The organism is Streptomyces sp. NPDC014656, assembly GCF_043084305.1.
Classification (GTDB): Bacteria; Actinomycetota; Actinomycetes; order Streptomycetales; family Streptomycetaceae; genus Streptomyces.
In genome coordinates, this window is the sequence record NZ_JBIBZN010000016.1 from 57149 (window position 1) to 170806 (window position 113658).

Annotated in this window: 102 protein-coding genes, 1 pseudogene and 1 riboswitch (2 of these 104 only partly in view); of the genes and pseudogenes, 71 read left to right on the top strand and 32 right to left on the bottom strand. The window is 73.2% G+C overall.

Translation table 11 applies throughout. The features are described from left to right. The 3 genes from ACF1ED_RS29950 to ftsH form a co-directional block, all read left to right on the top strand. Positions 1-105: the 3' end of a [protein-PII] uridylyltransferase gene (locus tag ACF1ED_RS29950; RefSeq protein ID WP_391765702.1), read on the top strand. 2346 nt of this gene lie to the left of the window's left edge; 105 of the gene's 2451 nt are visible here — the last part of the coding sequence; the start codon falls outside the window, past its left edge; the stop codon is at positions 103-105. A 102-nt stretch (positions 106-207) separates the two neighbouring features. Further along, positions 208-1761, top strand: a complete 1554-nt coding sequence (ffh, locus tag ACF1ED_RS29955; protein ID WP_391765704.1) for a signal recognition particle protein — start codon at positions 208-210, stop codon at positions 1759-1761. Positions 1762-1903: 142 nt separating this feature from the next. Then, positions 1904-3862 (top strand): ATP-dependent zinc metalloprotease FtsH, encoded by a 1959-nt coding sequence (gene ftsH / locus ACF1ED_RS29960; protein WP_391765706.1) that lies wholly within the window; start codon positions 1904-1906, stop codon positions 3860-3862. 12 nt (positions 3863-3874) lie between these two features. Here ftsH and ACF1ED_RS29965 read toward each other — a convergent pair whose 3' ends face one another. After that, positions 3875-4600 carry a methyltransferase type 11 gene (locus ACF1ED_RS29965; protein ID WP_391765708.1) on the bottom strand — a complete coding sequence of 242 codons (726 nt, stop codon included), beginning with the start codon at positions 4598-4600 and terminating at the stop codon, positions 3875-3877. A gap of 364 nt (positions 4601-4964) precedes the next feature. Between ACF1ED_RS29965 and ACF1ED_RS29970 the strand changes: the two genes are divergently transcribed. From ACF1ED_RS29970 to ACF1ED_RS30050, 17 genes are all read left to right on the top strand, one after another. After that, a complete protein-coding gene (locus ACF1ED_RS29970) occupies positions 4965-5558 on the top strand; it encodes a hypothetical protein (protein ID WP_043229367.1) in 594 nt (197 codons plus the stop codon). A 154-nt stretch (positions 5559-5712) separates the two neighbouring features. Further along, positions 5713-6144, top strand: coding sequence for a 30S ribosomal protein S16 (gene rpsP / locus ACF1ED_RS29975; RefSeq protein ID WP_200427178.1), 432 nt, complete (start codon positions 5713-5715; stop codon positions 6142-6144). A gap of 2 nt (positions 6145-6146) precedes the next feature. After that, positions 6147-6386, top strand: a complete 240-nt coding sequence (locus tag ACF1ED_RS29980; RefSeq protein WP_005311361.1) for an RNA-binding protein — start codon at positions 6147-6149, stop codon at positions 6384-6386. A 78-nt stretch (positions 6387-6464) separates the two neighbouring features. Beyond that, positions 6465-7037, top strand: coding sequence for a ribosome maturation factor RimM (gene rimM / locus ACF1ED_RS29985; protein WP_391765711.1), 573 nt, complete (start codon positions 6465-6467; stop codon positions 7035-7037). Then, the gene (gene trmD, locus ACF1ED_RS29990) at positions 7034-7855 is read left to right on the top strand and encodes a tRNA (guanosine(37)-N1)-methyltransferase TrmD (RefSeq protein ID WP_391765713.1); all 822 of its coding nucleotides are present in this window, start codon (positions 7034-7036) and stop codon (positions 7853-7855) included. The genes rimM and trmD overlap by 4 nt, the downstream gene beginning before the upstream one ends. Positions 7856-7982: 127 nt before the next feature. Further along, entirely contained in the window at positions 7983-8333 is a 351-nt protein-coding gene (gene rplS, locus ACF1ED_RS29995) for a 50S ribosomal protein L19 (protein ID WP_030496989.1), read from the top strand. A gap of 69 nt (positions 8334-8402) precedes the next feature. Next, positions 8403-9245 carry a signal peptidase I gene (lepB, locus tag ACF1ED_RS30000; protein ID WP_391765715.1) on the top strand — a complete coding sequence of 281 codons (843 nt, stop codon included), beginning with the start codon at positions 8403-8405 and terminating at the stop codon, positions 9243-9245. Beyond that, a complete protein-coding gene (lepB, locus tag ACF1ED_RS30005; RefSeq protein ID WP_391765717.1) occupies positions 9238-10248 on the top strand; it encodes a signal peptidase I in 1011 nt (336 codons plus the stop codon). Before lepB (ACF1ED_RS30000) ends, lepB (ACF1ED_RS30005) begins: the two co-directional genes overlap by 8 nt. Next, positions 10184-11155, top strand: a complete 972-nt coding sequence (gene lepB, locus ACF1ED_RS30010) for a signal peptidase I (protein WP_391765896.1) — start codon at positions 10184-10186, stop codon at positions 11153-11155. The genes lepB (ACF1ED_RS30005) and lepB (ACF1ED_RS30010) overlap by 65 nt, the downstream gene beginning before the upstream one ends. Positions 11156-11208: 53 nt before the next feature. Then, positions 11209-11964: a signal peptidase I gene (lepB, locus tag ACF1ED_RS30015; protein WP_391765719.1), complete on the top strand. Its 756-nt coding sequence runs from the start codon at positions 11209-11211 to the stop codon at positions 11962-11964. Further along, on the top strand, positions 11961-12539 hold the full coding sequence (locus ACF1ED_RS30020) for an NUDIX hydrolase (protein WP_391765721.1): 579 nt from the start codon (positions 11961-11963) through the stop codon (positions 12537-12539). Before lepB (ACF1ED_RS30015) ends, ACF1ED_RS30020 begins: the two co-directional genes overlap by 4 nt. Before the next feature lie 55 nt (positions 12540-12594). Continuing rightward, positions 12595-12903, top strand: coding sequence for a DUF2469 domain-containing protein (locus tag ACF1ED_RS30025; protein WP_005311352.1), 309 nt, complete (start codon positions 12595-12597; stop codon positions 12901-12903). A gap of 114 nt (positions 12904-13017) precedes the next feature. Continuing rightward, a complete protein-coding gene (locus tag ACF1ED_RS30030) occupies positions 13018-13383 on the top strand; it encodes a YraN family protein (protein ID WP_391765723.1) in 366 nt (121 codons plus the stop codon). A gap of 1 nt (position 13384) precedes the next feature. Next, positions 13385-14998 (top strand): YifB family Mg chelatase-like AAA ATPase, encoded by a 1614-nt coding sequence (locus ACF1ED_RS30035; RefSeq protein WP_391765725.1) that lies wholly within the window; start codon positions 13385-13387, stop codon positions 14996-14998. Beyond that, the gene (gene dprA, locus ACF1ED_RS30040) at positions 14995-16191 is read left to right on the top strand and encodes a DNA-processing protein DprA (RefSeq protein WP_391765727.1); all 1197 of its coding nucleotides are present in this window, start codon (positions 14995-14997) and stop codon (positions 16189-16191) included. The genes ACF1ED_RS30035 and dprA overlap by 4 nt, the downstream gene beginning before the upstream one ends. 239 nt (positions 16192-16430) lie before the next feature. Further along, on the top strand, positions 16431-17267 hold the full coding sequence (whiG, locus tag ACF1ED_RS30045) for an RNA polymerase sigma factor WhiG (RefSeq protein WP_169094468.1): 837 nt from the start codon (positions 16431-16433) through the stop codon (positions 17265-17267). Positions 17268-17320: 53 nt separating this feature from the next. Further along, entirely contained in the window at positions 17321-17893 is a 573-nt protein-coding gene (locus ACF1ED_RS30050; protein WP_391765898.1) for a TetR/AcrR family transcriptional regulator, read from the top strand. Between the two features lie 73 nt (positions 17894-17966). Here ACF1ED_RS30050 and ACF1ED_RS30055 read toward each other — a convergent pair whose 3' ends face one another. Next, entirely contained in the window at positions 17967-18416 is a 450-nt protein-coding gene (locus tag ACF1ED_RS30055; protein WP_391765730.1) for a peptidoglycan DD-metalloendopeptidase family protein, read from the bottom strand. Positions 18417-18673: 257 nt separating this feature from the next. Here ACF1ED_RS30055 and rpsB point away from each other — a divergent pair, with 257 nt between their 5' ends. The 9 genes from rpsB (at position 18674) to ACF1ED_RS30100 (ending at position 28603) form a co-directional block, all read left to right on the top strand. Continuing rightward, a complete protein-coding gene (gene rpsB, locus ACF1ED_RS30060) occupies positions 18674-19585 on the top strand; it encodes a 30S ribosomal protein S2 (protein ID WP_391765732.1) in 912 nt (303 codons plus the stop codon). A 111-nt stretch (positions 19586-19696) separates the two neighbouring features. Continuing rightward, the gene (gene tsf, locus ACF1ED_RS30065; protein WP_043226949.1) at positions 19697-20533 is read left to right on the top strand and encodes a translation elongation factor Ts; all 837 of its coding nucleotides are present in this window, start codon (positions 19697-19699) and stop codon (positions 20531-20533) included. Between the two features lie 166 nt (positions 20534-20699). After that, positions 20700-21467: a UMP kinase gene (pyrH, locus tag ACF1ED_RS30070; protein ID WP_043227002.1), complete on the top strand. Its 768-nt coding sequence runs from the start codon at positions 20700-20702 to the stop codon at positions 21465-21467. A gap of 46 nt (positions 21468-21513) precedes the next feature. Beyond that, positions 21514-22071: a ribosome recycling factor gene (gene frr / locus ACF1ED_RS30075; protein ID WP_043226950.1), complete on the top strand. Its 558-nt coding sequence runs from the start codon at positions 21514-21516 to the stop codon at positions 22069-22071. Further along, on the top strand, positions 22071-23180 hold the full coding sequence (locus ACF1ED_RS30080) for a phosphatidate cytidylyltransferase (RefSeq protein WP_391765735.1): 1110 nt from the start codon (positions 22071-22073) through the stop codon (positions 23178-23180). Before frr ends, ACF1ED_RS30080 begins: the two co-directional genes overlap by 1 nt. Positions 23181-23505: 325 nt before the next feature. Beyond that, entirely contained in the window at positions 23506-24618 is a 1113-nt protein-coding gene (rlmN, locus tag ACF1ED_RS30085) for a 23S rRNA (adenine(2503)-C(2))-methyltransferase RlmN (protein WP_391765737.1), read from the top strand. A gap of 29 nt (positions 24619-24647) precedes the next feature. Continuing rightward, positions 24648-24757: riboswitch (TPP riboswitch) on the top strand. Positions 24758-24828: 71 nt separating this feature from the next. After that, positions 24829-25914, top strand: a complete 1086-nt coding sequence (locus ACF1ED_RS30090; protein WP_391765739.1) for a thiamine ABC transporter substrate binding subunit — start codon at positions 24829-24831, stop codon at positions 25912-25914. A gap of 38 nt (positions 25915-25952) precedes the next feature. Then, entirely contained in the window at positions 25953-27566 is a 1614-nt protein-coding gene (locus ACF1ED_RS30095) for an ABC transporter permease (protein WP_391765900.1), read from the top strand. Beyond that, entirely contained in the window at positions 27566-28603 is a 1038-nt protein-coding gene (locus ACF1ED_RS30100) for an ABC transporter ATP-binding protein (RefSeq protein ID WP_391765741.1), read from the top strand. The genes ACF1ED_RS30095 and ACF1ED_RS30100 overlap by 1 nt, the downstream gene beginning before the upstream one ends. Here ACF1ED_RS30100 and ACF1ED_RS30105 read toward each other — a convergent pair. The 6 genes and pseudogenes from ACF1ED_RS30105 to ACF1ED_RS30130 form a co-directional block, all read right to left on the bottom strand. Then, positions 28588-29592 carry a hypothetical protein gene (locus ACF1ED_RS30105; protein ID WP_391765743.1) on the bottom strand — a complete coding sequence of 335 codons (1005 nt, stop codon included), beginning with the start codon at positions 29590-29592 and terminating at the stop codon, positions 28588-28590. The two genes, ACF1ED_RS30100 and ACF1ED_RS30105, sit on opposite strands and share 16 nt — an antisense overlap. Continuing rightward, a pseudogene (locus ACF1ED_RS30110) lies at positions 29593-30734 on the bottom strand (LOG family protein). 65 nt (positions 30735-30799) lie between these two features. Continuing rightward, positions 30800-31948, bottom strand: a complete 1149-nt coding sequence (locus ACF1ED_RS30115; protein ID WP_391765745.1) for a hypothetical protein — start codon at positions 31946-31948, stop codon at positions 30800-30802. Further along, the gene (locus ACF1ED_RS30120; protein WP_391765747.1) at positions 31930-32658 is read right to left on the bottom strand and encodes an ABC transporter ATP-binding protein; all 729 of its coding nucleotides are present in this window, start codon (positions 32656-32658) and stop codon (positions 31930-31932) included. Before ACF1ED_RS30120 ends, ACF1ED_RS30115 begins: the two co-directional genes overlap by 19 nt. A gap of 236 nt (positions 32659-32894) precedes the next feature. Continuing rightward, positions 32895-34283, bottom strand: a complete 1389-nt coding sequence (locus ACF1ED_RS30125; protein ID WP_391765749.1) for an aspartate aminotransferase family protein — start codon at positions 34281-34283, stop codon at positions 32895-32897. Continuing rightward, complete coding sequence (locus ACF1ED_RS30130; RefSeq protein ID WP_391765751.1) at positions 34268-34759, bottom strand: Lrp/AsnC family transcriptional regulator; 492 nt, start codon at positions 34757-34759, stop codon at positions 34268-34270. The genes ACF1ED_RS30125 and ACF1ED_RS30130 overlap by 16 nt, the downstream gene beginning before the upstream one ends. A 205-nt stretch (positions 34760-34964) precedes the next feature. Between ACF1ED_RS30130 and ACF1ED_RS30135 the strand changes: the two genes are divergently transcribed. The 3 genes from ACF1ED_RS30135 to ACF1ED_RS30145 all read left to right on the top strand — a co-directional run bounded on the left by ACF1ED_RS30135 (position 34965) and on the right by ACF1ED_RS30145 (position 38335). Then, positions 34965-36401 carry a gamma-aminobutyraldehyde dehydrogenase gene (locus tag ACF1ED_RS30135; RefSeq protein WP_391765753.1) on the top strand — a complete coding sequence of 479 codons (1437 nt, stop codon included), beginning with the start codon at positions 34965-34967 and terminating at the stop codon, positions 36399-36401. 159 nt (positions 36402-36560) lie between these two features. Then, entirely contained in the window at positions 36561-37724 is a 1164-nt protein-coding gene (locus ACF1ED_RS30140; RefSeq protein ID WP_391765755.1) for a spermidine/putrescine ABC transporter substrate-binding protein, read from the top strand. 65 nt (positions 37725-37789) lie between these two features. Further along, a complete protein-coding gene (locus tag ACF1ED_RS30145) occupies positions 37790-38335 on the top strand; it encodes a hypothetical protein (protein ID WP_391765757.1) in 546 nt (181 codons plus the stop codon). Here the strand turns inward: ACF1ED_RS30145 and ACF1ED_RS30150 are convergent. The 6 genes from ACF1ED_RS30150 to ACF1ED_RS30175 all read right to left on the bottom strand — a co-directional run bounded on the left by ACF1ED_RS30150 (position 38301) and on the right by ACF1ED_RS30175 (position 43947). After that, positions 38301-39476, bottom strand: coding sequence for a serine hydrolase domain-containing protein (locus tag ACF1ED_RS30150; protein ID WP_391765759.1), 1176 nt, complete (start codon positions 39474-39476; stop codon positions 38301-38303). The genes ACF1ED_RS30145 and ACF1ED_RS30150 overlap by 35 nt on opposite strands. Positions 39477-39599: 123 nt before the next feature. After that, the gene (locus ACF1ED_RS30155; protein WP_391765761.1) at positions 39600-40286 is read right to left on the bottom strand and encodes a response regulator; all 687 of its coding nucleotides are present in this window, start codon (positions 40284-40286) and stop codon (positions 39600-39602) included. Beyond that, positions 40280-41431 carry a sensor histidine kinase gene (locus ACF1ED_RS30160; RefSeq protein ID WP_391765763.1) on the bottom strand — a complete coding sequence of 384 codons (1152 nt, stop codon included), beginning with the start codon at positions 41429-41431 and terminating at the stop codon, positions 40280-40282. Before ACF1ED_RS30160 ends, ACF1ED_RS30155 begins: the two co-directional genes overlap by 7 nt. Further along, a complete protein-coding gene (locus ACF1ED_RS30165; RefSeq protein ID WP_391765765.1) occupies positions 41431-42210 on the bottom strand; it encodes an SAM-dependent methyltransferase in 780 nt (259 codons plus the stop codon). Before ACF1ED_RS30165 ends, ACF1ED_RS30160 begins: the two co-directional genes overlap by 1 nt. Next, on the bottom strand, positions 42210-42896 hold the full coding sequence (locus ACF1ED_RS30170; RefSeq protein ID WP_391765767.1) for a glycerophosphodiester phosphodiesterase: 687 nt from the start codon (positions 42894-42896) through the stop codon (positions 42210-42212). Before ACF1ED_RS30170 ends, ACF1ED_RS30165 begins: the two co-directional genes overlap by 1 nt. 19 nt (positions 42897-42915) lie before the next feature. Next, on the bottom strand, positions 42916-43947 hold the full coding sequence (locus ACF1ED_RS30175; protein ID WP_391765769.1) for an adenosine deaminase: 1032 nt from the start codon (positions 43945-43947) through the stop codon (positions 42916-42918). A 75-nt stretch (positions 43948-44022) separates the two neighbouring features. Between ACF1ED_RS30175 and ACF1ED_RS30180 the strand changes: the two genes are divergently transcribed. Further along, complete coding sequence (locus ACF1ED_RS30180; RefSeq protein ID WP_391765771.1) at positions 44023-44691, top strand: DUF4190 domain-containing protein; 669 nt, start codon at positions 44023-44025, stop codon at positions 44689-44691. Here the strand turns inward: ACF1ED_RS30180 and ACF1ED_RS30185 are convergent. Next, positions 44662-45243, bottom strand: coding sequence for an NADAR family protein (locus ACF1ED_RS30185; RefSeq protein ID WP_391765773.1), 582 nt, complete (start codon positions 45241-45243; stop codon positions 44662-44664). The genes ACF1ED_RS30180 and ACF1ED_RS30185 overlap by 30 nt on opposite strands. Positions 45244-45418: 175 nt before the next feature. On the opposite strand from ACF1ED_RS30185, the gene ACF1ED_RS30190 reads away from it, so the two are divergent. The 8 genes from ACF1ED_RS30190 to ACF1ED_RS30225 all read left to right on the top strand — a co-directional run bounded on the left by ACF1ED_RS30190 (position 45419) and on the right by ACF1ED_RS30225 (position 55181). Beyond that, a complete protein-coding gene (locus ACF1ED_RS30190; RefSeq protein ID WP_391765775.1) occupies positions 45419-46933 on the top strand; it encodes a gamma-aminobutyraldehyde dehydrogenase in 1515 nt (504 codons plus the stop codon). A gap of 50 nt (positions 46934-46983) precedes the next feature. Continuing rightward, complete coding sequence (locus ACF1ED_RS30195) at positions 46984-48231, top strand: PotD/PotF family extracellular solute-binding protein (protein ID WP_391765777.1); 1248 nt, start codon at positions 46984-46986, stop codon at positions 48229-48231. 47 nt (positions 48232-48278) lie between these two features. Further along, positions 48279-49427, top strand: a complete 1149-nt coding sequence (locus tag ACF1ED_RS30200; protein ID WP_391765779.1) for an ABC transporter ATP-binding protein — start codon at positions 48279-48281, stop codon at positions 49425-49427. Continuing rightward, a complete protein-coding gene (locus ACF1ED_RS30205) occupies positions 49424-50353 on the top strand; it encodes an ABC transporter permease (RefSeq protein ID WP_391765781.1) in 930 nt (309 codons plus the stop codon). Before ACF1ED_RS30200 ends, ACF1ED_RS30205 begins: the two co-directional genes overlap by 4 nt. After that, the gene (locus ACF1ED_RS30210) at positions 50353-51147 is read left to right on the top strand and encodes an ABC transporter permease (protein ID WP_043226985.1); all 795 of its coding nucleotides are present in this window, start codon (positions 50353-50355) and stop codon (positions 51145-51147) included. Before ACF1ED_RS30205 ends, ACF1ED_RS30210 begins: the two co-directional genes overlap by 1 nt. Positions 51148-51184: 37 nt before the next feature. Further along, a complete protein-coding gene (locus ACF1ED_RS30215) occupies positions 51185-52603 on the top strand; it encodes an NAD(P)/FAD-dependent oxidoreductase (RefSeq protein WP_391765784.1) in 1419 nt (472 codons plus the stop codon). A 160-nt stretch (positions 52604-52763) separates the two neighbouring features. After that, positions 52764-53246 carry a hypothetical protein gene (locus ACF1ED_RS30220; RefSeq protein ID WP_391765786.1) on the top strand — a complete coding sequence of 161 codons (483 nt, stop codon included), beginning with the start codon at positions 52764-52766 and terminating at the stop codon, positions 53244-53246. Positions 53247-53426: 180 nt separating this feature from the next. Then, on the top strand, positions 53427-55181 hold the full coding sequence (locus ACF1ED_RS30225) for a chitinase (RefSeq protein WP_391765902.1): 1755 nt from the start codon (positions 53427-53429) through the stop codon (positions 55179-55181). Here ACF1ED_RS30225 and ACF1ED_RS30230 read toward each other — a convergent pair. Together ACF1ED_RS30230 and gabT are read right to left on the bottom strand one after the other, a co-directional pair. After that, positions 55147-55881 (bottom strand): phosphatase PAP2 family protein, encoded by a 735-nt coding sequence (locus tag ACF1ED_RS30230; protein WP_391765788.1) that lies wholly within the window; start codon positions 55879-55881, stop codon positions 55147-55149. The two genes, ACF1ED_RS30225 and ACF1ED_RS30230, sit on opposite strands and share 35 nt — an antisense overlap. Positions 55882-55982: 101 nt before the next feature. Then, positions 55983-57317 (bottom strand): 4-aminobutyrate--2-oxoglutarate transaminase, encoded by a 1335-nt coding sequence (gabT, locus tag ACF1ED_RS30235; RefSeq protein WP_391765789.1) that lies wholly within the window; start codon positions 57315-57317, stop codon positions 55983-55985. Positions 57318-57838: 521 nt separating this feature from the next. On the opposite strand from gabT, the gene ACF1ED_RS30240 reads away from it, so the two are divergent. From ACF1ED_RS30240 to ACF1ED_RS30295, 12 genes are all read left to right on the top strand, one after another. Then, positions 57839-59965 (top strand): ATP/GTP-binding protein, encoded by a 2127-nt coding sequence (locus tag ACF1ED_RS30240; protein WP_391765791.1) that lies wholly within the window; start codon positions 57839-57841, stop codon positions 59963-59965. Between the two features lie 141 nt (positions 59966-60106). After that, on the top strand, positions 60107-61660 hold the full coding sequence (locus ACF1ED_RS30245) for a PucR family transcriptional regulator (RefSeq protein WP_391765793.1): 1554 nt from the start codon (positions 60107-60109) through the stop codon (positions 61658-61660). Positions 61661-61802: 142 nt separating this feature from the next. Then, positions 61803-62792, top strand: a complete 990-nt coding sequence (locus ACF1ED_RS30250; RefSeq protein ID WP_391765795.1) for an EamA family transporter — start codon at positions 61803-61805, stop codon at positions 62790-62792. 80 nt (positions 62793-62872) lie between these two features. Next, entirely contained in the window at positions 62873-64417 is a 1545-nt protein-coding gene (locus ACF1ED_RS30255; protein WP_391765797.1) for a PQQ-binding-like beta-propeller repeat protein, read from the top strand. Between the two features lie 170 nt (positions 64418-64587). Continuing rightward, positions 64588-66033 carry an aldehyde dehydrogenase family protein gene (locus ACF1ED_RS30260; RefSeq protein WP_391765799.1) on the top strand — a complete coding sequence of 482 codons (1446 nt, stop codon included), beginning with the start codon at positions 64588-64590 and terminating at the stop codon, positions 66031-66033. Positions 66034-66252: 219 nt separating this feature from the next. Beyond that, positions 66253-67509, top strand: a complete 1257-nt coding sequence (gene aroA, locus ACF1ED_RS30265; RefSeq protein ID WP_391765801.1) for a 3-phosphoshikimate 1-carboxyvinyltransferase — start codon at positions 66253-66255, stop codon at positions 67507-67509. Positions 67510-67543: 34 nt separating this feature from the next. Next, positions 67544-68794 (top strand): 1-deoxy-D-xylulose-5-phosphate reductoisomerase, encoded by a 1251-nt coding sequence (dxr, locus tag ACF1ED_RS30270; RefSeq protein WP_391765803.1) that lies wholly within the window; start codon positions 67544-67546, stop codon positions 68792-68794. Then, positions 68791-70098, top strand: a complete 1308-nt coding sequence (locus tag ACF1ED_RS30275; protein WP_391765805.1) for a M50 family metallopeptidase — start codon at positions 68791-68793, stop codon at positions 70096-70098. The genes dxr and ACF1ED_RS30275 overlap by 4 nt, the downstream gene beginning before the upstream one ends. A gap of 104 nt (positions 70099-70202) precedes the next feature. After that, a complete protein-coding gene (gene ispG / locus ACF1ED_RS30280) occupies positions 70203-71360 on the top strand; it encodes a flavodoxin-dependent (E)-4-hydroxy-3-methylbut-2-enyl-diphosphate synthase (RefSeq protein ID WP_391765807.1) in 1158 nt (385 codons plus the stop codon). Positions 71361-71510: 150 nt separating this feature from the next. After that, complete coding sequence (locus ACF1ED_RS30285) at positions 71511-72356, top strand: GNAT family N-acetyltransferase (RefSeq protein WP_391765809.1); 846 nt, start codon at positions 71511-71513, stop codon at positions 72354-72356. A 28-nt stretch (positions 72357-72384) separates the two neighbouring features. Further along, on the top strand, positions 72385-72930 hold the full coding sequence (locus ACF1ED_RS30290; protein WP_391765811.1) for a GNAT family N-acetyltransferase: 546 nt from the start codon (positions 72385-72387) through the stop codon (positions 72928-72930). A gap of 71 nt (positions 72931-73001) precedes the next feature. Next, entirely contained in the window at positions 73002-74702 is a 1701-nt protein-coding gene (locus ACF1ED_RS30295; protein ID WP_391765813.1) for a proline--tRNA ligase, read from the top strand. A gap of 73 nt (positions 74703-74775) precedes the next feature. Here the strand turns inward: ACF1ED_RS30295 and ACF1ED_RS30300 are convergent, their stop codons facing one another. Genes ACF1ED_RS30300 through ACF1ED_RS30315 form a run of 4 tightly spaced genes read right to left on the bottom strand, consistent with a single transcriptional unit; the run spans position 74776 to position 77652 of the window. Further along, entirely contained in the window at positions 74776-75654 is an 879-nt protein-coding gene (locus tag ACF1ED_RS30300; RefSeq protein WP_391765815.1) for a slipin family protein, read from the bottom strand. 57 nt (positions 75655-75711) lie between these two features. Further along, the gene (locus ACF1ED_RS30305) at positions 75712-76611 is read right to left on the bottom strand and encodes an aminoglycoside phosphotransferase family protein (RefSeq protein ID WP_391765816.1); all 900 of its coding nucleotides are present in this window, start codon (positions 76609-76611) and stop codon (positions 75712-75714) included. 55 nt (positions 76612-76666) lie between these two features. Further along, positions 76667-77083 (bottom strand): ferritin-like domain-containing protein, encoded by a 417-nt coding sequence (locus tag ACF1ED_RS30310; RefSeq protein WP_391765818.1) that lies wholly within the window; start codon positions 77081-77083, stop codon positions 76667-76669. Then, the gene (locus ACF1ED_RS30315) at positions 77080-77652 is read right to left on the bottom strand and encodes a hypothetical protein (protein WP_391765820.1); all 573 of its coding nucleotides are present in this window, start codon (positions 77650-77652) and stop codon (positions 77080-77082) included. The genes ACF1ED_RS30310 and ACF1ED_RS30315 overlap by 4 nt, the downstream gene beginning before the upstream one ends. 181 nt (positions 77653-77833) lie before the next feature. Between ACF1ED_RS30315 and rimP the strand changes: the two genes are divergently transcribed. From rimP to ACF1ED_RS30360, 9 genes are all read left to right on the top strand, one after another. Beyond that, positions 77834-78331: a ribosome maturation factor RimP gene (gene rimP, locus ACF1ED_RS30320; RefSeq protein WP_391765822.1), complete on the top strand. Its 498-nt coding sequence runs from the start codon at positions 77834-77836 to the stop codon at positions 78329-78331. Between the two features lie 2 nt (positions 78332-78333). Beyond that, positions 78334-79329 carry a transcription termination factor NusA gene (nusA, locus tag ACF1ED_RS30325; protein ID WP_391765824.1) on the top strand — a complete coding sequence of 332 codons (996 nt, stop codon included), beginning with the start codon at positions 78334-78336 and terminating at the stop codon, positions 79327-79329. Positions 79330-79424: 95 nt separating this feature from the next. Further along, a complete protein-coding gene (locus tag ACF1ED_RS30330) occupies positions 79425-79715 on the top strand; it encodes a YlxR family protein (protein ID WP_391765826.1) in 291 nt (96 codons plus the stop codon). A 149-nt stretch (positions 79716-79864) separates the two neighbouring features. Next, positions 79865-82948, top strand: coding sequence for a translation initiation factor IF-2 (infB, locus tag ACF1ED_RS30335; RefSeq protein ID WP_391765828.1), 3084 nt, complete (start codon positions 79865-79867; stop codon positions 82946-82948). Between the two features lie 138 nt (positions 82949-83086). Beyond that, positions 83087-83380 carry a DUF503 domain-containing protein gene (locus tag ACF1ED_RS30340; protein ID WP_031008504.1) on the top strand — a complete coding sequence of 98 codons (294 nt, stop codon included), beginning with the start codon at positions 83087-83089 and terminating at the stop codon, positions 83378-83380. Positions 83381-83407: 27 nt separating this feature from the next. Continuing rightward, on the top strand, positions 83408-83848 hold the full coding sequence (gene rbfA / locus ACF1ED_RS30345; protein ID WP_043230195.1) for a 30S ribosome-binding factor RbfA: 441 nt from the start codon (positions 83408-83410) through the stop codon (positions 83846-83848). Next, entirely contained in the window at positions 83845-84744 is a 900-nt protein-coding gene (gene truB / locus ACF1ED_RS30350; RefSeq protein WP_391765831.1) for a tRNA pseudouridine(55) synthase TruB, read from the top strand. Before rbfA ends, truB begins: the two co-directional genes overlap by 4 nt. A gap of 191 nt (positions 84745-84935) precedes the next feature. Continuing rightward, a complete protein-coding gene (locus tag ACF1ED_RS30355; protein ID WP_391765833.1) occupies positions 84936-88394 on the top strand; it encodes a trypsin-like peptidase domain-containing protein in 3459 nt (1152 codons plus the stop codon). Positions 88395-88444: 50 nt separating this feature from the next. Further along, a complete protein-coding gene (locus ACF1ED_RS30360) occupies positions 88445-89404 on the top strand; it encodes a bifunctional riboflavin kinase/FAD synthetase (RefSeq protein ID WP_391765835.1) in 960 nt (319 codons plus the stop codon). 3 nt (positions 89405-89407) lie between these two features. Here the strand turns inward: ACF1ED_RS30360 and ACF1ED_RS30365 are convergent, their stop codons facing one another. Further along, positions 89408-90673, bottom strand: coding sequence for a cytochrome P450 (locus tag ACF1ED_RS30365; protein ID WP_391765837.1), 1266 nt, complete (start codon positions 90671-90673; stop codon positions 89408-89410). Positions 90674-90863: 190 nt separating this feature from the next. Here ACF1ED_RS30365 and ACF1ED_RS30370 point away from each other — a divergent pair, with 190 nt between their 5' ends. Further along, entirely contained in the window at positions 90864-91994 is a 1131-nt protein-coding gene (locus ACF1ED_RS30370) for a type III polyketide synthase (RefSeq protein WP_391765839.1), read from the top strand. A 200-nt stretch (positions 91995-92194) separates the two neighbouring features. Continuing rightward, positions 92195-93154 (top strand): hypothetical protein, encoded by a 960-nt coding sequence (locus ACF1ED_RS30375; protein WP_391765840.1) that lies wholly within the window; start codon positions 92195-92197, stop codon positions 93152-93154. 78 nt (positions 93155-93232) lie between these two features. Here ACF1ED_RS30375 and ACF1ED_RS30380 read toward each other — a convergent pair whose 3' ends face one another. The 9 genes from ACF1ED_RS30380 to eccE all read right to left on the bottom strand — a co-directional run bounded on the left by ACF1ED_RS30380 (position 93233) and on the right by eccE (position 105310). Continuing rightward, positions 93233-94225 carry an oligopeptide/dipeptide ABC transporter ATP-binding protein gene (locus ACF1ED_RS30380; protein WP_391765842.1) on the bottom strand — a complete coding sequence of 331 codons (993 nt, stop codon included), beginning with the start codon at positions 94223-94225 and terminating at the stop codon, positions 93233-93235. Beyond that, positions 94222-95190, bottom strand: coding sequence for an ABC transporter ATP-binding protein (locus tag ACF1ED_RS30385; protein ID WP_391765844.1), 969 nt, complete (start codon positions 95188-95190; stop codon positions 94222-94224). The genes ACF1ED_RS30380 and ACF1ED_RS30385 overlap by 4 nt, the downstream gene beginning before the upstream one ends. Beyond that, the gene (locus tag ACF1ED_RS30390; RefSeq protein WP_391765846.1) at positions 95187-96071 is read right to left on the bottom strand and encodes an ABC transporter permease; all 885 of its coding nucleotides are present in this window, start codon (positions 96069-96071) and stop codon (positions 95187-95189) included. The genes ACF1ED_RS30385 and ACF1ED_RS30390 overlap by 4 nt, the downstream gene beginning before the upstream one ends. After that, positions 96068-97129 (bottom strand): ABC transporter permease, encoded by a 1062-nt coding sequence (locus tag ACF1ED_RS30395; RefSeq protein ID WP_391765848.1) that lies wholly within the window; start codon positions 97127-97129, stop codon positions 96068-96070. The genes ACF1ED_RS30390 and ACF1ED_RS30395 overlap by 4 nt, the downstream gene beginning before the upstream one ends. Positions 97130-97131: 2 nt before the next feature. Continuing rightward, the gene (locus ACF1ED_RS30400) at positions 97132-98982 is read right to left on the bottom strand and encodes an ABC transporter substrate-binding protein (protein WP_391765904.1); all 1851 of its coding nucleotides are present in this window, start codon (positions 98980-98982) and stop codon (positions 97132-97134) included. A gap of 197 nt (positions 98983-99179) precedes the next feature. After that, the gene (locus ACF1ED_RS30405; protein ID WP_391765850.1) at positions 99180-102263 is read right to left on the bottom strand and encodes an SCO5717 family growth-regulating ATPase; all 3084 of its coding nucleotides are present in this window, start codon (positions 102261-102263) and stop codon (positions 99180-99182) included. A 423-nt stretch (positions 102264-102686) separates the two neighbouring features. Beyond that, positions 102687-102920: a DUF397 domain-containing protein gene (locus ACF1ED_RS30410; protein WP_031014159.1), complete on the bottom strand. Its 234-nt coding sequence runs from the start codon at positions 102918-102920 to the stop codon at positions 102687-102689. Between the two features lie 312 nt (positions 102921-103232). Continuing rightward, on the bottom strand, positions 103233-103952 hold the full coding sequence (locus tag ACF1ED_RS30415; RefSeq protein WP_391765852.1) for a hypothetical protein: 720 nt from the start codon (positions 103950-103952) through the stop codon (positions 103233-103235). Then, a complete protein-coding gene (gene eccE, locus ACF1ED_RS30420; protein ID WP_391765854.1) occupies positions 103949-105310 on the bottom strand; it encodes a type VII secretion protein EccE in 1362 nt (453 codons plus the stop codon). Before eccE ends, ACF1ED_RS30415 begins: the two co-directional genes overlap by 4 nt. Before the next feature lie 181 nt (positions 105311-105491). Between eccE and eccB the strand changes: the two genes are divergently transcribed. The 7 genes from eccB to ACF1ED_RS30455 all read left to right on the top strand — a co-directional run bounded on the left by eccB (position 105492) and on the right by ACF1ED_RS30455 (position 112859). Continuing rightward, positions 105492-107024, top strand: coding sequence for a type VII secretion protein EccB (eccB, locus tag ACF1ED_RS30425; RefSeq protein WP_391765856.1), 1533 nt, complete (start codon positions 105492-105494; stop codon positions 107022-107024). After that, positions 107021-108262, top strand: coding sequence for a type VII secretion-associated serine protease mycosin (mycP, locus tag ACF1ED_RS30430; protein ID WP_391765858.1), 1242 nt, complete (start codon positions 107021-107023; stop codon positions 108260-108262). Before eccB ends, mycP begins: the two co-directional genes overlap by 4 nt. Before the next feature lie 201 nt (positions 108263-108463). Further along, on the top strand, positions 108464-108916 hold the full coding sequence (locus ACF1ED_RS30435) for a hypothetical protein (RefSeq protein WP_391765860.1): 453 nt from the start codon (positions 108464-108466) through the stop codon (positions 108914-108916). Positions 108917-108922: 6 nt separating this feature from the next. Then, positions 108923-110722 carry a hypothetical protein gene (locus tag ACF1ED_RS30440; RefSeq protein ID WP_391765862.1) on the top strand — a complete coding sequence of 600 codons (1800 nt, stop codon included), beginning with the start codon at positions 108923-108925 and terminating at the stop codon, positions 110720-110722. Positions 110723-110747: 25 nt separating this feature from the next. Further along, positions 110748-112046: a S8 family serine peptidase gene (locus tag ACF1ED_RS30445; RefSeq protein ID WP_391765864.1), complete on the top strand. Its 1299-nt coding sequence runs from the start codon at positions 110748-110750 to the stop codon at positions 112044-112046. A 91-nt stretch (positions 112047-112137) separates the two neighbouring features. After that, positions 112138-112500, top strand: a complete 363-nt coding sequence (locus tag ACF1ED_RS30450; protein ID WP_043230526.1) for a WXG100 family type VII secretion target — start codon at positions 112138-112140, stop codon at positions 112498-112500. A gap of 62 nt (positions 112501-112562) precedes the next feature. Then, a complete protein-coding gene (locus ACF1ED_RS30455; protein ID WP_391765866.1) occupies positions 112563-112859 on the top strand; it encodes a WXG100 family type VII secretion target in 297 nt (98 codons plus the stop codon). A 429-nt stretch (positions 112860-113288) separates the two neighbouring features. Here the strand turns inward: ACF1ED_RS30455 and ACF1ED_RS30460 are convergent, their stop codons facing one another. Continuing rightward, on the bottom strand, positions 113289-113658 hold the 3' portion of the coding sequence (locus tag ACF1ED_RS30460) for a hypothetical protein (RefSeq protein WP_391765868.1). It continues 74 nt past the right edge of the window; only the last 370 of its 444 coding nucleotides appear in the window; the start codon falls outside the window, past its right edge; it ends in the stop codon at positions 113289-113291.

Genomic DNA, 113658 nt, shown 5'->3' on the forward strand with positions numbered 1-113658 from the left:
GCCAACGCGGTGGACACCCTGTACGTGACCCGCCCCGACGGCTCCCTGCTGCCGGACGAGGAGGCGATCGACCTGGCCCGGGCGCTGGAGGAGGCACTGGGGTGAGCAGGACCTCGCCGGCCGATCCGACCGGCGAGGACAGGGGCGCCCCGGGTCCGGATACCCTGGGTGGCGACCATCCGCCCCGACCCGAGGATCGCGACCACCGTGTTCGATACGCTTTCCGACCGCCTCAGCGCGACTTTCAAGTCCCTCCGGGGCAAAGGCCGCCTCTCCGAGCAGGACATCGACAGCGCGGCCCGGGAAATCCGTATCGCCCTCCTCGAGGCCGACGTCGCCCTGCCCGTCGTCCGCGCGTTCATCAAGAACGTCAAGGAGCGGGCCCTCGGCGCCGAGGTCTCCAAGGCGCTGAACCCCAGCCAGCAGGTCATCAAGATCGTCAACGACGAGCTGGTCTCGATCCTCGGCGGCGAGACCCGCCGACTGCGGTTCGCCAAGACCGCGCCGACCGTGATCATGCTCGCGGGTCTCCAGGGTGCCGGTAAGACCACCCTGGCCGGAAAGCTCGGCCTCTGGCTGAAGGGGCAGGGCCACTCGCCGCTGCTCGTCGCCTGCGACCTCCAGCGCCCCAACGCCGTCAACCAGCTCTCGGTCGTCGCCGACCGCGCGGGCGTCGCCTTCTACGGCCCGCAGCCGGGCAACGGCGTCGGCGACCCGGTCCAGGTCGCCAAGGACTCCATCGAGTACGCCCGCTCCAAGGTCTTCGACGTGGTCATCGTCGACACCGCCGGCCGCCTCGGCATCGACCAGGAGCTGATGCGGCAGGCCGCGGACATCCGCGACGCCGTCAGCCCCGACGAGATCCTCTTCGTCGTCGACGCCATGATCGGTCAGGACGCGGTCAACACCGCCGAGGCCTTCCGCGACGGCGTCGGCTTCGACGGCGTCGTGCTGTCCAAGCTCGACGGCGACGCCCGCGGCGGTGCCGCGCTCTCCATCGCGCACGTCACCGGCAAGCAGATCATGTTCGCCTCCAACGGCGAGAAGCTGGACGACTTCGACGCGTTCCACCCGGACCGCATGGCGTCCCGCATCCTCGGCATGGGCGACATGCTGTCGCTCATCGAGAAGGCCCAGCAGACCTTCGACGAGGAAGAGGCCGCCAAGATGGCCTCGAAGCTCGCGTCGAAGAAGGGCCAGGACTTCACCCTGGACGACTTCCTCGCCCAGATGGAGCAGGTCCGCAAGATGGGCTCCATCTCCAAGCTCCTCGGCATGCTGCCCGGCATGGGCCAGATGAAGGAGCAGATCGCCAACATCGACGAGCGCGAGGTGGACCGCACCGCGGCCGTCATCAAGTCGATGACCCCGGCCGAGCGCCAGGACCCGACGATCATCAACGGCTCCCGCCGCGCCCGCATCGCCAAGGGTTCCGGCGTCGAGGTCAGCGCCGTGAAGAGCCTGGTAGAGCGGTTCTTCGAGGCCCGCAAGATGATGTCCCGCATGGCCCAGGGCGGCGGCCTGCCCGGCATGCCCGGGATGCCGGGCATGGGCGGCGGCCCCGGCCGGCAGAAGAAGCAGGTCAAGCAGGCCAAGGGCAAGCGCAAGAGCGGCAACCCGATGAAGCGGAAGGCCGAGGAGCAGGCGGCCCAGGAGAAGCGGGAGCAGGCCCAGCAGGGCGGCGCCTTCGGGCTGCCGGGCGCCGGCCAGGGCCCGCAGGACTTCGAGCTTCCGGACGAGTTCAAGAAGTTCATGGGCTGACACCCGTCGGCTCGGAGGGCCCGGGGCGGTTTCGCATCACCGAAACCGCCCCGGGCCCTTCCTCGTCCGCCCGGACCACCCGGAATGCCGCCTTTGTCGTGATCTTCGATACTGAGGCCACTGCCGCCCCGAGGAGAGCCCAGTGGCCAACCCCGTACCCCCGCGCGACCGGACCGACCAGCCCTGGCGCTCGGAAGGGGCCCCGCCACCCCCCTCGCCGAAGAAGCGGATGCCGGGAGGCTGGGGCGGCCTCGTCCTCACCGCCCTCGTCGTCTACCTGATCGCCAACGTCGTGCTGTCGTTCTTCAACGAGGGCGACGGGCCGACGATCTCGTACACCGAGTTCGACAAGCAGGTCGCCGCCGGGAACGTCACCAAGATCTACTCCAAGGGCGACGCCATCCAGGGCCAGCTGAAGGAGAAGCAGCCGGTTCCCGACGGCAAGGGCGACTACACCAAGTTCCAGACCCAGCGGCCCGCCTTCGCCGACGACGACCTCTGGGCGCAGCTGACCGAGCAGAAGGTGACCGTCACCGCCGAGCCCGTGGTGCAGGAACGGTCCTTCCTCGCCAACCTCCTCCTCTCGCTCGCCCCGATGCTGCTCCTCGTCCTCCTCTGGGTCTTCATCGCCCGCCGGATGAGCGCCGGCATGGGCGGGGCCGGCGGCATGCTCGGCCGCAAGCAGCCGCCCAAACCCGTCGAGGTGGAGAGCGGCAAGCGCACCACCTTCGCCGACGTCGCCGGCATCGACGAGGTCGAGGGCGAGCTCAACGACGTCGTCGACTTCCTGAAGAACCCGCAGGCCTACCGCGAGATGGGCGCCAAGATGCCGCGCGGCGTCCTCCTCGCCGGCCCTCCCGGCACCGGCAAGACCCTCCTCGCGCGGGCCGTCGCCGGCGAGGCCGGGGTGCCCTTCTTCTCCGCCTCCGCCTCCGAGTTCATCGAGATGATCGTCGGCGTCGGAGCCTCCCGGGTCCGCGAGCTCTTCGCCGAGGCACGCAAGGTCGCCCCCGCGATCATCTTCATCGACGAGATCGACACCATCGGCCGGGCCCGCGGCGGCGGCTCCGGCATGGGCGGCCACGACGAACGCGAGCAGACGCTCAACCAGATCCTCACCGAGATGGACGGCTTCACCGGCTCCGAGGGCGTCATCGTGCTCGCCGCCACCAACCGCGCCGACGTCCTCGACCCGGCCCTCACCCGCCCCGGCCGCTTCGACCGGATCGTCCACGTCAACCCGCCCGACCGGGGCGGCCGCGAGGCCATCCTCAGGATCCACACCCGGCAGATCCCGCTCGCCAAGGACGTCGACCTGGAGCAGGTCGCCCGCACCACCCCCGGCATGACCGGCGCCGAACTCGCCAACCTCGCCAACGAGGCCGCCCTCCTCGCCGTCAAGCGCGAGCAGCGGGCCGTCACCCAGTCCGACCTCTCCGACGCCCTGGAGAAGGTCCAGCTCGGCGCCGAACGCCCGCTCGTCATGCCCGAGGAGGAACGCCGCCGCACCGCCTACCACGAGAGCGGCCACGCCCTCCTCGGCATGCTCCAGCCCGGCGCCGACCCCGTCCGCAAGATCACCATCGTGCCCCGCGGCCGCGCCCTCGGCGTCACGCTGTCCACGCCCGACGCCGACAAGTACGCCTACACGGAGGAGTACCTGCGGGGCCGGATCATCGGCGCCCTCGGCGGCATGGCGGCCGAGCGGGTCGTCTTCGGCGTCATCACCACCGGCGCCGAGAGCGACCTCGAACAGGTCACCGGCATCGCCCGCGGCATGGTCGGCCGCTGGGGCATGAGCGAGACCGTCGGCCGCCTCACCGCCATCCCGAGCGACGCCCAGCAGGCGTACGGCCTCTCCGCCGCCCCCGCGACCCTCGACACCGTCGACGCCGAGATGCGCCGGATCGTCGACGAGTGCTACGAGGACGCCGTCCGCCTCCTGCGCGAGCACCGCGACAAGCTCGACGCCCTCAGCGCCGCGCTGCTCGCCGAGGAGACGCTGGAGGAGGAGGCCGCCTACCGCGCGGCGGGCATCGAACGGCCCGACCCGAACGCCCCCGAGCCGGGAGTCGGACCCAACCCGGAGACGCCCGCCTGAGCCGCCCGGCCCCTACACCACGCGCGCGACCACGTACCGGAAGACGTTCGGCATCCACACCGTGCCGTCGGGACGCCGGTACGGGGCCAGGGCCTCCTCGATCTCCTTCTCCACCTGCGGGAGGTCGGTGACCCGCACGGCCGCGTCGAAGGCGCCGGTGGACAGCAGCCCGCGCACCGCGCTCGCCTCGTCGGCGTACCCGAAGGGGCAGGCGACCCGCCCCGCGCCGACCGGCCGCAGCCCGGCCCGCACGGCCAGCGCGCCCAGGTCGGCACGGGGGGAGGGGCGCCGGTCCGCCAGCCGGTCCGCGAGCCGCAGCAGCGGCTCCGTCGCGCACCGCTCCGGCGGCCCCCAGCCGGCCAGCACGACCGCCGTGCCCGGTTGGGCCGCCCGGGTGAGGTCGGCCGGCCCGAAGGAGGTGCGGTCGGCCGCGTGGAAGGCGGTGACCACGTCGTACGGACCGTCCTCCGGCACGCCCCGGGTGACCGTCACGGTGTCGGGGAGGCGGGTCCTGGCCAGCTCCACGCGCGCGTGGTCCCCCTCCGCCCCTGCGGCCGAGGCACCGCGCGCCGCCGCCATCAGCAGGCCGAGGCCGGTGCCGCAGTCCAGGCCCAGCAGGCGGGTGCCGGGGCCCACGCCGAGGCGTTCGTAGGCCGCCTCGTAGAGCGGGACGAGCATCCGCTCCTGGATCTCGGCCCAGTCGCGCGCGGGGTGGTGCGGGACGAGCGTAGGTGTCATGGATCAGGCCCCATTCCGTGCCGGACGACAGCCCCCCGTAGCCAGGGAACTGCGCTTCGCGCCCGGCGTCCAGTGCTCGCGCCGGACGACTCCGGACGAGTTCGGGCCACCTCCCGCGCGCCCCGGCGCACGGGGCCAGGGGAGCGCGCGCCCGCGCGGGAGGGGCCGGTGCCCGAACTCGGGCACCGGCCCGGTAGTGTCCCCTTCCACACCGCTCCGGCGCGCGTGACATGACCGCGCGCCGGGGCGTATGCGCCGCTGTGCACCAGCTCCGGACGCCTGGGTACCGACTGACGGGTACGTGCAAAATATTTGAGTTGCCCCGGAATGGAACCCGGAAGGGATCCGGCTCGTTGTACCCGACGTGAGCACGACACCACCTGTCCTCGCCGCAGAGCTGGCGCAGGCGTGGGCCGACATTCAGCGGCACCACCCCGAGCTGCCGGACCTCGCCGCGCCCGAGTCCCTGATCGGAGAGTCCTCGTCCGCCTGCGGCGCCGAGCTCTCCTTCGAGCGACTGCTCCACGAGGCAGTCCACGGCATCGCCGCCGCCCGGGGTGTCCGCGACACCTCCCGCGCCGGCCGCTACCACAACCGCAGATTCCTCGCGATCGCCGAGGAGATGGGCCTCGACCACCCCGAGGAGCCGCACGCCAGCAGCGGCTTCTCCCTGGTCACGCTCAACCCCGAGGCGAAGCGGCGGTACCGGCCCACCATCGAGCGGCTCCAGCGCGCCCTCAAGGCGCACACGGTCGCCACGGCCTCCGACACCAAGCGCTCCTTCCGTGGACCGGCCGCCCGGCACGGCTCCTCGGGCGGCGGCGTCCGCGTCAAGGCCGTCTGCGACTGCGGGCGCAACGTGCGCGTGGTGCCCTCGGTGCTCGCACAGGCCCCGATCGTGTGTGGCGGCTGCGGCAAGCCCTTCCGGATCCCCGAGACGGTGGGCGCCGCCGGCTGACCTGGCGCGGTGTGGCACAATGGTCAGCTGTACTCGACAGTCGCACAGGACCCCTCTCTCCTCCGGCTGACGCGTCCATCGGGCACCCGAGTACCGCAACCCCACGTGGCATCTCAAGTGCCCCACCACGTCAAGACCAGGAGACACCACTCCAGTGGCAGTCAAGATCAAGCTCAAGCGCCTCGGCAAGATTCGCCAGCCGCACTACCGCATCGTCGTCGCCGACTCGCGCACCCGCCGTGACGGCCGCGCGATCGAGGAGATCGGCCTCTACCACCCGACGTACAACCCGTCGCGCATCGAGGTCGACTCCGAGCGCGCGCAGTACTGGCTCTCCGTCGGCGCCCAGCCGACCGAGCCCGTCCTCGCCATCCTGAAGCTCACCGGCGACTGGCAGAAGCACAAGGGCCTCCCGGCCCCGGAGAAGGCCCTGCTCACCCCGGTGACCAAGGAAGAGAAGCGCGCTTCCTTCGACGAGTTCGCCAAGGCGCTCGAGGGCGCCGAGGACAAGGGCGAGGCCATCACCCCGAAGGCCAAGAAGGCGAAGGCGGACGAGGCCGAGGCCGAGTCCACCACCGAGGCCTGATCATGCTCGAGGAGGCTCTCGAGCACCTCGTGAAGGGCATCGTCGACAACCCCGACGACGTGCAGGTCGCCTCGCGCAACCTGCGTCGCGGCCGCGTGCTGGAGGTCCGGGTCCACCCCGACGACCTCGGCAAGGTGATCGGCCGCAACGGCCGCACCGCTCGCGCGCTGCGCACCGTCGTGGGCGCCATCGGCGGCCGTGGCATCCGCGTCGACCTCGTCGACGTGGACCAGGTCCGCTGAAAGTTTGACACCGGCACGGGCCGGGGAGGGCAGACCGCCCACCCCGGCCCGTTGCCGTACGACAGGAAGAGTTCACCAGTGCAGTTGGTAGTCGCGCGGATCGGCCGCGCCCACGGAATCAAGGGCGACGTCACCGTGGAGGTGCGCACCGACGAGCCCGAACTGCGGCTCGGCCCCGGCGCCGTCCTGCTCACCGACCCGGCCTCCGCCGGTCCGCTGACCATCGAGTCCGGCAAGGTGCACAGCGGCCGGCTGCTGCTGCGCTTCGAGGGCGTCCGCGACCGCAACGCCGCCGAGGCGCTCCGCAACACCCTCCTCATCGCCGAGGTCGACCCCGAGGAACTCCCCGAGGAGGAGGACGAGTACTACGACCACCAGCTCGTCGACCTCGACGTGGTCCTCGCCGACGGCACCGAGATCGGCGTCATCACCGAGATCTCCCACCTGCCCTCGCAGGACCTGTTCATCGTCGAGCGCCCCGACGGCACCGAGCTGATGATCCCCTTCGTGGAGCAGATCGTCACCGAGATCGACCTGGAGAACCAACGGGCCGTCATCGACCCGCCGCCCGGCCTCATCGACGACCGCGCCGAGATCGCCTCCGCCCGCGACGCCGAAGAGGGCGACGCCGAGGAGGACAGCCAGGCATGAGGCTCGACGTCGTCACGATCTTCCCCGAGTACCTCGAACCGCTGAACGTCTCCCTCGTCGGCAAGGCACGCGCGCGCGGACAGCTCGACGTCCACGTCCACGACCTGCGGCAGTGGACGTACGACCGGCACAACACCGTCGACGACACCCCCTACGGCGGCGGCCCCGGCATGGTCATGAAGACCGAGCCCTGGGGCGAGGCCCTCGACCAGACCCTCGCCGACGGCTACGACGCCGGAGCCCACGGCCCCGTCCTCGTCGTCCCCACCCCCAGCGGCCGCCCCTTCACCCAGGAACTCGCCGTCGAGCTCTCCGAACGGCCCTGGCTGATCTTCACCCCGGCCCGCTACGAGGGCATCGACCGCCGCGTCATGGACGAGTACGCCACCCGCGTGCCCGTCTACGAGGTCTCCATCGGCGACTACGTGCTCGCCGGCGGCGAGGCCGCCGTCCTGGTGATCACCGAGGCCGTCGCCCGCCTCCTCCCCGGCGTCCTCGGCAACGCCGAGTCGCACCGCGACGACTCCTTCGCCCCCGGCGCCATGGCCAACCTCCTCGAAGGCCCCGTCTACACCAAGCCCCCCGAGTGGCGCGGCCACGCGATCCCCGACGTGCTGGTCAGCGGCCACCACGGCAAGATCGCCCGCTGGCGCCGCGACGAGGCCTTCCGCCGCACCGCCGCCAACCGGCCCGACCTCATCGAGCGCTGCGACCCCGCCGCCTTCGACAAGAAGGACCGCGAGACCCTCTCGATCCTCGGCTGGGCTCCCGAGCCCGGCGGCCGGTTTTGGCGCAGGGTCGAGGGCGTGGAAGAATAGGCGACTGCCGTACGTCCGGCGCGCGCCCCTGCCACAGGGGGAGCCGCCCGCCATCGACCGTACGGCGCTCCCATGATTCGTACGTCACCGCTGATGGCCTGTGGCATCGGCGAGGAAAGAGACCTCCATGGCCTCCCTGCTCGACCAGGTGAACGCGGCTTCGCTCCGCTCCGACCTGCCCGCCTTCCGTCCCGGCGACACCGTGAACGTCCACGTGCGCGTCATCGAGGGCAACCGCTCCCGTATCCAGCAGTTCAAGGGCGTCGTCATCCGCCGCCAGGGCTCCGGTGTCTCCGAGACCTTCACCGTCCGCAAGGTCTCGTTCTCCGTCGGCGTCGAGCGCACCTTCCCGGTGAACAGCCCGATCTTCGAGAAGATCGAGCTCGTGACCCGCGGTGACGTCCGTCGCGCCAAGCTCTACTACCTCCGTGAGCTGCGCGGCAAGGCCGCCAAGATCAAGGAGAAGCGCGACAACTGAGCTCCGGCTCACCCCTCGCGCGACGCTTCACGCTCCACGTACAGGCGGGCCGGATAGGCTCACCCCCCGATGGACACCGAAGCACAGCACACGGAGCGCGACCCCTCGTCCCCGGCGGATCCCCCACCGGATCCCGCCCCGGACGACGGGTCGCGCTCCGTGCGCGTTTCCGGGGCGCCCGAGGAGCCGGACACCGGCGACACCGACGCCGGGCACGGCCCCTCCTGGCGCAGGACGGGCCTGCTGGGCGCCGCCTGCGTGGTCTTCCTGCTGCTGCTCAGCCACTTCGTGGCCCAGCCGTTCCTGATCCCCAGCGGCTCCATGGAGCCCACCCTCCAGGTCGGGGACCGGATCCTGGTCAACAAGCTGGCGTACCGTTTCGGCAGCGAGCCGCGCCGGGGGGACGTCATCGTCTTCGACGGCACCGGATCCTTCGTCCAGGAGGAGCCGGCGGGCGATCCCGTCACCGGCCTGCTGCACGACACCGCCGCCGCCCTCGGACTCGCGGCCCCCGACGAGACCGACTTCGTGAAGCGGGTCGTCGGCACCGGCGGCGACCGGGTCGTCTGCTGCGACAGCACCGGCCGGATCACCGTCAACGGCGCCCGGGTCCAGGAGCCGTACCTCACCCCCGGCGACCGTCCCTCCGACGTGCCCTTCGACATCGTCGTCCCCCCCGGCACCCTCTGGGTGATGGGCGACCACCGCAGCCAGTCCAGCGACTCCCGCGACCACCTCGGCAGCCCCGGCGGCGGCGTGGTCCCCGTCGACCAGGTCATCGGCCGCGCCGACTGGACCGTCTGGCCCTTCGGCCGCTGGACCACCGTGACCGGTACCGACGCGTACGACTCCGTACCGCCGCCACCCGCCGGCGGACACCAGGTCGGCCCCCGGGGGAGGGGACATGGGTAGCCGCGGCCGCCGGGCGGCCGGCGAACCGGACGGAACCGAGGCGCCGCCGCCCGGCCGCGCCGAACGCCGCAGGCTCGCCCGCAAGGTCAAGCGGCGCCGGCAGCGCTCCGCGCTCCGCGAGATCCCCATCCTCGTCGGCGTCGCGGTGCTGATCGCGCTCGTCCTCAAGACCTTCCTCGTCCAGGCGTTCGTCATCCCCTCCGGCTCCATGGAGCAGACGATCCGGATCCACGACCGGGTGGTCGTCGACAAACTCACCCCGTGGTTCGGCTCCGAGCCCCGGCGCGGCGACGTCGTGGTCTTCAAGGACCCCGGCAACTGGCTCCACCAGGAGACCGCCCCCGCCGCCGAGGACCCCATCGGGATCAAGCAGCTCAAGCAGGCGCTGACCTTCATCGGCCTGATGCCCTCCGCCGACGAGCGGGACCTCATCAAGCGGGTGGTCGCGGTCGGCGGCGACACCGTCCGCTGCTGCGGCGAGGACGGACGGATCACCGTCAACGGAGTCCCGCTGGACGAGCCGTACCTCAACCCCGGCGACAAGCCGTCCACGATCCCCTTCGACGTGAAGGTCCCCGAGGGCCGGATCTTCGTCCTCGGCGACCACCGCTCCGACTCCGCCGACTCGCGCTACCACCTGGACGAGCCGGGCCGGGGCACCGTCGCCGTGGAACAGGTCGTGGGCCGCGCCGTGGTGATCGCCTGGCCGCTCGGCCACTGGCGCGGCCTGGAGGAGCGGGACACCTTCGCCGCCGTGCCGGACGGACGTACGACCTCCGAGACCGCGCTCGGCATGTCGCATAGTGTGTCCTCGCGGAACGTGAACGGAATGCCCTGGCCGCCGACCCCTGCGGAACTCCTGCTCGTTATGGGAGTGGCGGGCCTGTCCCTGTTCCGGGACGGGCAGTTGCACGGAGTGAGGAGTGGACGTGGGGGAAGTGGCCGTCGGCGCGCGTTCCGGACACGACGGGCCCGAGGACAGGGCCGACGGGGCCAGAGGTGAGAACGTGACGGAAGAGAACACCAGCCGCGACGGGAACCCGTCGTCCGGCGAGCGGCCGGAGGGGACCGGCGGTCCCGGCGACACCGGTACCGACAGCGGCGGGAACGGCGACACCGGCGAGAACGGCGCACCTCCGAGGAAGCAGCGTTCCTTCTGGAAGGAACTGCCCCTCCTCATCGGCATCGCGCTGATCCTCGCCCTGCTGATCAAGACCTTCCTGGTGCAGGCGTTCTCGATTCCCTCGGAATCGATGATGAACACCCTGAAGAAGGGCGACCGGGTCCTCGTCGACAAGCTGACCCCCTGGTTCGGCTCCGAGCCCGAGCGCGGCGAGGTCGTCGTCTTCCACGACCCGGGCGGCTGGCTGGAGACCGCGGAGACCCCCAAGCCCAACGCGGTCCAGAAGTTCCTCAGCTTCATCGGCCTCATGCCGTCCGCCGAGGAGAAGGACCTCATCAAGCGGGTCATCGCCGTCGGCGGCGACACCGTCTCCTGCAAGGAGGGCGGCAAGGTCGTCCTCAACGGCAAGGAGCTCGACGAGACCGCCTACCTCTACCCCGGCTCCGTCCCCTGCCAGGACTCCTTCGGCCCGATCAAGGTCCCCCAGGACCGCATCTGGGTCATGGGCGACAACCGGCAGAACTCGCTCGACTCCCGCTTCCACCAGGAGCTCCCCGGCGGCGGCACCATCGCCGAGGACCAGGTCGTCGGCCGCGCCGTGGTCGTCGCCTGGCCGGTCACCCGCTGGGCCACCCTCCCGGTCCCGGACGTCTTCGACCAGCCCGGCCTCGACCAGCCCGCGGCCGCCGCCCCGGCGATGGCCCCGGCCGCGGCCGGCCTCGCCGGAGCGCTCCCCCTGGTGCTCTGGCGCCGCAAGAAGCGGGCCGCACGGCATACCGCCGAGTAGCTTTCCGCGGGTAGGGTGCCGTCCCAGATCGTCGACGGACCCCTGGGGTGCACATGAGCGGAACGACCAAGAACCGCGACGGCCACGGCCGGCTCGGCAGCGTGCTGTCCGGGCTGGCCGTGGCCGTCGGCTGTCTGCTCTTCCTCGGCGGCTTCGCCGGAGGAGCCCTGCTCTACCAGCCCTACACCGTGCCCACCGGCTCCATGGCCCCCACCCTCGCCACCGGCTCCAAGGTCCTCGCCCAGCGGATCGACGGCGACGAGATCCGACGCGGCGACGTCGTCGTCTTCAAGGACCCGCTGTGGGGCGACGCGACCATGGTCAAGCGGGTCGTCGGCATCGGCGGCGACACCGTCGCCTGCTGCGGCACCGGCGGCCGCCTCACCGTCAACGGCACCCCGCTCGACGAGCCCTACCTGGGGACCGGGGCGGGCGGCCCGGGCGGCATCGTCCCCGAGGAGTTCAGCGCCACCGTCCCCGAGGACAGCCTCTTCCTCCTCGGCGACGACCGCACCACCTCCCTCGACTCCCGCAGCCACCTGGAGGACGCCGCCCAGGGCTCGGTGCCCCGCTCCACCGTCGTCGCCCGCGTCGACTCCGTCGTCTGGCCGCTCGACGGCGGCCTCGTGGACCGCCCGGCCGCCTTCGCCGCCCTCCCCGGCGGCGTCTCCGCCCCCGGCCCCGTCGGCCTCCTGCTCACCGCCATCGCCGCCGGCGCCTTCCTCATCCTCGCCGGCGCCGCCTACGGCCCCCTCGCCACACTGCTGGGAGCGCGCCGCAAGCCCGCGGGGGAGAAGGTGAAGGCATGACGAGCGGCACGGGCTCGGCTCTGGACGGTGCGGGGTCGGCTTCGGGCGGTACGGGCTCCGCTTCCGGTGGTACGGGCGGGGCCGGCGACACGGTCCGGCAGGTCGCCCGGGTGATCCTGCTCGACCCCGACGACCGCGTCCTGCTCCTGCACGGCCACGAACCCGACGACCCCACCGACACCTGGTGGTTCACCCCCGGCGGCGGACTGGAGGGCGACGAGACCCGCGCCCAGGCCGCCCTGCGCGAACTCGCCGAGGAGACCGGCCTCACCGACGTCGAACTCGGCCCCGTCCTCTGGCGACGCCGCTGCTCCTTCCCCTTCGCCGGCCGCCGCTGGGACCAGGACGAGTGGTACTACCTCGCCCGCACCCACCACACCGGCCCCGTACCCGGACCCCGGGCCCTCACCGAGCTCGAGACCCGCAGCCTCTCCGGCCTGAGATGGTGGACCTCCGCCGAACTGTCGGCGGCCCATGAGACCGTGTACCCCATCAGGCTCGCCGAGCTGCTGCGCACGCTGCTCGACGAGGGACCCCCGACCGTGCCCGTCGTTCTCGCCCCGGAAATCGTCTAGGGGTACGGACGACTGGCGCACAATGGGGAGACGCACGGCTGAAGGGGAACATGCCATGAGCGCCGAGGACCTCGAGAAGTACGAGACCGAGATGGAGCTGAAGCTCTACCGGGAGTACCGCGACGTCGTCGGGCTGTTCAAATACGTGATCGAGACCGAGCGCCGTTTCTACCTCACCAACGACTACGAGATGCAGGTGCACTCGGTCCAGGGCGAGGTCTTCTTCGAAGTCAGCATGGCCGACGCCTGGGTCTGGGACATGTACCGGCCCGCCAGGTTCGTCAAGCAGGTCCGCGTCCTCACCTTCAAGGACGTCAACATCGAGGAGCTCAACAAGAGCGACCTCGAACTGCCCGGCAGCTGACCCCGCTCCTCTCACCCGTGTGAGTGAGCCGGTCTCCCGCGACCGCCCACTCGTCCACAGCCCCGCACACGCCCAGGACCACCTCCGTCACAGTCGGTGACGGAGGTGGTCCTCATGAACGCGACCCAAGCACTCGGACGGTACGGAGAAGAACTGGCGGCCCGCCGGCTCACCGAGACCGGCCTGCACATCCTCGCCCGCAACTGGCGCTACGGCCGGGCGGGAGAGATCGACATCGTCGCCCGCGACGGCGAGACCCTCGTCATCTGCGAGGTCAAGACCCGACGGATCGGCGCCTTCGAGCACCCCATGGCCGCCGTCACCCCCCACAAGACGGCCCGGCTCCTGTACCTCGCCGCCTGCTGGCTCGACCGCACCGGCACCCCGCCACCCGCCGGCGGCGTCCGCATCGACCTCATCGGCATCGTCCTGCCCCGGCGCGGCGCCCCCGTCCTCACCCACGCCCAGGGGGTGGCCTGAGATGGGATTCGCCCGCACCTGCTCCGTCGCCCTCGTCGGCGTCGAAGGCGTCGTCGTCGAGGTCCAGGCCGACCTCGAACCCGGCGTCGCCGCCTTCACCCTCGTCGGCCTCCCCGACAAGAGCCTCAGCGAGAGCCGCGACCGCGTCCGCGCCTCCGTCGTCAACTCCGGCGCCGAATGGCCCCAGAAGAAACTCACCGTCGGACTCAGCCCCGCGTCCGTCCCCAAGAGCGGCAGCAGCTTCGACCTCGCCGTCGCCGTCGCCGTCCTCGGCGCGGCCGAGCGGATCGACCCCCGCTCCATCGCCGACCTCGTCCTCATCGGCGAACTCGGCCTCGACGGACGCGTCCGACCCGTCCGCGGCATCCTCCCCGCCGTCCTGGCCGCCGCCGACGCCGGCTACCACCAGGTCGTCGTCCCCGAACAGACCGCCGGCGAAGCCTCCCTCGTACCCGGCGTCTCCGTCCTCGGCGTCCGCACCCTCCGCCAGCTCATCGCCGTCCTCGCCGACGAACCCGTCCCCGACGAGGACCCCGCCGAACACGGCAGGCCCGACGCCATGCTCGCCGGACTCCTCGTCCCCGGCGCCGGCATCGGCACCGGACTCGCCCCCGACCCCGGCGAAGGCCCCGACCTCGCCGACGTCGCCGGACAGCACACCGCCCGCCGCGCCCTGGAGATCGCCGCCGCCGGCGGCCACCACCTGCTCCTCACCGGACCACCCGGCGCCGGCAAGACCATGCTCGCCGAACGGCTCCCCGGCATCCTCCCGCCCCTCACCCGACAGGAATCCCTCGAAGTCACCGCCGTCCACTCCGTCGCCGGCATCCTCCCGCCCGGCGAACCCCTCGTCCGCCGCGCCCCCTACTGCGCGCCCCACCACTCCGCCACCATGCAGTCCCTCGTCGGCGGCGGAAACGGCATCCCCAGGCCCGGCGCCGTCTCCCTCGCCCACCGGGGCGTCCTCTTCCTCGACGAAGCCCCCGAGTTCTCCACCAAATCCCTCGACGCCCTCCGCCAGCCCCTCGAATCCGGGCACGTCGTCATCGCCCGCACCGCCGGAGTCGTCCGCCTCCCCGCCCGCTTCCTCCTCGCCCTCGCCGCCAACCCCTGCCCCTGCGGCCGCCACACCCTCCACGGCGCCGGCTGCGAATGCCCGCCCTCCCTCGTCCGCCGCTACCAGGCCCGCCTCTCCGGCCCCCTCCTCGACCGCGTCGACCTCCGCGTCGAAGCCGAACCCGTCACCCGCGACGACCTCCTCGGCCGCGGCGGCCGGGGCGAACCCACCGCCACCGTCGCCGACCGCGTCCGCGAAGCCCGCGCCCGCACCACCGCCCGCCTCACCGGCACCCCCTGGACCCTCAACAGCGAGATCCCCGGCCACGAACTCCGCACCCGCTACCTCGCCGCCCCCGGCGCCCTCGCCCACGCCGAACGTGACATCGAACGAGGACTCCTCACCGCCCGCGGCCTCGACCGCGTCCTCCGCGTCGCCTGGACCATCGCCGACCTCGCCGGACACGACCGCCCCGACCACGACGACATCACCCACGCCCTCGAACTCCGCACCGGCATCGCCCGAGGCGTCCCCCTCACCACCGGAGACCGGCCGTGACCGACCACCACCCCGCCGAAACCCCCGCCCCCGCCTCCGATGCCGCCTCCGACGCCGAACGCCTCGCCCGCGCCGCACTCACCCGCATCCTCGAACCCGGCGACGAACAAGCCGGCCACGCGCTGCGCACCCACGGAGCCGTCCGACTCCTCACCCTCCTCCGCGACCCCCGGGAACCCCCGCCGCCCGGCACCGGACCCCGCCGCCTCGCCGGCTGGCGCCACCGCGCCCGCACCACCGCCCCCGAGGCCGACCTCGACCACATCACCCGGCTCGGCGGCCGCTTCCTCGTCCCCGGCGACCCCGACTGGCCCACCCAGCTCGACGACCTCGGCGACGCCCGGCCCGTCGGCCTCTGGATCCGGGGCCCCGCCCCGCTGCGCACCTGGGCGCTGCGCTCCGTGGCCCTCGTCGGCGCCCGCGCCTGCACCCCGTACGGCGCGCACACCGCCGCCGAGCTCGCCACCGGCCTCAGCCGCCACGGCTGGATCGTCGTCTCCGGCGCCGCCTACGGCATCGACGGAGCCGCCCACCGCGGCGCCCTCGCCGCCGGCGGAGCCACCGCCGCCGTCCTCGCCAACGGCGTCGACACCCCCTACCCCCGAGGCCACGGCGGACTCCTCGACCGCATCGGCCGACAGGGACTCCTCATCGGCGAACTCCCACCCGGCAGCCACCCCACCCCCAGCCGCTTCATCCTCCGCAACCGCGTCATCGCCGCCCTCACCCGCGGCACCGTCGTCGTCGAGGCCCGGCACCGCAGCGGCTCCCTCGTCACCGCCCGCGCCGCCACCCGCCTCGGCCGCCACACCATGGGCGTCCCCGGCCCCGTCACCAGCGCCCTCTCCGCCGGCGTCCACGAGCTGCTGCGCGACGGCGCCACCCTCGTCACCGACGCCGACGAGATCGTCGAACTCGTCGGCGCCATCGGAGACCTCGCCCCCGCCCGACGCGGGCCCGTCCTGCCCCGCGACCTCCTCGACCCCGCCGCCGCCCAGGTCCTCGAAGCCCTCCCGGTCCACCCGCCGGCACCCGCCACGGAGATCGCCCGCCGTGCCGGGACCGGACCCGACGAGGCCCTCGCCCGGCTGTACGAACTCCACGCCCTCGGCCACGCCGAGCGGGACGGCGACGGATGGAGGTTGACGAACAGCGGCAAGCCGGTGTCGAACGCGCGGCGAGGCGGTCCTTGACCCGGCGCATTCGGGTGAAAAGGTGAGGCCGATGAACAACCGAGTCCTCTCGGCCGCACCAGCGGGGCCGAAACGCGCCACGGCCCCGGTTCGAAGATGTGGCCGACCGCGTCCACCCGGACCGGCGCGATCCGCTCCCGTTCGCTCACCGCGACACCGCACTCACGCTACGCTCACCAGGATTCCCCACAGGACACCCAGACCGACGCACCCGACAGCAGAACGGCTCAAGGCAACGCATGCCCCAGCACACCTCCGGGTCTGACCGCGCTGCGGTGCCCCCAGCAGCCCGGGGCACCGTGCGACCGGCCGCGCCGACCTCGCTCGACGAGCTGTGGCGCTCGTACAAGTCCACCGGCGACGAGCGGCTGCGGGAGCAGCTGATCCTGCACTACTCGCCCCTCGTCAAGTACGTCGCCGGCCGCGTCAGCGTCGGCCTGCCGTCCAACGTCGAACAGGCGGACTTCGTCTCCTCCGGGGTGTTCGGCCTCATCGACGCCATCGAGAAGTTCGACGTCGAGCGCGCCATCAAGTTCGAGACCTACGCCATCACCCGCATCCGCGGCGCGATGATCGACGAACTCCGCGCCCTCGACTGGATCCCCCGCTCCGTGCGCCAGAAGGCCCGCAACGTCGAGCGCGCCTACGCCACCCTCGAAGCCCAGCTCCGCCGCACCCCCAGCGAGAGCGAGGTCGCCGCCGAACTCGGCATCCAGCTGGAGGAACTGCACGCGGTCTTCAGCCAGTTGTCCCTGGCCAACGTCGTCGCCCTGGAAGAGCTGCTGCACGTCGGCGGCGAGGGCGGCGACCGGCTCTCCCTCATGGACACCCTGGAGGACACGGCCGCCGACAACCCCGTCGAGGTCGCCGAGGACCGCGAACTGCGCCGGCTGCTCGCCCGTGCCATCAACACCCTCCCCGAGCGCGAGAAGACCGTCGTCACGCTCTACTACTACGAGGGCCTGACCCTCGCCGAGATCGGCAACGTCCTCGGCGTCACCGAGAGCCGCGTCAGCCAGATCCACACCAAGTCCGTCCTGCAGCTTCGCGCCAAGCTGGCCGATGTGGGGCGCTGACCCGGCCCCACCGGTCGTACAGTGGAGCCGTGCCCAGGATTCGAGCGGCCTCCGTGGCCGAGCACCGGACCATGCAGCGCGGCGCCCTCCTGGACGCCGCGCGTTCCCTGCTGTCCGAGGGCGGGACGGAGGCGCTGACCTTCCCCGCGCTCGCCGAGCGCACCGGCCTCGCCCGCTCCTCGGTCTACGAGTACTTCCGCTCCCGCGCCGCCGTCGTCGAGGAACTGTGCGCGGTCGACTTCCCCGTCTGGGCCGCCGAGGTCGAACTCGCGATGGCCGACGCCGACACCCCCGGCGCCAAGGTCGCCGCCTACGTCCGCAAGCAGCTGGACCTCGTCGGCGACCGCCGCCACCGCGCCGTCGTCGCCATCTCGGCCGGTGAGCTCGACGACGGCGCCCGCGAGAAGATCCGCGCCGCTCACGGCGGCCTCGTCGCCATGGTCGTCGAGGCCCTCGCCGACCTGGGCGTGCCCGAGCCCCGCCTCGGCGCCATGCTCCTCCAGGGCGTGGTCGACGCCGCCGTCCGCCGCATCGAACTCGGCGCCGCCGAGGACCCGTCCGTGGTCGCCGACGCGGCGGTCTCCATGGCCCTCCACGGCGTCACCGGCCCCGCCCCCACTTCCTGAACCAGGGGGCCTCCCCTCCCCCTCCCCCCCACCCCACCCCGCCCCCCTCCCCGCCCCAGCCCCTCCGCCCCCGCTACCCGTCGAGCGGGAGCAGTCGGGACCTGGGGCGGGGTGTCAGGAGCAGGGGGTTCAGGTAGGTATCGCCGCGGAGCAGGCCCCAGTGGAGGCAGGGCGTGGTGCAGTGCGTGCCGGGGGCCGCCTCGGCGATCGGGGTTCCCGCGGCGACCCGGGTGCCCCGGCCGGTCAGCGGGGTCACCGGGGAGAAGGTGGTGCGCAGCGGGGGAGTGCCGGTACCCGTGAGGGTGAGGGTGACGACGCCGCGGCCGCCGACCGGGCCGGCGAAGGTGACGGTGCCGGCGGCGGGGGCCAGGACGGGGGTGCCGGGGGGTGCGGCGAGGTCGACGCCGCGGTGCCCGGCGGCGTAGGGGCCGGGTGGCGGCTGCCAGCCACGGAGGATCCCGGGTGTCGGCGGGCCCACCGGCCAGAGCAGGGCGAGGGCGAGGAAGACGGTCGTGAGCTGCATGGGGGGAGCCTCCCCGGGCGGGGCGGTCGCCGACGGGGGACGCCGGTTTCTGTGGACGAGCGGCGACCTGTGGACAGTGCCGTCACCCGCCGCTCCCGGGTTCCCGTACACTTCCTATGGCGACCCGGGTCACCGGGTCGACTTCGCACGCCCCGCCACTCGTCTCCTCGAGCGCGGTGGCAGCGCCTTTCGGTCCTTCGTGGCACGGCGCGCCGGGGCGTCAGGAACACAACCGAGAAACTCAAGGAGATACGGCCATGGCCGTCGTCACGATGCGGGAGCTGCTGGAGAGCGGCGTCCACTTCGGTCACCAGACCCGTCGCTGGAACCCGAAGATGAAGCGCTTCATCTTCACCGAGCGCAACGGCATCTACATCATCGACCTGCTCCAGTCGCTGTCGTACATCGACCGCGCCTTCGAGTTCGTCAAGGAGACCGTCGCCCACGGTGGCTCCGTGATGTTCGTCGGTACGAAGAAGCAGGCCCAGGAGGCCATCGCCGAGCAGGCGACGCGCGTCGGCATGCCCTACGTCAACCAGCGCTGGCTGGGCGGCATGCTCACCAACTTCTCGACCGTCTACAAGCGTCTGCAGCGCCTCAAGGAGCTCGAGCAGATCGACTTCGAGGACGTCGCGGCGTCGGGTCTCACCAAGAAGGAGCTCCTGGTCCTCTCGCGCGAGAAGGCCAAGCTGGAGAAGACCCTCGGTGGTATCCGCGAGATGCAGAAGGTGCCGAGCGCCGTCTGGATCGTCGACACCAAGAAGGAGCACATCGCCGTCGGCGAGGCTCGCAAGCTCAACATCCCGGTCGTCGCGATCCTCGACACCAACTGTGACCCCGACGAGGTCGACTACAAGATCCCGGGCAACGACGACGCGATCCGCTCCGTCACCCTGCTCACCCGCGTGATCGCCGACGCCGTCGCCGAGGGCCTCATCGCCCGTTCCGGCGCCGCGACCGGCGACTCGAAGCCGGGCGAGAAGGCCGCCGGCGAGCCCCTCGCCGAGTGGGAGCGCGACCTGCTCGAGGGCGAGAAGAAGGACGAGGCCGCCGAGGTCCAGTCCTCCGCCGAGACCGAGAAGGCCGTCGAGGCCGAGGCCCAGGTCGAGACCCCGGCCGCCGAGGTCGAGGCCGAGGCCGAGACCGAGGCTCCGGCCGAGCAGGCCTGACCCTTCCGCACTCCGGAACACCACGGAGGTGACGGCGGGGGCCCAGGAAGCCCCCGCCGTCCCGCCGTAGATCTTCGTAGATCTTTCTGACTTCGAGAGAGAAACAGACTCATGGCGAACTACACCGCCGCTGACGTCAAGAAGCTCCGTGAGCTCACCGGCGCCGGCATGATGGACTGCAAGAAGGCCCTCGAAGAGGCCGACGGCAACGTCGACAAGGCCGTCGAGGCCCTGCGCATCAAGGGCCAGAAGGGTGTCGCCAAGCGCGAGGGCCGCTCCGCCGAGAACGGCGCCGTGGTCTCCCTCATCGCCGACGACAACACCTCCGGCGTCCTCGTCGAGCTGAAGTGCGAGACGGACTTCGTCGCCAAGGGTGACAAGTTCCTCGCCGTCGCCAACGCCCTCGCCGCGCACGTCGCCGCCACCAAGCCGGCCGACATCGAGGCCCTGCTCGCCTCCGAGATCGAGGCCGGCAAGACCGTGCAGGCCTTCGTGGACGAGGCCAACGCCAACCTCGGCGAGAAGATCGTCCTGGACCGCTTCGCGGCCTACGCCGACGGCTACGTCTCCGCGTACATGCACCGCACCATGCCGGACCTCCCGCCGCAGATCGGTGTCCTCGTCGAGCTCGACAAGGAGAACGCCGAGGTCGCCAAGGGCGTCGCCCAGCACATCGCCGCCTTCGCGCCGAAGTACCTCACCCGTGAGGAGATCCCGGCCGAGGTCGTCGAGTCCGAGCGCCGCATCGCCGAGGAGACCACCCGCGCCGAGGGCAAGCCCGAGGCCGCGATCGCCAAGATCGTCGAGGGTCGCGTCAACGGCTTCTTCAAGGACGCCACGCTGCTCGGCCAGCCGTACGCCCTGGACAACAAGAAGTCCGTCCAGCAGGTCCTCAACGAGGCCGGTGTCACCCTGAAGCGCTTCACCCGCATCAAGGTCGGCATCTGACGTCCGTTCGCCACACGCGACGGACACCGGACCCGGGTAGGGTCTGAGACAGTCGGCCCGCTCCGCGCGGGACGACCGCAGATGTGACGAGGAGGCCATTGCCGTACGGGAAACCCACGAGGACCCAAGGCAATGGCCTTCTTCGTATGTGTACGAGGAGATCTCCATGAATCAGGGCGCCGAACAGGGCCACGACGACAACAGCGGCAAGAAGCTCGGCCGCTACATGCTGAAGCTGTCCGGGGAAGCCTTCTCCGGCGGTACCGGTCTCGGTGTCGACCCGGACGTCGTGCACGCCATCGCGCGTGAGATCGCGGCCGTGGTCCGCGACGGCGCCCAGATCGCCATCGTGATCGGCGGCGGCAACTTCTTCCGAGGCGCCGAGCTCCAGCAGCGCGGCATGGACCGGGCCCGCTCCGACTACATGGGCATGCTCGGCACCGTGATGAACTGCCTCGCCCTCCAGGACTTCCTGGAGAAGGAGGGCATCGACTCGCGCGTCCAGACCGCCATCACCATGGGCCAGGTCGCCGAGCCGTACATCCCGCTGCGGGCCGTGCGCCACCTGGAGAAGGGCCGCGTGGTCATCTTCGGCGCCGGCATGGGCATGCCGTACTTCTCCACGGACACCACCGCCGCCCAGCGCGCGCTGGAGATCGACGCCGAAGCCCTCCTCATGGGCAAGAACGGCGTGGACGGCGTCTACGACTCCGACCCGCGGACCAACCCCGGCGCGGTCAAGTTCGACGCCCTGGAGTACAGCGAGGTCATCACCCGTGACCTCAAGGTCGCCGATGCCACCGCCATCACCCTGTGCCGCGACAACAAGCTGCCGATCCTCGTCTTCGAACTGCTCGCCGAGGGCAATATCGCGCGCGCCGTCACGGGTGAGAAGATCGGCACGCTCGTGAGCGACCAGGGCACCCGGGCCTGAGGCCCGCTCTCAACCGACACAACGCGACGACACGCAGGAGCATGTGGTGATCGAAGAGACCCTCCTCGAGGCCGAGGAGAAGATGGAGAAGGCGGTCGTGGTCGCCAAGGAGGACTTCGCCGCGATCCGCACCGGCCGTGCGCACCCGGCGATGTTCAACAAGATCGTGGCCGACTACTACGGCGCCCTCACCCCCATCAACCAGCTGGCGTCGTTCTCGGTGCCGGAGCCGCGCATGGCCGTGGTGACCCCGTTCGACAAGAGCGCCCTGCGCAACATCGAGCAGGCCATCCGCGACTCGGACCTCGGCGTCAACCCGAGCAACGACGGCAACATCATCCGCGTGACCTTCCCGGAGCTGACCGAGGAGCGCCGCCGGGACTACATCAAGGTCGCCAAGGGCAAGGCCGAGGACTCCAAGATCTCGATCCGCTCGGTGCGGCGCAAGGCCAAGGAGACCATCGACAAGTTCGTCAAGGACGGCGAGGTCGGTGAGGACGAGGGCCGCCGCGCGGAGAAGGAGCTCGACGACACCACCGCGAAGTACGTCGCGCAGGTGGACGAGCTGCTGAAGCACAAGGAAGCCGAGCTCCTCGAGGTCTGATGAACGACTCATCCTGGGGGGCGCCGGCGGCCGGTTCAGGTCTCGGCGGACCCGACCAGGGGCCTGCCCCGGCGGGTCCCGCCCACGATCGGCACCGGGCGGCGCAGACTCGCCCCATGCCCATCGTGCCCGACGTACCCGCCGGCGGATTCCAGGACGGACACGGACGGGGGGCCGCTCACCCGAGCGGTCCCCTGTTCCGTGACGAGCACCCGCACGAGCACCCGCAGGAGCCCATGCCCAGCCCCGTCCCGCCTCCTCCGCCGTCCACGGCCCCCGCGCCGCGGCAGAAGAAGAGCGCGGGCCGGGACCTGGGCGCGGCCATAGGGGTCGGCGTCGGTCTCGGGGCCGTGATCATCGCGTCGCTGTTCATCTGGAAGCCGGCGTTCGTCGGCGTGGTGGCGGTGGCCGTGGTCGTCGGCCTGTGGGAGCTGACCTCCCGGCTCCAGGAGCGCAAGGCGATCAAGGCGCCGCTGGTGCCGCTCGCGGTCGGCGGCGCGGCGATGGTCGTCGCCGGGTACGTGCGGGGCCCCGAGGGCGCCTGGGTCGCGATGGCCCTGACGGCGCTCGCGGTGCTCGTCTGGCGGATGACGGAACCCCCCGAGGGGTACCTGAAGGACGTCACGGCGGGCGTCTTCGCCGCGTTCTACGTGCCGTTCCTGGCGACCTTCGTGGCGATGCTGCTCACCGCCGACGACGGGCCGTGGCGGGTGCTGACCTTCCTGCTGCTCACGGTGGTCAGCGACACCGGGGCGTACGCGGTGGGCTGGCGCTTCGGCAAGCACAAGCTGGCGCCGCGGATCAGCCCCGGCAAGACCCGCGAGGGACTGTTCGGCGCGGTGGCCTTCGCGATGGCGGCCGGCGCGCTCTGCATGCAGTTCCTGATCGACGACGGCACCTGGTGGCAGGGCCTGGTCCTCGGCCTGGCGGTGGCGGCGAGCGCGACGCTCGGCGACCTCGGCGAGTCGATGATCAAGCGCGACCTGGGCATCAAGGACATGGGCACGCTCCTCCCCGGACACGGCGGCATCATGGACCGGCTGGACTCGCTCCTGCCGACGGCGCCGGTGGTGTGGCTGTTGCTGGCGCTGTTCGTGGGTACGGGCTGAGCGGGCGGCGGGTCGTGTGGGGTGCCGGGGCGGGTTGCCTGGTCACGGCGCCACGCGGCGGAGCCGCACGTCGACGCCGTATGGACCGGCTGGACTCGCTCCTGCCGACGGCGCCGGTGGTGTGGCTGTTGCTGGCGCTGTTCGTCGGAACGGGTTGACGCGCAGGCGGGTACTCTGGAAGGGCTCGGGCCGTGAGGTCCGGGCCCTTTCGTCGTCCTCGCCGCCGCGGGGACGGATCCAGTGAGGTCGCTCCGGCACCGCAGTGCCGTGCTCCCCGCCGTCGCGGGACGTCCGACCTCGTGCCTGTTTGAGGAGAGACGCCGCCGTGGCTCGTCCGGCCCCCGGAGAACTCACTTTCGTCGCCCCGCGCGGAGTCAAGAAGCCGCCGCGGCACCTTGCCGACCTCACGCCCGCCGAGCGGAAGGAGGCCGTCGCCGCGATCGGCGAGAAGCCCTTCCGCGCCAAGCAGCTGTCGACGCACTACTTCGCGCGGTACGCGCACGACCCCGCCGAGTGGACGGACATCCCGGCCGCCTCGCGGGAGAAGCTGGCCGGGGAGCTGCTGCCCGACCTGATGTCGGTGGTGCGGCACATCTCGTGCGACGACGACACCACCCGCAAGACCCTGTGGCGGCTGCACGACGGCACGCTCGTCGAGTCCGTGCTGATGCGCTACCCGGACCGGGTGACGATGTGCATCTCCTCGCAGGCCGGCTGCGGCATGAACTGCCCGTTCTGCGCGACCGGGCAGGCCGGTCTCGACCGGAACCTGTCGACCGCCGAGATCGTGCACCAGATCGTCGACGGCATGCGCGCGCTGCGCGACGGCGAGGTCCCCGGCGGGCCCGCGCGGCTCTCGAACATCGTCTTCATGGGGATGGGCGAGCCGCTCGCCAACTACAAGCGGGTCGTCGGCGCCATCCGCCGGCTGACCGACCCCGAGCCCGACGGCCTCGGCCTGTCGCAGCGCGGGATCACCGTCTCCACGGTCGGGCTCGTGCCGGCCATGCTGCGCTTCGCCGACGAGGGCTTCAAGTGCCGGCTCGCCGTCTCGCTGCACGCGCCCGACGACGAGCTGCGGGACACCCTGGTGCCGGTGAACACCCGCTGGAAGGTGCGGGAGGTGCTGGACGCCGCCTGGGAGTACGCGGAGAAGTCCGGCCGCCGGATCTCCATCGAGTACGCCCTCATCCGGGACATCAACGACCAGGCGTGGCGCGGCGACCTGCTCGGCAAGCTGCTCAAGGGCAAGCGCGTGCACGTCAACCTGATCCCGCTGAACCCGACGCCGGGCTCGAAGTGGACCGCCTCCCGGCCGGAGGACGAGAAGGCGTTCGTCGACGCGATCGCCCGGCACGGCGTGCCGGTGACCGTCCGCGACACCCGCGGCCAGGAGATCGACGGTGCCTGTGGACAGCTGGCGGCCTCCGAACGCTGACCTTGTACCCTGTGCTCGAACACACCTGCATATTCCGACAGGGGAGCGCCACAGCGCTGAGAGTGCGGTAACCGTAGACCGCAGACCCTCTGAACCTCGCCCAGGTCATTCTGGGTAGGAAGTTCGGTCGTAACTCGAGCTGTTGCGCCCTGCCCACCTCCGGGTGGGCGGGGCCGCGTCTCCTTCTGGTCCCACCCAGGAGGACAACACATGAACACCAGGAAGGCCGCCGCCGTCGCGCTGGCCGCGGCGCTCGGCGTCACGAGCCTCGCCGCCTGCTCCACCGAGGACGCCCGCGAGGCCGCGGGCAAGTCGGGCGCGCCCGCGCCGAAGACCGTGACCCTCGTGAGCCACGACTCCTTCAACGCCTCGAAGGAGGTGCTGGCGGAGTTCACGAAGCAGACCGGTTTCACCGTGAAGGTGCTGAAGGCCGGTGACGCGGGCGAGGCCGTCAACAAGGAGATCCTGACCAAGGGCTCCCCGCAGGGCGACGTCTTCTTCGGCGTCGACAACACGCTGCTCTCCCGCGCCGTCGAGAACGGCATCTTCGTGACCTACGAGGCGAAGGGCGCGGACCGGATCCCGGACGCCTTCAAGCTCGACAAGCGGGTCACGCCGATCGACACCGGCGACATCTGCGTCAACTACGACAAGAAGTACTTCGCCGACAGGAAGCTGGCGCCGCCGCAGACCTTCGACGACCTGGCGAAGCCGGAGTACAAGGACCTCCTCGTGGTGGAGAACCCCGAGCGGTCCTCCCCGGGCCTCGGCTTCCTCCTCGGCACCGTCGCGAAGTACGGCGACACGGGCTGGCAGGACTACTGGTCGAAGCTCAAGGCGAACGGCGTGAAGACCGTCGACAGCTGGGAGCTGGCCTACAACCAGGAGTTCTCCGGCTCGGCCGGCGGCAAGGAGGCCAAGGGCGACCGCCCGCTGGTCGTCTCCTACGCCTCCAGCCCGCCGGTCGAGGTGCTGTACGCCGAGCCGCAGCCGAAGGAGGCGCCCACCGGGGTGTCCACCGGCACCTGCTTCCGGCAGATCGAGTTCGCGGGCCTGCTGGCCGGGGCGAAGAACCCCGAGGGCGGCAAGGCGCTGATCGACTTCCTGGTCTCGAAGAAGTTCCAGGACGACATGCCGCTCCAGATGTTCGTGAACCCGGTGGCGAAGGACGCGGCCCTGCCGGAGCTGTTCACGAAGCACGGCGTGGTCGTCGAGAAGCCGGAGACGATGGAGCCGGAGAAGATCGCCGAGAAGCGCGAGGCGTGGATCCAGCAGTGGTCGTCGCTCCTCAAGTGAGGCGTGACCCGAAGGGGAGCGCGGCGCGGCTGGGGCTGATGGCCCTGCCCGTCGCGTTCTTCGCGTTCTTCTTCGCCTGGCCCGTGGTCTCGATCGTCGAGCGCGGGCTGCGGCCCGACGGCGCCTGGGACCTCGGCGCGATCGGGACGACCCTGGGGCGCTCCGACATCCTCGACGTGCTCGGCTTCACCGTGTGGCAGGCGGCCGCCTCCACCGGTCTCACGCTGCTGGTGGCGCTGCCGGGGGCGTACGTCTTCGCCCGCTTCGACTTCCCCGGCAAGGGCGTGCTGCGGGCGGTCGTGACCGTGCCGTTCGTGCTGCCCACGGTGCTCGTCGGCACCGCCTTCCTGGCCCTGGTGGGCCGGGGCGGCTTCACCGACGAGCTGTGGGGGCTGCGGCTCGACACCTCCGTGTGGGCGATCCTCCTCGCGCACGTCTTCTTCAACTACGCGGTCGTCGTCCGGACCGTCGGCGGGCTGTGGGCCCAGCTCGACCCGCGCCAGGAGGAGGCGGCGCGGGTGCTCGGCGCGTCCCGGTGGCGGGCCTGGCGGGCGGTGACGCTGCCCGCGCTGGTGCCGGCGGTGTCGGCGGCGGCGCTGATGGTCTTCCTCTTCACGTTCACCTCGTTCGGCGTCGTGCAGATCCTCGGCGGGGACGCGTACACGACGCTGGAGGCGGAGATCTACCGGCAGACGGCCCGGCTGCTCGACCTGCGGACGGCCGCCGTGCTGACGCTGACGCAGTTCGTGGCGGTCGGCGCGATCCTCGCCGTGCACGCCCGGACGGTGCGGCGCCGGGAGACGGCGCTGCGGCTGGTCTCCCCGGAGCTGACCGCGCGCCGGCCGCGCGGTGCCGGCCAGTGGGCGCTGCTCGGCGGGGTGCTGGCCTCGGTGGCGGTGCTGATCCTGCTGCCGCTCGGGGTGCTGGTGGAGCGTTCCTTCGCCACGCCGGAGGGGTACGGGCTGCGCTACTACCGGGCGCTCGGCTCGCTCGACGAGGCCGGGACCTTCCTGGTGCCGCCGCTGGAGGCGGTGGGGAACTCGCTGCGGTACGCGGTCGCGGCCACGGCCGTGGCGGTGGTGGTCGGCGGGCTCGCGGCGGCGGCGCTCACGCGGCGGGCCGGGCGGCTCGTGCGGGGCTTCGACGCGCTGCTGATGCTGCCGCTCGGGGTGTCGGCGGTGACGGTCGGCTTCGGTTTCCTGATCACGCTGGACGAGCCGCCGTTCGACCTGCGGGCCAGCTGGATCCTCGTACCGCTCGCGCAGGCGCTGGTCGGCGTGCCCTTCGTGGTCCGGACGATGCTGCCGGTGCTGCGGGCGGTGGACCAGCGGCTGCGGGAGGCGGCGGCGGTGCTCGGCGCGTCGCCGTGGCGGGCCTGGCGGGAGGTGGACCTGCCGCTGGTGCGGCGGGCGCTGCTGATCGCGGCCGGGTTCGCCTTCGCGGTGTCGCTGGGCGAGTTCGGCGCGACGGTCTTCATCGCCCGGCCCGACAGCCCGACGCTGCCGGTGGCGGTGGCGCGGCTGCTGGGCCGGCCGGGCGAGCTCAACTACGGGCAGGCGATGGCCCTGTCGACGATTCTGATGGTGGTGTGCGCGGTGTCCCTGCTGCTGCTCGAACGGCTGCGGACCGACCGGACCACCGGGGAGTTCTGATGCTGACCCTTGAGGGAGCGACCGTACGGTTCGGGGCGCGGGCGGTCCTCGACGCGGTGGACCTGGCGGTCGCCGAGCACGAGACCGTGTGCGTGCTGGGGCCGAGCGGCTCCGGCAAGTCGACGCTGCTGCGGACGGTCGCCGGGCTCCAGGCGCTGGACGCGGGCCGGGTGCTGCTCGGCGGCGCCGACCAGGCGGGGGTGCCGGTGCACCGGCGGGGGGTGGGCCTGATGTTCCAGGACCACCAGCTCTTCCCGCAGCAGGACGTCGCGGGGAACGTGGCCTTCGGGCCGCGGATGCGCGGCGTGCCGAAGGACGAGCGGGCCGCGCGGGTCGAGGAGCTGCTCGACCTGGTCGGACTGCCGGGCGCGGGCCGGCGCGCGGTCGCCTCGCTGTCCGGCGGCGAGCAGCAGCGGGTGGCGCTGGCGAGGGCGCTGGCGCCCCGGCCCCGGCTGCTGATGCTGGACGAGCCGCTGGGGCAGCTGGACCGGGGGCTGCGGGAGCGGCTCGTGGTGGAGCTGCGGGCGCTGTTCGGGCGGCTCGGGACGACGGTCCTGGCGGTCACCCACGACCAGGGGGAGGCGTTCGCGCTCGCGGACCGGGTGGTGGTCATGCGGGACGGGCGGATCGTGCGGTCGGGCACGCCGGTGGAGGTGTGGCAGCGGCCGGGCTCGGAGTTCGTGGCCCGCTTCCTGGGCTTCGAGAACGTCGTCCCGGCGACGGTGTCCGGGACGGCGGCCGAGAGCGTGTGGGGCCGGATCCCGGTGCCGGCGGGTGCGCCGTCGGGGGAGCGGACGCTGTTGGTGCGGCCGGCCGGGGTCCGGGTGGCCCCCGCCGGGGAGGGCCTGGCCTGCCGGGTCGCGTCCCGCACCTTCCGGGGCCATCACGTGACGGTCGTGCTGCGCCCGGCGGACGGGCCGCCGCTGGAGGCGGAGTTCCCGCTGGGCGAGGTGCCGGAGGAGGGCGCGGAGGTGACGGTGGCCTTCCGTGCGGAGGACGTGGTGGTGCTGGACGGGGACGGTCAGAGCCGGTCGTAGAGGGCGCGGAGCCACGGCTGCCGGACCTCGGGCATCCGGGCGAGGGTCCTGCGGAGCGTGCGGCGGTCGGGGTGGAAGGGGTGCCCGGGGCGCTCCGGGTGGGGGTAGTCGTCGCGGACGACCTGGGGCGGCAGCGTCCCGGACACCGGCGTCGGCGAGGTCTCCCCGGGGCCCGTCAGGTAGGCCCAGACGGATGCGGGGAGCGGGACGGCGACCGCGTCCCCGGGCGGCCGCCAGGGCTCTCCGGTCCTTCGGTCGGCGGGGACGAGGACGATGTCGGCGTCCGTCCGGGACAGGCCGGGGCCGGCCGGGCCGACGGTCAGGAAGGGCGGCCCGGCCGGGAGCAGCCGCTCGACGGCCCGGCCGAACATCACGGTCGGCAGGCCGGCGGGGAGGAGCAGGGCCCGGCCGCCGGAGGCGGCCAGCAGCCGGGCGAGCGCGGTTCCGGCCACGGCGGTCCACCGCACGTCCCAGTGGCCCTCCGGGTCGACCGGCGGCAGCGGCCGGACCGGGGCGGCCGGCGGAGGGACGCCGAGGGACCGCCGGACGACGGCGCCGGGGTCGTACCGGACCGTCTGCCAGACCCCGCAGTCGTCCTCGCGGAAGCCGACGCCGAGGCCGCAGCGGGCGCACAGCAGGCTGGGTTCGTCACCGGCGACGATGCCGAGACAGGAGTCGCCGGACCGCTCGGGCAGCAGCCGGGTGCCGCGGGTGTCGCCCGGGGAGAGGACGAGCACGTTCCGGGGGCCGGTGGCGGGGGCCCACAGCGGCGCGTACACCCCGGGGGCCGCGGCCTCGGACGCGCCGGTCTCCTCCCGGTGCCGCCGGGGCCGTCCCCACGGGTCGGGGTCGACGGCGTAGGTCCCCGGCTCCATGAGCGCGGGCATCCACTCGTGGTGGCCTGTGGCGTGGGCCTCCGCCGGCAGCGCCACCCGCTCCACCGGGACCGACAGTTCCATGCCGCAGCCCGCGCACACGAGGACGTCCACCTACGCGGCTCCCAGCCGGGCCAGCGCCGCCGGGGCCTCGTCGACGGAGTCGACCAGGGCGATGCGGGCGGCCATCGGGCGGCCGGCGGCGAGGGTCTCCAGGAGGGGCCAGGCGGGCAGGCGGGTGGTCCAGTGGGCGCGGTCGACGAGGACCATGGGGGTGGGGGCGCCGAGGGAACCGTAGTAGTTCGGGGTGGCGTTGCCGAAGATCTCCTGGACGGTGCCGGCGGCGCCGGGGAGGAAGACGACGCCCGCGGTGGAGCGGGCCAGCAGGCCGTCCTCCCGGAGCGCGTTGGCGAAGTACTTGGCGATGTGCCCGGCGAAGGCGTTGGGCGGTTCGTGGCCGTAGAACCAGGTGGGGATGCCGATCGAGTCGCCCCCGCCGGGCAGCAGCGTCCGCACGGCGAAGGCCGCGCGGGCCCACTCGGTCACCGAGGGCGTGAAGGACGGGGCCTTCGCGAGGAGGGCGAGGGCGTCGTCGAGGGCCGGGCCGTCGAAGGGGGCGGTGTACGCGCCGAGGTTCGCCGCCTCCATCGCGCCGGGGCCGCCGCCGGTCGCCACCGCGTACCCGGCGCGGGCGAGGGTGCGGCCGAGGCGGGCCGCGCCCGCGTACGCCCCGGTGCCCCGGTCCATCGCGTGGCCGCCCATCACGCCGACGACCCGCCGGCCCGCGAGGTGTTCGTCGGGGCGTCGCCGACGGCGTCGTCGTGGAGCGAGCGGAGCATGGAGGAGAAGACGTCGCCGTCGGCGCGGGTGGCGCCGAACCAGGCGTAGGAGAGCGCGTCGGGGGTCTCCGGGTAGCCGCCGGGCCCGGTCACGCCCTCGTACAGCTCGTCGGGGGTGTAGAGCCGGTTGCGGTACGGGTCGAAGGGGAGGCCGGGGACGGGCGGGAAGACCAGGGCGCCGTCGGCCCGCACCTTGACCGCCGCCTCCGGTTCCATCGGGCAGCCGAGGAAGACGGCACCGGCGGTGGAGAGGGAGAGCAGGGCGAAGGTGCGGCCGGTGAGGTCGACGGACTGGATCCGGTGCCCGACGAGGCCGCCGGGCCGGGAGAGCGAGGCGTCGAACTCGTCCAGGGTGTGGATCTCGTGGACCGCGCGCCCGTCCCGGTGCGGGCGGGGCGGGGGTGGGGGCGTCGCCATGGGCCCACGATAGGCGGCCCGTGGCGACCGGGCTCCCGCTTTTCCGCCGCCCGGAGCGGGCCCGGTCAGGCGGTCAGCGGCAGGGCCGCCAGCTCGCCGATCAGCCAGGTGAGGGGGAGGAAGACGGCGAGCAGCGCCCCGGCCCGCAGCAGGGCGGCGGTGCGCAGCACGGTCGGCGGGGCGCCGAGCCGGGCCAGCGCCTCGGTGGTGTGGGCCCGGCACTGGCGGGACTCCAGGGCGGCGGTGAGCAGGGTCGCCGTGGTGCAGGCGAGGACGACGCCGGCGCCGAGGCCGGTGAGCGGTCCGAAGGCGGTGCCGCCGTCCCCGGCGCCGTACACGGTGGCGGCGGCGAGGGTGCCGGAGAGGACCGCGCAGACCACGCCGAGGGGGCGGCCGACGCGGGTGGACTCGTCCATGAGGACCCGTCCCGCGAGGAGGCGCACGGCTCCGGGGCGGGCGGTCTGGAGGAGCCGGCCGCACAGGTGGGTGAGGCCGGGGCCGGCCAGCGCGAGGCCGGCGGCGGTGAGGATCCAGCCGGCGAGGACGCCGCCGGGGGAGCCGTCGAAGCGGCCGGGCAGGGCGACGCCCGCGCCGCCGCCGCGTCCCGCGTACGTCTCCACGGCGAGGCCGGCGGCGATGAGCGCGACGCCCCACGGCAGGCCGTTCGGCACGGGCCGGGCGGCGCCCTCGGGGGCGGGGGTGCCGGTGCGGGGGCGCAGGGCGAGGCCGGCGGCGGTGGCGCCGGCGACCGGCACGACCGCGAGCAGGGTGAGGGCGGCGGCCAGCGGCAGCGGCCGGTCGGCGGCGAGGAGCCCGGCGGCGGCGCCGTCGAAGGGGAGGCCGGTGAGGTCGCCGCGCAGGTGCAGGTAGACCAGGAGGGCGACCGCGGAGCCCAGGGTGCAGGCGACCGCGGTGGAGGCGGCGGCGATGGCGGTGAGCCTGGCCGGGCCGAGGCCGATGGCGGAGAGCCCGGGGCGGGGCCGGGTGGCCGGGTCGGTGCGGGCGACGGCGACGGCGAACTGGACGGTGGCGGCGATCGGCAGCGCGCACCACAGCAGCCGCAGCACGGAGGCGGCGGAGTGCTCGGGGTGGCCGGCGGCGTAGCCGAGGGTGCACAGCAGCAGGAAGCCCACGCCGGCGGAGGCCGCGGCGACGAGGAGCCGCCGCAGCTGGACGAGCGGGTGGGAGCCGCGGACTAGACGGAGAGCGAGCACGCGGCGACGCCCTCCGCCCCCGTGGCGGGCGGCACGCTGCCGGCCCGGCGTCCGTCGAGCAGGGTGACCGTGCGGTCGGCGAGTGCCGCCACCTCGCCGTCGTGGGTGGCGAGGAGCACGGTGATGCCGTGCGAGCGGGCGGCGGCGGTGAGGGTGCGGAGCACCTGCGCGCCGTCGGCCCGGTGCAGGGCGGCGGTGGGTTCGTCGGCGAAGAGGACCGAGGGGGCGGCGGCGAGGGCGCGGGCGATGGCGGTGCGCTGGCGCTGCGCGTGGGTGAGGGCGTGCGGGCGGAGGCGGGCGCAGGCGCCGATGTCGAGGCGGTCGAGCCATTCGACGGCGGTGGTTCGCGCGGCCTTGTGGGGGATCCCGCGCAGCAGCAGCGGCAGGGCGGCGTTCTCCCAGGCGGTCAGCTCGGGGACGAGTCCGGGCTCGGGGCCGATCCAGCCGAAGCGTTCGCGGCGGAGCCGTTCGCGGCCGGCGGGGGGCAGGGTGTGGACGGGCGCGCTGTTGAACCAGACCTCGCCCTTCTGGGCGGGGAGCTCGCCGGAGAGGCAGCGCAGGAGGGTGGTCTTGCCGCTGCCGCGGGGGCCGGTCACGGCGAGGATCTCGCCCTCGCGGACGCCGACGGAGACGCCGCTGAGGGCCTCCGTGCCGCCCAGGGAGCAGTGCAGGGAACGCGCCCAGAGCACGTCGTTGTCCGGTGGGGCCATCGCGTACACCTCGATGTCGGATCCGATTCTTGCGTTCCCCCGTCCGGGGGAACGAGGGCCGGGCCTGTCGGTCACTGGGCACCGTAAGTATTCGGATCCGTTTGTACGGACGGCACGCGGCCCGGGCCGCCGCCATCCACTCGGATGGCGGCACGCCCGGGCCGTGGGTCACGCCGTGAGGGCGGCGTGGTGCCGGGGGCGCCCCGGAGGCCGGGGGCCTCGGGGGCGGGGGACCCTTAGAGCTTGGTCCACGCCTCGGTCAGCACCGACCGCAGGATGCCCTCGATCTCGTCGAAGGTGCCCTGGTCGGCGATGAGCGGCGGGGCCAGCTGGATGACCGGGTCGCCGCGGTCGTCGGCGCGGCAGTACAGGCCGGCGTCGTACAGCGCCTTGGAGAGGAAGCCGTACAGGACGCGCTCCACCTCCTCGTCGTTGAAGGACTCCTTGGTGGCCTTGTCCTTGACGAGCTCGATGCCGTAGAAGAAGCCGTTGCCGCGGACGTCGCCGACGATCGGGAGGTCGTGCAGCTTCTTCAGGGTGTCGAAGAAGTTGCCCTCCTGGTCGAGGACGTGCTGGTTGAGGCCTTCCTTGTCGAAGATGTCCAGGTTGGCGATCGCGACCGCCGAGGACACCGGGTGGCCACCGAAGGTGTAGCCGTGCAGGAAGGTGTTGTCGCCCTTGTAGAACGGCTCCGCGATGCGGTCCGAGATGATGCAGGCGCCGATCGGGGAGTAGCCCGAGGTCATGCCCTTGGCGCAGGTGATCATGTCGGGCACGTAGCCGAACTTGTCACAGGCGAACATCGTGCCGAGGCGGCCGAAGGCGCAGATCGTCTCGTCCGAGACGAGGAGCACGTCGTACTGGTCGCAGATCTCGCGGACGCGCTGGAAGTAGCCGGGCGGCGGCGGGAAGCAGCCGCCGGCGTTCTGCACCGGCTCCAGGAAGACGGCCGCGACGGTGTCGGGGCCCTCGAAGAGGATCTGCTGCTCGATCTGGTCGGCGGCCCAGCGGCCGAAGGCCTCGGGGTCGTCGCCGTGGATCGGGGCGCGGTAGATGTTGGTGTTCGGCACCTTGTGCGCGCCGGGGACCAGCGGCTCGAAGGGGGCCTTCAGGGCCGGCAGGCCGGTGATGGACAGGGCGCCCTGCGGGGTGCCGTGGTAGGCGACCGCACGCGAGATGACCTTGTACTTGGTGTGCTTGCCCTGCAGCTTGAAGTACTGCTTGGCGAGCTTCCAGGCGGTCTCGACGGCCTCGCCGCCACCGGTGGTGAAGAAGACCTTGTTGAGGTCGCCCGGGGCGTAGTCCGCGAGGCGCTCGGCGAGCTCGACGGCCTTCGGGTGGGCGTAGGACCACACCGGGAAGAAGGCGAGCTCCTGGGCCTGCTTGTACGCGACCTCGGCCAGCTCCTGGCGGCCGTGTCCGGCGTTGACCACGAAGAGGCCGGCGAGGCCGTCGAGGTAGCGCTTGCCCTTGTCGTCGAAGATGTAGGTGCCCTCACCGCGGACGATGGTGGGGACGGGGCTGTTCTCGTACGACGACATGCGGGTGAAGTGCATCCACAGGTGGTCGTAGGCGGACTTTGACAGGTCGCTGCGGGACTGGGTCACGGTTATCGGGTTCCCCACATATAGGTCTGCTTCTTGAGCTTCAGGTAAACGAAGCTCTCGGTGGAGCGCACGCCGGGGAGCGTGCGGATCCGCTTGTTGATGACTTCCAGAAGGTGGTCGTCGTCCTCGCAGACGATCTCCACCATCAGGTCGAAGGAGCCCGCGGTCATCACCACGTACTCGCATTCGGGCATGTCGGTCAGCGCTTCCGCGACCGGATCCAGGTCGCCTTCGACGTGGATCCCGACCATCGCCTGCCGCCTGAGGCCCACGGTGAGCGGGTCGGTGACGGCGACGATCTGCATGACGCCCTGGTCGAGGAGCTTCTGGACGCGCTGCCGCACGGCCGCTTCGGAGAGGCCGACGGCCTTGCCGATGGCGGCGTAGGGACGGCGGCCGTCCTGCTGGAGCTGCTCGATGATCGCCAGGGAGACGGCATCGATCGTCGGGGACGAACCGGTTCCGGTTCTGGAGTCTGCGCTTCGACTGGCCACGTCCTCACTGTGCACCGAGATGCGCAGTGATGCAACCCCGGAGCGATGTAATTCGTTGTTCGAGGGCTCGTATCTCACTGAATCCGAAGTCGAGGGGGCTCGGGGCTGTTGAAAGCGTCAGCCGAACAAGTAGGCTGAGGTGTCTCACCCATCGGGACGCCCGCACAAGGCCGTGCGGAACAGAACGTGACAGGAGGGGTGGCAAGTGACCACCGAGCTGCGCCGGCTGCGCAACTACATCGACGGAGAGTTCCGCGACGCGGCCGACGGCCGCACCATCGAGGTGATCAACCCGGCCACCGGCGAGGTGTACGCGACCTCCCCGCTCTCCGGCCAGGCCGACGTCGACGCCGCCATGGAGGCCGCCGCGGCCGCCTTCCCCGCCTGGCGCGACACCACGCCGTCCGAGCGCCAGAAGGTGCTCCTCAAGATCGCCGACGCGTTCGAGGAGCGCGCCGAGGAGCTCATCGCCGCCGAGGTCCTGAACACCGGCAAGCCGACCGCCCTCGTCGCGAGCGAGGAGGTCCCGCCGATGGTGGACCAGATCCGCTTCTTCGCGGGCGCCGCCCGTCTGCTCGAAGGCCGCTCGGCCGGCGAGTACATGGAGGGCATGACCTCCATCATCCGCCGCGAGCCGGTCGGCGTCTGCGCGCAGGTCGCGCCGTGGAACTACCCGATGATGATGGCCGTGTGGAAGTTCGCCCCGGCCCTCGCCGCGGGCAACACGGTCGTCCTCAAGCCCTCGGACACCACCCCCGCCTCCACCGTCCTGATGGCCGAGATCATCGGCTCGATCGTCCCCAAGGGCGTCTTCAACGTCCTCTGCGGCGACCGCGAGACCGGCCGCGCGATGGTCGAGCACCCGACCCCGGCGATGGCCTCCATCACCGGCTCCGTCCGGGCCGGCATGCAGGTCGCCGAGTCGGCGGCCAAGGACGTCAAGCGCGTCCACCTGGAGCTGGGCGGCAAGGCCCCGGTCGTCGTCTTCGAGGACACCGACATCGACAAGGCCGTCGAGGACATCTCCATGGCCGGCTTCTTCAACGCCGGCCAGGACTGCACCGCGGCCACCCGCGTGCTCGTCCACGAGTCCATCCACGACGAGTTCGTCGCCGCCCTCGCCAAGGCCGCCGCCGAGACGAAGACCGGCCAGCCGGACGACGAGGACGTGCTCTACGGCCCGCTGAACAACGCCAACCAGCTGAAGCAGGTCGCCGGCTTCATCGACCGCCTCCCGGCCCACGCCAAGGTCGAGGCCGGCGGCCACCGCGTCGGCGACAAGGGCTACTTCTACGCCCCGACCGTCGTCTCCGGCCTCAACCAGGACGACGAGATCGTCCAGAACGAGGTCTTCGGCCCGGTCATCACCGTCCAGTCCTTCGCCGACGAGGCCCAGGCCCTGGAGTACGCCAACGGCGTCGAGTACGCCCTGGCCTCCTCCGTCTGGACCAAGGACCACCAGCGCGCCATGCGCATGTCCAAGTCCCTCGACTTCGGCTGCGTGTGGATCAACACCCACATCCCGCTGGTCGCCGAGATGCCGCACGGCGGCTTCAAGAAGTCCGGCTACGGCAAGGACCTCTCCGCGTACGGCTTCGAGGACTACACGCGCATCAAGCACGTGATGACCTCGCTGGGCTGAACCGCCCGGTAGCACCGCGTACGGCCCGGCCCCGGCGCCCGTCGATCCGATGATCGACAAGGTGTCGGGGCCGGGCCGTGCCGCTCGACGGAGCGTCCATTGCGGCAGCTCACGGCCGGAAGCGATGCTTCGCGGGTGAGAGCGACAGCCAGGAACACCATGCCCCGCCGGTCCCTCCTGCGGGGTCTCGGCGCCGCCGGAGCCGCCGGCCTCCTCGCCGCCTGCGGCGTGAGGCCCGCCCACGTCGCCGAGGACCGGCGGGCCGGACGCGACCTGTCCGCCCGCGAGCGGAGCGTCACCTTCGCCAACTGGCCGCTCTACATCGACACCGACGACGACGATCCCGGCAGGCGCCCCAGCCTCGACGCCTTCCGGGAGCGCACCGGGATCGCCGTCCGCTACACCGAGGAGATCAACGACAACGACGAGTTCTTCGGGAAGATCGGCCCGGCCCTGATGAACGGCCAGGCCGTCGACCGCGACCTCATCGTCGTCAGCGACTGGATGGCCGCCCGCTTCGTCCGCCTCGGCTGGGTCCAGAAGATGGACCGCGCCGCCCAGACGAACGTCGCCGGCCACCTCGACCCGCAGCTGCTCCGGCCCGCCTTCGACCCCGGGCGGCTCCACTCCGTGCCCTGGCAGTCCGGCATCACCGGCATCGCCTACAACCGGCGCGCGCTCGGCCGGGAGCTGCGCTCCACCCACCAGCTGTGGGACGCCGACCTGCGCGGCAAGGTCACCCTCCTGTCCGGCCTCGACGAGTCCTTCTCCCTGCTCATGCAGGGCAACGGCGCCGACGTCACCCGCTGGACCCGGGACGACTTCGACGCCGTCTGCGACCAGGTCGAGAAGCTGGTCGCCGCGAAGCACATCCGCCGCTTCACCGGCAACGACTACATCAAGGACCTGGCGAGCGGCGACGTGCTGGCCTGCCAGGCGTACTCCGGCGACGTCATCCAGCTCCAGGCCGACAACCCCGACATCGAGTTCGTCGTCCCCGAGGAGGGCGGCGAGCTGTGGGCCGAGTCGCTGATGATCCCCAACCTCGCCCGGCACAAGGCCAACGCCGAGAAGCTCGTCGACTACTACTACGAGCCCGAGGTCGCCGCCGAACTCGCCGCCTGGGTCAACTACGTCTGCCCCGTCCCCGCCGCCCAGGCCGTCCTCGCCGACTCCGGCGACGAGGAACTGGCCGCGCTCGCCGAGGACCCGCTGATCTTCCCGGACCGGGAGATGCGGAGCCGGCTCTCCATCCCCCGCGACATCACCGCCTCCGAGCGCAAGGACATGGCCGCGCGCTGGAACGGGATCGTCGGCCTGTGAGCAGCCGCCCGGCGCGGACCGGCCCTCGTTTCTGAACGCGTTCAAGAGGGGTGTACGTTGGCCCCATGAGCGACTCGAACGGGCCGAGAGCCCTTCTCGCGCGCATCCGCGCCTGGCTGATCCTCTTCGTCGTCTGCCTCGTCCTGAGCGGGGCCACCGCCTTCCCGCTCGTCACCGAACTCCGCTGGCTCGACTCCTCGCTGACCGGCTGGGCGGCCCCCGTCGCCGAGGCCCTGCCCGGGCTCGCGGAGTGGATTCACAAGGTCGCCGGCGGGGTCGAGGCGGCCGGGGCCGAGGCCCCGTACCTCCTCTACGGCACCGACTGGCTGGCCTTCGCCCACCTCGTCATCGCCGTCGCCTTCCACGGCCCCTACCGCGACCCGGTCCGCAACGTCTGGGTCGTCGAGTTCGGCATGATCGCCTGCGTCGGCGTCATCCCGCTCGCCCTGATCTGCGGACCGATCCGGGACATCCCCTTCTGGTGGTCGGTCATCGACATGTCCTTCGGGGTCTTCGGCATCCTCCCGCTGCTCCACGTCCGCCGGCTCATCAAGCGGCTGGAGGCGGCGCAGCGGGTCATTCCGACGGCGGTCCGTACGTCGCCAGCATGATCTCCATGGCCGTGCGGTTCATGTCCCGGCCCTTGGCGTCGGTGGAGTTGACGCTGTAGACCAGGGTCCGCTCCCCGTGGCGGGTCGAGGCGACGGCCGCGTTGTAGCCCCAGCGGCCACCGGTCTTGCCCCACACCTCGCGCCCGCCCAGCCGCTTCATCGACAGCCCCGCCGAGTACGCCGCCGGGGCCCCGGTCGAGAAGTCCGCCACCTCCGGCAGGGTGAACATCTCCTCCAGGAGCGGACCGCGCACCACCCGGCCCGCGAACAGCGCCCGGGTGAAGCGCTCCAGGTCCGCCGTGGTCGAGACCAGGTCGCCGGCCGCCCAGCCGTCCGTCGCCCGCCACACCGACACGTCCCGCAGCCCGGTCGTCCCGTCGTCCAGCCGCATCAGCTGGTAGCCGTGGTTGTACGAACCCCGGATCTCCGCCCCGCGCCCCGGCAGATAGGTGTCCCGCAGCCCGAGCGGGCGCAGCACCCGCCGCTCCACCTGGTGCTCGAAGGAGTCCCCGGTGACCCGCTCGACCAGCAGGCCCGCGATCGTGTAGCCGATGTTCAGGTAGTGCTGCCGGGTCCCCGGCCGGAACTCGCGGGGCTTCGCCGTCGCCGAGCGGACCAGCTCCTCGGGCTCGTGGACGTTGAAGCGGTTCTCGTACCACTCCTCCACCGTCGTCCCGGGGAAGTCCGCCGCCGGGATGCCGTGCGTGTGGTTCAGCAGCTGACGGACCGTCACCGTCGCGTACCGGCCCGGGATCAGCTCCGGCAGGTACGAACGGGCCGTGCGGTCCAGGTCGATCCGGCCCTCCGCGGCGAGCTGGAGCACCGTCGCCGCCGTGAAGACCTTCGTCACCGAACCGGCCCGGAAGCGGCCCCCCGGATCGGCCGCCGCCCCCGACTCCAGGTCGCGCACGCCCGCGCTCCCCGCCCAGGCGCCCTCGGTGCCGCCGACCCGGACCAGGGCCGCCGTCGCGTCGGCGCGCGGCAGCCCCGCGATCACCGAGGACAGGTCGGGGGACGTCGTCGCGGCGGCCGGGGCCGTCGCCGCGAAGGCGGGGGAGAGGGCGGCCGGGCCCGCCGCGACGCCCAGGACCAGGGCGGCGGCGAGCAGGGCGCGGGCGGTCCTCTTCGTGGGCTCGTACATGATCGGACTCCTCGGCTGTGGACGGTCGTTCCCGATGCCCACAGCCTTCCGGACCGGCCCCCTCGGGCGGATCGCCCGCACCGGCGGTCCCGCCCGCCCGGTCCTCGCCGGAGCGGGGGAGGGTCAGCGGCCCGCGGCTCCCCCGCGCGGGGGAGGAGCGGGCGCCACCAGCCCCGTCTCGTAGGCGCAGATCACCGCCTGGATCCGGTCCCGCAGCCCCAGCTTCGCCAGCACGTTGCCCACATGGGTCTTCACCGTGTGCTCGCTCACCACCAGCTCCGCCGCGATCTCCGCGTTCGACAGGCCCCGCGCGAGCAGCAGCAGCGTCTCCCGCTCCCGGCCCGTCAGCACGCCGAGCCGGGGGTCCGGCCCGGCGGCCCGGCGCGGCCCGCCCGCCGTGTACTGCTCCACCAGCCGGCGCGCCACCGAGGGCGCCAGGAGCGAGTCGCCCGCCGCCACCACCCGCACCGCGTGCACCAGGTCGTCCCGGCGCACGTCCTTCAGGAGGAAGCCGCTCGCGCCCGCGTGCAGCGCCTCGTACACGTGGGCGTCCGAGTCGAAGGTCGTCAGCATCACCGTCCGGCAGGAGCTCTCCGCGCCGATCGTCCGGCACGCCTCGATCCCGTCCATCCGGGGCATCCGGATGTCGAGCAGCGCCACGTCGGGCCGGTGGCGCCGCACCGCCTCCACGGCCGCCGCCCCGTCCGCCGCCTCGGCCACCACCTCGATGTCCTCCTGGACGTCGAGGATCAGCGCGAAACCGCTGCGGACCAGCTCCTGGTCGTCGGCCACCACCACACGGATCACCACGGTCCCACCTCCGCGGGGGAGGGTACGGGCAGTTCCGCCCGCACCTCGAACCCGGTGCCGTCCGGTCCGGCGCCCGCGGCCGCCGAACCGCCGTGCGCCGCCGCCCGCTCCCGCATCCCGGCCAGACCGTGGCCCGCCGTCCGGCCCGGCGGCGTCCGGGGACCCCGCCCGTCGTCGTGGACCACGACGGTGAGCAGGCCGCCGGACCGGTCGATCCGGACGGTGGCGGTACGGGCCCGGGCGTGCCGGACGGTGTTGGTCAGCGCCTCCTGCGCGATCCGGTACGCCGTCGCCGAGAGCGGGGCGGGCAGCCCCGTCACCCCGCCGGAGGTCTCGTACCGCACGTCGAGCCCGCCGGCCCGCACCCGGTCGAGCAGCGCGGGCAGTTCCGCCAGGTCCGGCTGGGGGGAGCGCCCCTCGCCCGCGTCCTCGTCCCGCAGCACGCCCAGCATCCGCCGCAGCTGGTCCATCGCGTCCCGCCCGGTCGCGGAGATCGCCTCGAAGGCGGCCTCCGCCCGCTCCGGCGCCCTGCGCACCGCCACCGGCCCCGCCTCCGCCTGCACGATCATCAGGCTCACCGCGTGCGAGAGGATGTCGTGCATCTCCCGCGCGATCCGGGCCCGTTCACGGGCCGCCGCCCGCTCCGCCTCGACCAGATGGGCCCGCTGCCGGGCGTCGGTGAGCCGCCCGAGGACATAGGCGGCGGCGAACACGAAGAGCGAGAAGGCGAGTTCGCGCACCGACCGGGTGTTGAGCCACACCGAGACCGGCACCGCGACCAGCAGCAGCCCCGCCGTCACCGCCCGCTGCCAGGCCGGCGCCAGCACCGCGATCGTGTAGACGCACACCAGGCCCTGGTACGGCAGCGGCTGCCCCGGGCCCTCCACGGCCAGCCGGTACAGCGCGCTCGCGGCGAGCACCGCGAGCAGCACCGCCATCGGCGCCCGCCGCCGCCACACCAGCGGCAGCACGGTCAGCGCCGTCAGCCCGTACGCCGGCCAGGTCGCCGGCTCCAGCTCCGGCGGGCGCGGCACCACGAACGGCATCGTCACCGCCGCCTGCACGAGCAGCGCGAGCCCCGCGTCCACCGCCCCCGGATGCGCCGCCCCCCACTCCCGGGCCTGCCCCAACCCCCGTATCCGCATTACGGCTTGCGGCCCACCGCGCCGAACTGCGCCACGGCGGCCGCCTCCGGCGCGCCCCACCGGGAGCACGAGACGACCCCCGGCGCGAGCAGCTCCAGTCCGTCGAAGAAGGAGGTGAACTCCTCGCGGGTGCGGGCGGTGATCGGCGGGGTCGCGTTCTCGTTCCAGAAGGCCATCGCCGCCTCGTTGCCATCGCCGCCGAGCTCCGGCTCCAGCGTCGGGTGGGTGAGGACGAGGTGGCTGCCGGACGGCATCGCGTCCATCAGCGTCCGCACGATCGACCGGGCCTCGCCGGTGTCCAGGACGAAGTTGAGGATGCCGAGCATCAGCACCGCCACCGGGCGCCCCAGGTCCAGCACCTCGCCCGCCGCCGCCAGGATCTTCTCCGGGTCGTGCGCGTCGGCGTCGACGTACTCGGTGACGCCCTCGGGCGAGCTGGTGAGCAGCGCGCGGGCGTGGGTGAGGACGATCGGGTCGTTGTCGACGTAGACGATCCGGGCGTCCGGCGCGACCCGCTGCGCCACCTCGTGGGTGTTGTCGGCGGTGGGCAGCCCGGTGCCGATGTCGAGGAACTGGCGCACCCCGGCCCCGCCGGCCAGCTCGGTGACCACCCGGCCGAGGAACGCCCGGTCCGCGCGGGCGACCTCGCCGATGCCCGGGTGGAAGGAGACGACCTGGTCGCCCACCGCCCGGTCCACCGGGTAGTTGTCCTTGCCGCCCAGCCAGTAGTTCCACACCCGGGCGTTGTGGGCGATGTCGGTCCGGATCCGGTCGTTCATCAGGGAGCCTTTCGCAGGACGGAGGCGAGGACGTCGACCCGGTTCGTGGTGATCGAGTCGACCCCGTTCGCGATCAGCCTACGCATGCTCCTGCGGGTGTCCGGCGTCCAGGCGGAGACGAGCAGCCCGTCCCGGTGCACGCGCTCGGTCAGCGCCGGGCCGACCAGCCCGAAACGGTAGTTGAGCCACTTCGGACGGACGGCGTCGAGCAGCACCGGGCGCGGCGGGGCCAGCGAGGTCCAGGTGAGCGCGATCTCCGCGTGCGGGTCGGCGGCCCGGACCTGGAGCATCGCGACGGCGCCCGCGCAGTAGTAGACCCGCTCGCCGGCGCCGGCCTCGCGGACCGCGCCGACGATCCTGCGGACCGAGTCCTCGTTCCCGCCGGGCAGGTCGAGCATCAGCCGGCGCGCCCCGGCCGCGAGCAGCGCGTCGCGGAGCGTCGGGACGGCGCCGTACGTCAGCTCGCGCAGCTGCTCGTGGGTGAGCGCGGAGAGCGGCCGGTCGTGGCCCCAGAGCCGCTTCAGGGTGTCGTCGTGCAGCAGCACGGGCACCCCGTCCCGGGTGAGCCGGACGTCGACCTCGACCGCGTCCGCGCCCCGTTCGAAGGCGGAGCCGATCGAGGGCAGGGTGTTCTCGCGGGCGCGGTACGGGTCGCCGCGGTGTCCTACGACAGTGACGGATCGCATGGGCCCATTCTCGGGGGCCTCAGCGCGCCAGCCAGTTCTCCGTGTACGTGTCGATCTCGGCGGCCAGCAGCCGCTTGCCGGCCGGGTCGAGGAAGGATGCCTCGACGGCGTTCTTCGCGAGGCCGGCGAGGCCGCGCTCGTCCAGCTCCAGGAGCCGGGCGGCGACCGCGTACTCGTTGTTCAGGTCGCTGCCGAACATCGGCGGGTCGTCGCTGTTGACGGTCACCAGGACCCCGGCGTCCACCATCCGCCGGATCGGGTGCTCGTCGAGGGTGGCCACCGCGCGGGTCGCGATGTTGGAGGTCGGGCAGACCTCCAGGGCGATCCGGTGCTCGGCCAGGTGCGCCAGGAGCTCCGGGTCCCGGACGGAGCTGGTGCCGTGGCCGATGCGCTCGGCGCCCAGGTCGCGCAGGGCGTCCCAGACCGTCTCCGGCCCGGTCGTCTCGCCCGCGTGCGGCACCGAGCGGAGCCCGGCCGCCCTGGCCCGGTCGAAGTACGGCTTGAACTGCGGGCGGGGCACCCCGATCTCCGGACCGCCGAGGCCGAAGGAGACCAGGCCCTCGGGGCGGATGCCGTCGGTGACGGCCAGCCGCGCGGTCTCCTCCGCGGCCTCCAGACCGGCCTCGCCGGGGATGTCGAAGCACCAGCGCAGCACGGTGCCGAACTCGGCCTCCGCCGCCTTGCGGGCGTCCTCGATCGCCGCCATGAACGCCCGCTCGTCGATGCCGCGGCGGGTGGAGGAGTACGGGGTGATGGTCAGCTCGGCGTAGCGGATGTTCTGCCGGGCCATGTCCCGGGCGACCTCGAAGGTCAGCAGCCGGACGTCCTCGGGGGTGCGCACCAGGTCCACGACGGAGAGGTACACGTCGATGAAGTGCGCGAAGTCGGTGAAGGTGAAGTAGTCGGCCAGCGCCTCCGGGTCGGTCGGGACCTTGGAGTCCGGGTGCCGGGCGGCCAGCTCGGAGACGATCCGCGGGGAGGCGGAGCCCACGTGGTGGACGTGCAGCTCGGCCTTGGGCAGGCCCGCGATGAAGGGGTGGAGGTCGGTCATCGGGACATCGTAGGCCGGGCGGAGACGGGGAGGGCGGGACGCCGTAGCATGACCGGACCACGGAGGGGAGCCACTTTGTCCGAGAACGCAGACCCGCGCCCGCAGGACCGCGGGGCCGCCGACCCGTGGGCTCCGCCGGAGCGCCGCGACGAGCCGGTGGAGCTGGGCAAGCGGCCCGCCGCCGATCCGCCGGTCCACGACCGGCCGACGGTCGCCTCGATACCCGTCGGCGACCCGGCCGGCGGAGAGCTGCCGCCGCCCCCGGTCGCCCCCGGCGGTCCGTCCGCCTACGGCGCCCCGACGCCCCCGCCCTCCTACGGCTACCCGGCCGGCGGCCCCCCGGCGTACGGCTACCCGGCCCCCGGCCCCGGCCCGTACGGCTACCCGCCGGCCCACCCCTCGCCGTACGGGCCGATGCCCGGCCAGTACAACGGCATGGGCACGGCCGGCATGGTGCTCGGCATCATCGGCACCTGCCTCTTCTGGTTCTACGGCGTCCCGTCGATCGTCCTCGGCGTCCTCGCCCTGGTCTTCGGCGTCCTCGGCCGCAAGCGGGCCAACCGCGGCGAGGCGAGCAACGGCGGGGTCGCCACCGCGGGCATCGTCCTCGGCATCGTCTCCACGGTCCTCGGGGCGGCGGTCATCGCCCTCGTCGTCTGGGCCGTGACGAGCTACGACGAGTACCGGGAGAACGAGCAGGAGGTCACGACGACCTCAGCGGTCCTGGTCCTCGGCGACCGCTGAGCCCGCTTCCGCGCGCAGCCGCTCCCGGGCCTCCATCAGCGCGAAGCCCAGCAGGTTGAGCCCGCGCCAGCGGGCCGGGTCGTGGGCGCCGGGGTCCCCGGCGGCGAGCCCGATGCCCCAGACGCGGTCCACCGGGCTCGCCTCCACGAGCACCCGGGTCCCGGTGCCCAGCAGATAGCTCCGCAGCCCCTCGTCCGAGGCGAACTTGTGGACGCTGCCGGCCACCACGATCCCCGAGCGCTCCCGCGCCCACACGGTCTCGTCGAAGCCGCGGACCAGCCGCCCGGCGTTCTTCGCCTGGGCCGGCGAGGGGGCGGCGAGCGCCGCCCGCTCCGCCTCGGCGTCGCCGAACAGGCGCGCCTTCCCGGCCATCATCCAGTGCTCGGCCGTGGCGTACCGTACGCCGTCCACTTCGAAGGGTGACGGCCACCACTGGCTCAGACAGCTCGCCGCGAGCCGCCCGTCCGGGGCCGGACGGTGGCCCCAGAAGTGCAGCCACTTCACCTTCTCACCCCTGCTGACCTGCTGTGTCAGCTCTTCGACGGTCATCATGCACGCGAGTCTGACATCCGCGACAGACATGTCGTACGAAGATTTTCCTGCGACCTCGACACTTGGTCGACCGATTCCGTCGAGTAACCAAAAGGCAACAACGGAATCACTTGTTCGAGCCGTATCGCTCTGTCAGGATCGGCACTCAATTCGAGCTGGGACAACGGAGAGCGTCATGGGCAACCGCTTCCAGGTGACGGACCGCTTCGCGGACGGCGCGCAGTACATCGGCGGACGGCTCCGCCCCGGAACCTCGGGACAGACGCACAGCGTCGTCGACCCCGCCACGGGCGAGAGCGTGTACACCTACGCCCTCGCCTCCACGGCGGACGTCGACGAGGCCGTGGCCGCGGCCGCCGCCGCCTTCCCTGGCTGGGCGGGCGCCACCCCCGGGGAGCGCTCCGACGCCCTGCACCGCTTCGCCGCGGTCCTCGCCGAGCAGGCGGAGGACTTCGCCCGGGCCGAATCCCTCCAGTGCGGCAAGCCGATCCGGCTCACCACCGAGTTCGACGTGCCCGGCACCATCGACAACACCGCCTTCTTCGCCGGCGCGGCCCGCCACCTCCAGGGCCAGTCCGCCGCCGAGTACTCCGGCGACCACACCTCCTACGTCCGGCGCGAGCCGCTCGGCGTGATCGGCTCCATCGCTCCCTGGAACTACCCCCTCCAGATGGCCGCCTGGAAGATCCTCCCGGCGATCGCCGCCGGCAACACGATCGTCCTGAAGCCGGCCGAGCTGACCCCGCTCACCTCCCTGATGTTCGCCCAGGCGGCGAAGGAGGCGGGCATCCCCGACGGCGTGATCAACGTCGTCACGGGCACCGGCCGGGAGGCCGGCGAGCACCTGGTCGGCCACCCCGGCGTCGTCATGACGTCCTTCACCGGCTCCACCCAGGTCGGCAAGCGGGTCGCCGAGGTCGCCACCGCCACCGTCAAGCGGCTCCACCTGGAACTCGGCGGCAAGGCGCCCTTCGTCGTCTTCGACGACGCCGACCTGGAGGCCGCGGCCCACGGCGCCGTCGCCGCCTCCCTCATCAACACCGGCCAGGACTGCACCGCCGCCACCCGCGCCTACGTCCAGCGTCCGCTCTTCGACGCCTTCGTCGCCCGGGTCGCCGAGCTGATGGAGACCGTCCGGCTCGGCGACCCCGCCGACCCGGCCACCGACCTCGGCCCACTGGTCAGCCACGTCCACCGCGACCGGGTCGCCGGCTTCGTCGAGCGGGCCCGCGGCTACGCGACCGTCGTCACCGGCGGCGAAGCCCCTGGTGGAGAGCTCGAGAACGGCGCATACTACCGTCCCACCCTGATCACCGGCGCTTCGCAGGACAGCGAGGTCGTGCAGTCGGAGATCTTCGGACCGGTCCTGGTGGCCCTGCCCTTCGACACCGACGACGAGGGCATCCGGCTCGCCAACGACACCCCGTACGGCCTCGCGGCCTCCGCCTGGAGCCGCGACGTCTACCGGGCGAACAGGGCCACCCGGGAGATCAAGGCCGGCTGCGTCTGGGTCAACGACCACATCCCGATCATCAGCGAGATGCCGCACGGGGGAACCAAGGCGTCCGGCTACGGAAAGGACATGTCCGCCTACTCCTTCGAGGAGTACACGCAGGTCAAGCACGTGATGTTCGACAACACCGCGGTGGCGGCCAAGGACTGGCACCGCACGATCTTCGGGGACCGATAGCAGTCAGCCGCCCGACCAGCGGCGCAACCCATCCCGAAAGGGCACAGCGCATGGAGCAGTACGAGCCCGACAGCCTGTCCGCCGCCCAGCTCGCGGCGATCCGGCGCAGCATGACGAGCGGCCGTGGTGCCCTCGGCCGCCGTTCGCTGCTGAAGGCCGGCGGCGTGGGCGCGCTGACGGTCGGCGGCCTGGCCGGCCTCACCGCCTGCGGCATCCCGCCGGCCAAGCGGGAGGGCCAGGGCCCGGCGTCCACGGACGTCTCGGCCAAGGAGAAGACCGTGAACTTCTCCAACTGGACCGAGTACATGGACGTCAGCGAGGACGAGAAGTCCCGCCCCACCCTGGAGGCGTTCGCCAAACGCACCGGGATCAAGGTCAAGTACACCGAGGACATCAACGACAACGTCGAGTTCTTCGGCAAGATCAAGCCGCAGCTCGCGGCCGGCCAGGACACCGGCCGCGACCTGATCTGCGTGACCGACTGGCTCGCCGCGCGCATCATCCGGCTCGGCTGGGCGCAGAAGCTCGACCCGGCGAACCTGCCCAACGCCTACGCGAACCTCTCCGCCCAGTTCCGCCGCCCCGACTGGGACCCGGGCCGGTCCTACTCGTACCCCTGGACCGGCATCTCCACCGTCATCGCCTACAACGTGAAGGCGACCGGCGGGAAGAAGGTCGACTCGGTCAGCCAGCTCCTCGACGACCCCGCCCTCAAGGGCCGGGTCGGCTTCCTCACCGAGATGCGCGACACCGTCGGCATGACCCTGCTCGACATGGGCAAGGACCCGGGGAACTTCACCGACGCCGACTACGACGCGGCGATCGGCCGCCTCCAGAAGGCCGTCGACAAGAAGCAGATCCGCCGCTTCACCGGCAACGACTACACCTCGGACCTGGACAAGGGCGACCTCGCCGCCTGCCTCGCCTGGGCCGGCGACATCATCCAGCTCCAGGCGGACAACCCGGACATCCAGTACGCCATCCCGAACGCCGGGTACATCACCTCCACGGACAACCTGCTCGTCCCGGCGCAGTCCGGCCACAAGACCAACGCCGAGAAGCTCATCGACTACTACTACGAGCTCCCGGTGGCCGCCCAGCTCGCCGCCTACATCAACTACGTCTGCCCCGTCGACGGGGTCAAGGACGAGCTGGCCAAGATCGATCCCGAGCTCGCGGCCAACACGCTGATCCTCCCGGACAAGGCCATGGCCAAGAAGTCCCGCGCCTTCCGCTCGCTGAGCAGCGAGGAGGAGACGGCGTACGAGGAGAAGTTCGCCAAGCTCATCGGCGCCTGAGCCGTCGTCCACCTTCACGAAGCCACGAAGATCCGGGACCGCAACCCATGACTGAGAACACCACCGGCGGCGACGTCCGACTCACCGGGATCAGCAAGACCTACGGCGCCTTCACCGCCGTCCACCCGCTCGACCTCACCGTCCCGCAGGGCTCCTTCTTCGCCCTGCTCGGCGCCTCCGGCTGCGGCAAGACCACCACCCTGCGCATGATCGCCGGCCTGGAGGACCCCTCCACCGGCACGGTCTTCCTCGGCGACCGGGACGTCACCGACCTCCCGCCCTACAAGCGGCCGGTCAACACCGTCTTCCAGTCCTACGCGCTCTTCCCGCACATGGACATCTCCGAGAACATCGCCTTCGGCCTGCGCCGCCGCGGCATCAAGTCGGTGAAGAAGCAGGTCGACGACATGCTGGAGCTCGTCCAGCTCGGCGACAAGGCCCGGCACAAGCCGCACCAGCTCTCCGGCGGCCAGCAGCAGCGCGTCGCCGTGGCCCGCGCGCTCATCAACCACCCGCAGGTGCTCCTCCTCGACGAGCCGCTCGGCGCCCTCGACCTCAAGCTGCGCCGCCAGATGCAGCTGGAGCTCAAGCGGATCCAGACCGAGGTCGGCATCACCTTCGTGCACGTCACCCACGACCAGGAGGAGGCCATGACCATGGCCGACCAGGTCGCGGTCATGAACGGCGGCCGGGTCGAGCAGCTCGGCGCCCCCGCCGACCTGTACGAGAACCCGCGCACCACCTTCGTCGCCAACTTCCTCGGCACCTCCAACCTCATCGAGGCCGAGGTCGTCGAGACCGGCTCCGACGTCGTCGTCACGGCCGGCGGCAGCAAGCTCAAGGTCCCCGGCGACCGCTGTACCGACGCCGTCCGCCAGGGCGGCAAGCTCCTCGTCGGGGTCCGCCCCGAGAAGATCTCGCTCGCGCACGCCGACGACGCGGGCTCGATCGCGGACGGCCGCAACCGGGTCACCGGCCGGATCGCCGACTCCTCCTTCATCGGCGTCTCCACCCAGTACGTGGTGAACTCGCCGGCGGGCGCGGAGCTCCAGGTCTACGAGCAGAACATCGAGCGCGACGCGCGGCTCCGCCCCGGCGCCGAGGTCGTCCTGCACTGGAACCCGGCCCACACCTTCGGCCTCGACGCCACGCAGAACATCGACGCGGGCGTGGAGACGGTGGAGGACGCCTCGTGAGCACCACCCTGGCCAAGGAGGCCCCCGGACCGGTCGAGGAACCGGTCCTGCGCAAGCCCCCGACCCGCAAGCGGCTCGTCCCCTACTGGCTGCTGCTCCCCGGCATCCTCTGGCTGGTCGTCTTCTTCGCCCTGCCGCTGGTCTACCAGGCCTCCACCTCGGTGCAGACCGGCTCCCTCGAAGAGGGCTTCCAGGTCACCTGGCACTTCCGGACCTACCTCGACGCCTTCACCGAGTACTGGCCGCAGCTGCTGCGCTCGCTGCTGTACGCGGGCACCGCGACCGCGCTCTGCCTGCTGCTCGGCTACCCGCTCGCGTACCTCATCGCCTTCAAGGCCGGGCGCTGGCGCAACCTGCTGCTCGTCCTCGTGATCGCGCCCTTCTTCACCAGCTTCCTCATCAGGACGCTGGCGTGGAAGACGATCCTGGCCGACGACAGCCTCGTCGTCGACGCCCTCAACGCGCTGCACGTCCTCGACGTGACCAGCTGGCTCGGCTGGACCGAGGGCGAGCGGGTGCTCGCCACCCCGATGGCGGTCGTCTGCGGCCTCACGTACAACTTCCTGCCGTTCATGATCCTGCCGCTCTACACCTCCCTGGAGCGGATCGACGGCCGGCTGCACGAGGCCGCCCGGGACCTCTACGCCTCCCCGGCCACCACCTTCCGCAAGGTGACCTTCCCGCTGTCGATGCCCGGCGTCGTCTCCGGCACCCTGCTCACCTTCATCCCGGCGAGCGGCGACTACGTCAACGCCGAACTGCTCGGCTCCACCGACACCAAGATGATCGGCAACGTCATCCAGTCGCAGTTCCTCCGCGTCCTCGACTACCCGACGGCCGCCGCCCTGTCCTTCATCCTCATGGCGATCGTGCTGTTCATGGTCACCGTCTACATCCGCAAGGCGGGAACGGAGGACCTCGTCTGATGACCTGGCTGCGCAAGAACGTCGTCGTCATCGCGGGCCTGCTGACGCTCGCGTACATGATCCTGCCGAACATCGTGGTCATGGTGTTCTCGTTCAACAAGCCGAACGGGCGCTTCAACTACTCCTGGCAGCAGTTCTCCCTCGACGCCTGGAAGGACCCCTGCGGCGTCGCCGACATGTGCGAGTCGCTCACGCTCTCGCTCCAGCTCGCCGCCTGGGCCACCGTCGGCGCCGTCGTCCTCGGCACGATGATCGCCTTCGCCCTGGTCCGCTACCGCTTCCGGGCGCGCGGCGCGATCAACTCGCTGATCTTCCTGCCGATGGCGATGCCCGAGGTGGTCATGGCCGCCTCGCTGCTCACCCTCTTCCTCAACATGGGGATCGAGCTGGGCTTCTGGACGGTCCTCATCGCCCACATCATGTTCTGCCTGTCGTTCGTCGTGACGGCGGTCAAGGCCCGGGTCATGTCCATGGACCCGCGCCTGGAGGAGGCGGCGCGCGACCTCTACGCGGGACCGGCGCAGACCTTCCTGCGCGTCACCCTGCCGATCGCCGCGCCCGGCATCGCCGCCGGCGCGCTGCTCGCCTTCGCGCTCTCGTTCGACGACTTCATCATCACCAACTTCAACGCGGGCTCCACCGTGACCTTCCCCATGTTCGTCTGGGGCTCGGCACAGCGCGGCACCCCCGTTCAGATCAACGTGATCGGCACCGCGATGTTCGTCCTCGCGGTACTGATCGTCGTGGCCGGGCAAATCATTACGAACCGGCGCAAGAAGACAGCAACAGCCTGAGCGAAAGCCGTCTCAGGCACCGAAGGAGTTGGAAACCATGGCCCCAGTCGCCATGCGTCTCGCTGCACAATCTCTCTCCGACGCCCAGCCCGTCCCCTTCTGGCTGGAAGACCCCGGCAAGCCCGGCGCCCTGCCCGCCCTCACCGGCACCGAGAAGTGCGACCTCCTCGTGATCGGCGGCGGCTACAGCGGACTGTGGACCGCGCTCCTCGCCAAGGAGCGCGATCCCTCCCGGGACGTCGTGCTGATCGAAGGCCACGAGGTGGGCTGGGCCGCCTCGGGCCGCAACGGCGGCTTCTGCGCCGCCTCCCTCACCCACGGCTTCGGCAACGGCCTCTCCCGCTGGCCGGGGGAGCTGCCGAAGCTGGAGCGGCTCGGCGTGGCCAACCTCGACTCCATCGAGGAGGCCGTCGCCCGCTACTCCCTGGACTGCGAGTTCGAGCGCACCGGCGAGATCGACGTCGCCACCGAGGCGTACCAGGTGGAGGAGCTCCACGAGTGGTACGAGGAGGCGGACCGGCTCGGCCTCGCCGGGGGGCTGACCCTCCTCGACCAGGACGCCATGCGCGCCGAGGTGAACTCCCCGACCTTCCTCGGCGGCCTCTGGGACCGCGAGGGCGTCGCCATGCTCCACCCGGCGAAGCTCGCCTGGGGCCTCAAGCGGGCCTGCCTCGACCTCGGGGTGCGGATCTTCGAGAACACCCCCGGCCTCGACCTGGTCTCGGCCGGCGCCGGCATGGCCGTCCGCACCCCGTACGGGCGGGTCGCCGCCCGCCGGGTCGCCCTCGGCACCAACGTCTTCCCGTCCCTGGTCAAGCGGCTGCGCCCCTACACCGTCCCGGTGTACGACTACGCGCTGGTCACCGAGCCGCTGAGCGAGGAGCAGCTGGCCTCCGTCGGCTGGAAGGGCCGGCAGGGCCTGGGCGACTCCGCCAACCAGTTCCACTACTTCCGGGTCACGGCGGACAACCGCGTCCTGTGGGGCGGTTACGACGCCATCTACCGCTTCGGCGGCAAGGTGCAGGCGGAGATGGACCACCGCCCGGAGACCTACCTCAAGCTGGCCGAGCACTTCTTCACCTGCTTCCCGCAGCTGGAGGGGCTCCGCTTCAGCCACGCCTGGGGCGGCGCGATCGACACCTGTTCGCGCTTCTCCGCCTTCTTCGGCACCGCCCACCAGGGCAAGGTGGCGTACGCGCAGGGCTACACCGGCCTCGGTGTCGGAGCCACCCGCTTCGGCGCCGACGTGATGCTCGACCTGCTCGCCGGGGAGCGCACCGAGCGCACCGAGCTGGCCATGGTCCGCTCCAAGCCGCTGCCCTTCCCGCCGGAGCCGATCGCCTGGGCCGGCATCGGGATCACCAAGTGGTCGCTGGCCCGCGCCGACGCCAACGGCGGCCGGCGGAACCTCTGGCTGAAGGCGATGGACAAGCTGGGCCTCGGCTTCGACAGCTGACCCCCTGGCCGTCGGCGACCCCTGATCGACCATCGATGCCCCTTGATGTGATTCAGGTCACAGTCAATGGGTAGGGGAACCCGCGTAAGAGTGGGGAACCCTCGCGCTCTCTCCGTGTGGACGCGCACTCCGCGCGTCCCCATGGAGAGGAGTTCGCGCGATGACATCTACGGGGGCCTCCGGCGTCAGGGCCGCGGTGGAGTGGCTGGCCGCGGTCGCACCGGATCCCGACGCCTGCCGCTGGGAGTGGGAGCGCAACCCGCACGGGGTCGCCCTGCTGCCGGCCGGCCGGCGCTGGGACGTGCTGATCCTGCCGGGCGGGCTCGGCCACCCCACCCTCGACGTCCTGACCCGCCTGGTCGGCCGGCCGGGGCCCGTCCTCGCCGACTTCGGCGACGCCCGCGTCGGCTTCTTCGTCCCGCCCGGCACGGCCGCCCGCTGGCTCGGCACCGGGGTGCGCGGCGCCGGGCCCGGCACCTGGATCGTCGTCCCGTACCCGGGGCGGGCGACCGGGGGAGTGCGCTGGCTCGTCGTCCCCGACGGACGGGGCACCCTCACCGACGCCTCGCTGCTCGAACTGGCCATGCACGAGGCCGCCGGCGCGCTGGCCCGAGAGGAGCCGCGAGGGGGAAGCGCCTCCTGACCCGGCCCCCGCGCACGCCCCCGCGTCCCCCTTCCCCGCAACCCCCGCCCCGTACAGAGGTCTTGACCACTCGATTGGTCTGGACCATGCTGTGGCGCGCTCCACTCCGATCCCCCACCCCCGGAGGCAGTCGTGGACCGCACCAGACCTCTCACCCTGCTCCTGGCGGGCGCGCTCGCCATGGGCGGGCTCGCCGCGCTCTCCCCGGCCGCCCGGGCCGCCGACTCCGAACTCGCCCGCAACGGCGGCTTCGAGGCCGGCCTGGACGGCTGGAGCTGTACGGCGGGCAGCGGCGCCGTCGTCCCCTCACCCGTGCACGGCGGGACGAAGGCGCTCCAGGCCACCCCGGCCGGCAGCGACAACGCCAAGTGCTCCCAGACCATCACCGTCAAGCCCAACTCGACGTACGCGCTGAGCGGCTGGGTCCGCGGCAGCTACGTCTACCTCGGCGCCACCGGCACCGGCACCACCGACGTCTCCACCTGGACCCAGTCGGCCCCCGACTGGCAGAAGCTCGCCACCACCTTCACCACCGGCGCGAACACCACCTCGGTCACGGTCTACACCCACGGCTGGTACGGCACCCCCGCCTACCAGGCCGACGACCTCTCGCTCCACGGCCCCGGCGGCGACCCGGTCGCGGTCCCCGCCACCCCCACGGGCCTCGCCGCCGGCAGCCCGACCTCCACCACGGTGCCGCTCACCTGGCCCGCGGTCGCGGGAGCCACCTCGTACAAGGTCTACCGAGGCGGCAGCCTCGCCGGCACGGTGACCGGCACCTCGTACACCGCCACCGGCCTCACCCCGAACACCCCGTACTCCTTCCAGGTCTCCGCCGCCAACAGCGCGGGCGAGTCCGCCAAGTCCGCGGCCGTCACCGCCACCACGACCTCCGGCGGCGGAGGGGGCGGCGGCGAACTGCCCGCCCGCGCCCTCGTCGGCTACCTCCACGCCAGCTTCGCCAACGGCTCCGGCTACACCCGCATGGCCGACGTCCCCGACTCCTGGGACGTCATCAACCTCGCCTTCGGCGAACCGACCTCGGTCACCTCCGGCGACATCCGCTTCAAGCTCTGCCCGGTCGCCGAATGCCCGACCGTCGAGTCCGAGGCCGACTTCAAGGCCGCCGTCAAGGCCAAGCAGGCCGCCGGCAAGAAGGTCCTCATCTCCATCGGCGGCCAGAACGGCCAGGTCCAGCTCGCCACCACCGCCGCCCGCGACACCTTCGTCTCCTCCGTCTCGAAGATCATCGACGAGTACGGCCTCGACGGCCTCGACATCGACTTCGAGGGCCACTCGCTCTCGCTCCAGACCGGCGACACCGACTTCCGCAACCCGACCAGCCCGGTCATCGTCAACCTGATCCAGGCGGTCAAGACCCTCAAGGCCAAGTACGGCGCGAAGTTCGTGCTGACGATGGCCCCCGAGACCTTCTTCGTCCAGCTCGGCTACCAGTACTACGGCTCCGGCCCCTGGGGCGGCCAGGACCCGCGCGCCGGCGCCTACCTCCCGGTCATCCACGCCCTGCGCGACGACCTCACCCTGCTCCACGTCCAGGACTACAACTCCGGCTCCATCATGGGCCTGGACAACCAGTACCACTCCATGGGCGGCGCCGACTTCCACATCGCCATGACCGACATGCTGCTCACCGGCTTCCCGGTCGCCGGCAACGCCGAGCGCTTCTTCCCGGGCCTGCGCCCCGACCAGGTCGCCATCGGCCTCCCGGCCTCCACCCAGGCGGGCAACGGCCACACCAGCCCCACCGAGGTGAACAAGGCCCTCGACTGCCTCACCGAGAAGCGGAACTGCGGCACCTACCAGACCCACGGCACCTGGTCGTCCCTCCGCGGCCTGATGACCTGGTCCATCAACTGGGACCGCTTCAACCAGTGGGAGTTCAGCCGGAACTTCGACGCGTACGACTGGAGCTGACGCCCAGGACCAGGAAGCCGAGGCAGAGACTGGCCAGCACGTCCAGCGGCCAGTGGAAGCCCCGCAGGACCAGGCCCGTCCCCGTCACCGCCGTCAGCACGGCGGCGACGGGGACGAGCCGTCGCGACACCAGATACGCGGCACCGAAGTAGGCCACCATCGCGGTGGCCGTGTGACCGGAGGGGTAGTAGCCCTGCGCCCAGGGTTCGAGGGGGCCGGGGCGGGCCGTCCACTCCTTCAGGGGGACGACGAGCAGCGGGACGGCGGCCATCGCGAGACCGGCGTACAGCGCGTGCGCGCGACGGCCGCGCCACACCGCGTACGCCATCGCGGCGGCCAGCACGGGCAGGGCCACGGTCAGGTTGCCGAGGTCGGAGGCGAGTTCGCTCAGCCACCGGGGGACGGTGTCCACCAGAGACCGGGACACCCGCTCGTCGAGCCTGGTCAAGGGGCCGTGGACGAGCACCTGCCAGGTCACGACGGCGAGGGCGACGAGCGCCGAGAAGAGAGCCGGCCGCCCTGGAACAGGGGGGGTGGTTCCGGGGCGGCCGAGGGGATCGGGCTGCCGCGCGCCCCGGGGGGTGTGGGGCGGGCGGCCATCCGATCGGTGAGGAGTCCCGGAGCGCGAGGCTCCGGCGGTGTGCGCGTCGGCACGGTGCGGGCGGTGCTGGGGATGCCCCGCCCTGGGTGTTTCTCTCATCTGGAGACGACCGTACGGCACGGGAAGGGGGACCGACAGCGGGAAACGCCTCCCGCCATCGGCCCCCCACAGAGTCTTCACTCTTTGCGCCGAAGCGTCCGTCAGAGGGCGGCCAGCGCCGCCTCGATGACGTCCAGGCCCTCGTTCAGCAGGTCCTCGCCGATGACCAGCGGCGGGAGGAAGCGCAGCACGTTGCCGTAGGTGCCGCAGGTGAGGACGAGGACGCCCTCGTTGTGGCAGTACTTGGCGAGCGCGGCGGCGGCCTCGGCGGCCGGCTCCTTCGTCTCCGGGTCCTTCACCAGCTCGATGGCGATCATGGCGCCGCGGCCGCGGATGTCACCGATGACCGGGAACTTCTCCTGCATCGCGGTGAGGCGGCCCTTCATGACCTCCTCGATGCGCTTGGCCTTCCCGTTGAGGTCCAGCTCCTTCATCGTCTCGATGGCGCCGAGCGCACCGGCGCACGCCACCGGGTTGCCGCCGTAGGTGCCGCCCAGGCCGCCGCCGTGGACGGAGTCCATGATCTCGGCGCGGCCCGTCACGGCGGCGAGCGGCAGACCGCCCGCGATGCCCTTGGCGGTGGTGATGAGGTCCGGGACGATGCCCTCGTCCTCGCAGGCGAACCACTGGCCGGTGCGGCAGAAGCCGGCCTGGATCTCGTCGGCGACGAAGACGATGCCGTTGTCGTTGGCGAACTTCACGATCGCCGGCAGGAAGCCCTTGGCCGGCTCGATGAAGCCGCCCTCGCCGAGGACCGGCTCGATGACGATCGCGGCGACGTTGTCGGCGCCGATCTGCTTGACGATGTTGTCGATCGCCTGGGCGGCGGCCTCGGGGCCGGCGTTCTCCGCACCGGTGGGCCAGCGGTAGCCGTAGGCGACCGGCACGCGGTAGACCTCGGGCGCGAACGGGCCGAAGCCCTGCTTGTACGGCATGTTCTTCGCCGTCATGCCCATGGTCAGGTTCGTCCGGCCGTGGTAGCCGTGGTCGAAGACGACGACGGCCTGGCGCTTGGTGTACGAACGCGCGATCTTGACGGCGTTCTCGACGGCCTCGGCGCCCGAGTTGAACAGGGCCGACTTCTTGGCGTGGTCGCCCGGGGTCAGCTCGGCCAGCGCCTCGCAGACCTCCACGTAGCCCTCGTACGGCGTCACCATGAAACAGGTGTGGGTGAAGTCCTGCAGCTGCGCGGAGGCGCGGCGCACGACGGCCTCGGCGGAGGCGCCCACGGACGTCACGGCGATGCCGGACCCGAAGTCGATCAGCAGGTTGCCGTCGACGTCCTCGATGATCCCGCCGCCCGCGCGCTTCGTGAACACGGGCAGCGTGGAGCCCACGCCCCCGGCGACCGTCTCCAGCCGTCGAGCCTGAAGCTCCTGCGACTTCGGACCGGGAATGGCGGTGACGACGCGCCGCTCCTGCGGGACAGCGTTCATGCGGGGCTCCTGGGGTGTTCTGGACGCTCTTGCGGGTTTCCTCCGCAGGCTAGGCGCGGGGGAGGGCTCCAGGCATGCGCCGATAGGGAGTGTTGCCGGCGTGTCCTTGGACGGGATGGACAGGGCGCCGCCCCGCCCGTCCTCGCCCGCCGCACCCCCGGCCCCGTCCGCGAAACCCTCCCCGGACGCCCCGCGCCCACTAGATTGACGCTGGCACAGACGCGGCGACCTGGCTGGTCAGGGGGCAGGGGTTCATGGAGACCGACGGCACGTACGAGTCACGCGACACGAGGGGTGCGGCGGTCCCCCACCCGACGGCTCCGCCGATGCCGCCCCGCCCGCCCCACGGGCCGGCCGTCGTCCCCCCGCGGCCCGCGGGCGCCCCCGGGCCCCGCAGCGCCGTCGCCGACTGGCTGGACGCACCGCGCCCGGAGGCCGCCCCGGGCATCTGGCGCTTCCGGCACGTTCCGCCGGTTCAGGACCGCGCTCGACGGCTGGCACCCGTCACCATGGCAGGGGTCGTGATCCCCCTGCTCCTCGGGCTGATCCTGTGGTCGGTGTGGAACCAGGGGGGCATGCCGTATGTCTGGATGCCGCTCACCGCCCTCACCCCGGAGGACTGGTACTGGGCCGGCACGACGCTGCCCCGTGACTGGCACGGAAGAGCGGCGACCAGCATCTACTCCGGCGTGGTCCTGGCCGCGATCGTGTACGGGGTGGCCAAACTCGGCTCGTGGGGGATGCTGGCGCGTCACCTGCTGGAGCCGTACCGGCCGCCGCTCCGTGCCGCGATCACCGCCGGAGCCGCGCTGATCGCGCTCATGTTCGTCTGGCCCGAGGCCTTCCCACTGGTCAGCTGGGACCCCCTGCCCGTCGCCATGCCGGTGCTGTACCTCGTCGCCCTGATCGCCGACGACCTCTCCATCTTCACCTCGCCCCTGCTCACCTACACCCTGTACGCCGTGATCACCGCCGCCGTCGTCTGGCCCTTCGCCAGGCTCGGAGGCTGGCTCAACGCCGTCCGGACCTGGCTGCGGTCCCGCGGCGGTCACGCCGCGCCCCCGGAGCCCGGCGCCCCCGCCCCCCGCTCCACCTGGCCCGGACCGCGCGAGGCCGGGCAGTGGCAGGTCGCGGACCTGTTGTCGGCGGAGGTGCTGGCCGGGCGGATGAACGAGGTGGACGTGGCGCGGATCGGGCACCAGTGGGAGCGGAGCCGGGACGACGCGCGGCGGCTCTCCGGCTTCGTCGACACCGTGATGCGGCAGGGCGCCGCCGCCTGGGCGCACCCTTCCGGCGACCGGGACCTGCCGCGCCGGGCGGCCGCCCACGACCTGCTGCTCGGGCAGGTGCGGATCGGGCGGGCCGTGGCCGCCGAACGGAACCCGGCCGCCTACCGCGGCGCGGGCGTCGCGCTCGACCCGGCCGCGCTCGGCACCTCGATGCTGGTCGTCGGCCCCCCCGGCACCGGACCGGCCGGCGGCCTGACCGCCGCCGCCGCCGAGGCCCTCACCCTCCAGGCCCTCACCGGCGCCTGCGCCGTCGTCGCCGTGGGCGGCCCCGCCGCCCCGTACGGCCCGGACGCCGCGTACGACGTGGTGGTCCGGCTCGGCGACCCGGCTTCCCCCTACGACCTGGACCTCTACGGCGGGCTCACCGAACCGGACGAGGCCGCCGCCCTGCTCGCGGAGGGCCTCGCCGGAGACGTCGAGTCCCTCGACCCGCGCCGCGCCGTCACCGTCCTGGCCCAGCTCCTCGGCCCCTACCAGACCGTCCACGGCGCCTTCCCCCCGGTCCCGGTGCTGCGGGAGCTCCTGGAGGCGGGCCCCGGGCCGCTCGGCGACCTGCGCGACCGGCTGCCCGCCGAGGCCGCCGCCATGCGGCGCGAACTGGACGGCCGCATCCGGCAGGCGGGCGGGCCCGCCGACCCCGGACCCCTCCTCGCCGACCGGCTCGCGCTGCTCGACCGCCCCGCCTTCGCCGACTTCTTCGGCGCCGGCAGGGGAGCGGCCCGGCCCTTCTCGCTGAACACCGTCGCCCACCATCCCCTGCGGGTCCGCGTGGAACTGCCCGAGCACGGCCACGAGGAGGCGTCCCGGCTCCTCGCCCGGCTCGTCCTCGCCCAGTTCCTGGCCGCCGCCCGTTCCGGCGGCCGCCGGGCGCACTTCGCCGGCCTCGTCCTGGACGACGCCACCGGCGCGCTCACCGCCGGCACCGTCCGCGCCCTCCAGCGCCTCCGCGCCCACCAGGCAGGTGTCGTCCTCGGCCTGCGGACCCTCGGCGACGTGCCCGAACCGCTGCACGGCCCGCTGCTCGCCGCCGTCGGCTGCCGGGCCGCCCTCTCGGGCGTCACCACCTGGGACGGCCGGGGCTTCGCGGAGGCGTGGGGCACCGAGTGGGTGGAGACCGAGGAGGTCGCCCACCACACCGTCTTCGCCAACCAGCCGATGACCCGGGCGCTGCACGCCCTGCGCAAGCGCGTCACCGGCAAGGCGGTGACCACCGACGCCGTCACGCTGAAGAGGGTCGAGCGCGAGCGGTGGTCCGCCTCCGAGCTCGCGCACTCCGTGCCGCCCGGGCACGCCGTCGTGTCGCTGGCGACCGTCGACGGGGCGCACATGCCGCCGGTCCTCGTCGACCTGCGGGGCTGACGGGGCGGGGCGGCGTGCGGCCCCGCGCGCGGGGCCGGTGGCCCTGGCACAATCGGGGGCGCCGCCCTCCCCAGCGGCGTTTCCGTCGCCGGGCGCGGGGTTCGCGCGTCCGGCCCCCGCTCAAAGGTCCGCCGGTTTCCGATGCCGCCCACCCTCGCCTCGCTCGTCCAGCACTCCTCGCTCCGGCTCCTGGTCCGGGCGGGGGAGGACCGTCTCGACACGCCCGTCCGGTGGGCGCACGTCAGTGAGCTGGCCGATCCCGTGCCGTACATGGAGGGCGGGGAGCTGCTGCTGACCACCGCCCTCACCCTCGACGCCGAGGACCCGGAGGCGATGCGGCGGTACGTGCGGCGGCTGCTCGGGGCGGGGGTGGTGGGGCTCGGGTTCGCCGTGGGGGTGAACCACGACGAGATCCCCGGCGCGCTGCTCGACGCCGCCCGGGCCGAGCACCTGCCCCTGCTCGAAGTGCCGCGCCGCACCCCGTTCCTCGCGATCAGCAAGGCCGTCTCCGCCGCGATCGCCGCCGATCAGTACCGGGCCGTGACCGCCGGTTTCGAGGCGCAGCGCGAGCTGACCCGGGCCGCGCTCGCCGAGGGGCCGGACGCGGTCGTCGCCCGGCTCGCCGCGCACGTCGACGGCTGGGCCGCGCTCTACGACGCCTCGGGCGCCGTCGTCGCCGTCTCCCCGGAGTGGGCGGCCCGCCGCGCGGCCCGGCTCACCCCGGACGTCGAGCGGCTGCGCGAGCGCCCCGCGCCGGCCAGCGCCGTCGTCGGCGGCACCGACGACCGGGTCGAGCTCCAGTCGCTCGGCACGGGGCGCCGGGTCCGCGGCGCCCTCGCGGTCGGCACCGCCGCGCCCCTCGGCACCGCCGAGCGGTACGCCGTCCACTCCGCGATCGCCCTGCTCACCCTCACCACCGAGCGCTCCCGCTCCCTCCAGGCCGCCGAGCAGCGCCTCGGCGCCGCCGTGCTGCGGATGATGCTCGCCGGGCAGCCGGAGCACGCCCGTACCGTCGCGGGCGACGTGTACGGCGGCCTCCTCGACGCCCCCTTCCGGCTGCTCGTCGCGGAGCCGAGCGGCGGCGGCGAGGCGGCCGAACCCCCGCTGCCCGTGCTCGCCGAGGCCCTGGAGGCCGCCGCCGCCCGGGCGGGCGAGACGGTGCTCGCCGTTTCCGAGGGCGAGGAGCGGCTGGTCGTCCTCGCCGGCGACGGCGGCGCGGCGGCCGCCGCCTGCGCCGGGTACGCCGAGCGCGAGGCCGACGAGGCCGGCGTCGTCGTCGGGCTCTCCGCCGCCGCCGACCCGGTCACCGCGGCAGCCGCGTACAAGCAGGCCGAGCAGGCCCTCTCGGTGGCCCGCCGCCGGGGCCGGGCCCTCGTCGAGCACGAGGACCTGGCGGCGGGTTCCGTGCTGCCGCTCCTGGCCGACGAGGCGGTACGGGCCTTCGCCGACGGGATGCTGCGGGCGCTGCGCGAGCACGACGCCACCGGGCGCGGCGACCTGGTCGCCAGCCTGCGCGCGTGGCTCTCCCGGCACGGCCAGTGGGACGCCGCCGCGGCCGACCTGGGGGTGCACCGGCACACGCTGCGCTACCGGATGCGGCGCGTCGAGGAGATCCTCGGACGGTCGCTCGACGATCCGGACGTCCGCATGGAGCTGTGGCTGGCGCTGAAGACGACGGGGGAGGGCGAGCAGTAGGGCGGGGCGCGGGGGAGCGGGCGGCGGCCGCGCTCTCGGGGAGCCGTGGTCCTGCCGCCTCCGGGGCGGGCCGGGGTCTCCCCTGCCCGAAGGCGGGCAGAATTCCTGGCCGGAAGTGCGCGAAGTCCCTAATCTCCTGCTCATGACAAGCCCCGCCGCCGATCCCGTCCCCGCCCCCGCCCCCAAGAGCGCTTCCGGAACCGCTCCCGGAACCGGGCGCCTCCCCGCGCCCCCCGCCCCCGCCCGCCGCATCACCGGCGCCGTCTGGGCCGCCCTCGGCATCGTCTACGTCGTCTGGGGCTCCACCTACCTCGGCATCCGGATCGTCGTCGAGACCGTCCCGCCCTTCCTCGCCTCCGGCTCCCGCTTCATCGTCGCCGGACTGCTCCTCGCCGTGCTCGTGGCCTGGCGCCACGGCCCCGAGGCCCTCAAGGTGGACCGGCGCCGGCTCGGCTCCGCCGCCCTCGTCGGCCTGCTCCTCATCCTCGGCGGCAACGGCCTCGTCAACCTCGCCGAGACCACCGTGCCCTCGGGCCTCGCCGCCCTCCTCATCGCCATCGTCCCGGTCTGGGTCGTCCTGCTGCGCACCGCCGCCGGCGAGCGGCCCGGGCTCGGCGCGTACGGCGGCGTCCTGATCGGCCTCGGCGGGCTGGCCGTGCTCACCCTCCCCGGGCTCAGCGGTGACGTCGGCATCGGCGGGGTGCTGCTCGTCGTCCTCGCCGCCCTGCTCTGGTCGGCCGGGTCCGTCTCCTCCGCCCGGCTGCCGATGCCGGCCAACCCGTTCACCGCGAGCGTGTACGAGATGCTGGCCGGCGGCGTCGGCGGCATCGTCGTCGGCCTCCTCCGCGGCGAGCACCGCGGCTTCGACCCCGGCGCGGTCTCCACCGGCTCCTGGGTGGCCCTCGGCTATCTCGTCGTCTTCGGCTCGCTGATCGCCTTCACCGCCTACGCCTGGCTGCTCCAGTCCGCGCCGGTCTCGCTCGCCGCCACCTACGCGTACGTCAACCCGGTCGTGGCCGTGCTGCTCGGCACGCTGATCCTCGGCGAGGACCTGACCTGGCCGATCCTCCTCGGCGGCGGGATCGTCGTGGCGGCGGTCTGCCTCATCGTCTCCACCGAGCGGAGGGGGTGACGGCGAAGATCGTCCCGGCCCTACCCTGATCCCTCGGACCGATCGGTCGGCGTGGGCATGACGACAGGGGCGGGAGCGGAATGGCGACGGGCACGAGGACCGGGGGACCGGCGGGCAAGCCGGGGAAGCCGGGCAAGCCGGGGAAGCCGGGAAGCACGGGGGAGCCGGGAAGCACGGGGGAGCCGGGCACGCGGGGCAGGCCGACGAAGGGCGGCGCCACCGCCGCTAACGCCACCACCGGCGCCAACGCCACCACCACCCCCGCAACCCCGCCGCGGAGCTCCCGGCTCGTCCGGTACACCGTCGTCGGCGGCCTCCTCCTCGCCCTCCTCGCCGGCTGCGGCGGCATCACCGCGGGCGTCCTCGCGGGCGAGGGCTACCTCCCCGGCGACTCGATGCGCGAGGTCTGGAACACCCCGGCCGACGACACCGCCTCGGCGTCCGGCAACGGCGCCTGGTCCGCCGGTGACACCCTCGTCCGCAGCCGCTCCGACGCCGTCACCGGCTACGACGCCCGCACCGGCGGGCAGCGCTGGCGGTACGAGCCGTCCGGCGCCGCCGTGATCTGCTCCGTCAGCCGCACCGCCGCCGACGGCGTCGCCCTGATCGTCCAGGGCACGCCCGGCGACCCCGCCGGCGGCAGCGAGGGCGAGGGCAAGGGCTGCGCCGACGTCGTCGCCCTCGACCTCACGGCCGGCCGCGAGCTCTGGCGCGCCACCCGCACCGCCGCCGACGGCGAGATCCGCGCCGAGCGCGACGTCGTCGCCGTCGGCGGCGGCCTCGCCGTCCTGCGCGACGAGGACCACGACTGGCGGTACGCCTCGGCCCTCGGCGACCCCGGCAGGCTCGACCCGGACCGCGCGCTGCGCGCCCTCGACCTGAGGACCGGCGAGCCCCGGTGGACGGCGCGGATGCCCGGGGGCTGCGTGCCGTACGGCGTCGCCGCGGGCGACCGCCGGGTCTCGGCGCTCCTGGCCTGCGACCGCCGCGACGTCCGGCTCGCCGTCCTCGACCCCGCCGACGGGAGGGTGCGCGGCACCTCCCCGCTGGACCAGCGGCGGCTCGTCGACCCGCTCACCCACACGCCCGGATTCGTCTCCGCCGACCCGCTCGTGGTGAGCGCCGAAGGCCTCGACGACTCCGGCCACACGAGCCTCCTCTCCTTCGACGGGGACGCCCGCCCCCGGGGTCGCGTCGCGTCCGGCCCCGACAACGGCCGGATCACCTCCCCCGCCGAGGAGCCTGCCCTCACCCGCGTCGCCTACGGACGCCTCTACACCGTCGCCTCCGGCGCCGGCTACGACGACGTGATCACCGCCTTCGACCTGCGCAGCGGACAGCGGCTGTGGCGCGTGGAGGTGGCCGACCTGGACGACGTCATCGGGCTGCGGGTCGCGGGCGGCAAGGTGACCGCGCTGATCGACTTCTACGGGTCGACGGGGGAGGACGGACTCCTCGTCCTCGACGCCGACACCGGCGAGGAGCGCGACCGGCGCACCTTCCCCGATTCGGTCGGCGGGTCGTCCGGCGAGGTCAAGGGCGTCCTCGGGCACGGCGACCGGCTGGTCGTCGCCCGCTGGGGGGACGGGTACGACCCGCCCTTCACCGCGTACGAGGAGCGCTGACCCGGCAGCCCCTCCGTACCGGCTCTTGGGCCGAAGCGGACAGACCGCCACCCCCACCACTCCATCACGGACAAACGCCACCCGCCGGTCCCGGCCCTAACGTGTCTGGAGAGCAACCGCCCGCCCGGGGCAACCGCTCGCACCCGAAACGGAAAGGGCCGGGACGCGCAATGACGACCACCCACGCCTTCTGGGTCGCCGGCCGCGAGGCCACCGGCGACACCACCTTCGACGTCACGAACTCGTACGACGGACGTCTGGTCGGCAAGGTCGCCGTGCCCACCGAGGCCCAGGTCGAGGAGGCCGTCGCGGCCGCCCACGCGGTCGTCGACGAGTTCGCCGCCACCCCGGCGCACGTCCGCGCCGCCGCCCTCGACCACGTGTCGAAGCGGCTCGCCGAGCGCACCGAGGAGATCGCCCAGGTCATCTCCGCCGAGAACGGCAAGCCCATCAAGTGGGCCCGCGGCGAGGTCGGCCGCGCCGTCTCCGTCTTCCGTTTCGCCGCCGAGGAGGCCCGCCGCTGGAACGCCGGCGAGGCCCAGCGCCTGGACACCGAGGCCGGCGGCGCGGGCCGCCTCGCCCTCACCCGCCGCGTGCCCAAGGGCGTCGTCCTCGGCATCGCGCCCTTCAACTTCCCGCTGAACCTCAGCGCCCACAAGGTCGCCCCGGCCATCGCCGTCGGCGCCCCGATCATCCTCAAGCCGGCCCCGGCCACCCCGATCTCCTCCCTCATCCTGGGCGAGATCCTGGCCGAGACCGACCTGCCGGCCGGTTCCTGGTCGATCCTCACCGTGCCGAACGACCGGATGCCGGCCCTCGTCCAGGACGAGCGCCTCCCGGTCATCTCCTTCACCGGCTCGGACAAGGTCGGCTACGCCATCGCCGAGTCCGTGCCGCACAAGCACTGCACCCTGGAGCTCGGCGGCAACGCCGCCGCCGTCGTCCTCCCGGACTGGTCCTCCGAGGCCGACCTGGACTGGGCCGCGAGCCGCATCGCGACCTTCTCCAACTACCAGGGCGGCCAGTCCTGCATCTCCGTGCAGCGCGTGATCGCCGACGCCACCGTCTACGACCGCCTGCTGCCGAAGATCGTCGCGGCCGTCGAGGCCCAGGTCACCGGCGACCCGGCGGACGACGCCACCGACGTCGGCCCGCTCGTCGACGAGGCCGCCGCGAAGCGCGTCGAGTCCTGGGTGGACGAGGCCGTCGCGGCCGGCGCCAAGCTCCTCGCCGGCGGCAAGCGCGAGGGCGCCACCTACGCCCCGACCGTCCTCACCGAGCTCCCGGCCGGCGTCACCCTGGCCCGCTCCGAGGTCTTCGGCCCGGTCCTCACGGTCGCCAGGGTCGACGGCGAGGCCGAGGCCTTCGCCGCGGTCAACGACTCGGACTTCGGCCTCCAGGCCGGCGTCTTCACCCGCGACCTGCAGGCCGCCTTCCGCGCCCACCGCGCCCTGGAGGTCGGCGGCGTGATCGTCGGCGACGTCCCCTCCTACCGCGCCGACCAGATGCCGTACGGCGGCGCCAAGCGCTCCGGCGTCGGCCGCGAGGGCGTCGCCTACGCCATGGACGACTACACCTACGAGCGCGTCCTGGTCCTGACGGGCCTCGCCCTCTAAGGGGATCCGTCCCACGAGACCAGGCGGTCCGAGCCCACTGTGCGGGGGCTCGGGCCGCCTTTCGTACGCCCCCGGCCCCGCCCTCCGTGCGCCCCCGGCCCTTCCCGTACGCGCCCGTCGCCGTACGCCGCCGCCCGCCCCCACCCGGCCCCCCTGCCGCCCGTCCACGGACCGGAACGCCCCGGCACGGGCCGCGCCCGGACCGGCAGGATGGCCGGCGTGACCGTCATCGACATCCCCGGCTCCAAGTCCGTCACCGCCCGCGCGCTCTTCCTCGCCGCCGCGGCGGAGGGCACCACCACCCTGCTGCGCCCGCTCGTCTCCGACGACACCGAGGGCTTCGCCGAAGGGCTCCGGGCCCTCGGGTACACCGTCCGGCAGGAGCCCGGAGCCTGGCACGTCGAGGGCCGCCCCGCCGGACCGGGGAACGCCGAGGCCGACGTCTACTGCCGCGACGGCGCCACCACCGCCCGCTTCCTGCCCGCCCTCGCCGCCGCCGGCCACGGCACCTTCCGCTTCGACGCCTCCGCGCAGATGCGCCGCCGCCCCCTCGGCCCGCTGACCACCGCCCTGCGCGGACTCGGCGTGGACCTGCGGCACGGCGGGAAGGACGGCCACCACCCGCTCTCCGTGCACGCCGCCGGGGTCAGGGGCGGCGCGCTCACCCTCGACGCCGGCCAGTCCTCGCAGTACCTGACGGCGCTGCTGATGCTGGGCCCGCTCACGGCCGAGGGCCTGGACATCACGGTCACCGACCTGGTCTCGGAGCCGTACGTGGAGATCACCCTCGCGATGATGCGGTCCTTCGGCGCCGAGGTCACCCGCGAGGACGACGAGCGGGGCCGCACCTACCGGGTCGCCCCCACCGGCTACCGCGCCCGGACGTACGCGATCGAGCCCGACGCCTCCACGGCGAGCTACTTCTTCGCCGCCGCCGCCCTGCGGCCGGGCGGCTCCGTCACCGTCCCCGGCCTCGGCACCGGCGCCCTCCAGGGCGACCTCGCCTTCGTCGACGTGCTGCGCGCCATGGGCGCCGACGTCGAGGTCACGGCGGAGTCCACCACCGTCCGCTCCACCGGCACCCTGCGCGGACTCACCGTCGCCATGCGGGACATCTCCGACACCATGCCGACCCTCGCCGCGATCGCGCCCTTCGCCGACGGGCCGGTCCGCATCGAGGACGTCGCCAACACCCGGGTCAAGGAGTGCGACCGGCTCGACGCCTGCGCCGAGAACCTCCGCGCCCTCGGCGTCACCGTGGAGACCGGCCCCGACTGGATCGAGATCCACCCCGGCACCCCCGCGGGCCCCGTCGAGATCGCCACCCACCGCGACCACCGGATCGTCATGTCCTTCGCGGTCACCGCCCTGCGCACCCCCGGGATCACCTTCGACGACCCCGGCTGCGTGAAGAAGACCTTCCCGGACTTCCACCGCGTGTTCGGGGGATTCGGCGCGTTCACCCGGACCCCGTGAAGAGCGCGCGGCGTTTGGGGCAAGAATGGGGGGCATGAGCGACCGCCCCTCTCCTCTCGCCGACCCGCACATCGCCTTCGACCCCGCCGGAGGACGCCGGGACGTCGTCGTCCTCGGCTCGACGGGTTCGATCGGCACCCAGGCCATCGACCTGGTGCTGCGCCACCCCGACCGCTTCCGGGTCACCGCCCTGGCCGCCTCCGGCGGCCGGGTCGCGCTCCTCGCCGAGCAGGCGCACCGGCTGAAGGTCGCCCAGGTAGCCGTCGCCCGCGAGGAGACCGTGGCGGAGCTGCGTACGGCCCTGGGGGCCCTGTACGGCTCCGAGCCGCTGCCCGAGATCCTGGCCGGGCCCGACGCCGCGACCCAGCTCGCCGCCTCCCCGTGCCACACCGTGCTCAACGGCATCACCGGCTCCATCGGCCTCGCGCCGACCCTCGCCGCCCTGGAGGCCGGCCGCACCCTCGCCCTCGCCAACAAGGAGTCGCTGATCGTCGGCGGCCCGCTGGTGAAGGCCCTCGCGAAGCCCGGCCAGATCATCCCGGTCGACTCCGAGCACGCGGCCCTCTTCCAGGCGCTCGCCGCCGGCACCCGCGCCGACGTCCGCAAGCTGGTCGTGACCGCCTCCGGCGGCCCCTTCCGCGGCCGCACGCGCGCCGAGCTGGAGCACGTGACCCGCGAGGACGCGCTCGCGCACCCGACCTGGGCGATGGGCCCGGTCATCACGGTCAACAGCGCGACCCTGGTCAACAAGGGGCTGGAGGTCATCGAGGCGCACCTCCTCTACGACATCCCCTTCGACCGCATCGAGGTCGTCGTCCACCCCCAGTCGTACGTGCACTCCATGGTCGAGTTCACCGACGGTTCCACCCTCGCCCAGGCGACCCCGCCGGACATGCGCGGCCCCATCGCCATCGGCATCGGCTGGCCCGAGCGGATCCCGGACGCGGCCCCCGCCTTCGACTGGACCAAGGCCTCCACCTGGGAGTTCTTCCCCCTCGACGACGAGGCCTTCCCGTCGGTGAACCTGGCCCGGCACGTCGGCGAGCTGGGCGGCACCGCCCCCGCCGTCTTCAACGCCGCCAACGAGGAGTGCGTGGAGGCCTTCCTGGCCGGACGGCTCCCCTTCAACGGCATCATGGACACCGTCACGGCGGTCGTCACCGAACACGGACGGCCCACCGGGGGAACCTCCCTGACGGTGCCGGACGTCCTGGAAGCGGAGACCTGGGCCCGGGCCCGGGCCCGAGAGCTCGCAGCGAAGGCAACCGCGGAGGCGCGCGCATGACGGAAGTGCTCCTGACGATCCTCGGGGTCGTCCTGTTCGCGCTGGGACTCCTCGTCTCCATCGCGTGGCACGAGCTGGGCCACCTCTCCACGGCCAAGCTCTTCGGCATCCGGGTGCCGCAGTACATGGTCGGCTTCGGCCCCACCATCTGGTCCAAGAAGCGCGGCGACACCGAGTACGGCATCAAGGCCATCCCGGCCGGCGGCTACATCCGCATGATCGGCATGTTCCCGCCCGGCGCGGACGGCAAGATCGAGGCCCGCTCCACCTCGCCCTGGCGCACCATGATCGAGGACGCCCGCGAGGCCTCCTACGAGGAGCTCCAGCCCGGCGACGAGACCCGGCTCTTCTACACGCGCAAGCCGTGGAAGCGCGTGATCGTCATGTTCGCCGGACCGTTCATGAACCTGGTCCTCGCCCTCGGCCTCTTCTACGGCTCCCTGATGACCCTCGGCATCGAGGGCCAGACCACCCAGGTCGCCGGCGTCCAGAAGTGCGTCATCAAGCAGAGCGCCAACCGGGACACCTGCGCCACCGGCGACCCGGTCTCCCCGGCGTACAAGGCGGGCCTGAGGGACGGCGACCGGATCGTCGCCTTCAACGGCACCCCCGTCTCCGACTGGGACACCCTGTCGAACCACATCCGGGCCACCATCGGACCCGCCACGGTCACCGTCGAGCGGGACGGGCAGCGCCTCGACCTGCACCCGACGCTGGTCGCCAACGAGGTCCTGAAGAAGGACGAGGACGGGCAGGTCGCCCGCCCGCTCGCCTACGAGCCCGCCGGCTACCTCGGCTTCGCGTCGAAGACCGAGGTCGCGCCCCTCACCTTCGTCGAGACCACCGACCGCATGGGCGAGCTCATGCAGAACGGCCTCCAGTCCGTCGTCGCCCTCCCCGGCAAGATCCCCGGCCTGTGGGACGCCACCTTCGGCGACGGCGAACGGGCCGAGGACTCTCCGGTCGGCGTCGTCGGCGCCGCCCGCATCACCGGCGAACTCATGAACCTGGACCTCCCGCCGGAGCGGATCCTGGTCATGTTCATGAACCTGCTGGTGTACTTCAACGTCTCGCTGTTCCTGTTCAACATGCTCCCGCTGCTGCCGCTCGACGGCGGCCACATCGCGGGCGCCCTGTGGGAGTCCGTCCGCCGCCACACGGCCCGGCTCTTCAAGCGCCCCGACCCCGGCCCGTTCGACGTGGCCAAGCTGATGCCCGCCGCCTACGTGGTCGCCGGCGTCTTCGTCTGCTTCACCCTGCTCGTCCTCGCCGCCGACATCGTCAACCCGGTGAAGCTGACGTAGCTCCCGGGGGGGCCGGGCACCACCGTGTCCGGCCCCCCGCCCCCGGGGCGGTAACCTCGGAAGCCCGAGCCCGCCGACGCACGACCTTGAGGTTGCACAGACTCATGACCGCGATTTCTCTCGGTATCCCCACCGTCCCGACCCGGCTCGCCGAGCGCCGCAAGAGCCGGCAGATCCAGGTCGGCAGCGTGGCCGTCGGGGGTGACGCACCCGTCTCGGTGCAGTCGATGACGACGACCCGTACGTCCGACATCGGCGCCACCCTCCAGCAGATCGCCGAGCTGACCGCCTCCGGCTGCCAGATCGTCCGGGTGGCCTGCCCCACCCAGGACGACGCCGACGCGCTCGCCACGATCGCCCGCAAGTCGCAGATCCCGGTGATCGCCGACATCCACTTCCAGCCGAAGTACGTCTTCGCCGCGATCGACGCCGGCTGCGCCGCCGTCCGCGTCAACCCCGGCAACATCAAGCAGTTCGACGACAAGGTCAAGGAGATCGCCAAGGCGGCCGGCGACGCGCGCGTCCCGATCCGCATCGGCGTCAACGCCGGCTCGCTCGACGCCCGCCTGCTCAAGAAGTACGGCAAGGCCACCCCCGAGGCGCTCGTCGAGTCCGCCCTCTGGGAGGCGTCCCTCTTCGAGGAGCACGGCTTCCGCGACATCAAGATCTCGGTCAAGCACAACGACCCGGTCGTCATGGTCGAGGCCTACCGCCAGCTCGCCGCCCAGTGCGACTACCCGCTGCACCTCGGCGTCACCGAGGCCGGTCCCGCCTTCCAGGGCACCATCAAGTCGGCCGTCGCCTTCGGCGCCCTCCTCTCCCAGGGCATCGGCGACACCATCCGCGTCTCCCTCTCCGCCCCGCCGGCCGAGGAGATCAAGGTCGGCATCCAGATCCTGGAGTCGCTCAACCTCCGCCAGCGCCGCCTGGAGATCGTCTCCTGCCCGTCCTGCGGCCGCGCCCAGGTCGACGTCTACAAGCTCGCCGAGGAGGTCACCGCCGGCCTCGACGGCATGACCGTCCCGCTGCGCGTCGCCGTCATGGGCTGCGTCGTCAACGGCCCCGGCGAGGCCCGCGAGGCCGACCTCGGCGTCGCCTCCGGCAACGGCAAGGGCCAGATCTTCGTCAAGGGCGAGGTCATCAAGACCGTCCCCGAGTCGAAGATCGTCGAGACCCTCATCGAGGAAGCCCTCAAGATCGCCGAGCAGATGGAGAAGGACGGCATCGCCAGCGGCGAGCCGACCGTCGCCGTCGCCGGCTGACCGGGCGCCCCTCCCGCCCGACCGGCCCCTCGCCGTAAGGAACCCCGCCGCTCCCCGGGAGCGGCGGGGTTCCGCCTTCCCACCGGCCCCGCCGCGGATCCTGGGGGTACAGTGCCAGGACCAGCAGAACCCGCACGGTGAGGTTCCCTCGTGTTGACACAGACCACCACCCGGGTCCTCGAACCCGCCGACCTCGGAGCCGCCCTCGCCGTCCTGGAGAGCGCCCCCGTCGAGAACGCCTTCGTGACCGCCCGCGTCCGGATCGCCGGGCTCGACCCGTGGCGCCTGGGCGGCGAGATGTGGGGCTGGTACACCGAGGGCCGGCTCACCTCGCTCTGCTACTCCGGCGCCAACCTCGTGCCCATCTGCGCCACCCCCGGGGCCGTCCGCGCCTTCGCCGAGCGGGCCCGCAGGATCGGCCGCCGCTGCTCCTCGATCGTCGGCCCGGCCGGCCCCACCGGCGAGCTGTGGCGCCTCCTCGAACCCTCCTGGGGCCCCGCCCGCGACGTCCGCGCCCACCAGCCCCTCATGGTCGCCGAGGAGCCCTCCGCCACCGTCGCCCCCGACCCCCTCGTCCGCCGGGTCCGCAAGGACGAGATGGACGCGATCATGCCCGCCTGCGTCGCCATGTTCACCGAGGAGGTCGGCGTCTCCCCGATGGCGGGCGACGGCGGCCTGCTCTACCAGGCCCGCGTCGCCGAACTCGTCGCCGCCGGCCGCTCCTTCGCCCGCATCGACGACGGCAAGGTGGTCTTCAAGGCCGAGATCGGCGCCGCCACCCGCCAGGCCTGCCAGATCCAGGGCGTCTGGGTCGCCCCCGAGCACCGCGGCAAGGGCCTCTCCGAGACCGGCATGGCCGCCGTCCTCCAGTACGCCCTCGCCGACGTCGCCCCCGTCGTCAGCCTGTACGTGAACGACTACAACACCCCCGCCCGCGCCGCGTACCACCGCGTCGGCTTCCGCGAGACCGGCGCCTTCATGAGCGTCCTGTTCTGAACCGGCGGGCACTTGTAGGGTGCGCCGCATGGACGACGCACAGGCCGTGATCGGACCCGTCAACCTCGCCGCCCGGGTGGACGAGGCGCTCGCCGTGCAGGCGGTCGCCTTCGGCCTCGACGCCGAGGAGGTCGCCGTACGCCGCCACATCGTGCTGCGCCACCTGATGAACCCCGGCGCCCGCGCCTACGGCGCCACCACCCCCGACGGGCGGCTCGTCGGCTTCGTGTACGGGATGCCCAACGACCGCGGCCACTGGTGGTCCACCGTGGTGGAGCCGTACCTCCGGGCCACCGGCACCGCCGACTGGCTCGACGCCTCCTTCGTCATCACCGAGCTCCACGTCCACCCCGACTTCCAGGGCCTCGGCCTCGGCCGCGGACTGATCACCACCATCACCGACACCGCCGACGAGAAGCGCTCCATCCTCTCCGCCATCGACACCGAGTCCCCGGCCCGCGGCCTCTACCGCTCGCTCGGCTACACCGACCTCGCCCGCCAGGTCCACTTCCCGAGCGCCGCCCGCCCCTACGCCGTCATGGGCGCCCCGCTGCCCCTCCCGCGCCGGAACTGATTTCTCGCGGGCGGGGCCGCCCGGCTAACCTCGGGGCCATCACTTTCAGTCCCGGCAGGAGTACGAGAACCATGGCCAACGCACCGGTCCAGCGCATGTCCCAGTTGATGGCGAAGACGCTGCGCGACGACCCGGCGGACGCCGAGGTCCTCTCCCACAAGCTCCTCGTGCGGGCCGGCTACGTCCGCCGCACCGCCGCCGGCATCTGGAGCTGGCTGCCCCTCGGCAAGAAGGTCCTCTCCAACGTCGAGCGGATCGTCCGCGAGGAGATGGACGCCGTCGGCGCCCAGGAGGTCTCCCTCCCCGCCCTGCTGCCCCGCGAGCCCTACGAGGCCACCGGCCGCTGGGACGAGTACGGCGCCGAGCTCTTCCGCCTCCAGGACCGCAAGGGCGGCGACTACCTCCTCGGCCCCACCCACGAGGAGATCTTCACCCTCCTCGTGAAGGACCAGTGCTCGTCCTACAAGGACCTGCCGGTCATCCTGTACCAGATCCAGACCAAGTTCCGCGACGAGGCCCGCCCCCGCGCCGGCATCCTGCGCGGCCGCGAGTTCCTCATGAAGGACTCCTACTCCTTCGACACCGAGGACGAGGGCCTGAACCGGTCCTACGGCGTCCACCGCCAGGCCTACCAGCGGATCTTCGAGCGCCTCGGCCTCGACTACCGCATCTGCGCCGCCACCGCCGGCGCCATGGGCGGCTCCAAGTCCGAGGAGTTCCTCGCCCCGGCCGAGGCCGGCGAGGACACCTTCGCCGACTGCCCGAACTGCGACTTCGCCGCCAACACCGAAGCCGTGTACCAGGAGGTCAAGGCCGTCGACGGCTCGGCGGTCCCGGCCCTGGAGGCCATCCCGACCCCCGACACCCCCACCATCGAGACCCTCGCCGCCCACCTCGGCGTCCCGGCCTCCGACACCCTCAAGAACCTCCTGGTGAAGGTCGACGGCGAGATCGTCGCCGTCGGCGTCCCCGGCGACCGCGAGGTCGACATGGACAAGGTCGAGGCCCACTTCGCCCCGGCCGCCGTCGAGCTCGTCACCGAGACCGACTTCGCCGGCCGCCCCGACCTCGTCCGCGGCTACGTCGGCCCCCAGGGCCTGGAGAAGGTGCGCTACATCGCCGACCCGCGCGTCGCCCCCGGCACCGCCTGGATCACCGGCGCCAACGAGGAGGGCACGCACGCGAAGAACGTCGTCGCGGGCCGCGACTTCGAGGTCGAGGAGTACGTCGACGTCGTCGTCGTCCAGGAGGGCGACCCGTGCCCGAAGTGCGGCACCGGCCTCAAGCTGGACCGCGCGATCGAGATCGGCCACATCTTCCAGCTCGGCCGCAAGTACGCCGACGCCCTGAAGCTCGACGTGCTCGGCCAGAACGGCAAGCCGGTCCGCGTGACGATGGGCTCCTACGGCATCGGCGTCTCGCGCGCCGTCGCCGCGCTCGCCGAGCAGACCGCCGACGACAAGGGCCTGTGCTGGCCGGCCGAGGTCGCGCCCGCCGACGTCCACGTCGTCGCCGCCGGCAAGGCCCTCCAGACCGAGCTGGCCCTGGAGGTCTCCGACAAGCTGTCCGCCGCGGGCCTCCGGGTCCTCGTCGACGACCGCGCCGGCGTCTCCCCGGGCGTCAAGTTCACCGACGCGGAGCTGATCGGCGTCCCCAAGATCCTCGTCGCCGGCCGCCGCGCCGCCGAGGGCGTCGTGGAGCTGAAGGACCGCCGCACGGGCGAGCGCGAGGAGCTGACGGTCGAGGAGGCCCTCGCCGCCCTGACGGCGTGACCCTCCCCGCACCCGCCGGTGCCGTCCCGCGCTCCCGGGCGGGACGGCACCGGCTTTCGGGCGGGGCCCGGCGTCAGGACGACGACGGGTCGACCGAAGGGCCGGTGAGGTCCTCGATAGGGGGCAGGGGCGCCGGGGGAGGCGCGGGAGGCCCGGTAGGGGCCTGCGGCGCCGGTTCGGCCCGGGGCGCCTCGGGCGTGGCGCGCTCCAGGAAGCGCAGCAGCTCGACCGGGATCGGCAGGACCAGGGTCGAGTTCTTCTCGGCGGCCACCGCCATCACCGTCTGGAGCAGCCGCAGCTGCAGCGCCGCCGGGGCGTCGGCCATCTGGTGCGCCGCCTCCGTCAGCTTCTTCGACGCCTGCAGCTCCGCGTCCGCGTTGATCAGCCGCGCCCGCCGCTCCCGGTCCGCCTCGGCCTGCCGGGCCATCGACCGCTTCATGGTCTCGGGCAGCGACACGTCCTTGATCTCGACCCGGTCGATCTGCACGCCCCACCCGATCGCGGGGGAGTCCAGCATCAGCTCCAGTCCCTGGTTGAGCTTCTCCCGGTTGGACAGCAGGTCGTCGAGGTCGCTCTTGCCGATGATCGACCGCAGCGAGGTCTGCGCCATCTGCGAGACCGCGAACTTGTAGTCCTCGACCCGCACCAGCGCCTCCGCCGCGTCCACCACCCGGAAGTAGACGACGGCGTCGACCCGTACCGTCACGTTGTCCCGGGTGATGCCCTCCTGCGCGGGCACCGGCATCGTGACGATCTGCATGTTCACCTTGTGGAGCCGGTCCACCGCCGGAAGGATCATGGTGAAGCCGGGCGGACGGACCTCGCCCCGCAGCCGGCCGAAGCGGAAGACGACGCCCCGCTCGTACTGCTTCACCACGCGGGCCGCCGCACCCACGTAGACCGCGGTCGCCGCCGCCGCTCCCGCGACGGCCAGGAGGAGTTCTTCGATCATCACGGCCCCCTGAGGAAGGGATACAAAAAGGATATTCCCCTCAGGTGGGCCGCGGACTCACAGCCAGCTCGCGAACTCCAGCAGCCACTCGGCCTCCTGCCGCCGCCCGCCGGTCAGCGCCCGGGTGCCGGACTCGACGGTCCGGAAGAGCGTCCAGCCGCGCAGCCGCTCCCGGTCGACGTCGAGCGAGTCGGCCAGCCTGTTGACCCGCCGCCGGGCCGCCGGGGCACCGGCCGAGGAGGCGACCAGGTCCTCGACCCGTTCCCGCACCAGCCGCGCGAGGTCGTAGGCGCGCTCGCCGACCAGCGGGTCGGGCCCGACGGCCAGCCAGGGCGCGCGGTCGCCGCCGAGCACCTTGCCCTGCCGGAAGTCCCCGTGCAGCAGCAGCTCCTCGGCGGACCCGGCGAGCAGCTCCTCGCGGGCGGCGAGCGCGGCGGCGGCGAGCTCCCCGGCGGTGGGGTCGGCCCGGTAGCGCTCCATCGCGGACGCCTGGCGGGCGGTGCGCTCCGGCACGGTCTCGAAGGCGTGTCCGGCGGGCGGCTCCACCCACAGCTTCCGGGCGATCCCGGCCGCCTCCAGGAGCGCCTTGGCCTCCGGCAGCGAGCGCAGGGACACCTCCGGGTGCAGCCGTTCGAGGACGAGGGCGCCCTCCGGGGCCTCGGCGCGGAGCCGGACCGCGCCCCAGCCGTTCCAGTGCGCGAGCGCGTCCCGCTCCAGCTCCGGCCGAGTGAACGGCGGCGCGACCTTCAGCGCGGCGGGCTCGCCGTCCGAGTCCCGGACGAGCAGGACCAGGCTCCCGCGCCCGCCGGGGGCCACCACCCGCTCGACGGTCAGCCCGGCCTCCTCGGGCACCCGCTCGGCCAGGCCGGGCAGCCGCCCGAGCCACTCGGCCGCGACGGCGTCGCCGTACTTCTCGTGGAGCGCCGTCACCAGTCGCCGGGGCGCTTCGAAACCCATGTGTGCCGTGTTCCTTCTCCTCGGGCGGGGTGATCAGAACAGGTGGGGGCCGGGCTCACACCCGCTCGGCGAGCCCAGGAAAGGTTACGTCGCTGCCGCGCCACCGCACCGCGCGGACCGCCGCCTCCCGGAGCGCCACGGCCGCCTCCCGGCGCAGGGCCCCGTCGCCGGCCCGCACCAGGTCGGAGTAGACCCCGGCCACCCGGTCCTCCAGGACCGCGGCCAGCCGGACCGCGCCGGCCGGGTCCGCCACCCGGAACGGCAGCTCGTACGCGGCGGCCGCGGCGACCGGGGTGCCGCCGAGGTCGCGGACGGTGCGGCGCAGCGCGTCCCGGCGGGCCCGGTGCGCCTGGTACGCGGCGGTCGCCTCGGCCCGGCGGCCCTCGGCGACCCGGCCGCCGACGACGCCGTAGCCGTACACGGCGGCGTGCTCGGCGGCGAGGGCGGCCTGGGCGGCCTTCAGGGCGCTCATGCGCGGGCCCCTTCGGTGAGGAGGTAGGCGTGGGCGGCGCCGGCGGCGGCCACGGAGGCGAGCAGCCGGGCGTACTCGGGCGGGGCGGCGAGCAGCTCGGCCGCGTGCGCGTCGGACGCGGTCCGCGCGGCCCCGGCCAGCGCCCGCAGCGCGGCCTTCGGGTCGGACGGCACGGCCGGTCCGGCGGGACCCGTGCCCGGGGTGGCCGCGGCCGGAGTGCCCGAGGCGGCGCCCGGGGTCGGCACGGGGGCCGGAGCCGGCCGCGCGCCCTCGCCGAGGGCGCGCACATGGGCCGCGGCGGAGGCGCGCAGGGGGGCCACGCGCGCGCGGAGCGCGGGATGCGCGGCCAGGGTGGCGTCGTAACGTTCCAGCAGGGTCCGGGAGGCGGTCACCGCGCGGTGGCGGAGGGCCGCCTCGGCGCGCGCCACCCGTTCGGCCTCGCGGGCCGCCGCCGCCTCCGCGGCGCTCGGGCGGCGCGGGCCCCCGTCGTCGGAGGTGCACCCGGTCAGCGCCGCCGCGGCGGCCGAGGCCCCCGCCACGAGCAGGGCGCGTCTGCCCGTCGTCGTCACGCTCTCTCCCTCAGCATTCCGGACCCCTCCCGGCCGCCCGTCGAAGATCACCGCAGGCGAGCGTACCCGCGGGAGCCCCGGCGGTGGACGGCAACACCCTCCCGGACCGGATACCCTTGATCCGACACGCAGGGATTTGCGACGTACCCACAACAGCACACGCGGCCGAGGAGTCACCCGGATGAGCACCACCCAGAGCGACAGGCTGCGCGGACTCATTGAGCCGCTCGTCCGCGCGGAGGACCTGGATCTGGAGGAGATCGAGGTGTCCCGGGCCGGCCGCCGCGGACTGCTGAGGATCGTCGTCGACTCGGACGAGGGCGTCGAGCTGGACGCCTGTGCCGAGCTGAGCCGTGCCATCTCCGCCAAGCTGGACGAGACCGACGCCATGGGCGACGGCGAGTACGTCCTGGAGGTCAGCTCCCCGGGTGCCGACCGTCCGCTCTCCGAGCACCGCCACTACGTCCGGGCGACCGGCCGGCTGGTGAAGCTCCAGCTCGCCGAGGGCGGGGAGCTGGTCACCCGCGTCCTGGCCGTGGACGAGGACGGCATCGACACCGAGGTGCCGGGGCTGAAGGGCCGCAAGGCCACCGCCCGCCGCGTGGAGTTCGCCGAGATCGCCAAGGCGCGTGTCGAGATCGAGTTCAACCGCAAGGACAAGAAGGAAGAGGAGGCGTAGCCGTGGACATCGACGTGAAGCTCCTGAAGGGCTTGGCACAGGAGAAGGAAATCTCCTTCGAGATGCTGGTCGAGGCGATCGAGTCGGCCCTCCTCATCGCGTACCACCGCACCCCGTCCCCCCACCGCCACGCGCGCGTGGAGCTGGACCGGCACACCGGGCACGTGACGGTGTGGGCCGAGGAGGACCCGGCCGACCTGGAGGAGGGGCAGGAGCCCAAGGAGTTCGACGACACCCCGTCGGACTTCGGCCGCATCGCGGCGAGCACCGCCCGCCAGGTCATCCAGCAGCGGCTGCGCGACGCCGAGAACGACGTGACCTTCGGCGAGTACGCCCGCCGCGAGGGCGATGTCGTCGCCGGCGTGGTGCAGCAGGGCAAGGACCCGAAGAACGTCCTGGTCAAGCTGGACGACAAGCTGGAGGCCATCCTTCCGGTGCAGGAGCAGGTGCCGGGCGAGGAGTACACGCACGGTCTGCGGCTGCGCACCTACGTGGTCCGCGTGGCCAAGGGCGTCCGCGGTCCGTCCGTCACCCTCTCGCGCACCCACCCCAACCTGGTGAAGAAGCTCTTCGCGCTGGAGGTGCCGGAGATCGCCGACGGTTCCGTCGAGATCTCCGCCATCGCGCGCGAGGCGGGTCACCGCACCAAGATCGCGGTCCGTTCCACCCGTTCGGGCCTGAACGCCAAGGGCGCCTGCATCGGGCCCATGGGCAGCCGTGTCCGGAACGTGATGGCGGAGCTGCTCGGCGAGAAGATCGACATCGTCGACTGGTCGGACGACCCGGCCGAGATGGTGGCGAACGCGCTCTCCCCGGCCCGGGTGTCCAGGGTCGAGGTCGTCGACGCCGCCGCCCGGTCCGCCCGGGTGACGGTCCCCGACTACCAGCTCTCGCTGGCCATCGGCAAGGAGGGGCAGAACGCCCGCCTGGCCGCGCGGCTCACCGGCTGGCGCATCGACATCCGGCCGGACACCGAGGTTCCGGGCGAGGAGCGCTGAGCGGCTCGGCCACAAGGCTGAGATCGTTTTTGGCCAACAGCTGTTCGATTTTTGCCCCAAACGGGTGAGGTCGGTACGGGGAGGTAGACTTAACTGTGTCTGGCCGGACGCATGCCCGCGCGTGCCCTGAGCGAACCTGTGTGGGATGCCGGGAGCGAGCGGCCAAGAGCGATCTGCTGCGGATCGTGGTGATCAAGGACGAGTGCGTCCCCGATCATCGCGGTACGCTGCCCGGCCGGGGTGCGTACGTGCACCCCGCCTCGCACTGTCTCGACCTGTCGGTCCGCCGCCGGGCGTTCCCGAGGGCCTTCAGGGTCCCGGGACCGCTCGACACGGCGGTGCTGCGGGAGTACGTCGAGCAGGCCGCGCAGGCGGCACCGCAGTGAACAGGAAGTACGGCACGGAACACCGTGCGGTCAGGTACCTCGCGAGTCGGAAGTAGGTCGAGATTGCGATGAGCACTCGATGAGTACGCGATGAGTACGCCCATGAAGTAGCGACGGTCCGGCGGTAACCGGACCTATAAAGGAGCGATGTGGCTAAGGTCCGGGTATACGAACTCGCCAAGGAGTTCGGAGTAGAGAGCAAGGTCGTCATGGCCAAGCTCCAGGAACTCGGTGAATTCGTCCGTTCGGCGTCCTCGACGATCGAGGCGCCGGTCGTGCGCAAGTTGACTGACGCTTTGCAGGGTCCCGGCGGTTCCGCCGGCAAGACCGCTGCCAAGCCCGGCGCGCCCCGCAAGGCGGCGCCCTCCCCCAAGCCGGCCGCGCCGGCGCCCTCGGCGCCCGCTGCCGCGCGTCCCGCCGCCCCGAAGCCTGGCGCGCCCACCCCGGCGCCCAAGCCCGCGGCGGCCGAGAAGCCCGTGACGCCGGCCCCCTCGGGCTCGCGTCCGACCCCGGGCCCGAGGCCCGCGGCTCCCGCGCCGAAGCCGGCGCCGGCCGCCCCGGCTCCGACCAACCCGGAGTTCACCGCGCCGCCGGCCGCTCCGGCGACCCCGGCCGCCGGTCAGCGTCCCGGTGGTGCCCCGTCCGGGCAGCGCCCGGCCGCCGGTGCCCGTCCGGGCCAGTCCGGCCCGCGTCCGGGTGGCCAGCAGGCCCCCCGTCCCGGCCAGCAGGCCCCGCGTCCGGGCGCCCCGCGTCCGGCCGGCCCGCGTCCGGGCAACAACCCCTTCACCTCCGGCGGCTCCACCGGCATGGCGCGTCCGCAGACGCCCCGTCCCGGTGGCGGTGCCCCGCGTCCCGGCGGCCCCGGTGCCGTTCCGGGCGCCCCGCGTCCGCAGGGCGGCCCCGGCGGCGCCCCGCGCCCGCAGGGCCAGGGCGGCGCCCGTCCGACCCCCGGTGGCATGCCCCGTCCGCAGGCTCCCCGTCCCGGCGGCGCCCCCGGCGGTAACCGTCCGAACCCGGGCATGATGCCGCAGCGTCCCGCTGCCGGCCCGCGTCCCGGCCCCGGCGGTCGTGGCCCCGGTGGCCCCGGCGGTCGTCCGGGCGGTCCCGGCGGTGGCGGCGGCGGTCGTCCCGGCTTCGCCGGTCGTCCGGCCGGTCCCGGTGGTGGCGGCGGCGGCTTCGCCGGCCGTCCCGGCGGTCCCGGTGGTGGCGGCGGCGGTCGTCCGGGTGGTCCCGGCGGCGGTGGCGGCTTCGGCGGCCGTCCCGGCGGCTTCGGCGGCCGTCCCGGCGGCCCGGGTGGCCGTGGTGGCACGCAGGGCGCCTTCGGCCGTCCCGGCGGTCCCGCGCGTCGCGGTCGCAAGTCGAAGCGGCAGAGGCGCCAGGAGTACGAGGCCATGCAGGCCCCGTCCGTGGGCGGCGTGATGCTGCCCCGCGGCAACGGCGACACCATTCGCCTGTCGCGCGGCGCGTCCCTCACCGACTTCGCCGAGAAGATCGGCGCCAACCCGGCGTCGCTCGTCGCGGTGATGATGAACCTCGGTGAGATGGTCACGGCCACGCAGTCCGTCTCCGACGACACGCTGACGATGCTCGGCGAGGAGATGAACTACACCGTTCAGATCGTCTCGCCGGAGGAGGAGGACCGCGAGCTCCTCGAGTCCTTCGACATCGAGTTCGGCGAGGACGAGGGCGGCGAAGAGGCCCTGGTCTCCCGTCCGCCGGTCGTCACCGTCATGGGTCACGTCGACCACGGTAAGACCCGGCTCCTCGACGCGATCCGCAAGACGAACGTCGTCGCGGGCGAGGCCGGTGGCATCACCCAGCACATCGGTGCCTACCAGGTCGGTACCGAGGTCAACGGCGAAGAGCGTCGCATCACCTTCATCGACACCCCGGGTCACGAGGCGTTCACCGCCATGCGTGCCCGTGGTGCGAAGTCGACCGACATCGCGATCCTCGTGGTCGCGGCCAACGACGGCGTCATGCCGCAGACGATCGAGGCGCTCAACCACGCCAAGGCCGCCGGCGTCCCGATCGTCGTCGCGGTCAACAAGATCGACGTCGAGGGCGCGGACCCGGTCAAGGTCCGCGGTCAGCTGACCGAGTTCGGTCTGGTGGCCGAGGAGTACGGCGGCGACACGATGTTCGTCGACATCTCCGCCAAGCAGGGTCTGCACATCGACTCCCTGCTGGAGGCCGTGATCCTCACCGCCGACGCCTCGCTCGACCTGCGGGCCAACCCGAACCAGGACGCGCAGGGCATCGCCATCGAGTCGCACCTCGACCGCGGTCGCGGCGCCGTCTCGACGGTCCTGGTCCAGCGCGGAACGCTGCGCATCGGCGACACCGTGGTGGTCGGCGACGCGTACGGCCGCGTCCGGGCGATGCTCGACGACAAGGGCAACAACGTGGAGGAGGCGGCCCCGTCGACTCCCGTCCTGGTGCTCGGTCTCACCAACGTGCCGGGTGCCGGCGACAACCTCCTGGTGGTCGACGAGGACCGTACGGCGCGTCAGATCGCCGAGAAGCGCGCCGCGCGTGAGCGCAACGCCGCCTTCGCCAAGCGCGTCCGCCGGGTGTCCCTCGAGGACCTCGACAAGGTGCTCAAGGCCGGTCTCGTCCAGGAACTCAACCTCATCATCAAGGGCGACGCGTCCGGTGCGGTCGAGGCCCTGGAGGCCTCGCTGCTCCAGCTCGACGTCGGCGAAGAGGTCGACATCCGCGTCCTGCACCGCGGTGTGGGTGCGGTCACCGAGTCGGACATCGACCTGGCCATGGGCTCCGACGCCATCGTCATCGGCTACAACGTCCGTGCGGCCGGCCGTGCCGCGCAGATGGCGGAGCGCGAGGGCGTCGACGTCCGGTACTACTCGGTCATCTACCAGGCGATCGAGGAGATCGAGGCGGCGCTCAAGGGCCTCCTCAAGCCGGAGTACGAAGAGGTCGAGCTCGGCACGGCGGAGATCCGCGAGGTCTTCCGCTCGTCCAAGCTGGGCAACATCGCCGGTGTCCTCATCCGCTCGGGCGAGGTCAAGCGCAACACCAAGGCGCGACTCCTCCGCGACGGCAAGGTCATCGCCGAGGACCTCACCATCCACGGTCTGCGCCGCTTCAAGGACGACGTCACCGAGATTCGTGAAGGCTTCGAGGGCGGTATCAACCTCGGAAACTACAACGACATCAAGATCGACGACGTCATCGCGACGTACGAGATGCGCGAGAAGCCGCGCGCGTAACACGCGGTGAAATGCCGGGGCCGGTCGGCGGGAGATATTCCGTCGATCGGCCCCGGCCGTTCCGTGTACGGTTTCGGTGTCCCCGCCCAATGGCCGGCGGGGCCACTGACCCCGAACCGGCGGGACATCCGGACACACATGTATGTGGGGACCCTGTCCTTCGACCTGCTCCTCGGCGACGTCCATTCGCTCAAGGAGAAACGCTCCCTCGTGAAGCCGATCGTCGCCGAGCTCCAGCGGAAGTTCTCCGTGAGCGTGGCGGAGGTGAGCGGCCAGAACCTCCACCGGCGGGCCGAGATCGGCGTCGCGATGGTGTCGGGGGACCTCGGACACCTCAACGGCGTCCTGGACCGGTGCGAGCGGCTGGTGGCCGCCCGGCCCGAGGTGGAGCTGCTGTCGGTGCGCCGCAGGCTCCACACTGATGAAGACTGATCGCAAGGCAAAGAAGGAGACGGACCAGTGGCCGACAACGCGCGGGCGAAGAAGCTGGCGGACCTCATCCGGGAGGTGGTCGCCGAGAAGCTGCAGCGCGGCATCAAGGACCCGCGCCTGGGTACGCACGTGACCATCACGGACACCCGCGTCACCGGTGACCTGCGGGAGGCCACGGTCTTCTACACGGTCTACGGCGACGACGAGGACCGGGCGAGCGCCGCGGCCGGCCTGGAGAGCGCCAAGGGCATCCTCCGTTCGGCCGTGGGCCGGGCGGCGGGGACCAAGTTCACCCCCACCCTGGCCTTCGTGGCCGACGCCCTCCCGGAGAACGCCCGGACCATCGAGGACCTCCTCGACAAGGCGCGGGCCTCCGACGCCCAGGTGCGGGAGGCGTCCTCGGGCGCCGCCTTCGCGGGCGAAGCGGACCCCTACAAGAAGCCGGGCGAGGACGACACCGCCGAATGAGCGACAAGATCCAGGCCCCCGACGGCCTTGTCATCGTGGACAAGCCGTCGGGCTTCACCTCGCACGACGTCGTCGCCAAGATGCGCGGGATCGCGAAGACCCGCCGCGTCGGCCACGCCGGCACGCTCGACCCCATGGCCACGGGCGTCCTCGTCCTCGGCGTGGAGCGGGCCACCAAGCTCCTCGGTCACCTCGCGCTGACCGAGAAGGAGTACCTGGGCACCATCCGCCTGGGCCAGACCACAATCACCGACGACGCCGAGGGCGAGATCACGGCGTCGGTCGACGCGTCGAAGGTCACCCGCGAGCAGATCGACGCGGGGGTCGCGGAGCTGACCGGCGCCATCATGCAGGTGCCGTCGAAGGTCTCCGCGATCAAGATCGACGGCAAGCGGTCCTACGCGCGCGTGCGCGGCGGCGAGGAGTTCGAGATCCCGGCCCGGCCGGTGACCGTCTCCTCCTTCCGGGTGTACGACGTGCGCGAGGCGACGGCCGAGGACGGCACCGCCGTCGTCGACCTGGTCGTCTCGGTGGTCTGCTCCTCCGGTACGTACATCCGGGCGCTGGCCCGGGACCTCGGCGCCGGACTCGGCGTCGGCGGGCACCTCACCGCGCTCCGGCGCACCCGGGTCGGCCCGTACAAGCTGGACAGCGCCCGGACCCTCGACCAGCTCCAGGAGGAGCTGACCGTGATGCCGGTCGCCGAGGCCGCGGAGGCGGCGTTCCCGCGCTGGGACGTCGACGAGAAGCGGGCCCGGCTGCTGCTCAACGGCGTGCGCCTGGAGATGCCGGCCTACCCCAAGGGGGCGGTCGCGGTCTTCGGGCCGGACGGGAAGCTGCTCGCCCTGGTGGAGGACCAGCGGGGCAAGGCGAAGAGCCTGGCCGTCTTCGGCTGAGGCCTTCGCGGCCGAGCCGTCTCCGGCCGGACCGCCGGACGGAGCGAAAGGGCGGGTGCGCGCGGCGCGCCCGCCCTTTCGCGTTTCTTCACCCCATCGGGGAAGCGCTCGGAGTGAACCGGGGGAGTGCGAGGGGGCGCCTTCGCCGTTCGGCACGCTCCGGTGACCGGCGCCGACCTACCCTCCACACCATGGGACGCGGGGACCTGGCGGAGCCGGTGGGGCTGGTGCGCATCTGCGATCTGGCGGGCCGGCCGCGCGGCACCGGATTCCTCGCCGACCACGAGGGCACCCTCGTCACCAGCCACGAGGCCGTCGACGGGCTGACGCGCGTCGTCCTGCACGCCCCCGGCGAGCGGACCTGGCTCGCCGAGGCCGGGGCGATCACGCCCCTCCCCGAGCAGGGGCTCGCCCTGATCCGCACCGAGGGCCTCGGCGTCCCCCCGCTGCCCCTCGCCACCCGCGCCGCCGTCGCCCCCGGCACCTACGTCCGGGTCGACGCGCACGGCTGGCGCGAGGCCCGCGTCCTCGGCCCCGCCACCGTCACGTACACCGCCACCGACCGCTTCCACGTCCTCGCCGACGCCCTCGAACTCGCCATCGGCACCCAGGGCGCGGAAGCGCTGCGGCTCGGCGGCCCGGCCGCCGGCGGACCCGTCCTCGACCGCGTCACCGGCACCGTCCTCGGCGTCGTCGGCACCGCCCTCCAGGGCGACCCGCGCGCCGCCGGACACGCCGTCCCGATCCGTCCGGACGGCCCCCTCGGCGAGCTCCTGCGCCGCAACGCCGCCACCCTCCCCGCGTACGGCCCCGACCTCAACCTCGCCGCCCTCCTCGAACTCACCGCCCCCACCGCCCTCCCGCCCGGCGAGCCGTCCCCCTGGCCCGCCCCCGTCGCCCGCCCGGCCGCCCTGCGCACCCTGAGCGGCTTCGCCGCCGGCGAAGGGGACGTCCCCGTCCTCGCCGTCGTCGGCGAGCCCGGCAGCGGGCGCACCACCCTGCTCGGCGCGGTCTGCGAGGAGCGGGCCCGGGGCGCCGCGCCCGCGCCGACCGTCCGGCTGCGCGGCGCCGACCTGCGGGAGGACGACGCGTCGCTCGCCGAGGCCGTCGGGCGGATCCTGCACCAGGCCGCGCGGATCGCCGCCGCCTCCGGGGAGGCGGGCGACCCCGTGACCGCCGAGCGGGCCGCCGCGCTCGCCCGGGAGGCCGGACGGCCGCTCCTCGTCGTGCTCGACGGCCCCGAGGAGACGCCCCCGCCGCTCGCCCGCCGGCTCGCCGGCTGGACCGGCGCCACCGAGCGCTGGCTGCGCGCCCACGGCGTCCGCCTCGCCCTCGCCTGCCGCCCCGAGCACGCCGAGCGGACGGCGGCCCTGTGGAGCGCCCCGCCCGCCGTCCTGCCGCTCGGCGACCTCAGCGAGGCCGAGGCCGGGGCGGTGCGCCGGGGGTACGGCCTCCGGGCCGAGGACCTCGACCCGGCGGACGCCCGGCACCCGCTCGCCCTGCGGCTGCTCGCCGAGGTGCGGGCCGCGCTGCCCGGCGAGGTGCCGGGCCGCCCCGGCCGGGCCGAGATCTTCACCGCCCACCTGGACCTGATGTGCCTGCGGATCGCCGTGCGGATCGCCGCGGGCACCCGCCCCCTGCCCGGCGGCTCCGCCGTCCGCCGGCTCGCAGCCCGGGTCACCGGCCAGGTCCACGAGGCCGCCCGGCGCTGCCTCGGCCCCGGCCACGGCCTCCTCGACCGGACCTCCTTCGAGGAGCTCTTCCCGTGGCGGGACGGCTGGGCCTCCGCCGTCCTCACCGAGGGCCTGCTCGTCCCGGCCGGAGCCGGCTACCGCTTCGCCCACGAGGAGCTGGCCGACTGGCTCCAGGCCGCCCACCTGGACCTCGACACCGCCCTGCACGCCCTCGTCCACCGCTGGACCGCGGACGCCCCGCCGGACGACCCGGAGCCGTCCGGACGGCCGCCCGCGGCCGCGGACGCGGACGCGGACCCCGGGCCGGACGCGAACCCCGATCCCGGTCCGGACCCGGACGCGACGGCCCCGGACCCGGACGCGGCGGGCTTCGAGGAGGACCCCCGGGTGCCCCGCCACCGGATCGGGACCGTCCTCCAGGCCCTTCTGCTGGCGCACCGGGAGGGCGGACCCGCCGCCCTCGCGCCCCGCCTCACCCGGCTCGTCGACGCACTGGCGCGCTGCGGGGACGACACGCCCGAGGACGCGGTGTGGTGGGGGAGCGGGCTGCTCGCCCGGACCCTGGCCGGCGTCGGCGACCCGCGGCCCTACCTGGCCGTGCTGCGCCGGCTCGCCGACCGGATGGGGGCGGGCCCCGGCCCGACGGGGGGCTTCGCCGCCTTCGGACCGGACTGGTGGCGGGAACTCGCCGTCGGCGAGGACGAGCGGTTCGACCTCCTCCGCCGCCTGGTCACCTCCGACCCGCCCGCCACCGCGGGACCGGCCCCCTTCCTCGCCGTCGTCGAGGAACTGCTGGCCGCCGAGCCCCGGGGCACCCAGCCGCTGCTCTGCCGCTGGTTCACCGACGGCCGGACGCTGCGCTCGCGGCCGTACACCACCGTCGCCCGCCTCGCCCAGGAGCTGCTGCACGCCCACCGGGGGGCCGCCGCCGACGACCTCTGCGAGGCGCTGGTCGCCACCGCGCACCCGCTCGCCGAGGGGCTGCTCGGCGCGCTAGCCGACGACGAGCCGGCGGCACTCTGCCGGGCGGTGGACCGCTGGGCGCACGACGACGGACGGCCGGAGCGCCGGGTCGCCGCCGCCGTCCACGGCACCCTGCTCGCCGCCCGCGGGCCCGACGGCCAGGACCGCGAGCTGCTGCGGTACGCCGCGTGCGCGCTGCTCGCCCGGGCCGACGACCGGAGGCTGCACGGCGCCGCCCTCGGCATCCTCCTGCGCGACCCGCAGACCAGGGGCCCGTACCTGACCCGCGCCCTCGCCGACCCCCGGGTGCCGGCCGACGCGCTCGCCGGGGCGCTGGCCCACGACCCGGAGGCCGTCCTCGACGCGCTCCGGGAGCGGCTGGACGAGGGCCGGGACCCGGCCGGCGTGCTGCGGGCCCTCGCCGCCGTCGACACGCCCGCGCTCACCCGCCGCATCGCCGCCCTCGTCCGGGAGTACGTGGCCCGCCACCCCGAGGGCGCCGACCACGCCGCCGCCTACGCCGACCTGCGGTTCGAGGAGGGGCCGACCGCGCGCGCCGTGCTCTTCCCGCTGGTCGTCGGACTGATCCACGGCCGGCCCCCTGCCGTCCGGCGCGCCCTCGCGCCGGTCCTCGCCGCCCCCGGCACCGGCGCCTCCCGCCACCTGCGGGCCGAACTCCTCGACGTCCTCCTCGACCACGAGACCTACGCGGCCGGGCCGGGCGACCTCGCCGTGGCGGACGCGCTGCTGACCGCCGCCGCCGAGGGCGCCGCCCGCCGCTCGCTCCCGCGCAACCGCGCCCTGCTCACCCGTACCGCCGCCCTCTACGCCCGCGACCCCGGCGGCGCGGCCCGCCGCGACCGGCTGCTCGCCGTCCTCGCCGCCGACCACCCGGCCTTCGCCGCGCTGCTCACGGAGACCGTGCCCGCGCCGCGCGCACCCGGCACTGTCCATGCCGATGCGAACCGACGGGCGCGGGCATGGCAGTCTTAGACCTGCGTAATGGGCGCACAGGGCGAACAGGCGGACGAGGAGCGGTCACAGTGCAGCGCTGGCGTGGCTTGGAGGACATCCCCCAGGACTGGGGGCGCAGCGTCGTCACCATCGGCTCCTACGACGGTGTGCACCGCGGGCACCAGCTGATCATCGGGCGGGCCGTGGAGCGCGCCCGCGAGCTCGGCGTCCCCACCGTCGTGGTCACCTTCGACCCGCACCCCTCCGAGGTGGTGCGCCCCGGCAGCCACCCGCCGCTGCTCGCCCCGCACCACCGGCGCGCCGAGCTGATGGCCGAACTGGGCGTGGACGCGGTCCTCGTCCTGCCGTTCACCGCCGAGTTCTCGCAGCTGTCGCCGGCCGACTTCATCGTCAAGGTGCTCGTCGACAAGCTGCACGCCCGGGCCGTCATCGAGGGCCCCAACTTCCGCTTCGGCCACCGCGCCGCGGGCAACGTCGCCTTCCTCACCGAGCTGGGCGCCACCTACGACTACGAGGTCGAGGTGATCGACCTGTACGTGAGCGGCACCGCCGGCGGCGGACAGCCCTTCTCCTCCACCCTCACCCGCCGGCTGGTCGCCGAGGGCGACATGACGGGCGCCGCCGAGATCCTCGGCCGGCCGCACCGCGTCGAGGGCATCGTCGTGCGCGGCGCGCAGCGCGGCCGCGAACTGGGCTTCCCCACGGCCAACGTGGAGACCCTGCCGCACACCGCGATCCCCGCCGACGGCGTCTACGCCGGCTGGCTGACCGCGGACGGCGAGCGGATGCCGGCGGCGATCTCCGTCGGCACCAACCCGCAGTTCGACGGCACCGAACGGACCGTGGAGGCGTACGCGATCGACCGCGAGGGCCTCGACCTGTACGGCCTCCACGTCACCGTCGACTTCCTCGCCTACGTGCGCGGCATGCTCAAGTTCGACACCCTCGACGACCTGCTGGTGGCGATGGCCGCCGACGTCGACAAGTGCCGGGCGCTGACGGCCGAGTACGACACCGCGGGGCAGTGACCGTCACCAGGTGACGTACAGCTCCCGCGGGCCGCGGATCAGGCCCCTGGACTGGAAGACCACGTCCTCGGGCCGTCCCGCGAGCCGCAGGTCCGGGTAGCGGGCCAGCAGCGTCGCGAGCATCACCTCGGACTCCATCCGGGTCAGCATCGCGCCCATGCAGTGGTGCGGCCCGTGGCCGAAGGAGAGGTGCCCGGTGCCGGTCCGGTCGAAGTCGAGGACGTCCGGGTCCGGGAAGACCTCCGGGTCCCGGTTGGCCGTCAGGTAGGAGGCGTACACCGCCTCGCCCGCCCGGATCACCACCCCGCCGACCTCGACGTCCTCGGTCGCGATCCGGGGCAGGCCCACGCCGTTGCGGTGCGGGATCCAGCGCAGCAGCTCGTCCACCGCCTGCGGCAGCAGCTCCGGCTCCGCCCGCAGCCGGGCCAGCAGGTCCGGCCGGGTGAGCAGCACGTAGACCATGTTGGCGCTGTTGTTGCGGACCGCGTGGGCGCCGCTGATCAGGACCGCCATGGCGAGCGAGACCGCCTCGTCCGCGCCGAGCCTGCCCTCCGCCAGCGCCTCGGCCAGCTCCCCGGCCAGATCGTCCCGGGGCTCGGCCATGCGGCGGTCGAGCAGCCGGGTGACATAGCCGTGGATCTGCGCCTTGGCGGCGCGGCTGCTCTCCGGGCCGGGGCCCGAGGAGAGGATCAGGTCCGGCCAGGAGGCCAGCTCGGCCCGGTCCTCCTCGGGGATGCCAAGCAGGTCGCAGACGACCGCCATCGGCAGCGGCCCGTGCAGGTGCGCCATCAGGTCGGCGGGCCGGCCCGCCGCCTCCATCGCGTCCAGGAGCCGGTCGCAGGACGCCTGGGCGAGGGGCCGCAGGCGCTGCGTCCCCCGGCCGGTGAAGGTCTTGGTCACCGCCTTGCGCAGCCGGGTGTGGTACGGCGGGTCGGCGTAGTTCAGGGCCGCCTTCGAGGCCACCATGTGGCCGGTCATCGTGGTGACCTGGCGGTCGAGCAGGGCCGTCCGGCTGAACCGCGGGTCGGAGGTGACGGCCCGCACGTCGGCGTACCGGGTCACCAGCCACGCCTCGTTCTCCGCGGCGAACGGCAGGCTGATCCGGGCGACCGGCTCCTTCGCCAGCAGATCGGCCAGGAGCGGGTCGAAGTCGAGGGCGGGCAGGTCGTCCACGGCCCAGGTGCGGGCGGGGCCGGCCGGCGCGCCCGTCACCGGGCAGGCGCCGTCCCCCGGCGACGGGGGCTCGGAGGTCAGGGGTTCGGAGGTCATGCGGTGGCTGTTCCCGGCGGAGGAGGGGCGCGACACGCCGGGACGGCGACAGCCCCTCGTACGGCGGAACCCGGCCCCCGCCGCACCGTCACGCTCCGTGGGCGCGCTCTCGCCCTCGCGGTTGCGGGCTCCCGGTCACCGGGTGAGTGTGGGCGGCAGTTCACACGATCGAGACGAAGGAGCGAGTGTCGTGGTGACCCTGTGCAAGCCCGCCGTGTCCGTACCGGAGCACGTGATCACGATGGAGGAGACGCTCGACCTCGCCCGGACGCACCATGCCGGCCATCCCCAACTGCCCCTGGCGCTGCGCCTGATCGGCAACACGGGGGTCGCCAAGCGGCACATCGTGCAACCCATCGAGAAGACCCTGGAACACCCCGGCTTCCAGGAACGCAACGAGCTGTACGAGGCCGAGGCGAAGGCCAGGGTGCCCGCCGTCGTCGAGGAGGCCCTCGGTCACGCCGGGCTGCGCGCGGCGGACATCGACATGATCGTCTACGTGTCGTGCACGGGCTTCATGATGCCCTCGCTCACCGCGTGGATGATCAACACCATGGGCTTCCCCAGCCACACCCGGCAGCTGCCCATCGCCCAGCTCGGCTGCGCGGCCGGCGGCGCCGCGATCAACCGGGCGCACGACTTCTGCACCGCCTACCCGGACGCCAACGTCCTCATCGTGGCCTGCGAGTTCTGCTCGCTCTGCTACCAGCCCACCGACCTCGGCGTCGGCTCGCTGCTCTCCAACGGCCTCTTCGGCGACGCCGTCGCCGCCGCCGTGGTCCGCGGCCGGGGCGGCACCGGCATCGCGCTGGAGCGCAACCACTCCCACCTGGTGCCCGACACCGAGGACTGGATCGCCTACAGCGTCCGCGAGACCGGCTTCCACTTCCTGCTCGACAAGCGGGTGCCCACCACGATGGAGCCGCTGGCGCCCGCGCTCCGCGAGGTCGCCGGCGCGCACGGCTGGGACGCGGGGGAGCTCGACTTCTACATCATCCACGCGGGCGGGCCGCGGATCCTCGACGACCTCAGCCGCTTCCTCGAAGTGCCCCCGGACGCCTTCCGGTTCAGCCGGGCGACGCTCACGGAGTACGGCAACATCGCCAGCGCCGTCGTCCTCGACGCGGTCCGGCGGCTCTTCGACGAGGGCGGAGCGCCGGAGGGCGCCCGCGGCATCCTCGCCGGCTTCGGCCCCGGCATCACCGCCGAGATGTGCCTGGGCCGCTGGACCACCGCCGTCCACCCGGCGGAACCGCCGCTGGGCGCCCGCCGGATCGTCGGCTACTCGCCGCGCTTCCAGCCGGCCCGCACCAAGGCCTGAGCGCGGAGCCGCCCCGCCCGGCCGAGGTCTGGGCGGGGAGTCTCCGCCCGGGCCGAGGTCTGGGCGGAGCCTGCGCCCGCGCCCAGGTCCGGGCGCCGGGCCTCCCGCCCGTTCCGCCCCCGCGTCCGTCCCCCGTCCGTTCCGCCCTCCCCGCCCGGTGCGCCGGGCGGGGCCCGCCCCGTACCGCCAAGGAGAGTCGTATGCCCCCCACACCGCCCTCCCGCCGCCGCCGCGGCCCCGCGGCGCTCGCCGCGCTGCTCGCCGGAGCGGCCGCCGCCTCGTTCGCCGGGGCGCCCGCCCAGGCCGCGGCCCCCGGCGGGGCCCGGGTGCCGATGCACCAGTGCTGGGTCAACGGCGTGTCCGCCCCGCCGGGAGAGGTGGTCAGCGGCACCCCGGACGACGACCACATCTTCTGCGACAGCGACCTGGAGAACGTCACCGTCTGGGGCGGCGGCGGCAACGACATGATCGAGGTGCGCGGACTGGTCATCGACTCGGCCGTCATGGGCGGCGACGGCGACGACGTCATCCGCGCCAAGCACCTGGTGCCGCAGAACGCCTCCAGCATGGTCCGGGGCAACCGCGGCAACGACGTCATCAAGGTCGCCACCGTCTCCGGCGAGGGCGCCGAGCACGGGGCCGTCGTGCACGGCGACGACGGCGACGACAGGATCACCACCGGCTCGGTGAGCGGCGCCCCCGGCAAGTACAACCGGGGCGGCGGGATCGTCACCGGCAACGACGGCGCCGACACCATCAAGGTCGGCACCGTCGACTTCTCCGGCCGGGTGCTCGGCGGCAGCGAGAACGACACCATCGAGGCCGCCGCCCTCGGCCCCGAGTCCGGCGGCCTCATCCAGGCGGGCCCCGGGGACGACACGATCAGCGGAACCGGCGGCGCGGTCCTCACGGTCGGCCCGCACTGGGGCTCGGTCGACGCGGGCGTCGGGAAGGACACCTGCACCCTGAAGTCGGTCTCGACCCGCACCTCGATCAGCGCCTGCGAGATCCTGCCGAAGGCCGCCCCGGCGAAGCCCGCCGGCGCGAAGCCGCCGGGTGCCGGGCCGACGGGTGCGAAGCCCGCCGCTCCGGTGGCCCCGGCCGCCCCCGCGGACCAGGCCGCCGCGGCCGCTCCCGCCGCCGTGAAGCCCGCGGGCTGAGCCGCACCCCCCGCACCACCGCCCGGCGACCCGCCGCCCCCCCGGGGTCGCCGGGCGGTTCCCCGTACGGCCCCGGCCTCAGCCGTCGTCCCGGGTCACCGCCCAGTGGCAGGCCACTCCCCGCTCCCCGCCGCCCGCGCGCAGGACCGGCAGCGGCTCCGTCCGGCACCGGTCGGCGACCTGCTCCGCCTCGCCCGAGGCCAGCACGTGGCAGCGGGCGTGGAAGCGGCAGCCGGACGGGATCCGCGCCGGGTCGGGCGGTTCGCCGGCCAGCACCACCGGGGGCGTCTGCGACTCGGGGAGCACCGACAGGAGCGCCCGGGTGTACGGATGGCGGGGCGCCGTCAGCACCGACTCCACCGGGCCCGTCTCCACCACCCGCCCCAGGTACATCACCGCCACCCGGTCCGCGATGTTCCAGGCGAGGCCCAGGTCGTGCGTCACCACCAGGGCGGAGAGCCCGAGCTCGTCGCGCAGCCGGAGCAGCAGGGCCAGGATCTCGCCGCGCACCGACGCGTCCAGGGAGGCCACCGGCTCGTCCGCGACGATGAGTTCGGGCTCCAGGGCGAGCGCCCCCGCGATCACGACCCGCTGGCGCTGGCCGCCGGACAGCTCGTGGGGGTAGCGCAGGAAGAACCGCTCGGGCGGCCGCAGCCCGGCCCTGGCCAGCGCCTCCGCGACCGCCGCGCGCTCGTCCGCCCCGCTCCGGTGGACCCGGTGGATCCGCAGCCCCTCGGCGACCGCGTCGTACACGGTGTGCCGGGGGTTGAGGGAGCCGCTGGGGTCCTGGAGGACCAGCTGGGCGCGCCGGCGGTACGCCTTGAGCGCCCCGGAGGTGTACGCGAGGGGTTCCCCGGCGAAGGAGACCGCGCCGGCCCCCGGCCGCACCAGGCCGAGCAGGGTCCGCGCCAGGGTCGTCTTGCCGCAGCCGGACTCGCCGACCAGGGCCACGATCTCGCCCGCGCCGATCTCCAGGTCCACCCCGTCGACGGCCCGGGCGGGCGGTGCGCCCCGCCGGCCGGGGAAGGTGACCTGCACGCCGCTCGCGGCGAGCAGCGGTCGGCTCGTCATCCGCTCTCCCTTCCCACGTGGACGCAGGCGGCCCGGCGCCCGGCGCCCGCCACCCGCAGTTCCTGGTCGTCCGAGGCGCACTCCGCCACCGCCACCGGGCAGCGGGGGTGGAAGGAGCAGCCGTCCGGCAGCGCCGCCGGGTCCGGCGGGTCGCCGGGCAGGCCTCGCGGCGCCCGCCGCGAGGCCGGGTCCCCGATCCGGGGGAAGGCCGAGGACAGCGCCCGCCCGTAGGGGTGGACGGCCGAGCGGTACACCTCGCCGGCCGGGCCCTCCTCGACGATCCGGCCCGCGTACATGACGGCGAGCCGGTCGCAGGTGTCGGCGAGGACGGCCAGGTCGTGGCTGATCATCATCAGCCCGATGGACTCCTCGGCGACGAGCCGCTCGATCAGCCGCAGGATCTGCGCCTGGATCATCACGTCGAGCGCGGTGGTCGGCTCGTCGGCGACGATCAGGCGCGGCTCGCAGGCGAGCGCCATCGCGATCATCACCCGCTGGCGCTGCCCGCCGGAGAGCTCGTGCGGATAGCCGGCGGCCCGGGAGGCCGGGAGGCCGACCTGTTCGAGGAGGGCGGCGACCCGCTCGCGGGCCTTCGCCGGGGTGGCCCGCCTGTGCACCAGGAGCGGTTCGGCGATCTGGTCGCCGATCCGGCGCACCGCGTTCAGCGAGTGCATCGCGCCCTGGAAGACGATCGAGGCGCCCGCCCAGCGGACCGCCCGCAGCCGCCCCCACTTCATGGCGAGGACGTCCTCCCCGTCGAGGAGGATCTCCCCGTCCAGCCGGGCGGTCGCGGGCAGCAGCCGCAGCAGCGCGAGCGCCAGCGTCGACTTGCCGCAGCCGGACTCGCCGGCCACCCCCAGCTTCGACCCGGCCTCCAGACGGAGGTCGACCCCGCGCACGGCGGGCACGGCCCCGGCCCCCGAGCCGTACGTGACCCGCAGGTCCCTGATCTCCAGGAGGCTCACCGCCCCACCCCCAGCCTCGGGTTGAGCACGGACTCGACGGCCCGGCCGCAGAGCGTGAAGGCGAGTGCGACCAGCGCGATCGCGATCCCGGGCGGGGCGAGGTACCACCAGTGCCCGGAGGAGACCGCGCCCGCCTCCCGGGCGTCCTGGAGCATGCCGCCCCACGACACCACGGTCGGGTCGCCGAGCCCCAGGAAGGCCAGGGTGGCCTCGGTGAGGATCGCCGTCGAGATGCCGAGCGTGGTCTGCGCGAGGACCAGCGGCATCACGTTCGGCAGCACGTGCCGGGCCATGACGTGCCGGTGGCCGCCGCCGAGCGCGGTGGCCCGCTCGATGTACGGGCGGGACTCGACGGCGATCGTCTGGGCCCGCACCAGCCGCGCGGTCGTCGGCCACGAGGTGACGCCGATGGCGAGCACCACTGTCCACATCGACCGGGACAGCACGGTCGCCAGCACGATCGCCAGGACCAGCGCCGGCATCACCAGGAACCAGTCGGTGATCCGCATGACGACGGTGGAGAGCCAGCCGCCGTAGTGGCCGGCGAGGATGCCGACGAGGGTGCCGATCGCGACCGACAGCGTCGCCGCCAGCAGCCCCACGAGCAGCGAGATCCGGGCGCCCCAGACCAGCAGTCCGAGCAGCGGGCGACCGAACTGGTCGGTGCCGAGCGGGAATTCAGCGCTCGGCGCCTCCAGGGCCGTACCGGGCGCGTTCGTCACCGACTGCACGTCGGCGCCGACGGTCCACGGGGCGGTGAGCGCGAGCAGGGCGATCAGGGCGAGCCCGGCGAGCCCGTACAGGCCCCCCCGGTGGCTCCGGTACGCCTTCCAGAAGCGCGCCGCGGAGCCCTTGCGGCGCTCCCATGCGAGAGAGGTCATCGGCCCACCCGGGGGTCGAGCAGCGGATAGAGCAGGTCGGCGAGGAGGTTCATCAGGATCATCGCTCCGGCGAAGACGACGAACAGGCCCTGGACGAGCGGCAGGTCGGGCACGCTGAGCGCCTGGTAGAAGAGGCCCCCGAGGCCCGGCCAGGAGAAGACCGTCTCGACCAGGATGGAACCGGCCGCCACGTGGCCCAGGTTGATGAAGACCATGGTGACGGTCGGCAGCAGCGTGTTCGGCACCGCGTGCCGGCGCCGCACGTCGTCGTCCTTGAGGCCCTTCGCCCGGGCCGTCGTCAGGTAGTCGCCGCCCATCTCGTCGAGGAGCGAGGACCGCATCACCAGGAGCGTCTGGGCGTAGCCGACCGCGACCAGCGTCACCACCGGCAGGACGAGGTGGTGGGCGACGTCGAGGACGTACGCGAAGCCGGTCTCCCCGGCGCCCGACTCCATGCCGCCGGTCGGGAAGAGGCCCGGGACCGGGCCCGTGCCCACCGAGAAGACGATGATGAGCAGCAGCCCGAGCCAGAACGACGGCACCGACCACAGGGTGAGCGCGAGGCCGGTGTTCACCCGGTCGCCGAGGCCGCCGTGCCGCCACGCCGAGCGGGTGCCGAGCCACAGTCCGAGGGCCGAGTAGAGCACCACGGCGACCCCGGTGAGCAGCAGCGTCGCCGGGAGCTTCGCCGCGATCAGCTCGCCGACCGGGGCGCGGAACTGGAAGGAGGTGCCGAGGTCGCCGGTGAGCGCCTTGGCGCAGTAGTCGGTGAACTGCTGCCACAGCGGCAGGTCGAGGCCGAACTGGCTTCGCAGGGTGGCCAGTTGCTCGGCCGAGGTGGGGACGCCGTGGGTCATCGCCTTCACCGGGTCACCGGGGATGATCCGGAAGAGGAAGAAGCTGGTGACCAGCACGGCGAGGAGGGAGACGAGCGCGCCGCCCAGCTTCCCCGCCGCGTGGCGGAGATAGCCGGAGGCGACGCCGGTGCGGGACGCACCGTCCGTGGCGCGGGCCTCCTCGGCCCGCGCCACGCCGGCGGGGGTGCTTGCCGTCGTCATCGCTACTCGCGGTCGTCGGCGGTGGCGCGCCGGCGCATCCGGAAGAGCACGAGCCCGCCGGCGACGACGACCACGGCCGCCCCGACGCCGATCAGGAGCCCGGTCGAGGAGGAGCCGGAGCCGTCGCCGGAGCCGGACGCGGAGGCCGCGGGGACGGCGGACCACCAGCTCCAGTAGCCGTCCTGCCCCCACAGGTTCCCGGCCGCCTCGGGCATGGTGGTGATGGAAGCGATCTGGTCGGTGCGGTACGCCTCCAGGGCGTTCGGGTAGGCCATGACGTTCATGTACCCCGTGTCGTACAGCCGGGACTGCATCCGCTTGACCAGCTCCGCCCGCTTGGCGGTGTCGTACTCCACCGCCTGCTGGGCGTAGAGGGCGTCGAACTCCTCGTCGCAGATGAAGTTGTCGGTGGCGCCGGTGTCCTTCGGGGTGGCCGGGAGGGTGCCGCAGGTGTGGATGGACAGGACGTAGTCCGGGTCGGGGTTGACGGACCAGCCGTCGAAGGCGAGGTCGTAGTCGCCCTTGGCCCAGGGGTCGGAGACGCTGTCCAGGCACTCGACGGTCAGGCCGATGCCGAGGGCGCCCCACCACTCCTGGAGGTACTTGCCGACCGCCTTGTCGTTGGGGTCGGTGGCGTGGCAGAGGATCCGGAAGACGAGCGGCTTGCCGTCCTTGCCGAGCCGCTTGCCCTCGCCGTTCTTCCGGTAGCCGGCGTCGTCGAGGGCCTTCGCGGCGGCGGCCGGGTCGTAGCCGCGCTTCTGGGCGCCCCCGGGCTTCCAGAAGTACGAGCCGAAGCGGGGCGGGATGTACCCCTCGCCCTCGACGGCGTGCCCCTGGAAGACCTTGTCGACGAGGGTGGCGCGGTCGACGGAGAGGAAGAGCGCCTTGCGCACGGCCGGGTCGAGGAGGGCCGGGTGGCCGTTGCCGAAGGTCTTGCCGTCCTGGGCGCGGGCGCCGGGGTTGGTGGCGAGCGCGTAGAAGCGGCGCCCGGGGGCGTCGTTGACCTTGATGTCCTTCTGCGTCTTCAGCGCCGCGGCCTGGGCGGGCGTCAGGTTCGGGACGAAGGAGACCTCGCCCTTCTGGAGGGCGGCGACGGCCGCGTCCCCGTCCTTGTAGTACTTGAAGACCAGCTCGTCGAACTTGGGGGCGCCCCGCCAGAACTTCTTGTTCGGCTTGAGCTTGACGTACTGGTCGACCTTGAAGTCGGTGATGACGAAGGGGCCGTTGCCGACGATCGGGAACTGCTGGTCGTTGTTGAACTTCGAGAAGTCGCCGACCTTCTCCCACACGTGCTTCGGCACGATCGGCACGTCCAGCGCGGTCATCGTCGCCTGCGGCTTCTTCAGCTTGATGACGAGGGTGCGTGGGTCGGGGGCGGTGACCTTCTCGAAGTTGGCCGTGAAGCTGCCGTTGGCGGTGGCCGCGTTCGGGTCGGTCATCATCTTGTTGAAGGTCCAGGCCGCGTCCTCGGCGGTGGCCGGCTTGCCGTCGGACCAGGTGGAGTCCTCGCGGATCCTGTACGTCCACGTCAGCTTGTCCGCCGAGGCGGACCACTCGGTCGCGAAGGCCGGGACGGTCCTGGCGTCCTTCGCGTCGTAGTTGGTGAGGTACTCGTAGGCCAGCCGGTGGATGCTGGTCGAGGTGAGCTTCTGCGCCAGGAACGGGCTGAGCGAGTCGATGCTCTGCGAGACGGCCACCGTGAGCGTCGTACCGCCGGACTTCTCGTCCTCGGCGGCGGCGGTGGTGGCGGGAAGGGCCGCGAGCGAGGCGGTGGTGAGACCGGCGGCGAGCAGCAGACGGGCGGCCCGGCGAGGCCGGCGGGGGAGTGGGCGGGAGGGGACCTTCGTGACCATGACCATGGGACGTGACCTCGCGTCGGGGCTGTCGTGGAGTCGTGGATCTTGGGCTGACGTCAAGTGAAGCGAAGATGTATCAGCGGTGGTCTGCCGTCGTCAACGATGACTCAAACCCCGTGTGGGCTGCGGGAATGCGAAGAGGCTCCGTACCGGTGAACCGGTACGGAGCCTCATTGGTCTACTCCTGTGACGCCTTACTGCTGAGGGGCTGGCGGCGCCTGCGGAGGAGCCTGCGGCGGCGCCTGCGGAGGCAGCGGCTGACCGAACGGCTGCCCCGCGGCGGGCGGCTGCCCGTACGGCTGCGGAGGCTGCCCCGGCTGCCCGGGCTGGCCGGAAGTCGCCGCCGGCGGGTAGGGCGGCTGCCCGTACGGCTGTCCGGGATATCCGGCTTGCCCCGGCATCGGCTGCCCGGGCTGACCCGGCACCGGCGGCTGGCCCGGCTGCGGGTACGGCTGCGCCTGCGGCGGGTACGGCTGTCCGGGCTGCCCCGGCACCGGAGGCTGAGGCTGCTGCCCGGGGGCGTACTGCCCGGGCGCCGGCTGGCCCGGCACCGGCTGGCCCGGCACCGGCTGCCCGGAGTACGGCTGGCCGGAGTACGGCTGGCCCGGCGCGGGCGGAGCGCCGTACGGCTGACCGGGCATCGGCTGACCGGGCATCGGCTGACCCGGCATCGGCTGGCCGGGCTGGCCCGGGGCGTACTGGCCGGGGGCGTACTGGCCCGGCATCGGCGGGGCCATGTGCGGCGGCAGGCCGCCCTGGCCGTCACCGGTCCACAGGCCCTGCGCCTGCTGCGCCCGCGCGAAGTCCTCGGCCACCATCGCCGAGAGGTCGAAGTACGCCTCCCGGGTCTTGGGCCGCATCATGTCGAGGTCCACCTCGGCGCCGGCCGCGAGGTGCTCGTCGAAGGGCACCACGATCACCCCGCGGCAGCGGGTGCGGAAGTGCTGCACGATGTCCTCGACCTTGATCATCTTGCCGGTCTCGCGGACCCCCGAGATGACCGTGATCGAGCGCTGCACCAGGTCCGCGTAGCCGTGCGCCGACAGCCAGTCCAGCGTCGTCGAGGCGCTGGAGGCGCCGTCCACGGAGGGCGTGGAGATGATGATCAGCTGGTCGGCGAGGTCGAGCACCCCGCGCATGGCGCTGTAGAGCAGGCCCGTGCCGGAGTCGGTGAGGATCACCGGGTACTGCTTGCCGAGGACGTCGATCGCCCGCCGGTAGTCCTCGTCGTTGAAGGTCGTGGAGACGGCGGGGTCCACGTCGTTGGCGATGATCTCCAGGCCGGACGGCGCCTGCGAGGTGAACCGGCGGATGTCCATGTACGAGTTGAGGTACGGGATCGCCTGCACCAGGTCGCGGATGGTCGCCCCGGTCTCGCGCCGGACCCGGCGGCCGAGCGTGCCGGCGTCCGGGTTGGCGTCGATCGCCAGGATCTTGTCCTGCCGCTCGGTGGCCAGGGTCGCGCCGAGCGCGGTGGTCGTCGTGGTCTTGCCGACGCCGCCCTTGAGCGAGATGACCGCGATCCGGTAGCAGGAGAGGACGGGCGTGCGGATCAGGTCCAGCTTCCGCTGCCGCTCCTGCTCCTCCTTCTTGCCGCCCAGCTTGAAGCGGGAGGCGGAGCCCGGGTTCCGGCTCGACTTCGGCTTCTGCTTGTTGTTGCGCAGCAGCCGGTCGGAGGAGAGCTCGACGGCGGCCGTGTATCCGAGCGGGGCGCCCGGCACGGACCGCTCGCGCTGGTCGTGCGTGACCGACTGCGGCCAGGCCGCCCCGGTCCGCGGGTCGACGCCGCCCGGCGGGTAGCCGTACCCCTCCGGACCCTGCGGCGGCACCTCGCCGGGCGTACCGGGCACACCGGGTGCGCCGGGGCCCTGCGGGTAGCCGTAACCGCCCGGCACCGGGGCCTGCGGCGGGAGGCCGTAGCCGGCGGGCGGCTGCTCCCCGGCGGGCGCCGGAGCGGCCGGCTGGGGCTGGGGCTGCCCCGGGTGCGGGTAGCCGTACCCGGCGGCCGGGGGCTGCGGGTAGCCGTAGCCGGCGGGCGGGGTGGGGCCGGGGACCGGGGCCTGGGCCTGCGGCGGGAGGCCGGGCGCACCCGGCGCCTGCGGGTACCCGTACCCGCCCTGCGGGGGTACGGCTCCTGGCGCGGCGGCCACCGGCTGCCCGGGCCACTGCGGCGCGGCCCCCGGGGCCGGCTGGGCCGGGCCCTCGGGCGAGGCGGGCGGGAAGTCCGGCGGCAGCGGCGGCAGCGCGCCGGGCGCGGCGCTCGCGTCGGCCGGGGCGCCCTCGGCGGGCAGCGGCGCGGCGGCGGGGACGGCGTCGGCGGGAGCGTCCTCGGTGACGGGCGCCCCGGCCTCCTCCTCATGGCCCTCCGGGGCCGCGTCCGTACCGGCGGCCGCGCCGCCCTCGGCCTCGGACCGGCTCTCGGTGCCGGCCTCGGGCTCGATCTCCGCCTCCGCCTCCGCCTCGACCTCGGTCTCGCTCCCGGTCTCGCTCTCGGCGTCGAGACCGGTTCCGTTCTCGGGCTCCGCCGCGGTCTCCTCCGCCTCGGGGGCGGGGACCGGATCGTCGGCGGCCGGGACCGGGGGGACGTCCGCGCGGGCCAGGCCCGCGGCCTCCGGGGACCCGGGGAGGGGGCCCGCCGACGGGTCGGACGCCGGGTCGGACGCCGGGGCGGGCGCGGGGCCGGGTACCGGCTGCGCCGCCGGGTTGAAGCGCATGGTGGCGCCGCTGTCCACGTCACCGCCGCCGAAGGGCGCGCCGGGGGCCGGGGCCTGGACGGGAGCCGGGGGCGGCACGGGCGCGGACGCGGGGTGGGCGGGAGCGCCGGGGGCGCCGGGGCCGTACCCGCCGTGCGGCGCGGGGGCCTGCTGTCCGGGGAACTGGCCCGGGACCTGGCCGGGCGCGGGCGCCGGGTGGGCGGACGCCGGGTGGGCGGGCGGCACGGCCGGCGTACCGGGAGCGCCGGCCTCGGAGCCGTACGCCCCGTACGGACCGGGCGCGGGAGGCTGCTGACCGGGGACCTGACCGGGGACGGGCGGCGGGTTGTGCGTCCAGCCGGGCTGGAAGCCGCCCGGGGGCACCCCGGGCACCGGGACCGGCGCACCCGTCGGCGGCGGGGGAGTGACACCGCCGTCGCCCGAACCGCCCGGCGCGTTCTGCGTGTACCAGGCCGGCGGGGTGTAGTCGATGGTGAACTCACCCGTCATCTCGGCGGGATCCGCGTCGGACTCGTCGGCGGGCACGTTCCAGCCCCCGCGGATGTCGTCCCGATCGCCGTTCACTTTGCCTCCTGGTGTGGTCGAGCACCCTTGTGCCGTCGTGCGTCGGGGCCACCGTTCGCTGCCGGTCGGACCGGCTCTCCCCTCGGACCCGGCGACCGTTCCGAGGGATACTCCGCCGCGCCCCCACCCACCCTAAACGCCCCCGACGCCGCCGCGGCAGGCCCGTCCTCCCCCGGAGGCCGTCCCTCCGGCCCGGAGCGGGGCCAGGGTGACGCCGGTGCGGCGGAGCGTGAGGAACCGCCCCGGGCGAAACGGTATGGAAGGGGGCAAGGGCACATCATCCGCGCCACTTCGCTCCCCCCGTGCCCGCCTCGGTGCCCGCCCGAACGGGTGACGTGACGAACCGGCGGCCACGCGCCCGATCACGGGCACCCGACCGCCGGTTCGTCACGGGCCCCGCCTCCGGCGGACGGGCCCGCGGACTCAGCGCAGGTCGAACTCGCCGTCCCGCGCGCCGAGCACGAAGGCCGTCCACTCCGCCTCCGTGTAGCGCAGCACGGTGCCGTGGTCCAGCGAGGACCGCATGGCGACGGCACCGCCCGGCAGGTGGGCGATCTCGACGCGCTCCTCGTCCGGGCTCGTGCCGGGGGCGCCGATCCACTCGACGTCCGAGATGTCGAGGGCGTACAACTCGTCCTTCTCCTGCGCGCTCCCCATGGGAGTTCCTTTCGCTCACGGCCTGTCGGCGGACCATGTGTCCCGTGGCGCGGGGGAGTTGGTCCCGTCCGCGCCACCAGGAGAAATACTAGGGAAACCGGTCCCCGTGCGGGGGCGGCTTCGGACGATCGCGCGAGGCGGACCGACGAGTTCCGCCAGCCCGTCGGTCTGTGCTCCGTCGGTCGGTCCGTCCGGGCCCCGTCGATCCGTCCGTCCGCCCGGGCTCAGACCGTCCGTCCAGGCCCCGTCGGTCCGTCGGGGCCCCGTCGGTCCGTCCGTCCAGGCCCCGCCGGTCCGTCCGTCCGGGTCCCGTCAGTCCATCCGGCGGGCCGTGCCCAGCAGGCCCGACTCCGCGTCCGTGGCGTTGGTGATGACCCAGTGCCGTTCGCCGCCCGCGCACCACAGCGTCACGCCGTCCCCGAGCGTCGGCAGCGCGTCGACCTCGGTCTGCGTCAGCCCCAGGATGCGCCCGGTCTGCTGGGCCTCCTGCGGCGAGACCCGCTGGACGCCGACGAGCGTGGCCGCGCGCATCAGGCGGGGGGCGACCGGGCTGAGGTACGGCAGCAGGGTCAGCACGGACTGCCACGGCGAGGAGACGACCCGCCCGCGCGGCGGCCGCATGCCGCAGTCCCGCACCACGACGGCGGGGCTGCCGACGGTCGCGCCCAGCGGCGGGACCCGGCCCACGTCGTGGAGCGTGATGCACTCCAGGCCGGCGCCCGCCGCCTGCGCCAGACCCACCCACGCGTGCGGGCGGCCGGTCTCCACCACGACCCGGGAGCCGGTGGCGGCGGCGCGCAGCGCGAGCACCTGGGCCGTCCACAGGCCGCCGATCAGCAGCACGTCGTACGGCGTCGAGCGGTGGAAGCCCACCAGCTGCGAACGGCCCTCGGAGTCCTCGCCGATCACCACGCCGTCGTCGCCCACCGGGAGCGAGAGCGCGCCGAGCTCGGCCGCCGGGACGGTGTGCCCCGCGTGCCGCGGGCCGATCAGACCGCGCAGCCCCTTCACCGCTCCGCCGCGTCCCCTCATCGGGCACCTCCGAGAGGCATCGTCGCCAGCACGCCCGGCAGCTGCTCGCGGTCCAGCCGCAGCAGCCCGACCTTCGCGGTGCGCGCCGCCTGTTCGAGGGTCCGGCGCACCCGGACCAGTTCGTTGTCGGAGCCGCCGGTGACCCGCAGGTGGCCGCCGACCTCCATCACGCCCTGGCGCGTCCCGCGCCGGACGGTGAGGCTGAACGTCGTGGCGTAGGCGGGCACCGAGGTCAGCAGCGAGACCAGCCGCGGCAGCGGGGCCGCGCCCCGCCCCAGCTCGGGCCAGCGCCCGACCGCGTACGTGGTGTGCCAGCGGTCGTCGCAGCGCCAGACCCGGGACGTCTCGGCCGTCCGCCGCTGCGGCGCCGCGTCCGCCCGGCCGGCGCGCGCGGCCGCGTGCGGACTCGTGCAGGCGGCCGTCGCGATCGTCGAGTTGACTTCTTCCTGGTCCAGGACGACCGCCTGGAAACCGGCACCGGTGATCCGGCTCGCCAGATGGTCCGCGATCCGGACCAGACACCGCTGCGCGCCCTCCAGACCGCCGCCGCGCGCCGCGACCGCCTCCTTGCAGCGCTCGGGGTCCAGCTTCACCGCCACCCAGGTGAGCCGCAGCGCGGGCGCCCCGGTCCGCTCCTGGAGCGGGGTGTACGAGAGCCGGGCCACCGACTGCTGGGGGAGGTGCGGCGCCGGGGCCGGACGGACCTGCTGCACCAGCTGGACCGACTCGACCACGATGTCGTCGACCTCCAGGGCGTCACCGAGGAGGGCCAGCGGGAAGGCGCGCGCGCCGAAGACCGGCCGCAGCGCCGAACCGCTCGCCTCGACGCGCAGCACGGCGGTCAGGAACGAGCCGTCGCTCAGCATGCCGACCGTGCGGTGGTTGCGGTCGACGTACGGCCGGGCGCCGAAGCCCCGCACGCTCTCCGTGACCGGGGCGAGGGAGGGGTCGGCGTCGGGCGAGGCCGGCGCGGTGTCGCGGCGGCGCGAGCGCAGCGCGAGCGCCGTCCCCATCCAGTCCTGCACGGCCTGGCCGCGGCGCCGTATCACCGCGAGGAGCACGAGGACGCCGGCGGCGACGCAGGTCGGGACGAGCCAGAGACCGCCCATCACGAAGCCGACGGCCACCAGCGCGAGCGCCGCCTCCACCAGCACGAGCTGACGGAGATGGACGGGGCCGACCCGGCCGGTGCGCGAGAGCGGGCGGAGCGTCGTCGTCGCGGGGACGGCCTGCGCGGCCTCCGGAGCCGCCGGTCCCCCGGGCGCTTCACCGGGCCCGTTGCTGCGTTGCCGTCGGGAAGATTGAGGCGCTCGGCCGCTGGTCCGCCGCCCGTCGCGCGCACGCGTCGCCGTACCCATCGCCGCGTTGCCCCCTCGTGTCCGTAATAGCCGAATTCCCTTGGGCGTTGACCGGGCGATCACCCTACCTGAGCGGTGAGACACGGGTGCCGCCAGGCATAGTAGGGGGCGGCGGGACGGCGGACGGACCCGCCGAGTGTGGCAACCTGGTCGGCCGGCGGGGAGAGGGACGACACAACAGATGGCATCACGACGCGACGAACTGAACGCCTACACCTTCGCGAAGCGGAGATTGGTCGCGCAGTTCGTGCAGCCCAGCTCGACGGGCTCCGAGGAAGGCGCGCCGCGCCCGCTGCGCGCGGTGGTGCCCGGCGCCATCGTCGGCGCGGTCGTCCTCGCCGTCTTCGGGGCCTGGGGCATGTTCAAACCCGTCGCCCCCAAGGACTGGGACAAGCCCGGCCAGAACGTGATCATCGCCGACAAGTCGACCACCCGGTACGTCGTCCTCAAGACCGGCGACAAGCTCCAGCTCCACCCGGTCCTCAACATGTCGTCGGCGAAGCTGCTCCTCGACCCCGACAAGGGCAAGATCATCACCGTCGCCGAGTCCGTGCTCGACAGCGGCAAGATCCCGCACGGCGCCACCCTCGGCATCCCCTACGCCCCGGACCGCCTCCCCGAGAAGACCGAGGCCGGCGCCCCCAAGCGCTGGGCCGTCTGCGAGCGCCCCGGTGAGGGCGGCCGCGCGATCCAGAAGGCCGCCTTCGTCCTCGCCGCGCGCGAGGAGGCGAAGACCGACGGTCCCGAGCGGCTGACCGGCGGCCAGCTCCTGTACGTCGAGGGCCCCGCCCCCGCCCGCACGCGCTACGTGGTCGACGCCCGGGGCACCGCGTACCCCGTCGAGAAGGACGAACTGCTGCTCCGCCAGCTCGTCGGCCAGGGCCGCGCCGCCCAGCGCGTCTCCGAGGCGTGGCTGAACACCCTCCACAAGGGCGACGCCATCTCCTTCCCCGTCGTCCCCGGCGAGCCGGGCGCCGCCGCCGGCGTCGGCGGCCTGACGCCCGAGGTCGGCAAGGTCGGCATGGTCCTCTCCGCGACCGACGGCACCAGGAAGCAGATGTACGTCGTCCTGAAGGACCGGGTCGCCCCCGTCTCGGACTTCACGGCCAAGCTGCTGCTCAACAGCCGCCAGCTGGTCGGGCTCGGCCAGGCCGGACAGGCCACCAAGGTCAGCGGCGGCGCCCTCCTGTCGCCGGGCGACGCCTTCGGCGCCGACAAGAAGTGGCCGACGGCCGCCCCCGTGCCCGTCAACGAGGCGGCCACCGGCGAAGGCAGCCGCAACACCGTCTGCAACGTGCTCCGCGCGGTCGACGAGGACAACGGCGCCACCACCCTCAGCACCTGGGCGGGCAAGGACTTCCCCGCCACCCTGCCGACCGGCTCCAGCAGCGCCTACGTCACCCCCGGCTCCGGCCAGCTCTTCCGCCAGTTCAAGGGCTCCAACACCTCCAGCGGCTTCCTCTTCCTCGTCACCGACACCGGCCTGCGCTACGCGATGCAGTCCAACGGCGACACCGCCACCGACGACTCCGGCATCGGCTCCTCCGGCTCCGAGGAGGAGAAGCAGGCCCGGCAGGCCGAGGCCCAGCAGGCCCAGAACCGCCTCGGCTACAAGGACGTCACCCCGCTGCCCGTCCCCGCCGAGTGGTCCACCTTCCTGCCCACCGGCCCCCGCCTCTCCACCGGCGGCGCACGTCAGCCGCAGGGCTCATGACCGCTCCCCGCCGGCTGCTGGTCCTCGCCGCCACGACGACGCTCTGCGCCCTCGGCCTGCCGCTCTCCACCGCCTCCACGGCGGTGGCCGACGACGGCGGCCAGTGCACCTACCCCAACAAGAAGTACGAGGGCCGCCCCTGGTCCCTCCAGCGCGTCCAGCTCGACGAACTGTGGGCCCAGTCCACCGGCAAGGGCGTCCGCGTCGCCGTCATCGACACCGGCGTCGACGTGCGCAACCCCCAGCTGGCCAAGGCCGTCGACGCCAGGAGCGGGATCAACCTGATCCCGAAGAACGCCAAGGACGCCAACGGGTACAAGCTCAAGCGCGGCAAGGAGAACGGCACCACCGACACCGTCGGCCACGGCACCAAGGTCGCCGGCATCATCGCCGCCCGCCCCGCCAAGGGCACCGGCTTCGTCGGCCTCGCCCCCGACGCCACGATCATCCCCATCCAGCAGAACGACGCCGAAGGCAACGGCACCACCACGACCCTCGCGACCGCGATCCGCCACGCCATCGCCAAGAAGGCGGACGTGATCAACATCTCCCAGGACACGGCGGACGCGGTGAAGCCCACCCCGCTCCTGGAAGAGGCCGTCAAAGCCGCGCTGAACGCCGGCATCGTCGTCGTCGCCTCAGCGGGCAACGACGGCCTCGGCGGCAACGTCAAAGCCACCTACCCGGCCTCCTACGAGGGCGTCCTCGCCGTCGCCGCCTCCGACCGCAACAACGAACGCGCCCAGTTCTCCCAGTCCGGCGACTTCGTCGGCGTCGCCGCCCCCGGCGTCGACATGGTCTCCACGGTCCCCGGCGGCGGCCACTGCGCCGACAACGGCACCAGCTTCTCCGCCCCGTACGTCGCCGGCCTCGCCGCCCTGATCAAGGCGAAGCACGGCAAGTGGACCCAGAAGCAGATCGTCGCCCAGATCCAGCAGACCGCCGAACGCTCGGTCGCCGGCCACGACCGCCTCGTCGGCTGGGGCGTCGTCGACCCGGTCAGGGCCCTGACCGAGGACGACAAGCCCCTGGAGAAGCCCGTCGCGCACGAGGGGATGACCCGAGCCGAGGCCCCGACCCCGGCCGCCGTCCACCTCGGCGAGACCCCCGAACAGCGCGCCGCCCGCCTGGCCACCTACGTGGTCGTCAGCGGGGGCGTCCTGGTGGCGGCGATCGCGGGCACGGCGGTCGCGCTGCGGGACCACCGGAGGAGACGAGCGGCCCTGACGGACCGGTGATCATTGCAGAAGCACACGGCTGATAGCGTCGAACTGTAGAAGTCTCGTGACGAACAAGAGACTTGGGGCTGTCAGTCGCCATCACTACAGTGGTAGGCACGCGATCGGTGGGTGACGAGTCGCCACGATCGCAATGCAGGACAGCAGGAGCAAACGGGGAGGTTTGACTCGTGACGTACGTGACGGGTGACGGGGGCGGTCATGGCGAGTGACCTCGAACTCGGCGTTGGCGCGCTGAAGAAGTTCCAGAGCGACGTCCAGACGGTCATCGCCAACCTGGAGGCGAGCGCGGGCGGCTCCGGGCAGCTCAACGCCGAGGCCCGCGTGACGCGCGAATCGTTCGGCACCGGCATCGCCTTCGCCGAGGCGGACGGCTTCTTCACGGAGTACGAGCGGGTCCACGCCTCGCTCGTCGCCCTGTCGAAGTCCCTCAGCGGCCAGATCGAACTCCTCTCGATCGGCGTCCACGCCGCCGACGTCGGCTACGCCAACGTGGAGGACGACCAGCGCCGGCAGTTCCACGCCATCCAGGCACGCCTGGACCAGGAGCGCGCGGAGGCGATCGAGCGCGAGGAGCAGGCCCGGAGCAAGGACCCGAAGCAGCCTGCGGCAGCGCGCGAGGGATCCAGCTCCGTCGCCAAGGACATGGGGTGATGACCGATGAGTGAAGAGAAGAACCCGAACCCGAGCACGCCCCCGGCCCCGGAGCTGACGCCGCAGGAACAGCAGCAGAAGAAGGACTCGGCCCAGATCGAGGCCAAGTACCAGACCACGGACGTCCTGGAGACCCTGGACGACATCCGCTTCCCCCTCCCCTTCGGCGGCGACTTCCGCCTCCTGCCCAAGGGCAGCGTCTACGGCGAGACCTCCTTCGAGGGCCAGCGGCTCAACGCCATGCTCGACCTCCTCGAAAGCGCGCAGCCCGCCCGGCTGGCGGAAGCCGGCCGCGCCCTGGAGAAGGCCACCACCGACCTCAACAAGGCCGCGAAGGCCCTGGACGCCTTCGTCCGCAGCGTGGACTGGAAGGGCGAGGCCGCCATCGAGTTCCAGCGGTACGGCTCCGAGGTCGTCACCTACGCCTGGGGCATCGGCAAGGTCGCCAACGCGGTGAGCGCCCAGATGAAGGTCGCCAACGACGGCCTCACCTCCGTCCGCAACGCCGCCCCGCCGCGCGACACCCGCGCCGACCAGCGGAAGCCCTCCGAATTCACCGAGCTGGAGAAGACGGAGAAGAAGGAGGAGTACCAGAAGGCCGTCGCGGTGGAGAAGGACCGCCAGGAGGCCATCAACCAGATGAACCGCCTGGCCTCCTTCTACGCGGTCTCGCAGAGCACCCTGGCGGCCCAGGAGATGCCGAAGCCGCCGGAGACGTACAAGGCGGGGGTGCCGAAGCCGACCACCAACTACTACGGCCCTACGGAGTCGGGTTCCACATCCTCTCGTGACAGCCTGTCGAGGGAGTCCTCCGGACCCATCAGCGCCACCGAGGACCGCGCGACCCAGACGGTGCCCCGCACAGGCGACCAGCTCGACGGCTCCGACCCCATCCGGCAGCAGCCCTCGGGCACGAAGGTCCAGATCGACGCGGTCGCCACACCTCCGGCGCCCACGATCACGAACACCGCGCCCACCCCGACCGCGCCCACGAGCACCGCGCCCCCGACGAGCCCCACGATGCCGCCGCCGGTCGCGCTCGGCACCCCGCCCCGTACCGGAGGCCCCAAGGTCACCAGCACGCCGGGCATGCCGCGCACGGCCACCGGGCGCACGGGCATGGGGCGCGCGACCGGCCCGAGCACCTCGCCGGCCATGGGCCGCTCCTCGGGCGGACCGAGGAGCACCCCGGCGATGGGCCGCGCGGCCAACCCGATGACCTCGCCCGCCACGGGCCGCTCCGGCGGTCCGGCGAACCCCGCCGTGGGGCGCGCGGGCAACCCGGCGAGCTCCCCGGCCACGGGCCGCTCCACCGGCCCCATGGGCCGGGCGGGCGGACCGCAGGCCACCGGACAGTCCGCGACACAGGCAGGGCGCGCCACCCCGCAGACCGGCCGTGCCACGGGCCCGGCGCAGTCCGCCACCGGCCGTGCGGCCCGTTCCAACCCCATCGTCGGCGGCACCCCGCAGCGCACCACCTCCGGGAGCACCGGATCGCGGATCCCGAAGGGCACGGTCGTCGGCAGCGAGGGCCCCGCCGCGGGTCGCGCGACGGGGGCGCGCCCCAGCCAGGCCGGAGTGGTCGGCGCCAACAACGGCAAGACGGCTCCGCGTCCCGCCGGCCGGGGAACCCCCAGCTCTAACGGAGTGGTGGGGAGCCCCCGAGGCATGGGCGGTCGCGGCACCCAGCGTCCCGATCGCGACGACCAGGACCGCGAGGGCTCTTCGCGCCCCGACTACCTGACGGAAGACGAAGAGACCTGGACGAACCGTCGGCGCGGTGCGGTACCGCCGGTGATCGACTAACCACTCGGAAGGCTCGGAAGTCAGGATGACGGCACGAATGATCGAGAGCGGCAGGCTCCGGCGGGCGCTCCTCGGCACCACGGCGATCGCGGTGCTGACGACATCGCTCGTCGGGGTCGCTCCGACGGCAGTCGCCGCCGACGCGCGGTCGCAGCAGTGGTATCTGGACGCCATGAAGGCCGAGGAGATCTGGAAGAAGGCGACCGGCAAGGGCATCACGGTCGCCGTCATCGACACCGGCGTCAATCCGGACACCCCCTCACTCAAGGGCAAGGTCCTCAAGGGTTGGGACGCTTCCGACTCCAAGGGCGACGAGACGGACGACTACGAAGGCCACGGCACCACCCTCGCCGAGATCATCGTCGGGTCGGGAGCGGGCGGCGGCCTCAGGGGACTGGCACCGGATGCCAAGGTGATTCCGTACCGGGTGAGCAACACCGAGCGGCAGAACGAACAGGCTGTCAACGCCTTCGACATGGAGGAAGCCATCCGGGCTGCCGCCGACAGCGACGCGCAGATCATCAACGTCTCCTTCGGGTCCGAGTACTATGGCGGAAGCGAACGGGAAGCCGTCAAGTACGCCCAGAACAAGGGAAAACTGGTCTTCGCGAGTTCGGGCAACAACGGGGCGAAGGACAACAAGAAGCAGTACCCGGCAAGCTACCCCGAGGCTGTCGCCGTCGCGGCGACCACCCGAGACGGCGTGGTGGCCAAGTACTCCCAGCACGGCGACACCATCGACCTCGCCGCACCGGGAAGCCAGATTCCGGGTTACTGCGACAAGAGCCTGACGAAGTACTGCTTGAGTGACGGCACCAGCTTCTCCTCCGCCCTCGTCTCCGCCTCCGCAGCCCTCATCTGGTCCATGCACCCCGACTGGACGGCGAACCAGGTCCTCCGCGTCCTGCTGGAGTCCGCGGGCCGGGGCGACGACTGGAAGCCCGGCACCATCAGCGACTACGCCGGTTACGGAGTCGTCCGCCCCAACGCCCACGTCTCCCGAGGCGAAGGCAAGCCGGGCGACCCGAACATCAACCCCCTCACCAACAAGCCCACCGGCGGAGCCGCCGCCACGACCCCGTCGGCCACGACGTCCCCGTCGTCCGGCGCGTCGGCCACGGCGGACCCGTCCGCAACAGCTTCGACACAAGCCCCGGACGGCAAGCAGACGTCCGGCGCGCCTGTGGCAGGCTCCACCGAGAGCGCGGCCGCGGACGCGGACGGCGGCAGCGGCACGGGCCTCGTCATCGGCATCGCCGCGGCGGCGGTGGCCGTCCTCGCGGGCGCGGGCTTCGTCATCGCGCGCCGACGGCGCTCCGCCTGACGCGGCCTGACGCCCACAGACCACCTCACTGCGTCCGCGCGAAGCGCGGGGACGCGGCTCAACAGAGAACCCGAGAAAGGGAGAGCGACACATGTCAGTCTTGAAGGTTGGCGATCAGAGTCTCAAGGATTTCCAGGACGAGCTCACCCGCAAGTTCGATGACGTCAAGGGCCAGCTGACGGCCCTCCAGGGCGTCATCGACAGCCTCGAAGGCCGCTGGAAGGGCATCGGCGCCGGCGCCTTCGACGCCAAGCAGACCGAGATCAACCAGGGCATGGTGCGGATCGCCAAGCTGATGCTGAACTTCCAGGAGGCCATCCAGGTCACCCGGACCACGTCCAGCAACACGGACGACGAGGTCGAGGCGGCCCTGCGCGGCGTCGACGTGACCGCGGGCTTCTCCGGCGACGCGGGCGCCGAGAAGGCGGCCCGTTCGGGCATCGCCGGTCTCTGACCTCCGCGTCGGAGCCCTTGCACCACCCCACCTGAACGACACCAACGACACCCGGAGGGACCATGGCCGGCAACGACGGCATCATGCTCGTCACGTACGCCTCGCTCGACGACGCGGCGAACCAGATCGACGCGCAGGCGAAGCGCCTGGACGAGGCCCTGGAGGCCATCCAGGCGAAGATCCGTTCGGTCTCCAACACCTGGGAGGGCGAGGCGAAGACCGCCGCCGACGGCGCCCACCAGAAGTGGGACCAGGAGACCCGCGCGATCCACAACGCCCTGCAGGGCATCTCCAAGGCCGTCCGCCAGGCCGCCCCGGCCTACCAGTCGGGCGACAAGCGCGCGGCGGGCTTCTTCTAAACCGCGGCCGTACGACGGCAACACAGGGTGGGCGTGCACGGGAGGCGCCCACCCTGTCGCGCGTCCGGGAGTCCGCGTACCCGCGCGCCAGGACGCGGACCCGGCGGAAGCCGCGAACGGGGTCCGGGCCGTCCTGGTCGACCGCGTCCAGCCCGTGCCGTCCCTCGGATCTCGGAGCCCTGATCGCGTCGGGGGGCACGGGAGCGGCGTTCCCCACGTTCTCGTTCGCCGTGCCGTGCCGGCACAGCCCGGCCCGATGCGGATGCCCGCGACGGTCTCCCCGGGCTCCGGGCCGCCCCCGGCGCCCGTGCTCTCCGCCGCGTGCGAGCCGGGGAGCCGGGATCGCCCTCGCTCGTCGCGCGGCGGCGCGGTCCGCCGCCTGATCGCCACCGTGGCGGCGACGTGCCGGAGAGCCTGCCGGTCGCTCCCTCAGCAGTCGCCCTGTGAGACCCGCACGGTCAGACTGACGGTGTCGGTCTTCCCCCAGGCGCGAGCCGGCTCGGGGGGAGTGAGGCGCATGCAGAAGGTCTCGGACAGGGCAGCCGCGCCTATCTCGAAGCCGTCCTCCGAAGGACGGGGCGTGATGACGAGGTCGGCCCCGGGCCCCTTGCCAGTCGCCTTGAGGGCGTCCCTGAGCATGCTCTCGTAATCGAAGTACACCTTCTGCGGCTCGGCCTCCAGATCGCGCGCCGCCTCGTGGACGGCGTCGCGCAGCTCCGACCCGCTCCACTGGCCGGTGTCGGACACGTAGAGGTAGAAGCCGACCAGGCCGACGACGCTCGCGAACATCAGCACCCGG

What these genes read in the sequence shown, in the direction of transcription:
- ACF1ED_RS29965 (WP_391765708.1), bottom strand. Translation starts at nt 4,600, where the DNA reads ATGACACCTACGCTCGTCCCGCACCACCCCGCGCGCGACTGGGCCGAG.
- ACF1ED_RS29980 (WP_005311361.1), top strand. Translation starts at nt 6,147, where the DNA reads ATGCTCGAGGAGGCTCTCGAGCACCTCGTGAAGGGCATCGTCGACAAC.
- trmD (WP_391765713.1), top strand. Translation starts at nt 7,034, where the DNA reads ATGAGGCTCGACGTCGTCACGATCTTCCCCGAGTACCTCGAACCGCTG.
- rplS (WP_030496989.1), top strand. Translation starts at nt 7,983, where the DNA reads ATGGCCTCCCTGCTCGACCAGGTGAACGCGGCTTCGCTCCGCTCCGAC.
- lepB (WP_391765715.1), top strand. Translation starts at nt 8,403, where the DNA reads ATGGACACCGAAGCACAGCACACGGAGCGCGACCCCTCGTCCCCGGCG.
- lepB (WP_391765717.1), top strand. Translation starts at nt 9,238, where the DNA reads ATGGGTAGCCGCGGCCGCCGGGCGGCCGGCGAACCGGACGGAACCGAG.
- lepB (WP_391765719.1), top strand. Translation starts at nt 11,209, where the DNA reads ATGAGCGGAACGACCAAGAACCGCGACGGCCACGGCCGGCTCGGCAGC.
- ACF1ED_RS30020 (WP_391765721.1), top strand. Translation starts at nt 11,961, where the DNA reads ATGACGAGCGGCACGGGCTCGGCTCTGGACGGTGCGGGGTCGGCTTCG.
- ACF1ED_RS30025 (WP_005311352.1), top strand. Translation starts at nt 12,595, where the DNA reads ATGAGCGCCGAGGACCTCGAGAAGTACGAGACCGAGATGGAGCTGAAG.
- ACF1ED_RS30030 (WP_391765723.1), top strand. Translation starts at nt 13,018, where the DNA reads ATGAACGCGACCCAAGCACTCGGACGGTACGGAGAAGAACTGGCGGCC.
- ACF1ED_RS30035 (WP_391765725.1), top strand. Translation starts at nt 13,385, where the DNA reads ATGGGATTCGCCCGCACCTGCTCCGTCGCCCTCGTCGGCGTCGAAGGC.
- whiG (WP_169094468.1), top strand. Translation starts at nt 16,431, where the DNA reads ATGCCCCAGCACACCTCCGGGTCTGACCGCGCTGCGGTGCCCCCAGCA.
- ACF1ED_RS30055 (WP_391765730.1), bottom strand. Translation starts at nt 18,416, where the DNA reads ATGCAGCTCACGACCGTCTTCCTCGCCCTCGCCCTGCTCTGGCCGGTG.
- rpsB (WP_391765732.1), top strand. Translation starts at nt 18,674, where the DNA reads ATGGCCGTCGTCACGATGCGGGAGCTGCTGGAGAGCGGCGTCCACTTC.
- tsf (WP_043226949.1), top strand. Translation starts at nt 19,697, where the DNA reads ATGGCGAACTACACCGCCGCTGACGTCAAGAAGCTCCGTGAGCTCACC.
- pyrH (WP_043227002.1), top strand. Translation starts at nt 20,700, where the DNA reads ATGAATCAGGGCGCCGAACAGGGCCACGACGACAACAGCGGCAAGAAG.
- ACF1ED_RS30080 (WP_391765735.1), top strand. Translation starts at nt 22,071, where the DNA reads ATGAACGACTCATCCTGGGGGGCGCCGGCGGCCGGTTCAGGTCTCGGC.
- ACF1ED_RS30090 (WP_391765739.1), top strand. Translation starts at nt 24,829, where the DNA reads ATGAACACCAGGAAGGCCGCCGCCGTCGCGCTGGCCGCGGCGCTCGGC.
- ACF1ED_RS30095 (WP_391765900.1), top strand. Translation starts at nt 25,953, where the DNA reads ATGGCCCTGCCCGTCGCGTTCTTCGCGTTCTTCTTCGCCTGGCCCGTG.
- ACF1ED_RS30100 (WP_391765741.1), top strand. Translation starts at nt 27,566, where the DNA reads ATGCTGACCCTTGAGGGAGCGACCGTACGGTTCGGGGCGCGGGCGGTC.
- ACF1ED_RS30120 (WP_391765747.1), bottom strand. Translation starts at nt 32,658, where the DNA reads ATGGCCCCACCGGACAACGACGTGCTCTGGGCGCGTTCCCTGCACTGC.
- ACF1ED_RS30140 (WP_391765755.1), top strand. Translation starts at nt 36,561, where the DNA reads ATGCCCCGCCGGTCCCTCCTGCGGGGTCTCGGCGCCGCCGGAGCCGCC.
- ACF1ED_RS30145 (WP_391765757.1), top strand. Translation starts at nt 37,790, where the DNA reads ATGAGCGACTCGAACGGGCCGAGAGCCCTTCTCGCGCGCATCCGCGCC.
- ACF1ED_RS30150 (WP_391765759.1), bottom strand. Translation starts at nt 39,476, where the DNA reads ATGTACGAGCCCACGAAGAGGACCGCCCGCGCCCTGCTCGCCGCCGCC.
- ACF1ED_RS30160 (WP_391765763.1), bottom strand. Translation starts at nt 41,431, where the DNA reads ATGCGGATACGGGGGTTGGGGCAGGCCCGGGAGTGGGGGGCGGCGCAT.
- ACF1ED_RS30165 (WP_391765765.1), bottom strand. Translation starts at nt 42,210, where the DNA reads ATGAACGACCGGATCCGGACCGACATCGCCCACAACGCCCGGGTGTGG.
- ACF1ED_RS30170 (WP_391765767.1), bottom strand. Translation starts at nt 42,896, where the DNA reads ATGCGATCCGTCACTGTCGTAGGACACCGCGGCGACCCGTACCGCGCC.
- ACF1ED_RS30175 (WP_391765769.1), bottom strand. Translation starts at nt 43,947, where the DNA reads ATGACCGACCTCCACCCCTTCATCGCGGGCCTGCCCAAGGCCGAGCTG.
- ACF1ED_RS30185 (WP_391765773.1), bottom strand. Translation starts at nt 45,243, where the DNA reads ATGATGACCGTCGAAGAGCTGACACAGCAGGTCAGCAGGGGTGAGAAG.
- ACF1ED_RS30190 (WP_391765775.1), top strand. Translation starts at nt 45,419, where the DNA reads ATGGGCAACCGCTTCCAGGTGACGGACCGCTTCGCGGACGGCGCGCAG.
- ACF1ED_RS30195 (WP_391765777.1), top strand. Translation starts at nt 46,984, where the DNA reads ATGGAGCAGTACGAGCCCGACAGCCTGTCCGCCGCCCAGCTCGCGGCG.
- ACF1ED_RS30200 (WP_391765779.1), top strand. Translation starts at nt 48,279, where the DNA reads ATGACTGAGAACACCACCGGCGGCGACGTCCGACTCACCGGGATCAGC.
- ACF1ED_RS30210 (WP_043226985.1), top strand. Translation starts at nt 50,353, where the DNA reads ATGACCTGGCTGCGCAAGAACGTCGTCGTCATCGCGGGCCTGCTGACG.
- ACF1ED_RS30215 (WP_391765784.1), top strand. Translation starts at nt 51,185, where the DNA reads ATGGCCCCAGTCGCCATGCGTCTCGCTGCACAATCTCTCTCCGACGCC.
- ACF1ED_RS30220 (WP_391765786.1), top strand. Translation starts at nt 52,764, where the DNA reads ATGACATCTACGGGGGCCTCCGGCGTCAGGGCCGCGGTGGAGTGGCTG.
- ACF1ED_RS30225 (WP_391765902.1), top strand. Translation starts at nt 53,427, where the DNA reads ATGGGCGGGCTCGCCGCGCTCTCCCCGGCCGCCCGGGCCGCCGACTCC.
- ACF1ED_RS30230 (WP_391765788.1), bottom strand. Translation starts at nt 55,881, where the DNA reads ATGAGAGAAACACCCAGGGCGGGGCATCCCCAGCACCGCCCGCACCGT.
- gabT (WP_391765789.1), bottom strand. Translation starts at nt 57,317, where the DNA reads ATGAACGCTGTCCCGCAGGAGCGGCGCGTCGTCACCGCCATTCCCGGT.
- ACF1ED_RS30245 (WP_391765793.1), top strand. Translation starts at nt 60,107, where the DNA reads ATGCCGCCCACCCTCGCCTCGCTCGTCCAGCACTCCTCGCTCCGGCTC.
- ACF1ED_RS30250 (WP_391765795.1), top strand. Translation starts at nt 61,803, where the DNA reads ATGACAAGCCCCGCCGCCGATCCCGTCCCCGCCCCCGCCCCCAAGAGC.
- ACF1ED_RS30255 (WP_391765797.1), top strand. Translation starts at nt 62,873, where the DNA reads ATGGCGACGGGCACGAGGACCGGGGGACCGGCGGGCAAGCCGGGGAAG.
- ACF1ED_RS30260 (WP_391765799.1), top strand. Translation starts at nt 64,588, where the DNA reads ATGACGACCACCCACGCCTTCTGGGTCGCCGGCCGCGAGGCCACCGGC.
- dxr (WP_391765803.1), top strand. Translation starts at nt 67,544, where the DNA reads ATGAGCGACCGCCCCTCTCCTCTCGCCGACCCGCACATCGCCTTCGAC.
- ACF1ED_RS30275 (WP_391765805.1), top strand. Translation starts at nt 68,791, where the DNA reads ATGACGGAAGTGCTCCTGACGATCCTCGGGGTCGTCCTGTTCGCGCTG.
- ispG (WP_391765807.1), top strand. Translation starts at nt 70,203, where the DNA reads ATGACCGCGATTTCTCTCGGTATCCCCACCGTCCCGACCCGGCTCGCC.
- ACF1ED_RS30290 (WP_391765811.1), top strand. Translation starts at nt 72,385, where the DNA reads ATGGACGACGCACAGGCCGTGATCGGACCCGTCAACCTCGCCGCCCGG.
- ACF1ED_RS30295 (WP_391765813.1), top strand. Translation starts at nt 73,002, where the DNA reads ATGGCCAACGCACCGGTCCAGCGCATGTCCCAGTTGATGGCGAAGACG.
- ACF1ED_RS30300 (WP_391765815.1), bottom strand. Translation starts at nt 75,654, where the DNA reads ATGATCGAAGAACTCCTCCTGGCCGTCGCGGGAGCGGCGGCGGCGACC.
- ACF1ED_RS30305 (WP_391765816.1), bottom strand. Translation starts at nt 76,611, where the DNA reads ATGGGTTTCGAAGCGCCCCGGCGACTGGTGACGGCGCTCCACGAGAAG.
- ACF1ED_RS30310 (WP_391765818.1), bottom strand. Translation starts at nt 77,083, where the DNA reads ATGAGCGCCCTGAAGGCCGCCCAGGCCGCCCTCGCCGCCGAGCACGCC.
- rimP (WP_391765822.1), top strand. Translation starts at nt 77,834, where the DNA reads ATGAGCACCACCCAGAGCGACAGGCTGCGCGGACTCATTGAGCCGCTC.
- ACF1ED_RS30340 (WP_031008504.1), top strand. Translation starts at nt 83,087, where the DNA reads ATGTATGTGGGGACCCTGTCCTTCGACCTGCTCCTCGGCGACGTCCAT.
- truB (WP_391765831.1), top strand. Translation starts at nt 83,845, where the DNA reads ATGAGCGACAAGATCCAGGCCCCCGACGGCCTTGTCATCGTGGACAAG.
- ACF1ED_RS30355 (WP_391765833.1), top strand. Translation starts at nt 84,936, where the DNA reads ATGGGACGCGGGGACCTGGCGGAGCCGGTGGGGCTGGTGCGCATCTGC.
- ACF1ED_RS30365 (WP_391765837.1), bottom strand. Translation starts at nt 90,673, where the DNA reads ATGACCTCCGAACCCCTGACCTCCGAGCCCCCGTCGCCGGGGGACGGC.
- ACF1ED_RS30375 (WP_391765840.1), top strand. Translation starts at nt 92,195, where the DNA reads ATGCCCCCCACACCGCCCTCCCGCCGCCGCCGCGGCCCCGCGGCGCTC.
- ACF1ED_RS30380 (WP_391765842.1), bottom strand. Translation starts at nt 94,225, where the DNA reads ATGACGAGCCGACCGCTGCTCGCCGCGAGCGGCGTGCAGGTCACCTTC.
- ACF1ED_RS30390 (WP_391765846.1), bottom strand. Translation starts at nt 96,071, where the DNA reads ATGACCTCTCTCGCATGGGAGCGCCGCAAGGGCTCCGCGGCGCGCTTC.
- ACF1ED_RS30395 (WP_391765848.1), bottom strand. Translation starts at nt 97,129, where the DNA reads ATGACGACGGCAAGCACCCCCGCCGGCGTGGCGCGGGCCGAGGAGGCC.
- ACF1ED_RS30400 (WP_391765904.1), bottom strand. Translation starts at nt 98,982, where the DNA reads ATGGTCACGAAGGTCCCCTCCCGCCCACTCCCCCGCCGGCCTCGCCGG.
- ACF1ED_RS30410 (WP_031014159.1), bottom strand. Translation starts at nt 102,920, where the DNA reads ATGGGGAGCGCGCAGGAGAAGGACGAGTTGTACGCCCTCGACATCTCG.
- ACF1ED_RS30415 (WP_391765852.1), bottom strand. Translation starts at nt 103,952, where the DNA reads ATGAGGGGACGCGGCGGAGCGGTGAAGGGGCTGCGCGGTCTGATCGGC.
- eccE (WP_391765854.1), bottom strand. Translation starts at nt 105,310, where the DNA reads ATGGGTACGGCGACGCGTGCGCGCGACGGGCGGCGGACCAGCGGCCGA.
- eccB (WP_391765856.1), top strand. Translation starts at nt 105,492, where the DNA reads ATGGCATCACGACGCGACGAACTGAACGCCTACACCTTCGCGAAGCGG.
- mycP (WP_391765858.1), top strand. Translation starts at nt 107,021, where the DNA reads ATGACCGCTCCCCGCCGGCTGCTGGTCCTCGCCGCCACGACGACGCTC.
- ACF1ED_RS30435 (WP_391765860.1), top strand. Translation starts at nt 108,464, where the DNA reads ATGGCGAGTGACCTCGAACTCGGCGTTGGCGCGCTGAAGAAGTTCCAG.
- ACF1ED_RS30440 (WP_391765862.1), top strand. Translation starts at nt 108,923, where the DNA reads ATGAGTGAAGAGAAGAACCCGAACCCGAGCACGCCCCCGGCCCCGGAG.
- ACF1ED_RS30445 (WP_391765864.1), top strand. Translation starts at nt 110,748, where the DNA reads ATGACGGCACGAATGATCGAGAGCGGCAGGCTCCGGCGGGCGCTCCTC.
- ACF1ED_RS30450 (WP_043230526.1), top strand. Translation starts at nt 112,138, where the DNA reads ATGTCAGTCTTGAAGGTTGGCGATCAGAGTCTCAAGGATTTCCAGGAC.
- ACF1ED_RS30455 (WP_391765866.1), top strand. Translation starts at nt 112,563, where the DNA reads ATGGCCGGCAACGACGGCATCATGCTCGTCACGTACGCCTCGCTCGAC.